General features: G+C 66.6%; 98 protein-coding genes, 1 CRISPR repeat array and 1 riboswitch (2 of these 100 only partly in view). Of the genes, 22 read left to right on the forward strand and 76 right to left on the reverse strand.

The window, feature by feature from the left end:
- From M4578_RS06730 to M4578_RS06740, 3 genes are all read right to left on the reverse strand, one after another.
- Positions 1 to 167 carry the 5' end (the start) of a GMC family oxidoreductase gene (locus M4578_RS06730; RefSeq protein ID WP_258092694.1) on the reverse strand. The gene continues 1438 nt to the left of window position 1, outside the view, so the window shows 167 of its 1605 coding nt (coding positions 1–167); it begins with the start codon at positions 165 to 167; its stop codon lies off the left edge, out of view.
- Between the two features lie 64 nt (positions 168 to 231).
- Positions 232 to 1404, reverse strand: coding sequence for a pyridoxal phosphate-dependent aminotransferase (locus M4578_RS06735; protein ID WP_258092695.1), 1173 nt, complete (start codon positions 1402 to 1404; stop codon positions 232 to 234).
- 51 nt (positions 1405 to 1455) lie between these two features.
- Positions 1456 to 2859: an MmgE/PrpD family protein gene (locus tag M4578_RS06740; RefSeq protein ID WP_258092696.1), complete on the reverse strand. Its 1404-nt coding sequence runs from the start codon at positions 2857 to 2859 to the stop codon at positions 1456 to 1458.
- Positions 2860 to 3098: 239 nt separating this feature from the next.
- On the opposite strand from M4578_RS06740, the gene M4578_RS06745 reads away from it, so the two are divergent.
- On the forward strand, positions 3099 to 4481 hold the full coding sequence (locus M4578_RS06745) for an aminotransferase-like domain-containing protein (protein ID WP_258092697.1): 1383 nt from the start codon (positions 3099 to 3101) through the stop codon (positions 4479 to 4481).
- A 33-nt stretch (positions 4482 to 4514) separates the two neighbouring features.
- Here M4578_RS06745 and M4578_RS06750 read toward each other — a convergent pair whose 3' ends face one another.
- From M4578_RS06750 to M4578_RS06780, 7 genes are all read right to left on the reverse strand, one after another.
- On the reverse strand, positions 4515 to 5282 hold the full coding sequence (locus M4578_RS06750; RefSeq protein WP_258092698.1) for an amino acid ABC transporter ATP-binding protein: 768 nt from the start codon (positions 5280 to 5282) through the stop codon (positions 4515 to 4517).
- Positions 5283 to 5310: 28 nt separating this feature from the next.
- Complete coding sequence (locus M4578_RS06755; RefSeq protein WP_258092699.1) at positions 5311 to 6240, reverse strand: AEC family transporter; 930 nt, start codon at positions 6238 to 6240, stop codon at positions 5311 to 5313.
- A 4-nt stretch (positions 6241 to 6244) separates the two neighbouring features.
- Complete coding sequence (locus M4578_RS06760) at positions 6245 to 7264, reverse strand: ketopantoate reductase family protein (protein ID WP_258092700.1); 1020 nt, start codon at positions 7262 to 7264, stop codon at positions 6245 to 6247.
- Positions 7265 to 7348: 84 nt separating this feature from the next.
- Entirely contained in the window at positions 7349 to 8551 is a 1203-nt protein-coding gene (locus M4578_RS06765) for a pyridoxal phosphate-dependent aminotransferase (RefSeq protein ID WP_258092701.1), read from the reverse strand.
- A gap of 19 nt (positions 8552 to 8570) precedes the next feature.
- Positions 8571 to 9656: an amino acid ABC transporter permease gene (locus tag M4578_RS06770; protein ID WP_258092702.1), complete on the reverse strand. Its 1086-nt coding sequence runs from the start codon at positions 9654 to 9656 to the stop codon at positions 8571 to 8573.
- Complete coding sequence (locus M4578_RS06775) at positions 9653 to 10879, reverse strand: amino acid ABC transporter permease (protein WP_258092703.1); 1227 nt, start codon at positions 10877 to 10879, stop codon at positions 9653 to 9655. The genes M4578_RS06770 and M4578_RS06775 overlap by 4 nt, the downstream gene beginning before the upstream one ends.
- A gap of 73 nt (positions 10880 to 10952) precedes the next feature.
- Positions 10953 to 11993: an amino acid ABC transporter substrate-binding protein gene (locus M4578_RS06780; protein WP_258092704.1), complete on the reverse strand. Its 1041-nt coding sequence runs from the start codon at positions 11991 to 11993 to the stop codon at positions 10953 to 10955.
- A gap of 235 nt (positions 11994 to 12228) precedes the next feature.
- On the opposite strand from M4578_RS06780, the gene M4578_RS06785 reads away from it, so the two are divergent.
- The 3 genes from M4578_RS06785 (at position 12229) to M4578_RS06795 (ending at position 14933) form a co-directional block, all read left to right on the forward strand.
- Positions 12229 to 13173, forward strand: coding sequence for a LysR family transcriptional regulator (locus M4578_RS06785; RefSeq protein WP_258092705.1), 945 nt, complete (start codon positions 12229 to 12231; stop codon positions 13171 to 13173).
- Between the two features lie 162 nt (positions 13174 to 13335).
- A complete protein-coding gene (locus M4578_RS06790) occupies positions 13336 to 13686 on the forward strand; it encodes a RidA family protein (protein ID WP_258092706.1) in 351 nt (116 codons plus the stop codon).
- A gap of 5 nt (positions 13687 to 13691) precedes the next feature.
- Positions 13692 to 14933, forward strand: a complete 1242-nt coding sequence (locus M4578_RS06795; protein ID WP_258092707.1) for an NAD(P)/FAD-dependent oxidoreductase — start codon at positions 13692 to 13694, stop codon at positions 14931 to 14933.
- Between the two features lie 15 nt (positions 14934 to 14948).
- Here M4578_RS06795 and M4578_RS06800 read toward each other — a convergent pair whose 3' ends face one another.
- From M4578_RS06800 to nrdH, 6 genes are all read right to left on the reverse strand, one after another.
- A complete protein-coding gene (locus tag M4578_RS06800; protein ID WP_258092708.1) occupies positions 14949 to 15908 on the reverse strand; it encodes a cyclodeaminase in 960 nt (319 codons plus the stop codon).
- Positions 15905 to 16861, reverse strand: coding sequence for a hydroxyectoine utilization dehydratase EutB (eutB, locus tag M4578_RS06805; RefSeq protein ID WP_258092709.1), 957 nt, complete (start codon positions 16859 to 16861; stop codon positions 15905 to 15907). Before eutB ends, M4578_RS06800 begins: the two co-directional genes overlap by 4 nt.
- 94 nt (positions 16862 to 16955) lie before the next feature.
- Positions 16956 to 17933, reverse strand: coding sequence for a class 1b ribonucleoside-diphosphate reductase subunit beta (gene nrdF, locus M4578_RS06810; protein ID WP_258092710.1), 978 nt, complete (start codon positions 17931 to 17933; stop codon positions 16956 to 16958).
- A gap of 209 nt (positions 17934 to 18142) precedes the next feature.
- Positions 18143 to 20224, reverse strand: coding sequence for a class 1b ribonucleoside-diphosphate reductase subunit alpha (gene nrdE / locus M4578_RS06815; protein ID WP_338054516.1), 2082 nt, complete (start codon positions 20222 to 20224; stop codon positions 18143 to 18145).
- 68 nt (positions 20225 to 20292) lie between these two features.
- A complete protein-coding gene (gene nrdI, locus M4578_RS06820) occupies positions 20293 to 20709 on the reverse strand; it encodes a class Ib ribonucleoside-diphosphate reductase assembly flavoprotein NrdI (protein WP_258092711.1) in 417 nt (138 codons plus the stop codon).
- Between the two features lie 5 nt (positions 20710 to 20714).
- The gene (nrdH, locus tag M4578_RS06825; protein ID WP_076703214.1) at positions 20715 to 20936 is read right to left on the reverse strand and encodes a glutaredoxin-like protein NrdH; all 222 of its coding nucleotides are present in this window, start codon (positions 20934 to 20936) and stop codon (positions 20715 to 20717) included.
- A gap of 101 nt (positions 20937 to 21037) precedes the next feature.
- A riboswitch (cobalamin riboswitch) is annotated at positions 21038 to 21226 on the reverse strand.
- A gap of 204 nt (positions 21227 to 21430) precedes the next feature.
- Here nrdH and metH point away from each other — a divergent pair.
- On the forward strand, positions 21431 to 25201 hold the full coding sequence (gene metH / locus M4578_RS06830) for a methionine synthase (protein WP_258092712.1): 3771 nt from the start codon (positions 21431 to 21433) through the stop codon (positions 25199 to 25201).
- A gap of 47 nt (positions 25202 to 25248) precedes the next feature.
- Here metH and M4578_RS06835 read toward each other — a convergent pair whose 3' ends face one another.
- The 4 genes from M4578_RS06835 to M4578_RS06850 are packed head-to-tail and all read right to left on the reverse strand — an operon-like array spanning position 25249 to position 29274.
- Entirely contained in the window at positions 25249 to 26817 is a 1569-nt protein-coding gene (locus M4578_RS06835; RefSeq protein WP_258092713.1) for an ABC transporter permease, read from the reverse strand.
- Positions 26807 to 27577 (reverse strand): ABC transporter ATP-binding protein, encoded by a 771-nt coding sequence (locus M4578_RS06840; protein ID WP_258092714.1) that lies wholly within the window; start codon positions 27575 to 27577, stop codon positions 26807 to 26809. The genes M4578_RS06835 and M4578_RS06840 overlap by 11 nt, the downstream gene beginning before the upstream one ends.
- A complete protein-coding gene (locus tag M4578_RS06845) occupies positions 27577 to 28548 on the reverse strand; it encodes an ABC transporter substrate-binding protein (RefSeq protein ID WP_258092715.1) in 972 nt (323 codons plus the stop codon). Before M4578_RS06845 ends, M4578_RS06840 begins: the two co-directional genes overlap by 1 nt.
- A 39-nt stretch (positions 28549 to 28587) precedes the next feature.
- On the reverse strand, positions 28588 to 29274 hold the full coding sequence (locus tag M4578_RS06850) for a 5-formyltetrahydrofolate cyclo-ligase (protein WP_258092716.1): 687 nt from the start codon (positions 29272 to 29274) through the stop codon (positions 28588 to 28590).
- A 126-nt stretch (positions 29275 to 29400) separates the two neighbouring features.
- Between M4578_RS06850 and M4578_RS06855 the strand changes: the two genes are divergently transcribed.
- Positions 29401 to 30249 carry a MurR/RpiR family transcriptional regulator gene (locus M4578_RS06855; RefSeq protein WP_258092717.1) on the forward strand — a complete coding sequence of 283 codons (849 nt, stop codon included), beginning with the start codon at positions 29401 to 29403 and terminating at the stop codon, positions 30247 to 30249.
- Positions 30250 to 30261: 12 nt separating this feature from the next.
- On the opposite strand, the gene M4578_RS06860 is transcribed toward M4578_RS06855, so the two are convergent.
- The 6 genes from M4578_RS06860 to M4578_RS06885 all read right to left on the reverse strand — a co-directional run bounded on the left by M4578_RS06860 (position 30262) and on the right by M4578_RS06885 (position 36612).
- Positions 30262 to 31170 (reverse strand): N-carbamoyl-D-amino-acid hydrolase, encoded by a 909-nt coding sequence (locus M4578_RS06860; RefSeq protein ID WP_258092718.1) that lies wholly within the window; start codon positions 31168 to 31170, stop codon positions 30262 to 30264.
- Positions 31167 to 32396 (reverse strand): Zn-dependent hydrolase, encoded by a 1230-nt coding sequence (locus M4578_RS06865; protein WP_258092719.1) that lies wholly within the window; start codon positions 32394 to 32396, stop codon positions 31167 to 31169. Before M4578_RS06865 ends, M4578_RS06860 begins: the two co-directional genes overlap by 4 nt.
- On the reverse strand, positions 32393 to 33634 hold the full coding sequence (locus M4578_RS06870; protein ID WP_258092720.1) for a diaminopropionate ammonia-lyase: 1242 nt from the start codon (positions 33632 to 33634) through the stop codon (positions 32393 to 32395). Before M4578_RS06870 ends, M4578_RS06865 begins: the two co-directional genes overlap by 4 nt.
- Before the next feature lie 95 nt (positions 33635 to 33729).
- Positions 33730 to 34758 (reverse strand): TRAP transporter substrate-binding protein, encoded by a 1029-nt coding sequence (locus M4578_RS06875; protein WP_258092721.1) that lies wholly within the window; start codon positions 34756 to 34758, stop codon positions 33730 to 33732.
- A gap of 32 nt (positions 34759 to 34790) precedes the next feature.
- Positions 34791 to 36074 carry a TRAP transporter large permease gene (locus tag M4578_RS06880; protein WP_258092722.1) on the reverse strand — a complete coding sequence of 428 codons (1284 nt, stop codon included), beginning with the start codon at positions 36072 to 36074 and terminating at the stop codon, positions 34791 to 34793.
- Position 36075: 1 nt separating this feature from the next.
- Positions 36076 to 36612 carry a TRAP transporter small permease gene (locus tag M4578_RS06885; RefSeq protein ID WP_258092723.1) on the reverse strand — a complete coding sequence of 179 codons (537 nt, stop codon included), beginning with the start codon at positions 36610 to 36612 and terminating at the stop codon, positions 36076 to 36078.
- Positions 36613 to 36751: 139 nt separating this feature from the next.
- On the opposite strand from M4578_RS06885, the gene M4578_RS06890 reads away from it, so the two are divergent.
- Positions 36752 to 37573 carry a MurR/RpiR family transcriptional regulator gene (locus M4578_RS06890; protein WP_258092724.1) on the forward strand — a complete coding sequence of 274 codons (822 nt, stop codon included), beginning with the start codon at positions 36752 to 36754 and terminating at the stop codon, positions 37571 to 37573.
- An 82-nt stretch (positions 37574 to 37655) separates the two neighbouring features.
- Here the strand turns inward: M4578_RS06890 and M4578_RS06895 are convergent, their stop codons facing one another.
- Positions 37656 to 39422: a PQQ-dependent methanol/ethanol family dehydrogenase gene (locus M4578_RS06895; RefSeq protein ID WP_258092725.1), complete on the reverse strand. Its 1767-nt coding sequence runs from the start codon at positions 39420 to 39422 to the stop codon at positions 37656 to 37658.
- Positions 39423 to 39543: 121 nt separating this feature from the next.
- Complete coding sequence (locus M4578_RS06900) at positions 39544 to 39951, reverse strand: c-type cytochrome (protein ID WP_258092726.1); 408 nt, start codon at positions 39949 to 39951, stop codon at positions 39544 to 39546.
- 378 nt (positions 39952 to 40329) lie between these two features.
- Here M4578_RS06900 and M4578_RS06905 point away from each other — a divergent pair, with 378 nt between their 5' ends.
- Complete coding sequence (locus M4578_RS06905; protein WP_258092727.1) at positions 40330 to 41091, forward strand: polysaccharide lyase; 762 nt, start codon at positions 40330 to 40332, stop codon at positions 41089 to 41091.
- A gap of 171 nt (positions 41092 to 41262) precedes the next feature.
- Here the strand turns inward: M4578_RS06905 and M4578_RS06910 are convergent, their stop codons facing one another.
- The 3 genes from M4578_RS06910 to M4578_RS06920 are packed head-to-tail and all read right to left on the reverse strand — an operon-like array spanning position 41263 to position 43965.
- The gene (locus M4578_RS06910; protein WP_258092728.1) at positions 41263 to 41799 is read right to left on the reverse strand and encodes an SEL1-like repeat protein; all 537 of its coding nucleotides are present in this window, start codon (positions 41797 to 41799) and stop codon (positions 41263 to 41265) included.
- Positions 41800 to 41831: 32 nt separating this feature from the next.
- Positions 41832 to 42794: a YVTN family beta-propeller repeat protein gene (locus M4578_RS06915; RefSeq protein ID WP_258092729.1), complete on the reverse strand. Its 963-nt coding sequence runs from the start codon at positions 42792 to 42794 to the stop codon at positions 41832 to 41834.
- 1 nt (position 42795) lies between these two features.
- Entirely contained in the window at positions 42796 to 43965 is a 1170-nt protein-coding gene (locus M4578_RS06920) for an ABC transporter substrate-binding protein (RefSeq protein WP_258092730.1), read from the reverse strand.
- A gap of 154 nt (positions 43966 to 44119) precedes the next feature.
- Between M4578_RS06920 and pedF the strand changes: the two genes are divergently transcribed.
- The 3 genes from pedF to M4578_RS06935 all read left to right on the forward strand — a co-directional run bounded on the left by pedF (position 44120) and on the right by M4578_RS06935 (position 46109).
- The gene (gene pedF, locus M4578_RS06925; RefSeq protein WP_258092731.1) at positions 44120 to 44803 is read left to right on the forward strand and encodes a cytochrome c-550 PedF; all 684 of its coding nucleotides are present in this window, start codon (positions 44120 to 44122) and stop codon (positions 44801 to 44803) included.
- A 1-nt stretch (position 44804) separates the two neighbouring features.
- On the forward strand, positions 44805 to 45695 hold the full coding sequence (locus M4578_RS06930; RefSeq protein WP_258092732.1) for a substrate-binding periplasmic protein: 891 nt from the start codon (positions 44805 to 44807) through the stop codon (positions 45693 to 45695).
- A gap of 72 nt (positions 45696 to 45767) precedes the next feature.
- Positions 45768 to 46109: a hypothetical protein gene (locus tag M4578_RS06935; protein WP_258092733.1), complete on the forward strand. Its 342-nt coding sequence runs from the start codon at positions 45768 to 45770 to the stop codon at positions 46107 to 46109.
- Positions 46110 to 46242: 133 nt separating this feature from the next.
- Here M4578_RS06935 and M4578_RS06940 read toward each other — a convergent pair whose 3' ends face one another.
- The 28 genes from M4578_RS06940 to M4578_RS07075 form a co-directional block, all read right to left on the reverse strand.
- A complete protein-coding gene (locus M4578_RS06940) occupies positions 46243 to 47127 on the reverse strand; it encodes an FAD:protein FMN transferase (protein WP_258092734.1) in 885 nt (294 codons plus the stop codon).
- Positions 47124 to 49214, reverse strand: coding sequence for a 4Fe-4S binding protein (locus tag M4578_RS06945; RefSeq protein WP_258092735.1), 2091 nt, complete (start codon positions 49212 to 49214; stop codon positions 47124 to 47126). The genes M4578_RS06940 and M4578_RS06945 overlap by 4 nt, the downstream gene beginning before the upstream one ends.
- 220 nt (positions 49215 to 49434) lie before the next feature.
- Complete coding sequence (gene adh / locus M4578_RS06950) at positions 49435 to 50955, reverse strand: aldehyde dehydrogenase (RefSeq protein ID WP_258092736.1); 1521 nt, start codon at positions 50953 to 50955, stop codon at positions 49435 to 49437.
- A gap of 606 nt (positions 50956 to 51561) precedes the next feature.
- Positions 51562 to 52419, reverse strand: coding sequence for a GAF domain-containing protein (locus M4578_RS06955; RefSeq protein ID WP_258092969.1), 858 nt, complete (start codon positions 52417 to 52419; stop codon positions 51562 to 51564).
- 291 nt (positions 52420 to 52710) lie between these two features.
- Positions 52711 to 53574, reverse strand: coding sequence for an aldo/keto reductase (locus tag M4578_RS06960; protein ID WP_258092737.1), 864 nt, complete (start codon positions 53572 to 53574; stop codon positions 52711 to 52713).
- 537 nt (positions 53575 to 54111) lie between these two features.
- The gene (locus M4578_RS06965; RefSeq protein ID WP_258092738.1) at positions 54112 to 54333 is read right to left on the reverse strand and encodes a tautomerase family protein; all 222 of its coding nucleotides are present in this window, start codon (positions 54331 to 54333) and stop codon (positions 54112 to 54114) included.
- A gap of 40 nt (positions 54334 to 54373) precedes the next feature.
- Entirely contained in the window at positions 54374 to 56323 is a 1950-nt protein-coding gene (locus M4578_RS06970) for an AMP-binding protein (RefSeq protein ID WP_258092739.1), read from the reverse strand.
- Positions 56320 to 56721: a rhodanese-like domain-containing protein gene (locus M4578_RS06975; RefSeq protein WP_258092740.1), complete on the reverse strand. Its 402-nt coding sequence runs from the start codon at positions 56719 to 56721 to the stop codon at positions 56320 to 56322. The genes M4578_RS06970 and M4578_RS06975 overlap by 4 nt, the downstream gene beginning before the upstream one ends.
- A gap of 36 nt (positions 56722 to 56757) precedes the next feature.
- A complete protein-coding gene (locus M4578_RS06980; RefSeq protein ID WP_258092741.1) occupies positions 56758 to 57792 on the reverse strand; it encodes an NADP-dependent oxidoreductase in 1035 nt (344 codons plus the stop codon).
- Positions 57789 to 58778: a fumarylacetoacetate hydrolase family protein gene (locus M4578_RS06985; protein ID WP_258092742.1), complete on the reverse strand. Its 990-nt coding sequence runs from the start codon at positions 58776 to 58778 to the stop codon at positions 57789 to 57791. Before M4578_RS06985 ends, M4578_RS06980 begins: the two co-directional genes overlap by 4 nt.
- 20 nt (positions 58779 to 58798) lie before the next feature.
- Positions 58799 to 59665 carry an NmrA family NAD(P)-binding protein gene (locus tag M4578_RS06990; protein ID WP_258092743.1) on the reverse strand — a complete coding sequence of 289 codons (867 nt, stop codon included), beginning with the start codon at positions 59663 to 59665 and terminating at the stop codon, positions 58799 to 58801.
- A gap of 90 nt (positions 59666 to 59755) precedes the next feature.
- Positions 59756 to 61360 (reverse strand): flavin-containing monooxygenase, encoded by a 1605-nt coding sequence (locus tag M4578_RS06995; protein ID WP_258092744.1) that lies wholly within the window; start codon positions 61358 to 61360, stop codon positions 59756 to 59758.
- Positions 61361 to 61396: 36 nt separating this feature from the next.
- The gene (locus M4578_RS07000) at positions 61397 to 62185 is read right to left on the reverse strand and encodes an N-acyl homoserine lactonase family protein (RefSeq protein WP_258092745.1); all 789 of its coding nucleotides are present in this window, start codon (positions 62183 to 62185) and stop codon (positions 61397 to 61399) included.
- A 96-nt stretch (positions 62186 to 62281) separates the two neighbouring features.
- Complete coding sequence (locus M4578_RS07005) at positions 62282 to 63433, reverse strand: acyl-CoA dehydrogenase family protein (RefSeq protein ID WP_258092746.1); 1152 nt, start codon at positions 63431 to 63433, stop codon at positions 62282 to 62284.
- Positions 63430 to 65001, reverse strand: coding sequence for a class I adenylate-forming enzyme family protein (locus tag M4578_RS07010; RefSeq protein ID WP_258092747.1), 1572 nt, complete (start codon positions 64999 to 65001; stop codon positions 63430 to 63432). The genes M4578_RS07005 and M4578_RS07010 overlap by 4 nt, the downstream gene beginning before the upstream one ends.
- Positions 64998 to 65807, reverse strand: coding sequence for a crotonase/enoyl-CoA hydratase family protein (locus M4578_RS07015; RefSeq protein WP_258092748.1), 810 nt, complete (start codon positions 65805 to 65807; stop codon positions 64998 to 65000). The genes M4578_RS07010 and M4578_RS07015 overlap by 4 nt, the downstream gene beginning before the upstream one ends.
- Positions 65804 to 66796: a 3-hydroxyacyl-CoA dehydrogenase family protein gene (locus M4578_RS07020; RefSeq protein WP_258092749.1), complete on the reverse strand. Its 993-nt coding sequence runs from the start codon at positions 66794 to 66796 to the stop codon at positions 65804 to 65806. The genes M4578_RS07015 and M4578_RS07020 overlap by 4 nt, the downstream gene beginning before the upstream one ends.
- A 356-nt stretch (positions 66797 to 67152) precedes the next feature.
- Positions 67153 to 68085, reverse strand: a complete 933-nt coding sequence (locus tag M4578_RS07025; protein WP_258092750.1) for a LysR family transcriptional regulator — start codon at positions 68083 to 68085, stop codon at positions 67153 to 67155.
- Between the two features lie 21 nt (positions 68086 to 68106).
- The gene (locus tag M4578_RS07030; RefSeq protein WP_258092751.1) at positions 68107 to 68865 is read right to left on the reverse strand and encodes an ABC transporter ATP-binding protein; all 759 of its coding nucleotides are present in this window, start codon (positions 68863 to 68865) and stop codon (positions 68107 to 68109) included.
- Positions 68862 to 70634 carry a branched-chain amino acid ABC transporter ATP-binding protein/permease gene (locus M4578_RS07035; protein WP_258092752.1) on the reverse strand — a complete coding sequence of 591 codons (1773 nt, stop codon included), beginning with the start codon at positions 70632 to 70634 and terminating at the stop codon, positions 68862 to 68864. Before M4578_RS07035 ends, M4578_RS07030 begins: the two co-directional genes overlap by 4 nt.
- Complete coding sequence (locus tag M4578_RS07040) at positions 70631 to 71674, reverse strand: branched-chain amino acid ABC transporter permease (RefSeq protein ID WP_258092753.1); 1044 nt, start codon at positions 71672 to 71674, stop codon at positions 70631 to 70633. The genes M4578_RS07035 and M4578_RS07040 overlap by 4 nt, the downstream gene beginning before the upstream one ends.
- Positions 71675 to 71752: 78 nt before the next feature.
- Positions 71753 to 72904: an ABC transporter substrate-binding protein gene (locus M4578_RS07045; RefSeq protein ID WP_258092754.1), complete on the reverse strand. Its 1152-nt coding sequence runs from the start codon at positions 72902 to 72904 to the stop codon at positions 71753 to 71755.
- A 79-nt stretch (positions 72905 to 72983) separates the two neighbouring features.
- Complete coding sequence (locus tag M4578_RS07050) at positions 72984 to 74528, reverse strand: long-chain-fatty-acid--CoA ligase (protein ID WP_258092755.1); 1545 nt, start codon at positions 74526 to 74528, stop codon at positions 72984 to 72986.
- A 10-nt stretch (positions 74529 to 74538) separates the two neighbouring features.
- Positions 74539 to 74970, reverse strand: coding sequence for a Zn-ribbon domain-containing OB-fold protein (locus M4578_RS07055; RefSeq protein ID WP_258092756.1), 432 nt, complete (start codon positions 74968 to 74970; stop codon positions 74539 to 74541).
- Between the two features lie 50 nt (positions 74971 to 75020).
- Positions 75021 to 76193 (reverse strand): thiolase C-terminal domain-containing protein, encoded by a 1173-nt coding sequence (locus M4578_RS07060; protein ID WP_258092757.1) that lies wholly within the window; start codon positions 76191 to 76193, stop codon positions 75021 to 75023.
- 27 nt (positions 76194 to 76220) lie between these two features.
- Complete coding sequence (locus M4578_RS07065; RefSeq protein ID WP_258092758.1) at positions 76221 to 76997, reverse strand: enoyl-CoA hydratase/isomerase family protein; 777 nt, start codon at positions 76995 to 76997, stop codon at positions 76221 to 76223.
- 404 nt (positions 76998 to 77401) lie between these two features.
- On the reverse strand, positions 77402 to 79237 hold the full coding sequence (locus M4578_RS07070) for a feruloyl-CoA synthase (RefSeq protein ID WP_258092759.1): 1836 nt from the start codon (positions 79235 to 79237) through the stop codon (positions 77402 to 77404).
- Positions 79238 to 79375: 138 nt separating this feature from the next.
- Positions 79376 to 80530: an acyl-CoA dehydrogenase family protein gene (locus tag M4578_RS07075; RefSeq protein WP_258092760.1), complete on the reverse strand. Its 1155-nt coding sequence runs from the start codon at positions 80528 to 80530 to the stop codon at positions 79376 to 79378.
- 656 nt (positions 80531 to 81186) lie between these two features.
- Here M4578_RS07075 and M4578_RS07080 point away from each other — a divergent pair.
- Positions 81187 to 81789 (forward strand): TetR/AcrR family transcriptional regulator, encoded by a 603-nt coding sequence (locus M4578_RS07080; RefSeq protein WP_258092761.1) that lies wholly within the window; start codon positions 81187 to 81189, stop codon positions 81787 to 81789.
- A gap of 186 nt (positions 81790 to 81975) precedes the next feature.
- Positions 81976 to 82242: a hypothetical protein gene (locus M4578_RS07085; RefSeq protein WP_258092762.1), complete on the forward strand. Its 267-nt coding sequence runs from the start codon at positions 81976 to 81978 to the stop codon at positions 82240 to 82242.
- Between the two features lie 15 nt (positions 82243 to 82257).
- Here the strand turns inward: M4578_RS07085 and M4578_RS07090 are convergent, their stop codons facing one another.
- From M4578_RS07090 to M4578_RS07130, 9 genes are all read right to left on the reverse strand, one after another.
- Positions 82258 to 82902, reverse strand: a complete 645-nt coding sequence (locus tag M4578_RS07090; protein ID WP_258092763.1) for a L,D-transpeptidase — start codon at positions 82900 to 82902, stop codon at positions 82258 to 82260.
- A gap of 224 nt (positions 82903 to 83126) precedes the next feature.
- Positions 83127 to 83393, reverse strand: coding sequence for a hypothetical protein (locus M4578_RS07095; protein WP_258092764.1), 267 nt, complete (start codon positions 83391 to 83393; stop codon positions 83127 to 83129).
- Positions 83394 to 83525: 132 nt separating this feature from the next.
- Positions 83526 to 84398: a sulfotransferase gene (locus M4578_RS07100; protein ID WP_258092765.1), complete on the reverse strand. Its 873-nt coding sequence runs from the start codon at positions 84396 to 84398 to the stop codon at positions 83526 to 83528.
- Positions 84399 to 85065: 667 nt separating this feature from the next.
- Entirely contained in the window at positions 85066 to 85446 is a 381-nt protein-coding gene (locus M4578_RS07105) for a ribbon-helix-helix domain-containing protein (RefSeq protein ID WP_258092766.1), read from the reverse strand.
- A 221-nt stretch (positions 85447 to 85667) separates the two neighbouring features.
- Positions 85668 to 86465 (reverse strand): 4'-phosphopantetheinyl transferase family protein, encoded by a 798-nt coding sequence (locus M4578_RS07110; RefSeq protein ID WP_258092767.1) that lies wholly within the window; start codon positions 86463 to 86465, stop codon positions 85668 to 85670.
- Positions 86462 to 86857: a Rid family hydrolase gene (locus M4578_RS07115; RefSeq protein WP_258092768.1), complete on the reverse strand. Its 396-nt coding sequence runs from the start codon at positions 86855 to 86857 to the stop codon at positions 86462 to 86464. Before M4578_RS07115 ends, M4578_RS07110 begins: the two co-directional genes overlap by 4 nt.
- A complete protein-coding gene (locus tag M4578_RS07120) occupies positions 86854 to 87720 on the reverse strand; it encodes an SGNH/GDSL hydrolase family protein (RefSeq protein WP_258092769.1) in 867 nt (288 codons plus the stop codon). Before M4578_RS07120 ends, M4578_RS07115 begins: the two co-directional genes overlap by 4 nt.
- A gap of 11 nt (positions 87721 to 87731) precedes the next feature.
- Positions 87732 to 91814 carry a non-ribosomal peptide synthetase gene (locus M4578_RS07125; RefSeq protein ID WP_258092770.1) on the reverse strand — a complete coding sequence of 1361 codons (4083 nt, stop codon included), beginning with the start codon at positions 91812 to 91814 and terminating at the stop codon, positions 87732 to 87734.
- Positions 91811 to 98023, reverse strand: a complete 6213-nt coding sequence (locus tag M4578_RS07130) for a type I polyketide synthase (RefSeq protein WP_258092771.1) — start codon at positions 98021 to 98023, stop codon at positions 91811 to 91813. The genes M4578_RS07125 and M4578_RS07130 overlap by 4 nt, the downstream gene beginning before the upstream one ends.
- Before the next feature lie 161 nt (positions 98024 to 98184).
- Between M4578_RS07130 and M4578_RS07135 the strand changes: the two genes are divergently transcribed.
- Positions 98185 to 99165: a dipeptidase gene (locus tag M4578_RS07135; RefSeq protein ID WP_258092772.1), complete on the forward strand. Its 981-nt coding sequence runs from the start codon at positions 98185 to 98187 to the stop codon at positions 99163 to 99165.
- 100 nt (positions 99166 to 99265) lie between these two features.
- On the opposite strand, the gene M4578_RS07140 is transcribed toward M4578_RS07135, so the two are convergent.
- From M4578_RS07140 to M4578_RS07160, 5 genes are all read right to left on the reverse strand, one after another.
- A complete protein-coding gene (locus M4578_RS07140) occupies positions 99266 to 100834 on the reverse strand; it encodes a GMC family oxidoreductase (protein ID WP_258092773.1) in 1569 nt (522 codons plus the stop codon).
- A gap of 11 nt (positions 100835 to 100845) precedes the next feature.
- The gene (locus M4578_RS07145) at positions 100846 to 101394 is read right to left on the reverse strand and encodes a Twin-arginine translocation pathway signal (RefSeq protein ID WP_258092774.1); all 549 of its coding nucleotides are present in this window, start codon (positions 101392 to 101394) and stop codon (positions 100846 to 100848) included.
- 152 nt (positions 101395 to 101546) lie between these two features.
- A complete protein-coding gene (locus M4578_RS07150) occupies positions 101547 to 101942 on the reverse strand; it encodes a c-type cytochrome (RefSeq protein WP_258092775.1) in 396 nt (131 codons plus the stop codon).
- A gap of 173 nt (positions 101943 to 102115) precedes the next feature.
- The gene (locus M4578_RS07155) at positions 102116 to 102829 is read right to left on the reverse strand and encodes a DUF1194 domain-containing protein (RefSeq protein WP_258092776.1); all 714 of its coding nucleotides are present in this window, start codon (positions 102827 to 102829) and stop codon (positions 102116 to 102118) included.
- 424 nt (positions 102830 to 103253) lie between these two features.
- Positions 103254 to 103619: a hypothetical protein gene (locus M4578_RS07160; RefSeq protein WP_258092777.1), complete on the reverse strand. Its 366-nt coding sequence runs from the start codon at positions 103617 to 103619 to the stop codon at positions 103254 to 103256.
- Here M4578_RS07160 and M4578_RS07165 point away from each other — a divergent pair.
- The gene (locus tag M4578_RS07165; protein ID WP_258092778.1) at positions 103597 to 104058 is read left to right on the forward strand and encodes a UbiX family flavin prenyltransferase; all 462 of its coding nucleotides are present in this window, start codon (positions 103597 to 103599) and stop codon (positions 104056 to 104058) included. The genes M4578_RS07160 and M4578_RS07165 overlap by 23 nt on opposite strands.
- Positions 104059 to 104064: 6 nt before the next feature.
- Here the strand turns inward: M4578_RS07165 and M4578_RS07170 are convergent, their stop codons facing one another.
- The 3 genes from M4578_RS07170 to M4578_RS07180 are packed head-to-tail and all read right to left on the reverse strand — an operon-like array spanning position 104065 to position 105330.
- Entirely contained in the window at positions 104065 to 104586 is a 522-nt protein-coding gene (locus tag M4578_RS07170; RefSeq protein WP_258092779.1) for a TIGR02444 family protein, read from the reverse strand.
- A gap of 40 nt (positions 104587 to 104626) precedes the next feature.
- Positions 104627 to 104992, reverse strand: coding sequence for an alpha-hydroxy-acid oxidizing protein (locus M4578_RS07175; protein ID WP_258092780.1), 366 nt, complete (start codon positions 104990 to 104992; stop codon positions 104627 to 104629).
- Positions 104965 to 105330 carry a hypothetical protein gene (locus M4578_RS07180; protein ID WP_258092781.1) on the reverse strand — a complete coding sequence of 122 codons (366 nt, stop codon included), beginning with the start codon at positions 105328 to 105330 and terminating at the stop codon, positions 104965 to 104967. The genes M4578_RS07175 and M4578_RS07180 overlap by 28 nt, the downstream gene beginning before the upstream one ends.
- Positions 105331 to 105888: 558 nt before the next feature.
- On the opposite strand from M4578_RS07180, the gene M4578_RS07185 reads away from it, so the two are divergent.
- The 7 genes from M4578_RS07185 to cas2 all read left to right on the forward strand — a co-directional run bounded on the left by M4578_RS07185 (position 105889) and on the right by cas2 (position 113562).
- Positions 105889 to 108147 (forward strand): CRISPR-associated endonuclease Cas3'', encoded by a 2259-nt coding sequence (locus M4578_RS07185; RefSeq protein ID WP_258092782.1) that lies wholly within the window; start codon positions 105889 to 105891, stop codon positions 108145 to 108147.
- 64 nt (positions 108148 to 108211) lie between these two features.
- The gene (gene cas5c, locus M4578_RS07190) at positions 108212 to 108880 is read left to right on the forward strand and encodes a type I-C CRISPR-associated protein Cas5c (protein WP_258092783.1); all 669 of its coding nucleotides are present in this window, start codon (positions 108212 to 108214) and stop codon (positions 108878 to 108880) included.
- Entirely contained in the window at positions 108877 to 110691 is a 1815-nt protein-coding gene (cas8c, locus tag M4578_RS07195; protein WP_258092784.1) for a type I-C CRISPR-associated protein Cas8c/Csd1, read from the forward strand. Before cas5c ends, cas8c begins: the two co-directional genes overlap by 4 nt.
- A complete protein-coding gene (gene cas7c, locus M4578_RS07200) occupies positions 110688 to 111602 on the forward strand; it encodes a type I-C CRISPR-associated protein Cas7/Csd2 (protein WP_258092785.1) in 915 nt (304 codons plus the stop codon). Before cas8c ends, cas7c begins: the two co-directional genes overlap by 4 nt.
- Positions 111592 to 112239 carry a CRISPR-associated protein Cas4 gene (gene cas4 / locus M4578_RS07205; RefSeq protein ID WP_258092786.1) on the forward strand — a complete coding sequence of 216 codons (648 nt, stop codon included), beginning with the start codon at positions 111592 to 111594 and terminating at the stop codon, positions 112237 to 112239. The genes cas7c and cas4 overlap by 11 nt, the downstream gene beginning before the upstream one ends.
- Positions 112236 to 113270 carry a type I-C CRISPR-associated endonuclease Cas1c gene (gene cas1c / locus M4578_RS07210; protein WP_258092787.1) on the forward strand — a complete coding sequence of 345 codons (1035 nt, stop codon included), beginning with the start codon at positions 112236 to 112238 and terminating at the stop codon, positions 113268 to 113270. The genes cas4 and cas1c overlap by 4 nt, the downstream gene beginning before the upstream one ends.
- 1 nt (position 113271) lies before the next feature.
- The gene (gene cas2 / locus M4578_RS07215; protein ID WP_258092788.1) at positions 113272 to 113562 is read left to right on the forward strand and encodes a CRISPR-associated endonuclease Cas2; all 291 of its coding nucleotides are present in this window, start codon (positions 113272 to 113274) and stop codon (positions 113560 to 113562) included.
- Positions 113563 to 113739: 177 nt separating this feature from the next.
- A CRISPR array of direct repeats spans positions 113740 to 115343; the repeat unit is 32 nt; unit sequence GTCGCGCCCCTCGCGGGCGCGTGGATAGAAAC; it runs 741 nt beyond the window's last position.

Genomic DNA, 115343 nt, shown 5'->3' on the forward strand with positions numbered 1-115343 from the left:
AACAGCATCCCCGCCATGATCGGCATCCGGAAGAGCAGGTTGTCGCCGCGCCCGCCCGCCTCGATCAGACAGACCTTGCGGGCCGGATCCTCGGCCAGCCGCGCGGCGGCCACGGCCCCAGCCGAGCCGCCGCCCACGACGATCACGTCATATGTGCTGTTCTGCATCGCCTACCGCTCTTTGAACCGCAAAGGGCCGCCGCGCCCGACCGGGCGCGGCGGTGGTCAGGGATCAGGCCTTGGGCGCCAGCTTGCGCGCCGCCACGACCAGACGCTGGTTCTCTTCCGGCGTCCCGATGCTGGCGCGGATGTAGCGCGGCGAGAAATCGCCCCGGATCAGCACCGCCGCGTCATGGAACACCTTGTCCGAGAACTCTTCGGCGCTCAGCCCGGTGGGCGCGATGTCGAACATCACGTAGTTGCCCTGCGGGTTCGGCGCCACCGGCAGACCCATCGCGTTCAGCTCGTCGATCAGGTACTTGCGCCCCTGCGCGACCATGGCCAGCGTCTTGGCGAGGTGCTCGGTATCCTCGATGGCGGCGATGGCGGCGGCCTGCGCGACGGCGCCGGTCGGCCATTTCGCATTGGCCAGCGCCAGGCATTCGGCCACTTCGGGCAGCGCCACCGCATAGCCCACGCGCATGTTCGCGACCCCGAACGCCTTGGAGCAGGTGCGCGAGAACATGACGTTCTTGTAGGTCTCGGGATCGCTTTTCAGCAGTTCCACGGCGGACTGGCCCGGCATGTCGGCGAATTCGATATAGGCCTCGTCCGACACGATCAGCGCCCCCACCTCGGCGGCGAGCTTCGCGGCCTCGGCAAACACCTCGATCGGGATCATGGTGCTGGTGGGGTTGTTGGGGCGGGTCAGGAAGATGATCTGCGTCGCCGGGGTGATCGCCTTTTTCAGCACCTCGATGTCGAGCAGGAAATCGTCTTCGTTGAGCGGGATCACCTTGGCGGTCCGGCCGTGGATCGTGGCGATCTCGGGATAGACCGTGAAGCCGGGATCGAGCGAGATCACCTCGCCGCCGGGCAGCGAGAAGGCATCGACGATGGCGTGCATCAGGGTCGAGCTGCCCGAGCTCACCACCACCTGATCGGCGCCCACACCCAGATAGGTGCCGATGGTCTTGCGCAGCTCTTCGGCGCTGGGGCTGGGATATTCATGCACCAGCCAGTTCATGTCGGCGATGGCCTGAAGCACCTTGGGCGACGGGCCCAGCGGGTTCTCGTTCGACGAGAGCTTCGCGACCCGGTGCGGCGGCACATTGACCATGCTCGCGGCGGTGGTGCGGGTCAGACCCGGAAGATAGGGGTCGATCTCGCGCGTGAGGCGGCGGCCGCGGCTCAGGTAATCTTCGGAGAGCGCCGGGCTGGCGGTGGTCTTGGTATCAAGCGACATTCGTTCTGCTTTCGTGGGGTTGACGGTGATTTGCGCCCGCATGCAACCGGGCTAGGTGGGGTGGGCAGCCTCTGCGGGGGCGGCCAGCAGGGCGCTGACCTCCCTCACGTCGGATGCACCGGGCAGGGCCAGGACGGCGCGGATCAGATCCTCCGCCCGCGCGCCATAGCCACATTCGGTCAGCACCGAGCGCGCCTTCGCCACGGTCTCGCGGCGCAGCAGATCCGGATCGTCGCGATAGGCCGCGGCCTCCGGATCGCCGCTCGGGCATTCGTTGCGCAGGCTGAGAACGCGGCCGTCGGCGCAGCGGATCTCAAGCTCGGTGATATAGGTTTCGGGGTAGAGGGCGGTGAATTCCGGCGCCTCGATGACCTCCACTTGCGCGGCCAGATCGAGGATCTCGGGACGCTCGATCGCCGCCTGCGTGAAATCGCCCAGCCCGATCTCGCCGGTCCGCAGCGCCACCGAGACCAGATAGGGGATGTTGAACTGCGCATCCACGGTGTTCGGCGTGCGCTTGTGATAGGTCAGCACATCGGTGCGGAACAGCCGGACCGTCACCGCCTCGGGAACCGAGCGGCCAAGCTCCGCATGCGCCTGCCGCGCGAGGTCGATGGCGCCGTGGGAGAAACGGCAGCAGGGATAGGGTTTGATCGCAGTGCCGAGCGCATGGAACCGCGAGCCCAGCCCTTCGGTCAGCAGCGCGCCGTTCACCGGCGCACCGTGCCCCAGCGCCTTGAAGACCCCGTATGCGCCCTCGAACACCGTGGCGGGGCCGGTAAAGCCCTCGCGCGCCAGCAGCGCGGCCAGCACGCCCGATTGCGCGCTGCGCCCCGGGTGCAGACGCTTGATCCAGGACCCGTCCATGCGCCATTCGATCAGCCCCGCCGCCTGCGTGCCGGCGATGCCCATGGCGCGGGCAAAGCCGGTCTCGTCGAGCCCGAGGATCACCGCCGCCGCCGCCGCGGCGCCGAACACGCCGCAGACCGCCGTGGGGTGGAACCCGTTGGCATAAAGCCGGCCCTCATAGGCCATGCCCACGCGGATCGCGACCTCGTAACCCGCGAGCACCGCGCGCAACAGATCGCGCCCCGTGGCGCCTTCGGCCTCGGCCATGGCAAAGGCCGCCGGCACCACCACCGCGCCGGGATGCATGACCGACACGCGATGGTCGTCATCCAGCTCGAGCGCATGCGCCGCCGTCCCGTTCAGAAGCGCGGCATCCGCCGCCGAGGCCGTTGCCGCGGCCCCGTAAACAACAGAGGGACCGGCCCCCGCAGACAGCGCCCGGCGGATCGCCAGGCTCGAGTCCGCCCCGGAGCCGCCCAGCGCCACGGCCAGCGTGTCCAGAACGTAGATCGTCATCGCCTCGGGCCGCGCGTCGGACAGAGACGCAAAGCCCGCTCCGGCAAAATACCCGGCCATCGCCGTCGCCAAAGGCACCGATCCAGACATGTCCCGAACATCCGTCATAATATGCGACTCTTTCGCCCATCATTGTGCTACTTACGTGACCCTATCCAGACAGAAATGTGAGATCAATATCAATATTGTCCCTATTTATTGTATGCATAATCTGTGACAAGCTGCCCTAAAGCGCCCATTCTATTGGTATTCCCGCGAAAATTGTTCTACGAGCTAAGACCACATCCGGTTGTCGCAGCCGGCTCTCCTAATTGTTTGCAAGGTAACGCATGTCAGAAGAGTGGATTCCTCAGCTTCCGGATACGGCCGAACCGATCTACCGGCGCATTGTCGCGGCGATCATGGACGACCTCGCCAGTCAGCGGCTGCAACCGGGGATGCGCCTGCCCACGCACCGCGAACTGGCCGACCGGCTCGGCGTGAATGTGGGGACCGTCACCCGGGCCTATGCGCATGCCCGCAGGCTGGGCCTTCTGACCGGGGAAATCGGGCGCGGCACCTTCATCAGCCCGAGCGCGGCGCAGAACGGCCGCGCCGAAGACGCGCCCAGCGTCATCGACCTGATGATGAACAAGCCGCTCACGCTGGAGAACGGGGCGTTCTTCCGCAAGTCGCTGACACAGATCGCCGAGACCTATTCGGTCACGCAATTCCTCGAATACCCGCCCTCGAACGGCCGCGAGCGGCACCGGCTGGCCGGCGTGAAGATGGCCCAGCTCACCGGGGTGACCGCCAAGCCCGAGCAGATCGTGCTGACCAATGGCGCGCAGCAGGCGCTGCTCGCCGCCGTGTCCGGACTGACCGAGCCCGGCGATCTGATGGCCACCGAAGCGCTGAACTATGCCGGCATCCGCAGGCTCGCGGAATTCCTGCGGCTGCGCATCGCCTCGGTCGAGATCGACGAGAACGGCATGCTGCCCGACAGTTTCGAGCGTCTCTGCAAGGCCGAGAAGATCTCGGTTCTTGTCGTCACACCCTCGATCCACAACCCGACCACGGCGACGCTCGACCTCGAACGCCGCAAGGCACTGGCGCGGATCGCCGGCATCTACGGGGTGCCCATCGTCGAGAACGACGTCTATGGCGCGCTGATCGAAAACCCCGATCCGCCGATCTTCACCATGGCGGAATCGCCCTGCTGGTATGTCTGCGGTTTCTCAAAGACCGTCTCCTCGGGCATCCGGGTCGGATTTGCCGTCTCGTCCTCGGCCGATCGCGTCGGGCGTGGCCTGTCGGCGGTCCATGCCAGCACCTGGACCGTGGCGCCGCTGATGCTCGAGCTGGCCAGCCAGTGGATCCACGACGGCACCGCCGTCCGGCTGATCGCCACCCATCGCGCCGCCACCGCCGAGCGCCAGGCCCTGGCCCGCTCGATCCTGGAGGATGTGCCCTTCCGCTCACATCCCCAAAGCTATCATCTCTGGCTGCCGCTGCCGTCGCGCTGGCGTCCGCATGAATTTGTCGATGCCTGCCTGAAAAACGGCGTCGCGGTCTCTTCGGGTGCGATCTTCCAGACCCATCCGACCTATATGCAGAACGCCGTGCGGGTGAGCCTTGGCGCCGAGCAGGACATCGAGGTGCTGCGCACCGGCCTGACCCGGCTTGCGCAGACGCTGAAATTCTCCCCGGCCCACGAATCCCTGATCATCTGACAGGCACGCGGCCCCACCCCGGGCCGCCGCCCCTCAATGCCCGAGGATCTGTTGCAGGAACGCCTGCGTCCGCGCGTGCTGCGGCGCCGAGAAGAACAGCTCCGGGGCGTTTTCCTCGACGATCCGGCCCCGATCCATAAACAGCACGCGGTTCGCGACGGCCTGGGCAAAGCCCATCTCATGCGTCACGCAAAGCATCGTCATGCCCTCTTCCGCCAGCGCGATCATCGTATCCAGCACCTCCTTGATCATCTCGGGATCGAGCGCCGAGGTCGGCTCGTCGAACAGCATGATCCGCGGGCGCATGCACAGCGACCGGGCAATCGCCACCCGCTGCTGCTGACCGCCGGAAAGCTGGCCCGGGTATTTCCCCGCCTGTTCCGGGATGCGCACCTTTTCAAGAAAATGCATCGCCATGTCGTCGGCCTCGCCGCGCGACATCCCGCGCACGAGGCGCGGCGCCAGCGTGCAGTTCTCGAGGATCGTCAGATGCGGGAACAGGTTGAAATGCTGGAACACCATCCCGACCTCCGACCGCACCTTGTCGATGTTCTTGAGGTCTTCCGACAGCTCGATCCCGTCCACCACGATGCGGCCGGACTGATGCGCCTCCAGCCGGTTGATACAGCGGATCATCGTCGATTTTCCCGAGCCCGAAGGCCCGGCGATGACGATCCGCTCGCCACGCTTCACCGTCAGGTCGATGTCGCGCAGTACGTGGTAGGTTCCGTACCACTTGTTCAGCCCCGAGAGGGTGATGACGGTTTCATCGCCGGGCGGAATGGTCTGTAGGGCGGTCATGGCGGGTCCTCACTGGGCCGGACGGGTCTCAGGTCGCGATCAGGTGCAGCCAGAGCGTGATGCTGACGACCGAAAGCAGGGTGGACAAAACGATGGTCGATGAGATCTCGGCCTCTCCCGCCTGGTATTTCTTGGCGAGGATATAGCCGTTCACCCCCGACGGCAGCGCCGCGTAAAGCACCGCGACACCGCCGACGATTCCGGGCAGCGCGAGGATCTTGACCGCGATCACCCAGACCGCCAGCGGGTGCAGCCCGAGCTTCAGCGCGCTGAACAGCATGCCGGGCGTGAGGTTCGACAGCAGCCGGAACCGCGCCAGAGACATGCCCATCGCCAGCAGCGCGCAGGTCGAGGTGGTCTTGGCGACGCTTTCGAGCAGGCTCAGCGCAAGGCCGCCCGGAGCGATGCCGATGCCGCGCAGCCCCAGCCCCAGGATCATCGCCAGGATGATCGGGTTTTTCAGCATCGCACGGCCGAGCGACATCAGCCGCGCCCCCGCCTGCCCCTGCCCGCCATCCGCCTCGACCAGCAGCGTCACCGCCGTCATCATGATCGGCAGATGCACCGCCAGCAGCAGGAACATCGGCACCTGCGCCTGATCGCCCCAGACCTGAAGGATCAGCGGCACGCCCAGCAGCACGGTGTTGGATTGCGATGCGCTGAAACCGCAGAGCACGCTGGCGCGCCACGGCAGGCCCAGCGCCCGGCGCGACACCGCAAGCCCGAGGGACCAGGCAAGCGCCACGCCGATGAAATAGGCGAGAAGATAGCTGGCCGAGATCTCGGCCAGATCGAACGGCCGCGCGAGCGTCAGCAGGATCAGCGCCGGCACGGCAACCGAAAAGACATATTCGAGCAGACCGGATTCGACCTTTTCCGAGAGATACCCGGAACGGATGGCGATCCAGCCGAGGGCGATCAGCGAGATCACCGGCAGAATGACGTTGACGATGGACATCCGGTCATTCCCCCGCGAGACGGCCGGCCGGCGCGGGGGCCGGGGTGGCCGGAAGCAGGCCCAGCGCGGTCGCGCGCGCCCGCGTCAGCGCCAGCAGCGCATCGAGGGCCGGGATCGCCATCTGCCGTGCCCGCGCCAGATCGCTGAGTGCCCCGAGCAGGGTCTCGATCTCTGGCGTGCGCCCGGCCTCGAAATCCTGAAGCATCGAGGATTTGTGCCGTCCCGCCTTCTGCGCCATCTCCGACAGCGACACCATCGCGCCGGGCTGTCCGCAGCTTTCGGCAAGCCGGCCCACCTCGGTCCAGGCGGCGCGGGTCAGCCCCTCGAGATCGGGATAGGTCAGCAGACGGCCCGTCTCCATCCCGGTGAGCGCGCCGATCGGGCCCGACACGCAGTTGAGGCTCAGCTTCTTCCAGATCTCGCGTTCGAAACGCTCGCTGCGCTCCGCCGCGCAGCTCCCCTGCCGCAGCGCCGCCACCAGCGCGTCGCAGGCATCGCGCCCGGCGGGATGCGCCTCGCCGAAGAGGTAATGACCGCTGTCCGGGTTCGAGTTCCGGATCACCCCCGGCGCGTCCACATGGTTGGCGGAAAAGGCGATCCCGCCGATGGCGCGCTCGGTGCCCACCGCCGTCTCGAGACGCTCGATCATCCGGCGGATCGCCGGCGACCAGGTTTCGATACCGCCGCCGACGCGCGACAGATACCACCAGGGCAGCCCGTTGACGCAATAGGCGATGGCGGTTCCCGGCCCCGAGAGCCCGCGCAGACCCTCGGCGATCCCGGCCAGCGCCGGGGTCTTCACCGTCGCCACGACCAGATCCTGCACCGGCAGTTCGGCCGGATCCTCGACCGCCACCGGGTGGCAGGTCACCGATCCTGCCGAAGAGACCAGCGTCAGCCCGTTTTCCCGGATCGCCGCAAGATGTGCCCCCCGGGCGACGACCGAAACGTCGCAGCCCGCCTGGGACAATTTCACGGCGAGATGGCCGCCGATGGCCCCTGCCCCGTATACGCAAACCTTCACCTTGGCCTCCTGTCGTCAGTCTCTGTCGGCCCCCTCGGGGGACCGGCTGGCGCGTCTTGTCTGTGGGTTTTCCGGATGCCGAGCTCAGCTCAGGCTGTTGCAGAAGCGGCGCAGGCGCTCGAGCGCCGCGCGCAGTTCGTCGGTGTCCATCGAGTAGGAGATGCGCAGGAAGGGCGACATCCCAAAGGCCGCGCCGGGCACGATCAGCACCCCCGCGTGGTCGATGGCGAGACGCGCGAAATCCGCGTCGCTCCCGATCGGTTCGCCCGCCTCGGTGCGCCGCCCGATGACCCCCTCGCAGCTTGCGAAGACAAAGAACGACCCCGAGGTCCGCACCGCCTTGAGCCCGGGCATCTGGTTGACCATGGCAAAGGTCATGTCGCGCCGCGCGCGATAGACCTCGCGGTTCGTCTCCTGATAGCCTTGATCGCCGTTCAGCGCCTCGATGGCCGCCGCCTGGGAGATCGAGTTCGGCGAGCCCGCGAGATGGCTCAGCATGTTCGACATCCCCCGGATCACCGGTTTCGGGCCTGCGGCAAAGCCGAGGCGCCAGCCCATCATCACATAGCCCTTGGAAAACCCGTTGATCACGACGGTCCGCGCCCGGGCCGTGTCGCTGATCGCGGCGGGCGAGACGTATTCGACACCGTCATAGACCAGATGTTCATAGATCTCGTCGGTCACCACGCTGACCTGCGGATGACGCTCGAGCACCGCATAAAGCGCCGCAAGCTGCGCGCGGTCGTAGATCGCGCCGGTGGGGTTGTTCGGGCTGTTGAGCAGCAGCACCCTGGTTCGCGGCGTGATCGCCTTTTCCAGATCCTCGGGCTGTAGCAGGAACCCGTGTTCCAGCCCGCAGGGCACCGATACCGGCTCGGCCCCGGCCAGCCGCACGATCTCGGGATAGGAGACCCAGTACGGCGCCGGAACGATGACCTCGTCGCCGGGATTGCAGAGCGTCAGGAATGCCGCGTGCAGCAGCGGTTTGGTGCCGTTGGCGACGACCACCTCGTCGGGCGTGTAATCGAGCCCATTGTCCCGCTTGAGTTTGGCGGCAATCGCCTCGCGCAGCTCGGGCGTTCCGTCGCCCGGCGAATAGCGCGTATCCCCGGCACGGATCGCGGCGATCCCGGCCTGCCGGATCGGCTCGGAGGTGTTGAAATCCGGCTCTCCGGCGATCAGCGAGGTCACCTGCCGCCCCTCCTTGCGCAGCTCTGCCGCCCGCCGGATCAGCGCGATGGTCGCCGAGGGGGGAATATTGGTCACGCGGTCCGCGAGGTCGATCATCTGAACATGTCCTTCAAGGTCAGTAATGAGAGGCTCTGCGTTCGAGCCGCGCCGCATAGGACGTGAGCACGTAGCAGAAGGAGAAGTAGAAGAGGGCGGCAAAGACATAGCCCTCGATGTTGAAGCCGGCCCAGGCCGGATCGCGGGCGGCGAGCTGGATCGCGCCCAGGAAATCCGTCATCCCGATCACGATGATCAGCGAGGTGTCCTTGAAGAAGGAGACGACGATGTTCACCAGCCCCGGGATCGAATGGCGGATGACCTGCGGCAGCGTGATCAGCCAGAGCCGGTGCCAACCGCGCAGCCCCAGCGCCGCCGCCGCCTCGCCCTGCCCAGGCGGGATGCTTTGCAGCCCGCCGCGCAGCGCCTCGGCGATATAGGCCGCCGCGACGATGGTGAAGGCGAGCAGCGCTCGGGTCAGCTTGGGCGGGTTCATGCCCTCGGGCAGCACGAAGGGCATCATGATCGAGGCGATGAACAGCGTTGCCACCAGCGGCGCGCCGCGGAACAGCTCGATCACCCCGGTGCTCACCCAGCGGAACAGCCAGAACTCCGACTGCCGGCCCAGCGCCAGCGCCAGGCCGAAGGGAAAGCCCAGCGGCAGCGCGGTAAGGCTGAGCAGCAGCGTGACCGGCAGCCCGCCCACCTGCTCCGTCCGCACCCGGTCGAGCCCGAACCCGCCCAGCATGAGCCAGAAGGCCACGCCGATGGTGCCGATCCACAGCGGCACCAGCCAGACCGACCAGACCCGCGGCACCATGCACAGCGCCATGACCGAGACCATCAGCACGATGGCCAGGACCGCCCGCCACCGGTCGTCCGCGGGCAGCATCCCGAAGACGATGAGGTTGATCTTCTCGCCGATGAAGGCCCAGCACGCGCCCGAGGCGGCGCGGCACTCCTCGACCGTGCCCGACCAGAGCGCATCGCCGATGCCCCAGTCATAAAGCGGCGGCAGGACGAGCCACAGAAGCGCTGCGGAAATCAGGGTGATCGCCGTGTTCAGCTTCGAGCCGAAGAACAGCGCGGAGGCATATCGCACAAGACCGAAGCTCGCGCGCCGAGGGCCGTCTTCGGCGGATCCGATGGGTCTGGACTGGATCATGACCGGCCTTTCTTCAGCAGACCGCGGTTGAAGCGGTTCATCAGCATTGCGGCGATCAGCGTCGGGATGAGATAGCCGAGCAGCATCAGCCCCACGCCCTCGATGCTGTGGCCCGAGATGTTGATGGTGATGGTGAGCGCCCAGAAGAAATCGGGATAGCCGATCGCGACCGCGAGGCTCGTGTTCTTGATCACGCCGATATACTGCGTGCTCACCGACGGGGTGATCGCCACCAGCGCCTGCGGGATGACGATCTTGCGCAGGATTTGCAGCTCCGAAAGGCCAAGGCTCGCGCCTGCCTCGCGCTGCCCCCGGGCGACCCCCTCGATGCCGCCGCGCACCAGTTCGGCGATGAACGCGCCGGCATAAAGCGATTGCGCGAGGGTCAGCGCGGTATATTCCGGCGTCAGCGTCATGCCGCCCTTGAAGTTGAAGGCGCCATGCTCGGGCAGCTCGACCGCCATCGGCGCCACAGCCAGCAGGACAAGGCCAAAGCCCAGCACCGCAGCGCACAGCCGCAGCATCCGCCCCGGCACGGCGCGGTTCAGCGCCCGTGCGGCACGCGGCAGTACCGCATAGACCAGCACCGCCCCGGCGCCCGCCGCCAGCAGCGCCCAGCCGCCGCCCTCAAAAAGCAGCTTGGGGATCTGCAACCCGCGCTGGCTGAGAAACACCACATCGCCCAGCGAGATCGCCTGACGCACCGGCGGAAGCTGGAGCAGGATCGTGTACCAGAAGAGGATTTGCAGCAGCAGCGGGGTGTTGCGCACCACATTCACATAGCCGCCGGTCAGAACCCGCAGCAGCGGGTTATCCGACACCCGCAGGATGCCGACCACAAGCCCCAGAAACGTCGCCAGCAGACAGCCCACAAGAGCGACCCGCAGCGAATTCGCCGCGCCGGTGACGATGAGCCAGCTCAGCCCGTCCTCGGGGCTGTAGGGCAGCACGGTTTCCGAAATGGCGATCCCGGCGGGACGGTTCAGAAAGCCGAAATCCAGTTCGAGATTCTGCCGCGCCAGATTCACCTGAAGAATATGGGTGATCTCGATCAGAAAGGCGAAGAGCAGGCAGGAGCCGACCACCTGAACGATGAACTGCCGTCCCCGCCGCGTGCGCCAGAGCGCCGCGCCCCAAAGGCTCGGCGGGCGCGGCGGCAGCCGCTGCTCGGGCTCCGCCCGCGCGGGGATGGCCCGATGATCGTTTGCAAGCGTTCTCAACATGCTCCATGCCCCTGCCGGTCATGCGGCCCCCCGCTCAGGGGGCCGCGCGTCTTTGCGCCGTTCATGCGATCGGTCACAGGAGGGGCGGCGGATAATGCAGGCCGCCGTTGAAGTAGAGATTGTTGTCGCCGCGATCGAGGCCGATGGCCGAGCCCGCGCCGAGATTGCGCTCGTAGAGCTCGCCGTAGTTGCCGATGCTCTTGACGACGTTATAAGCCCAGTCGTCCTCCAGCCCGATCCCTTCGAAGAACTCGGCCTGCTTGCCGAGGAACCGCTGGATCATCGGCGCGCCCTCCGAGAGCTTGTCATCGACATTCTCGCTGGTAATGCCGATTTCTTCGGCGATCATGGGCGCATAGACCGTCCAGCGGACGATATTGTACCACTGGTCGTCGCCCTGCCGCACCACCGGCGCCAGCGGCGATTTCGCCAGGGTCTCGTCCAGCACCACGTAATCGTCGGGATTTTCGGCCACCGAGCGGATCGAGCCCAGATAGGTGCGGTCCGAGGTGAAGACATCGCAGCGGCCCGAGAAGAAGGCGCTGCGCATCTCGTCGAAATTGTCCATGCTGATCGGTTTGAACTCCATGCCGTTGGCGCGGAAGTAATCGCCGATGGTCAGCTCGGAATTCGACCCCGGCGTCACGCAGACCGTGGCGCCGTCAAGCTCGGTCGCCTTGGTCACCCCCAGCGCCTTGGGCACCATGATGCCCTGCCCGTCGAACACGGTGACCGGCCCGGACAGGAACCCCAGCGAGGTGTCGCGGGTGAAGGTCGTCGTCACCTGCCGGAACAGGACATCGACCTCGCCCGATTGCAGCGCCGGAAAGCGCGTGGTGGTGGTGAGCGGGATGAACTCGACCTTTTCGGCATCCCCCAGCACCGCCGCCGCGAGCGCCTTGCAGTAATCGACATCCATGCCGCCGGGCACCCCGTTGGAATCGGGATAGCCGAACCCCGGCACGTCCAGCGCGGTGCCGCATTTCAGCACCCCGCGTTCCTTGACGGCATCGAGCGTCTGGTCGGCAAGCACGGGGGTCGCCAGGCAGGCGGTGACAGCGGCGGCGGTCAGCGCCCGTCCGCTGGAAGAGGTGAGAAGAAAGGAGGGTAGCATCGGATTTCCCTGTTTGATGTGCGGACAAACTGTGCAGAGACACGCGGCCCCGGAAACGCCCCAGGACGCGCAGCTCACAAGAACTTCGCAGTTTTTGCTTTTGACACAGGCGGTTAGAGAGGAGATCGGTCAGAGACGCCGCCTGATGTGACCAAGCTTAGGTCTGGTCTTTTTTCGCGGCAATCGAGCAAGCTGTCATAACAGATATGGTAGATTCATCATCGCAGCGGCACGGATGAACGAGAAACAGCTTCAGCAATTCGTCAGGATCACCGAGGCGGGCAGCATCTCGGGGGCCGCCGCCATGATCGGCATCGACCAGCCCTCGCTCAGCCGCAACCTGCGCGCGCTCGAACAGAATATCGGCGCACAGCTTTTCTACCGCAACGGCCGCGGCGTGCGGCTCACCTCCTCGGGCGAGGAGTTCCTGGGCATCGCGCGCGATTTCCTCGACGAGCTCGACCGCCTCAGGAGCCGCGTGAACGTCGCCTCCAAGGAGCTTCAGGGCACGATCTCGATCGGCGCGGTACAGTTCCTGGGCGAGAACTTCGTTCCGCAATGCCTTGCCCGGTTCAAGGAGAAGCACAAGAACGTCACGTTGCAGGTGACCGGCGGCGGCAGCGGCATCATTCAGGAGATGCTGCTGAGCGGCCGCATCGATCTCGGCCTGCTTTACGACGCCGGGCTCTCGTCCGAGCTGCTCGCCGAGGTCGTGCTGACCGACCGCGTGGTCCTGCTCGGCAATGCCGAGGCGGCGCGGGCGCATGGCATCGCCGATTGCGGCCGGATCCCGCTGTCGCGGCTGCACGGTCTGCCGCTGATCTCCGCCAGCCGCGCACATGGGCTGCGCCGCGCGCTGGATGCCGCCGCCCGGCGCCACGGCACCGCGCTGAATGTCGTCTATGAGATCGACAGCCTGGTGACGGCACGCACGCTCGCCCTCAAGGGCGAGGCCTTTGCGGTGCTGCCCTTCGGCTCGCTGACCAATTATCTGACCCTGCCCGACGCCTTCGGGGCGGCCATCGTGGAGCCCGACCTGACGGTCTCGTTCTCGCTTGTCTCGCCGCGCAACCGTCAGCTTGAAAAAGGCGCGCTCGAGCTTGCCACGATCATCCGGCGCCAGATCCAGACCTACCGCCGGGATCTCGACACGCTCATGCGCACGCATGGCATCGCCTGAGCGCCCGCAACCGGCGGTCCGCACGACCGCCGCGATTTGCCATATCTGATATGACAACGACGGCATTCCCTGAATAGCGGGCGCCGCGCAGACTGCGGCCTCAGCGCCCCCCGCCCCGGCGGGAGCGGCGCGTAGATTGCCATCTCTACGGGACCGCAAAACATGATCACCCATTTCGCCCCGTCCGGACACAAGTCGGACATGGTCGCCTATAACGGCCTGCTCTTCGTGTCGGGCATCGTGGCCTCGGACGACAGCCTGCCAGTCGAAGGGCAGACCGCCGACATTCTTGCCCGGCTCGATACCATGCTCGCCGAGGCCGGCACGTCGAAGGACCGGGTGCTCTCGGCGACGATCTGGCTGGCCGACATCGCCGACCGCACAAAGATCGCGCCGGCCTGGAACGCCTGGGTGGTGGCGGGCCACCAGCCCGCCCGCGCCTGTATCGGGGCGGCCCTCGCGGGTCCGGATCTGAAGATCGAGATCGCGCTTGTCGCGGCGCTGGACGCCTGACGCGCATGGCACGCCATTTCACCGTTCTGGGCGCCGGCACCGTGGGTGTCTGCACCGCCCTTCAGCTTCTGCGCGACGGCCATCGGGTGACCCTGATCGACCGCGCCGCCCCGGCCTCGGGCTGTTCCTACGGCAATGCCGGGATCATCCAGGTGGGCGGGCTGGTCCCGCTGGCCAATCCCGGCATTCTGCGGCAGGTTCCGAAGATGCTGCTCGACCCCGAGGGGCCGCTGCTGATCCGCTGGCAATATCTGCCGCGCCTCATGCCCTATCTGCTGCGCTTCATCGCCTCTGCCCGGCCAGAGCGCGTGGCCCACGCCGCCAACGCCCTCGGCACGATCCTGGACCGCGCGATCGAGGCGTACCGCCCGCTCATCCAGCAGGCCGGCGCATGGGATATGGTGCGCGAGACCGGCGAGCTCTATCTCTACAAGACCGATGCCGCCTATGCGGCGGCGGCTTCCGCACATGCGCTGCGCCGGGCCCATGGCGTCAAGATGGAAGAGATCCCCGTCGGCGAGCTGAGCCAGCTCGAACCCTGCCTGGCGCCGATCTATCGCCACGCCCTGCTGTTCAACGATTGTATCAGCGTTCGCGATCCGGCGGTCTTTACCCGCAGGCTGGCCGACGCCTTTCAGGCCGCCGGCGGCACCTGGATCCAGGACGAGATCACCGATCTCGACAGCAACGGCAGCGGCCAGCGGCATCTGATCGGCGCGACCGGGCGCCATGCGCTCGACGAGCTTGTGATCGCCACCGGCGCCTATTCCAAACCCTGGGCCAGAAAGCTCGGCTCCTATGTGCCGCTCGATACCGAACGCGGCTATCACCTGATGCTGGCGGATCCCGGCGTCGAGACGCAGCGGCCACTGATCTTCGGCGACCAGAAATTCGGCGCCGTCTCGATGCTGGGCGGGCTGCGGATCGCCGGAACGGCGGAACTGGCCAAGCTCGACATGGCGCCGAACTATGCCCGCGCCCACCGCCTGCTGGGCCTCGCGAAAGAGGCGCTGCCCGACCTGCGGACCGACAAGGTCACCCCCTGGATGGGGCACCGCCCCTCGACCCCCGACAGCTTGCCGGTGATCTGCCGCGCGCCCGGACGCGACAAGACCTATTTCGCCTTCGGCCACGGGCATCTCGGGCTGACCATGGGCGGTATCACCGGCCGGCTCATCGCCGATCTCGCCGCCGGGCGCACCCCGCCCATCGACATGGCGCCCTTCGACATCGCCCGGTTCTCCTGACCCGGGCCGCGCCGGTCAGGCAAAGGCCCCCAGCGCGTGGGTCGCGATGGCGGTGTCCTGAATACCGGTGCCGGTCAGGTCGGCGATGGTGATCTGTTCAGGTGCCGTGCGGCCCGGATGGCGGCCCGCGACGATCTCGCCAAGCTCGGGGAGACCGGCGGGATCGGGGGCAAGCCCCGCCGCCAGCACCGCACGCAGCTCGCCCAGATCGCGGGTCTGGCTGACCCGGTCGGCAACATAAAGATCCGCCCGCGCGAAACATTGCGGATCGAGCTCGTTCTTGCCCGACTGATCGCTGCCCATGGCGGTCACATGCTGCCCCGGACGCAGCCACTCCGCCCGCAGGATCGGCTCGGTGGCCGGCGTGGTCGTCACGACGATGTCGCCGAAAGCCGCCGCCTCGGCGGGATCGGCACAGGCCCGCACACTCATGCCCTCGCCGCTCAGCTCTTCGGCCAGCGCCCGCGCCTTGGCGGCATCGCGCGCCCAGATCACCGCCTCGGAGATCGGGCGCACCAGCGCCAGCGCCCGCAGCTGCATCCGCGCCTGAAGCCCGGCGCCGAAAATCGCCGCCCGGCGGGCATCCGCCCGCGCCAGATGCCGCGCCGCCACGCCGCCCGCGGCGGCGGTCCGCACATCGGTGAGATAGCCGTTGTCGAGCAGCACCGCCCGCACCCGGCCCGTCTCGCTCGACAGCACCACCATCAGCCCCGAGGTCGAGGGCAAGCCTTTGGCCGGGTTGTCGAAGAACCCCGGCGAGATCTTGACCGCAAAGCCCGGCAACCCGGGCACATAGGCGGTCTTGACGTCGACCTCGCCATTCACGTCCGGCATGTGCATCGACAGGATCGGCGGCATCGCCACCCCGCCCCGCGCCAGCGTGGCAAAGGCCGCCTCGACCACGTCGATGGCGGCGGCATCCAGCGAAATCCGCGCGCGCAGATCCGCCTCGTGCAGAATACGAATGTCGCTCATGCGTCCTGCTCCCTCATGATCCGGGCGTGCAGCGCCGGGTCGATGTTGCCGCCCGACAGGATCAGCACCAGCGGGCCGCGATCCGCGCGCAGCTTGCCGCCAAGGATCGCCCCCGCCCCGACGGCGGCGGCCCCCTCCACGATCTCTCCGTCCTCCCGCGCGAGATGGCGGAGGCCGGCGGCGATCTCCGCTTCGCTCAGCAGGATCACCTCGTCCACCAGGTCGCGGCACATGGCAAAGGTCAGGCGATTGTCGCGCCCCACGCCGCCGCCCAGCGAGTCGGCCAGCGTTTCCAGCTCCGCCACCTCGACCGGATGGCCCGCGGCCAGGCTCGCCGCCATGGCCGCCCCGCGCGCCATGCTGATGCCGACGATGCGAATGCCGGGACGCAGCGCCTTCGCCGCCAGCGCGACACCGGACAGAAGCCCGCCGCCGGAGAGCGGCACGGCGATGGTGGCCGCATCGGGGAGCTGCGCGAGGATCTCGAGCCCAAGCGTCCCCTGTCCCGCGATCACATCCGCATGGTCGAACGGCGGGATCAGCGCAAACCCCTCGTCGCGCTCCAGCCGCCGCGCCTCTTCGAAGGCTTCGTCCTGGCTGGCGCCGGTCACCCGCGCCTCGGCCCCGAGCCCGGCGATGGCCTCGCGCTTGTTGCCGGGCACCAGCCGCGACAGGCAGATCACCGCCGGCACCCCGCGCTGCCGCGCCGCAAAGGCCAGCGCCCGGCCATGGTTCCCGGTCGAGGCGGTGGTGACCCCGGCAACCGCGCCGAGCCGCGCCACCGCATGCGCGGCGCCGCGCAGCTTGAAGGCGCCGGTTTCCTGCCGGTGTTCGCATTTCAGCCAGACAGGCCCGCCCGCCCGTGCCGACAGTCCGGGCGAGGGTTTGACAGGCGTTTCCCGCACCCGGCCCCGGATCCGCTCCGCCGCCGCCTCGACGTCGTGCAAACTCATCCTGCGATCCATCGGTGGCCCTCCGGTTGCGTTTCCCGGAGCTTCGGCCGGGCGCCGGACAATGTCCAGAGCCGCCCCGGCCCGCCGCGAGGGGTCAGAAATCCCAGTCTTCGTCTTCCGTCGCCACCGCCTTGCCGATCACGTAAGACGACCCAGAGCCCGAGAAGAAATCGTGGTTCTCGTCGGCATTGGGACTGAGCGCCGCCATGATCGCCGGGTTCACCTTGCAAAGCTCATCCGGGAACAGGCTTTCGAAACCGAGGTTCTGAAGCGCCTTGTTGGCGTTGTAATGCAAAAAGGCCTTCACATCCTCGGTCAGCCCCAGCGGATCGTAGAGCGTTTCGGTATAGCGCGTCTCGATGTCGTAAAGATCGAAGATCAGCGCAAAGGCGAAATCCTTGATCTCCTTGCGCTCGGCCTCGGACAACCGCTCCAGCCCGCGCTGGAACTTGTAGCCGATGTAATAGCCATGCACCGCCTCGTCGCGGATGATCAGCCGGATCAGGTCGGCGGTGTTGGTCAGCCGCGCCCGGCTCGACCAGTGCATCGGCAGGTAGAAGCCCGAGTAGAACAGGAAGCTCTCGAGAAACACGCTCGCCACCTTCTTGCGCAGCGGGTTGGCGGTGGCGTCGTATTCGTCGAGGATCAGCCGCGATTTCTGCTGGAGCTGCGCATTCTCCTCCGACCAGCGGAACGCCTCGTCGACCTCCGCCGTCGAACACAGCGTCGAGAAGATCGAGGAATAGCTGCGCGCATGCACCGCCTCCATGAAGGCGATATTGGTCAGCACCGCTTCCTCATGCGGGGTGACCGCATCCGCCATCAGCGCGGGCGCGCCGACGGTGTTCTGGATCGTGTCGAGCAGCGTCAGCCCGGTGAAGACCCGGATGGTGAGCCGCTGCTCCTCCTCGGTGAGCTGCGACCAGCTCTGGATGTCGTTCGACAGCGGCACCTTTTCCGGCAGCCAGAAATTCACCGTCAGACGGTTCCAGATCTCCAGATCCTTGTCGTCCTGAAGGCGGTTCCAGTTGATGGCGCGCGGCACCGGGCGGGTTTGGGCGATGTCTTTCATGGTGTGACCCTTCGGACTACGGGGCTAAATGTGCGACAGACGGTGGGCAGATTGCCCACCCTACGGGCGGTGCGCCGCCCTGCGTCTTTCATCTTTCTCAAAATACTCCAGAACACGCTCTCCGCCCCACGCCGCCATATGTACCCGACGCTGGCAGACCGAACGCGCGCCCGGCCAAGTAGGGTGGGCAATCTGCCCACCCGCCGCGCCTAGAGCGAGCAGGACACGCAACCCTGCACTTCGGTGCCTTCCAGCGCCATCTGGCGCAGGCGGATGTAGTAGATCGTCTTGATCCCCTTCTTCCAGGCATAGATCTGCGCCCGGTTGATGTCGCGCGTCGTCGCCGTGTCCTTGAAGAACAGCGTCAGCGACAGGCCCTGATCGACGTGCTGGGTCGCCGCCGCATAGGTGTCGATGATCGCCTCGGCGCCGATCTCATAGGCGTCCTTGTAGAATTCAAGGTTGTCGTTCGACATGAAGGCGGCGGGGTAATAGACGCGGCCGATCTTGCCTTCCTTGCGGATCTCGATCTTGGCGGTGATCGGGTGGATCGACGAGGTGGCGTTGTTGATATAGCTGATCGAGCCGGTGGGCGGCACCGCCTGGAGGTTGCGGTTGTAGAGCCCGCCCTCGATCACCGCATCGCGCAGCGCGGCCCAGTCTTCGCGCCCCGGCACCTCGACGCCGAAGCGCCCGAAGAGCGCCCGCACGGTGTCGGTCTCCGGCAGCCAGTCGCGCTCGACATATTTGTCGAAGAACGAGCCGTCGGCGTATTTCGACGCCTCGAAGCCCACGAAACTGCGCCCCCGCTCCCTGGCCAGCGCGTTGGAGGCGCGCAGGCAGTGATAGAGCACGGTGGCGAAATAGATATTGGTGAAGTCGATCCCCTCGGGCGAGCCGTAATGGATCCGCTCGCGCGCAAGGAAGCCGTGCAGGTTCATCTGGCCGAGCCCGATGGCATGGCTCTCGTCATTGCCGCGCCGCACCGAGGGCACAGAGTCGATCGACGACATCTCGGACACCGCGTTCAGCGCTCGCACCGCGGTGCCGACCGTGGCGCCGAGATCGCCGCCATCCATCGCCTTGGCGATGTTGAGCGAGCCGAGGTTGCAGGAAATATCCGTGCCCAGATGCTTGTAGCCGAGATCGTCGTTGAATTCCGACGCCTCGTTGACCTGAAGGATCTCGGAACAGAGGTTCGACATGGAGATCCGCCCGGCCACCGGGTTCTCGCGGTTCACCGTATCCTCGAACATGATATAGGGATAGCCGCTCTCGAACTGGATCTCGGCGATGGTCTGGAAGAACGCCCGCGCATTGATCTTTTTCTTGCGGATCCTGGGGTTATCCACCATCTCGTGATATTTCTCGGTGACCGAGATCTCCGAGAACGCCTTGCCATAGACCCGCTCCACGTCATGCGGCGAGAACAGGTACATGTCGTCGTTCTTCTTCGCCAGCTCGAAGGTGATGTCGGGGATCACCACGCCGAGGCTCAGCGTCTTGATGCGGATCTTTTCGTCGGCATTCTCGCGCTTGGTGTCGAGGAACCGCAGGATGTCCGGGTGGTGGGCATTGAGATAGACCGCCCCCGCGCCCTGCCGCGCGCCGAGCTGGTTGGCGTAGCTGAAGGAATCCTCCAGAAGCTTCATCACCGGAATGACACCCGAGGACTGGTTCTCGATGCCTTTGATCGCCGCGCCGTGCTCGCGGATATTGGTCAGCATCAGCGCCACACCGCCGCCGCGCTTCGACAGTTGCAGCGCCGAGTTGATGCCGCGCCCGATGCTTTCCATGTTGTCTTCGAGCCGCAGCAGGAAACACGAGATCAGCTCGCCGCGCTGCGCCTTGCCGGCATTGAGGAAGGTGGGCGTCGCCGGCTGGAACCGGCCGCCGAGCATTTCCCGCATGAGCTGCATCGCCAGCGCCTCTTCGCCGCGCGCCAGCGTCAGGGCGACCATCACCACCCGGTCCTCGAACCGTTCGAGATAGCGCTTCCCGTCGCGGGTCTTCAGCGTGTAGCTGGTGTAGTATTTGAACGCGCCGAGGAAGGTCGGAAAGCGGAACTTGATCTTGTAGGCGGCGTCCCAGATCTTTGCCAGGAAGGCGTCGTCATACTGGCCCAGCACATGGGCCTCGTAATAGCCCTCATCGACCAGATAGCGCAGCTTTTCCTCAAGCGAGTGAAAGAACACGGTGTTCTGGTTCACATGCTGGAGGAAATACTGCCGCGCCGCCATGCGGTCGGCGTCGAAGCGGATCTTCCCCTCGTCGTCATAGAGGTTCAGCATCGCGTTCAGCGCGTGGTAATCCAGACCCTGCCATTCCACCGGCACCGCCTTGGCGGGGGCTGCGTCGTTCAGATCGCGGTCGAGAAGTGCGTCTTCCAAAACCTGTCCAGTCCTTCTCTGACACGGGCGATGTCGGTCTCTGTGCCGGCCAGCTCGAACCGGTAGAGAACGGGGACGCGACATTTCTGCGCCACCACATCGCCCGCCAGGGCGAACAACGCCCCGAAATTGCGGTTGCCGCCGGCGATCACGCCGCGGAGATGCTGCCTCGTGTCCGGGTCGTTGAGGAACCGGATCACCTGTTTGTGGACCGCCCCCCGGCCCTGCCCGTCGGCATAGCTGGGCGTCACCAGAACAAAGGGCGCGCGGGGGGCGGGCATGGGCTCCTCGGGCGAGATCGGGATCCGCTGCGCCGTCAGCCCGAGCCGGGAGACGAAGCGCTGCGTGTTGCCCGAACGCGAGGAGAAATAGACCAGCCCGCCCAAGACACTCAGCTCAGCGCGCTGATCTTGTCGGGGCGGAAGCCGGCCCAGTGATCGTCACCCGCCATCACCACCGGCGCCTGACGGTATCCAAGCTCGGTCACCCGGGCCATCGCGTCGGCGTCCTCGGTGAGATCGATCAGGTCGAAGGCGATGCCCTTGGCGGCCAGCGCGCGTGTGGTGGCGGTGCATTGCACGCAGGCGGGTTTGGAATACACGGTGATGCTCATGGTCCGTCCCTTGTCTCTGTCTGCCTGTTGGGCGATGGAGGGAGAGACGCGGACAGGCGCGGACACCCGCGCCGACCACAGCTCCCGGACCCACCGCCCGGTGTCGTGTCGTTGTCCTGGCAGGTCTCCTGACTTGCGGCTCGACTGCCTCGGCCCCCCTTCCCGGCTGTCCCTGCCAGTGGATCGGGGCCTTGGCTTGCCGCTTACAGTTGCGGGGGCAGTGCCGGATTCTCACCGGCTTCCCTTTTCACCCGCAACGAGTCGCGGGCACCAAGACAACGACATATTGCGCACGCGCGCCAATCGACGTCAATATCTGGATTTCTCTTTGACGGACCTGCCGGTCCGTTCCTTTGTGACAGCCGCTTGCGACCCGGCATCGTCCCCGACCCAAGATGAATCTGCCTCATGAAAAGCATGATCATTATGACCTTCGCTTGCGCAGCCATTTGCCCTAGACAGGGCCCGAACCCGAAAAAGGACAAATCGCCGCGATGGCCGCCACAGCTCTTCCCCGCTCGCCCGTCTTTGCCCGCCTGCACGACGCGGCGCGCGACCGCATTCTCATCCTCGACGGCGCCATGGGCACGCAGATCCAGAAGCTCGGGCTGGTTGAGGGCGATTTCCAGGGCTGCGGCGGTGGGGCCTGCACCTGCCACCTGCCGCATGACAGCGACAAGCCGCAGCAGGGCAACAACGACATCCTGAACCTGACCAAGCCCGAGGCCATCGAAGAGATCCACTATCTCTACGCCATGGCCGGCGCCGATATTGCCGAAACCAACACCTTTTCCTCGACCGTCATCGCGCAGGCCGATTACGGCATGGAACACGCGGTCTACGACCTGAACTATCACGGCGCCCAGATCGCCCGCCGCGCCATGGACCGCGCCGAGGCCGAGGACGGCCGTCCGCGCTTTGTCGCCGGCGCGCTCGGGCCGACGAACCGCACCGCCTCGATCAGCCCGGATGTGAACAACCCGGGCTTCCGCGCGGTGAGCTTCGATCAGCTCCGCGAAGCCTATGGCCAGCAGGTGCGCGCGCTCATCGACGGCGGCGTCGACATCCTGCTGATCGAGACGATTTTCGACACGCTGAACGCCAAAGCCGCGATCTTTGCCTGCGAAGAGGTCTTCGCCGAACGCGGCGAGCGCCTGCCGGTGATGATCTCGGGCACGATCACCGACCTGTCTGGCCGGACTCTTTCCGGCCAGACGCCCACCGCCTTCTGGCATTCGGTGCGCCACGCCCAGCCGCTGACCGTCGGTCTGAACTGCGCGCTTGGCGCCGCCGCCATGCGTCCGCATCTGGCCGAAATCGCGGGTGTCGCCGACACCATGATCTGCGCCTATCCCAACGCGGGCCTGCCCAACGAGATGGGCGAATACGACGAGACGCCCGAGCAGATGGCGGCGCAGATCGCGGGATTTGCCCGCGAGGGTCTGCTGAACATCGTCGGGGGCTGCTGCGGCTCGACCTACGACCACATCCGCGCCATCGCGCAGGCGGTCGCGGGCCACGCCCCGCGCAAGATCCCCGAGGCGCAGCCGCTGATGAAGCTTTCGGGCCTCGAACCCTTCACGCTGACCAAGGACATTCCCTTCGTGAACGTGGGCGAGCGCACCAACGTCACCGGTTCGGCACGGTTCAAGAAGCTCATCACCAACGGCGATTACGCCGCGGCGCTTGATGTGGCCCGCGATCAGGTCGAGAACGGCGCGCAGGTGATCGACATCAACATGGACGAGGGGCTCATCGACAGCAAACAGGCGATGATCGAGTTCCTGAACCTCATCGCCGCCGAGCCCGACATCGCCCGCGTGCCGATCATGATCGACAGTTCGAAATGGGAGGTGATCGAGGCCGGGTTGCAATGCGTGCAGGGCAAATGCATCGTCAACTCGATCTCGATGAAAGAGGGCGAGGAAACCTTCCTTCAGCAAGCCCGGCTCTGCCGCCGCTACGGCGCCGCCGTGGTGGTCATGGCATTCGACGAAAAGGGCCAGGCCGATACCGAGGACCGCAAGGTCGAGATCTGCGCCCGCGCCTACAAGCTCCTGACCGAAGAGGTGGGGTTCCCGCCCGAGGACATCATCTTCGATCCCAACGTCTTTGCCGTCGCCACCGGGATCGAGGAACATGACAATTACGGCGTCGATTTCATCGAGGCCGCCCGCCGCATCACCCGCGACTGCCCGCATGTGCATATCTCGGGCGGCATCTCGAACCTGTCCTTCTCGTTCCGGGGCAACGAGCCGGTGCGCGAGGCGATGCACGCGGTGTTCCTCTATCACGGCATTCAGGCCGGGATGGACATGGGCATCGTCAACGCCGGCCAGCTTGCGGTCTACGACCAGATCGACGCGGAACTGCGCGAGGCCTGCGAGGATGTGGTGCTGAACCGCAAACCCGCGAACGGCGGCAATGCCACCGAGAACCTTTTGGAGATCGCCGAGAAATTCCGCGGCCAGGGCGGCGGCAAGACCCGCGAAAAGGACATGTCGTGGCGCGAACTGCCGGTGGCAAAGCGGCTGGAACACGCGCTGGTCAACGGCATCACCGAATTCATCGACGCCGATACCGAAGAGGCCCGCCAGCAGGCCGAGCGTCCGCTGCATGTCATCGAGGGCCCGCTGATGGCGGGGATGAACGTGGTGGGTGATCTTTTCGGCGCGGGCAAGATGTTCCTGCCGCAGGTGGTGAAATCCGCCCGCGTGATGAAACAGGCCGTGGCCGTCCTGCTGCCCTATATGGAAGAGGAAAAGCGCCTCACCGGCGGCGACGGGCGCGAGGCGGCGGGCAAGGTGCTGATGGCGACGGTGAAGGGCGATGTGCATGACATCGGCAAGAACATCGTCGGCGTCGTGCTCGCCTGCAACAATTACGAGATCATCGACCTGGGCGTGATGGTGCCCGCCGAAAAGATCCTCGCCACCGCCAAAGCCGAGGGCGTGGATGTGATCGGCCTCTCGGGCCTCATCACCCCCTCGCTCGACGAGATGGTGCATGTGGCCTCCGAGATGGAGCGCGAAGGCTTAGACATCCCGCTGCTGATCGGCGGCGCCACCACATCGCGCGTGCACACGGCGGTGAAGATTCACCCGCGCTACGGCAAGGGTCAGGCGGTCTATGTGACCGATGCCAGCCGCGCGGTGGGCGTGGTCTCCTCGCTGCTGTCGCCGGTGCAGAAACCCGGCTATGTGGCCAATATCCAGACCGAATATGCCGATGTGGCCGAGAAACACGCCCGCGCGGAGCTGGCCAAGAAACGCCTGCCGCTGGAGGATGCCCGCGCCAATGCGCTGACGCTCGACTTCGGCAACCATGCGCCGGCCCCCAGCTTTCTCGGCACCCGGGTCTTCGACGGCTGGGATCTGGCGGAACTGGCCGAATATATCGACTGGACGCCCTTCTTCCGCACCTGGGAGATGAAGGGGGTCTATCCCAAGATCCTCGACGATCCCGAACAGGGCGAGGCCGCCCGCGCGCTTTTTGCCGACGCGCAGGCGATGCTGAAACAGATCATCGCCGAGAAATGGTTCCACCCGCGTGCCGTGGTGGGCTTCTGGCCGGCCAATGCGGTGGGCGACGACATCCGCCTCTTCACCGGCGAGGATCGCGCCGAGGAGCTGGCCACCTTCTTCACCCTGCGCCAGCAGACCGCCAAACGCGGCGACCGGCCCAATGTGGCGCTGTCGGATTTCGTCGCGCCCGAAGGCACGCCGGATTACGTCGGCGGGTTCGTGGTGACGGCGGGCCGCGAGGAAATCGCCATCGCCAAGGCGTTCGAGGACAAGCACGACGATTATTCCTCCATTCTCGTCAAGGCGCTGGCCGACCGCTTTGCCGAAGCCTTTGCCGAGCGCATGCACGAGAAGGTGCGCAAGGAGCTTTGGGGCTATGCGCCGGACGAGACGGCCAGCAACGCCGATCTCATCGCCGAGCACTACGCCGGCATCCGCCCGGCCCCGGGCTATCCGGCACAACCCGACCACACCGAAAAGACCACCCTGTTCGAGCTGCTGGATGCCACCGCGGCCACCGGCGTCGAGCTGACCGAAAGCTATGCCATGTGGCCCGGGTCCTCGGTCTCGGGGCTCTATATCGGCCATCCCGACAGCTACTATTTCGGCGTTGCCAAGGTGGAGCGCGACCAGGTGGTCGATTATGCCGCGCGCAAGGGCATGGCGGTGGAAGAGGTCGAGCGCTGGCTCGGCCCGATCCTCAACTACACACCGGGCGCGGCGCAGGTTGCGGCGGAATAACGCCGCACCGCGCGCCCGGCGGCGGGTTCAGCCGCCGGGCGCGCCGGTCATTCCGCCGAGGACATCCCCACGCGCCGCAGCACGCGGCGTTCGATGACCACGACAATCTGATAGAACAGCACCGACAGCGCCACCGAAACGGCGGCGACGCTCCAGATCATGCCGTAATCCAGAAAACCCCGGGACTGGTTCAGCAGATTGCCGAGCCCCTTGCCCGTCGCCAGCCACTCGGCGATCATCACCCCCAGCAGCGCCCGGGGCACCGTCAGCCGGGTCGCCGCGAAGAGATAGGGCAGCGAGGCGGGAATGGTGACCATGCGGATCTCGGTCCAGCGGCTGGCGCCATAGGCGCGCGGCAGCTCTTCGGCGCTGCGCGGCACCAGCGCCAGCCCCTGCGCCAGCGTGACGAAGGCCGGAAAGAAGGTGACCGAGATGGTGACCCACAGGGTCAGCGTCGTGCCCCGCCCGAGGATCAGCACCAGAAGCGGCGTCAGCGCCACCAGCGGCATGGTCTGGGTGATCAGCGCCACCGGCATGAAGGCGGCGATGGCGCGGGGGAAAAGCCGCGAGGAGATCGCCAGCAGGAAGGCAAAGCCGAGCCCCGCCAGCATCCCGACAAAGGTGATCGGCAGGGTTTCGGCCAGCGCCGCCAGAAGCCTTGCCTGCGCGCTCTCGGCGCTGCGCCCGAGAAAGAGGTAGTCGATCACCCCCCAGGGGGTTTTCGAGATCAGATCGGGCACGCCGGTCAGACGGATGAAACCCCACCAGAGCAGAAACGGCATCGCGATCGCCGCCAGCCCCAGCAGCAGGCGCGGCACAGGCGACAGTTTCGCCGGGGCGGCCTCGGGCACCGCGGCGTTCAGCGTCACCGCGCGGCTGGCGCCCAGCATGCGCCGCGACAGCAGGGCAAAGCCCGCATAGCTGAGCCCGGCGATCACCGTGGCCACCAGCCCGATGCCCCAGAGCCGGTCCGGCTCGCCCCGGCCGAGCGACCCCAGCAGATAGGTGCCGAGCCCCCAGCGTCCGCCGCCGCCGAACTCGGCGAGGATCGCGCCCAGCACGGCGTTGGGCGCGGCGACGCGCAGCCCGGCCAGGATCGCCGGCACCGCGCCCCGAAGCTGCACCAGCCGCAACACGTCCCAGCGCCCGCCACCATAGGCCCGGATCAGGTCCCGGGCGCGGCTGTCGGCCTGGGTGATGCCGATGACCGTGGCGGTCATGGTGACGAAATAGACCCCCATCGCCGCCAGCGTGACGCGCGGCGCCATGCCCGACAGCGTCAGCACCAGGATCGGCGCGATGGCGATGGGCGGCAGCGCGAAGACGGCGATATTCACCCCGCGAAAGACCCGCAGCGCGGCGGGGAACAGCGCAAAGATCACCCCGGCGGCGATCCCCACCAGATTGCCGATCACAAAGCCCAGCCCCGAGGCGTAAAGCGTGGCCCAGATATGCAGCGGGTAATCCGCCCGGTCGATCCAGAGCCGGTGCAGGATCTCGGTGAGACCGGGCAGCGCGCCGCCCGCCACCAGATCGAGGCGGCCGACGATCTCCCAGAGGAGCAGCAGGATCGCCGCGTTGCGCAGCCCGCTCCAGCGCGACGCCTCAGCCGCCATGCAGCACCTTTGCGATATGATCGCAGACCGCGTGGAAGGCCGGATCGGAGAACAGCTCGGGCGCGCGCGGGCGGGCGAAGGGGATGTCGATCACCTCGACGATGCGGCCCGGGTTCGCGTGCATCACCACCACCCGGTCGGCAAGGAACACCGCCTCGTCGATGCCATGGGTGACGAGAAAGGCGGTCGAGCCGGTCTCGGCCCAGATCCGCTGCAATTCGAGATTCATCTGGCGGCGCAGAATCTGGTCCAGCGCGCCAAAGGGTTCGTCCATGAACAGGACCTTGGGATGGGTGACCAGCGCCCGGGCGATGGCCACCCGCTGGCGCATCCCGCCCGACAATTCGCCGGGCAGCGCGTTTTCATAGCCCTTGAGCCCCACCAGCTCGATCATTGCCTGAACCTTGGCGGCATTGGCCCGCAGCGGCTGGCGCAGCACTTCGAGCGGCACCTCGACATTGCGCCGCACCGTGCGCCAGGGCAGAAGCGCCGCGTCCTGAAACGCCACCCCGGTGACACCGTCGCGCGCCGCGGCAAGCGGCGGCGCGCCGGCGATGCGGACCTGTCCGGCATCGGCGCTCTCGAGCCCCAGCGCGATCCGCATCACGGTGGATTTGCCGCAGCCCGAAGGGCCGATGATCGCGGTGAAAGAGCCGGACGGGCAGGACAGGGTGACATCGCGCAGCGCCTCGACCACCTTGCCGCGGCCGGCAAAGGTCTTGCCGACCCCGTCCAGCGCGATCCCGTCCGGCACCTGCATCAGAGCGCGTCCAGAAGCGACGTGTCGAACATGTCGTGGCTGCCGACAATGCCGACCTCTCCCAGCGCCGAGAGGTTCTTTTCGATGTCCTCGCCGGTCATCGCGAAGATGCCTGACGGGCTTTCGATCAGCGGCTGCTGCGCGGTGTTGAAGAACACCTCGTTGTCGATGGTCCGCCCGGTGCCCTTGAAATGGCTGTCGGCCCATTTCGGCGGCCAGGCGGCGGGGTCCTTGAAGTTCTCCTCCCAGCCCTTGCGCGACGCCCGCAGCCAGGCAATCAGCAGATCGCGTTTCTCGGCCAGCACCTCTTCGGTCACCACCACCGTGTCGTTGTAGATGGTGAACCCGAAATCGTAGAGCAGGAAAGAGGTCGCCTCGACGCCCTGCTGGCCGATCGTGTAGGGCACGTTGGTGGTGAAATCGAGGCTGGCGTCGATCTCGCCCTTGATCAGCGGGGTCGGATCGTAGGCATAGGGCACGATATTGACCTGCGACGGGTCGATGCCGTTCAGCTTCAGCATCGCGTTGACCGAGATCACATTGACCGGCGGCACCGCCAGCGTCTTGCCGATCAGATCCCTGGGCTCGGCGATCGGGTTCGAGACCAGCGACACGATGCCGATGGGGTTCTTCTGATACTGCGCCCCGATGATCTTGAAGGGCGCACCCTGCTCGGCGATGGCCTTGATCGTGGTGTCGGGCGTGGTCAGCGCCAGATCGGCGCGGCCCGCGATGATGGTGCTTTCGGGGATCACGTCGGGCCCGCCCGAGAGATAGCCCAGATCGAGCCCCTCGGCCGCGTAATAGCCTTCGTCCATGGCCAGGAAATAGCCCGCGAACTCGGCATCGTTGATCCAGGCCGCCTGCATGGTCAGCGGCGTGGCCGCCAGCGCGGAGCGCGGCAGCAGAGGGTTGGCCGCAGCGGCGGCGGCGGTGCCGAGAAAGCCCCGGCGGGTCAGTCTGAGGGTCATGGGTGTCTCCTCTGGGTTCTCATTTGACGGTGAAGAAGGTCAGGCAAGGCCCTGAATCCGCTGCAACTCCTGCAACGGCGGGGTCTCGGCGATCTGCTTGGGGTCGAGCAGCGGCCATTTCACGCCGCGCGGGCGCTTGGCGCGCCGCTCGACCACATGGGTGCGCGAGGGCGTGAAGATCTTGTCGACCAGGATGTCGGTCTCGGAGGGTTGCAGCTGATCCTCGACAAGCTGCACGTCATGCACCACCGCATGCACCGGCGTCGTCTCGCCGACGAGGCCGAGATCGGTGAACATGCCCCATTCGAGATCGAAGAACCCGTGCCCCTTGCCGAAGCGCACACCGTTCACCGACACCGCCGAGGCGCCGGTCACCAGGTAATCGAACCGGCCCCGGCGGGCGATTTCCTCCAGCGTAATCGGGCGGCCGAAATGCTCCATCCCGTCGAGCCAGGAGGCATAGAGCGCCGCGCCCTCGGGCACGCGCTCGGGCTCCATCAGCAGGAAGCCCCGGTAGATGCCATAGGTGGACATCACAAAGGGCTTGCCCGCCTCGATCATCCGCCGCCGCAGATCGGCGAGGCAATTGTCGGGGGTGATGAAGGCAAAGCCGCTGGCCTGATAGGCCGGATCGGCGACCAGCGCGTCGGTGGCCGTCTCCGAGCCTTCGAAATCGGGGATCACCTCGGCGAAATTGAGATGAAAGCGGGTATCGGGCCTCGCCACGTCATGCAGCCTGGTCCATATTTTTTCGCGGATAACCTTGGAGGTCGACATCTTGATCATTTCATGTGTTTCACTGTTTCATGAACATGAAACACCAGTTTCTTTCGTCAAGAAGAATTCCGTCCCATGGCCTCAAGACTGATCCTCAGAATTCAGGAGCGGCAGGCGCGCCTGACCTCGAGCGAAAAGAAGATTGCGCAAGTTCTGCTGCAAAATCAGAACCTTGTAGAGACACATACTGCGACCGAGCTGGCCTCGATCGCCGGTGTCTCGAAAGCGACGACTGCCCGTTTTTTCCGCAATCTCGGCTATGCGGACTTTGAAGAAGTCCGCCTACAGGCCCGGGAAGAGCGCAACCGGCGCGAACCCTACGCCCAGCTCGAATCGACGCCCGAGCCCATCGGCCTGGGGCGGACGATCTCGGATCACCTCGAGCTGGAGCTGCGCAACATCACCCGCACCTTCGAGGAAATGCGCGCCGATCTGATGCCCGAGCTGGCATCGCTTCTGGCCAATGCGCCGCGGGTCTGGTTCCTGGGGTTCGGCGACGAACACGGCATGGCGGCGATGGGCGCCTCGATGTTCTCGCGGCTGCGCCACGGGGTATCGCAATTGCAGGGCACCGGGCTGAGCTGGGCCAACGAGCTGTCGACGGCGGGCCCGCGCGACGTGCTGGTGCTGCTGACTTTCGAGCCGCGCCCCAAGCTGCTGCGCAGCCTTCTGGCCCATGCCCGCACCACGCGGATGCGGATCGTGACGGTCACCGATCACGGCTTCCAGCCGCAGGCCGAGCGGTTCTCGGACATCGTCCTGCCCTGCCATGCGGCCAGCTATGGCGTGCTGGCGACCCATGCCACCATGCTCTCGGTGCTGCGGCTGATGGCGGTGGCCTATATGGGGCAGAACCCCGAAAGCGTCAGCCAGCGCATCGCCACGCTCGCCGCCATCGACGAAGAGCTGGACCTTTTCGACTGAGCCGGGAGCGGATCATTTCGGCGCGGTGATCAGCGCATAATCCTCGGGCTCGCGATGCAGCGCGAAGTTGAACACATTGGCGCGGATCTCGGTGCAGCGGTCGAGGTCGATCTCCGCCGTGATCACCTCGTCCCCCGCGGTCGCGGCACGGGCGAGGATTTCGCCGGTGGGTGCCACGATCACGCTGCCGCCGATCAGTTCCGAGCCTTCCTCCATCCCGGCCTTGGCGACGGCGACCGCCCAGAGACCGTTCTGATAACACCCGGCCTGCACCGACAGTTCGTTGTGGAAATATTGCAGGTGATCGTGCTCGGGCGCGGGCGGGTAATGCAGCGGCGTGTTATAGCCCAGCACCACAAGCTCGGCCCCGCCCAGCCCCAGCATGCGCCAGGTTTCGGGCCAGCGCCGGTCGTTGCAGATGCACATGCCCAGCTTTCCGCCCAGCGTGTCATAGACCGGAAAGCCCAGATCGCCCTTTTCGAAATAGCGCTTCTCGAGATGCTGGAACGGGCGCCAGGGCTCGTTCCCGCGATGTCCCGGCAGATGGATCTTGCGATATTTGCCGACGATCTCGCCCGCCTCGGACACCAGAATGGCGGTGTTGAAATGCCGCCCCTCCGGCGTGCGCTCGGCATAGCCGAGGTGAAAGCCGATCCCCAGCTCCCGCGCCAGATCGAATAGCGGCTGCACCGTCTCGTTGGGCATCGCGGTCTCGAACCAGCGGTCGATCTCGGCGGGTTCCTCGATGAACCAGCGCGGAAAGAAGGTGGTCAGCGCCAGTTCGGGAAAGACCACCAGCGCCGCCCCCCGGGCATGCGCCTGCCGCATCATGGCGCAGAGCCGCGCGACGGCGGACGCCCGCGGCTCGTCCTTTGCAATCGGCCCCATCTGGGCGCCCGCGACGACGAATTTCCGGCTCATATCCGTGCTCCTGCCAGATCGCAGACGAGGTCGAGCAGCATCTGCGCGCCCGCAGCGCAATCCGCCTCGTCGCTATGTTCCTTCACATTGTGGCTGAGCCCCTTCTCCGAAGGGACAAAGATCATCGCCGTGGGGCAGAGCGGTGCGAACATCTGCGCGTCATGGCCCGCCCCCGAGGGCATCCTGCGCACGCTCATCTGGCGCGCGCGCGCCGCCGCCTCGACCTTGCCCACAAGCGCCGCATCGAACCCCACCGGCGCGAACCGGGCCAGCGGCCGGGTGCTCAGCGTGCAGCCCGCCTGCGCCGCCGCCGTCTCGGCAAACCCGGTCAGGCGCCTTGTCGCCTCGTTCAGCCGGTTGCCATCGGTGTTGCGCAGATCGACCGTCAGCCGCGCCGTCTCGGGCACCACGTTGACCAGACCCGGCGACAGTTCGAACACCCCCACGGTCGCCACCTGCGGCGGGCCGAACGCGGCGGCGATGGCATCCGCCTCGCGCGCGATGCGCATGGCCACCTGCCCCGCATCCCTGCGCAGCGCCATGGGGGTGGTGCCGGCGTGATTGGTCTGACCGTGCACGGTGAATTCGGTCCAGTGAATGCCCTGCACCCCGGTCACCGCGCCGATCCGCAGACCCTCGCGTTCCAGCACCGGGCCCTGTTCGATATGCAGCTCCAGATAGGCGGCAGGGACAACCGGCGCGGCGCTGCCGCGATAGCCGATGCGATCAAGCTCGGCGCCCACCACACCCGCGCCGTCGGTCGCGGTGACGGCCAGCATCTCGTCGCGCCCCAGCGCCCCGCAATAGACGCCCGACCCCATCATGTCGGGGGCAAAGCGCGCGCCCTCCTCATTGGTGAAGGCGGCGACGGCCACCGGCGCCTCGGTGTCGATGCCGTTCTCGTTCAGCGTCTCGATCAGCTCCAGCCCGGCCAGCACACCCAGCGCGCCGTCATAGAGCCCGCCGGTCGCCACCGTGTCGATATGCGAGCCGACCATGACCGGGGCGCCCTGCCCCCGGCCCGCGCGCAGCCCCCAGATATTCCCGATGGCATCGACAAAGACCGCCAGCCCCAGCCGCTCCATCTCGGCCACCAGCCAGTCGCGCCCGGCCTTGTCGGCGTCGCCGAGCGCCAGACGGCAGACCCCGCCGCCCTCCAGCGCGCCGATCTCGCCAAGCGCCGTGAGACGGCGCATCAACCGCGCCGGGGAAATGGCGGGGGTCATGCCGCGCCGCCGCGCACGGCCTCTGCCGAACGCCCGACCAGCTCTTCGTAAAGCGCCGGATCGGTGTCGCCCTCGGTGCCGAACACCAGCACCCGCGAGTCCGCACCGAGCGACAGAAGCCGCCGCGCCTCGGGGTCGCCCATCGCCGCGACCAGCCCCGCAAGCCCCGCGACGGCGGATTCCCCCGCGACAATCGCCGGATCGCCGCCCCCGGGCCGCGCCAGCCGGCGCATCGCCGCGATGGCCGAGGCGTCGGTCAGCGCCATCACCGCATCGCCATGATCGCGCAGAATCTCCCAGGCCAGCGCCGAGACCTCGCCGCAGGCCAGCCCCGCCATCAGCGTGTCGAGATCGCCCTCGACCGGGGTCGGACTGCCCGCCCGCATCGTTTCCAGCCAGCAGGCGGACAGATCCGGGTCGCAAAGCACCACCAGCGGCCGCGCGGCGCCCCAGCGCCGCACCGCCTGCGCGGTGACGGCGGCGGCCATCCCCCCCACGCCGGTCTGAAGGAAGATATGGGTCGGCGGCACGGCCATCGCGTCGAAGGCCTCTGCCGCCATCACCTCATAGCCCTGCATCACATCCTTGGGGATCTCCATATAGCCTTCGTAAGAGGTATCGGAGACCACGAACCAGCCCTCGCGCGTCGCCGTCTGCTGGGCCTCGCGCACGCTGTCGTCATAATTGCCGGCGCAGCGGCGCACCTCGGCGCCATAGGCTTCGATGGCGGTCTTGCGCCCCTCCGACACCGTGGCGTGGATGAAGATCACGCAGCCGCAGCCGAAATTCCGCGCGCCCCAGGCAACCGAGCGCCCGTGATTGCCATCGGTGGCGCAGCACACGGTGATCTTCGCGGCCTCTTCGGGAAAGGCAACCTGCGTCACCTCCGCCATCGTGACCGCCCGCCCCACCGCCTTCGACAGCTCCTTGGCCAGAAGCCGGGTCACCGCATAGGCCCCGCCTAGCGCCTTGAAGCTGCCGAGCCCGAACCGCGCGCCCTCGTCCTTGTAGGACAGCGCCGCGATGCCCAGCTCGGCGGCCAGCGCGGGCAAGGCGTGAAGCGGCGTCTCGGCATAGCCGGGCCAGCCGGACACGGTTGCGCGCGCCAGCGCCAGACCGGCATCGGACAGGATCGCATCCTGTTCGGCCGTCCAGGGTTTGTCTTTCCCTGCCAGCGGGTTGAGGCAAAGAGTGAAGGCGGCGTCGGTGCCCGCGCCGCGCGTGAATTCGGTGGTCATGCGCTGTCCTTGGGGTCTTTCCTGTCGCCCGTGTCTTGCACGGGTTTGCCGGGGCGCGAAAGGGACGGAACGCGCCCCGGCAATGGCTGCGCCGATCAGAAGTCGGTTTTCTCTTCCTCGATCGACGCCATCATGGCATCGAGCATCGCCGTGCCCTCGGCGCCATATTTCTCCGCGATCAGCGTGCGGACCGCCGGCTGCGCGGCCTCGGCGAACTTGGCCTGCTCCTCGGGGGTGACCACATTCACCTCCATCTTCGCCGCCAGCGCCGGCAGCCCCTTGTCCGAGGCTTCGATGACGCGGCTCATGGCGCGGCCGGCATCGGTGGCGACATCGGCGGCCCATTTCACCAGATACTGGTCCTCTTCGGACAGCGAGGCCAGGAAATCGGCGTTCATCGTCCAGATATAGGGCGTGATCAGGTGGTTGGTGATCGAGAGATATTTCTGCACCTCGTCGAACTTGGCGAAGGCGATGATCGGCACCGGGTTCATCTGGCCATCGGCCACGCCGGTCTGCAACGCGGTATAGACCTCGGCCCAGGGCAACGGCGTCGGCTGGCCGCCCAGCGACGAGATCATCGCCTCATGAGTCGGCAGGGTCATGGTGCGGATCTTGAGCCCGTCCATATCCTCGACGCTGGCGATGGGGCGCACGCTGTCGGTGAAGGCGAAGAAGCCGCCGGAATCCAGCAGACCCAGCACCTCAAGGCCGGTCTTCGCCTCGAGATCGGCGACGAATGTCTGGCCGAAGGCGCTGTCGGTGTCGATCACCTTGGAGGCCACGCCGATATTCGGGAAGGCGAAGGGAATGTCGAACACCCCCACCAGCGGATAATGCTGCGCCATCCCGCCCGAGGAGGAGATCGTCGTTTCCACGAGGCCCGAACGCACCTGCTCGATCACCTCGTTATCCTTGCCAAGCTGGCCGTTGGGGAAGAGCTGCACCTCGATCCGGCCGTTGGAATTGGATTCGACCAGCGATTTGAACACCGCCGACATGGCGCCGGAATGCGAGCCGAAGGGATCTTCGGGGTTCAGATGCGCCAGACGGATGGTGATGTCCTGGGCAAAGGCGCCGGTGGCCATGACGGCTGCGAGGGCGGTGGTTGCGAGGAATTTCATACGGTTTGCTCCCTTGGTTGGTTGCCCGGATCTCAGAGCCCGAGCAGTCTTGGAATGAAGAGGGTCAGGTCGGACCAGTAGGCGACGACGATCAGGATCGCGACTTCGGCCAGGATGAAGGGCCAGAGCTCCTTGGTGATCGCCTCGACCTTTTCGCCGGTGACCGAGGCCAGCACGAAAAGACAGGCGCCGACCGGTGGCGTCATCAGCGAGATATTGAGCGCGAGAATGATCATGATGCCGGCATGCACCGGCTCCATGCCGATCTGCACCGTCAGCGGCGCCAGCACCGGGGCGAGGATGATCAGCGTGGCGTTGATGTCCATCACCAGCCCGATCAGCAGCAACAGCAGCAGGATCAGCGCGATGATGACCATCGGGTTGTCCGAGACCGACAGCATCCCGCTCGCGATGGCCTGCGGGATGCGGTTGAAGGTCATCCACCAGCCGAGGATCGAGGCCGAGGCGATGATCAGGAAGATCACGCCGGTGATGCGCGTGGTGCGCACGCCGATCTCGTAAAGATCGCGCCAGCTCAGCGCGCGGTAGACCAGACCGCCCACCACCAGCGCATAGGCGACGGCGATGGCGGCGGCCTCGGTCGGCGTCGCAAAGCCGCCGAGGATCGAGCCGAGGATGAAGACCGGCAGCAGCGCGGCAAGGAAGCCTTCTTTCAGCGCCGCGCCCACGGCGCGGAACGACGGGCGCCCCTCGCCCTTGGGCAGCCTCTTGCGCTTTGCGGTGAGCGCGATGACGCCCATGCAGATGGCGCAGATCAGCAGCCCCGGCAGGATTCCGGCGGCGAAAAGCCCGGCGATCGACACGCCCATGATCGAGCCGTAGATGATGGCCAGGGTCGAGGGCGGAATGGTCGGCCCGATGATCGACCCGGCAGCGGTGACGGCGCAGGCATAGGGGCGCGAATATCCCGCCTTCTGCATCGCCGGCACCAGCGTGTTGCCGAAGGCGGCGCTGTCGGCGGTGGCGCTGCCGGTCAGCCCGGCGAACATCACCGACGCCACCATATTGGAATGCGCCATCCCGCCGCGCATCCAGCCCACCAGCGCATCGGCCAGCCGGACCAGCCCCTGCGTGATGCCCGAGCGGTTCATGATCTCGCCCGCGAGGATGAAAAAGGGCATGGCGAGGAAGGGAAACAGATCGAGCCCGGCGAACATCCGGTCCGGCACCATCTGCATGAAACGCGGCCCCATATCGAGAATGCCCACCACCCCGGCCACGCCGATGGCGAACCCCACAGGCATTCCGAAGGCGAGCAGCCCGAAAAAGGCGATGGCAACGATCAGCGCACCCATGTCAGAAATCCTCGTCCATCGGGGGAAGCGCCGCGCCGGTGCTGTCCGGCGCGCGCTCGGCAAAGACATCGTGGATGCCGGTGAGCAGGAGCTGCACGCAGGCCATGAACGCCGCCAGCGGCACGCCCATGAAGGGCCAGCCCTTGGGGATCGAATAGATCATCGTCAGCCGCGAGAACCCCTTCACGGCAAAGCCGATGCCGTAAAAGAACAGCGCCGCGAAGAAGGCGAAGGCGATCACGTCGAAGGCGATGGCCAGCCAGCGCCGCACCCCCGCGGGCAGGCGCGAGAACACGAACTCCACCCCGATATGTTCGCGATGCGCGATGCCCGAAGAGACCGCCAGAAGCGCCATCCAGATCATCAGGTAGCGCGCCAGCTCTTCGGTGAAGGTCAGCGGCAGCGGGATCGCGTAGCGCACCAGAACCCCCAGCCAGACATCCAGCACCAGCAGCACGAGCAGCGCCACGCAGACCCGCTCGACAAGCCAGTTCACGCGCAGGCTCCAGACTCTGGCTGTGACGGAGAGTTGGGACACGGTTCGATTCGCCTCGTCGGGATCACTTGACGCCCCGATTGAAATCCACTTTTCTTACATCGATCAATAATGAAATCAATTTTTCACACAAGCGAGACGAGAGATGCCCGGCAAAGCAGCAGCCGCGACGGAGAAGACGATGTCCCAGCGGCTTCACGAGGCCTATGGCGCCCTGCCCGACGGCGAGCGCCGCATCGCCGACTCCCTTTTGGGCAATCCCGCCGAGCTGGCGGTGCTGACCGCGACGGAGCTGGCCGCGCAGGCGGGCACCTCGAACGCGACGGTCAGCCGGTTCTTCCGGCGGCTCGGCTATGACAGTTTCGAACAGGCCCGGCAGCAGGCGCGCCGGATGCGCGCGACCGGATCGCCGCTTTACACCGGCAACAGCGCGCCGGCGAGCAAGCGGATCTCGGACATCCTGAAAAGCGAGATCGACGTGCTCGAAGGCACGCTCACGCGGCTCAACCCGGTGACCCTGCGCGAGATCGTGCAGGCCATGGCCACCGCGCCGCGTATCCGGACACTGGGCTACCGCAACAGCCATTTTCTGGCGCAATACGTCACCGCCCAACTCGGGCAGATCCGGCGCGCGGTGTCGCCGCTGCTGCTGCCCGGCCAGACCCAGGCCGAGGGCATCGCGCTGCTGACCGAGGGCGATCTGGCGGTGGTGATCGGGCTGCGCCGGCGTCCGGCCGGGTTCAACCAGGTGGTGGAGGAAATCGCCGCGCGCGGGGCCCGCATCCTGCTGATGGCCGATCAGACGATCCGCGAGGCCCCGGCCCATGCCACCTGGACCATCGACTGTCAGGTCGACACGACGCAATTCGCCGATGCCTATTCCGGTGCCATGGCGGTGCTGCGGCTGCTGGCGATCGAGACGCGCCGCGCGCTGGGAAGCGCCGGACAAAGCTATCTCGAAGAGGTGGAGGCGCTGCGCAACCGGCTTCAGGAGCTGGAGTAGCCCGCACCGTCAGACCGGCCCGCGCCACAAAAAAACGATACGCCGCATCCGCGGCGTATCGCTGCACCGTCTGTCCGTCAGATCAGTTGGCGGAGGCAAGCTGCTTGGGCAGCTTGAACGTCCAGACCATGCCGCCCTGATTAAGATAGTTCACCTTCTTGGCGACCTCGCCGCCCCAGAGCGGAACCGCGCCGCCCCAGCCGGACACGATGGAGACATATTGCTCGCCATCCATCTCCCAGGTGATCGGCTGGCCGACGATGCCCGAGCCGGTCTGGAACGACCACAGCTCTTCGCCGGTCTCGTCATCCAGCGCGATGAACTTGCCCTCGGGCGTGCCGAAGAACACCAGCCCGCCGGCGGTTGTCATCGCCCCGCCCCAGAGCGGCGCCTCGTTCTCGTATTCCCATTTCCATTCGCCGGTGGCCGGGTCGATGGCCTTGAGCGACCCGATATGGTCCTCGTACATCGGCTTGATGGTGAAGCCCGAGCCGAGATAGGCGGCGCCCTTCTTGTAGGTCACCGGCTCGTTCCAGATGTCCATGCCCCATTCGTTCGAGGGCACGTAGAACAGCCCGGTCTTCTGGCTGTAGGCCATGGGCATCCAGTTCTTGCCGCCCAGGAAGCCCGGCGCCGAGAACACCACCTCGCCCTTGCCGCCATCCGCCGCCGCGGTGGGATCGCCGGGACGGTTGTCTTCGTTGTAGATCGGGCGCCCGGTCTCGTCGATGCCGCTCGCCCAGGTGATGTCCTTGACGAAGGGATGGGCGCTCACGAACGAGCCGTCCTCGCGGTTCAGCACGTAGAAGAAGCCGTTGCGGTCGGCGGTGGCAAAGCGCTTGTTGCCGTCGGCGTCGGTATAGGCCACGACCTCGTTCACGCCGTCATAGTCCCAGCCCTCGCGCGGGGTGGTTTGGAAGTGCCACTTGATCTCGCCGGTGGCCGGGTCGATGCCCAGACGCGAGGCGGCATAGAGGTTGTCGCCGGTGTTGCCTTCGGTGGGCGTACCCGCGTTGCGCAGGTGGCTGTTCCAGGGCGCCGGGTTGCCGGTGCCGAAGACCAGCGTGTCGGTCTCGGCATCGTAGGAACCGCCAAGCCAGGTGGCGCCGCCGCCGGTCTTCCACATGTCGCCCGGCCAGGTGGCGTTGAGCGTGCCGGTCATGGTGCTTTCTTCGCCGTTCAACGTGCCCATGTGGCCCTCGATGACGGGACGGGTCCAGACCATGTCCCCGGTCTCGACATCGCGCGCCTGCACCTCGCCGACGATGCCGAATTCGCCGCCCGAGTTGCCGGTGATCACCAGCCCGTTCACGATCAGCGGCGCGGCGGTGTAGGAATAGCCCGCCTTGTAATCGGCGATCTTGTCGCGCCAGACCACATCGCCGGTCTTGCGGTCGAGCGCCACAAGCCGGGCGTCGAGCGTGCCGAAGATGATCTTGTCGCCATAGATCGCGGCGCCGCGGTTGATCACGTCGCAGCAGGGCAGGATGCCTTCGGGCAGACGCGCATCGTATTGCCAGATTTCCTCGCCCGTCTTCACGTCGATGGCGTACATCCGCGAATAGGAGCCGGTAACATACATCACCCCGTCATAGACGATCGGCTGGGTTTCCTGGCCGCGCTGCTTTTCGCCGCCCATGGAAAAGGCCCAGGCGGGCATCAGGTTCTTGACGTTGTCCTTGTTCAGCGTCTCCAGCGGGCTGTAGCGCTGCAGATGGCGCCCCATGCCGTTGGTGACGACCTGGTTGGTCATGGTCTGGTCGTTGGCCAGATCCTCTTCGGTGACCTGCGCCTGTGCCATGCCGGCGGCAAGCAGACCGGCGGTCACGGCCAAGATGAAGCGGTTCATTGTGTCCTCCCTTCGAGACGGTTCGGAATCCGCGGCACGCTTGGCCGCCCTCCGGTTCAGAGCATCTCCGGCAGAGCGCCGAAGATGAATTGCACCATGGTCGTAAGACCTTTCGGCAGGGTCAGTCCTGACCCTCGATGGCGCGGTTGTCCTGCGTGGTGATCGCGGCGAGATAGGACAGGATAAAGTCCTGAACGGTGCGGTCCTCGATGCCCACATGGCGCATCTTGGTGCCGGGCATGAAACCGTCATTGTCCTCCATCCAGGCCCGCAGCGCCGCCGGGGTCCAGACGATTCCCGAGGCGGAAAGCGCGGTGGAATAGTCGTAATCGGGGTAGGTTCCGGCGCCGCGATACAGCACGTTTTCCAGTGGCGGACCATAGGAAGGATCTTTGGAATCAACGGCATGGCAGCGGCGGCATTCGGAATCGAAAAACTGCTTTCCAGCCGAGACCTTGACCTCGTCGAAAGTGTTGGCAAGCGCCGGCGTGGCAAGGCAGAGCGCGGCAAGGGCGATGTAACGGTGCATGGGGATCTCCCGGGGTTTTGCAATCGTTTCGGACACGCGCAACGCACCGTTCGCGCAAGGGGCCCGCGTGACCGCCCCGAGTATCCCGCCGGCGCGGGGAGAGGGGTATTGCACCATGGTCTAAAGGCAGGGACGCTCCGGAAGGCCGGGCAGCCCCTCTGGCGAGAGGGTTTATGGCGGCTTGCGGGCCTGCGCGCCCCTCAACAACGCCGCCAAGTGGGGTGGATCCGTGGCCATGGAAGCCGGGCCTGCACAAAACGCGGATCTGAAGCCGCTTCGTTCACGGTTTTGCGGCGCGCGGGCGTCATCCACCCCGCCGGGACGGGCGTTGACGGGTACAGGCGCGCAATGCATGCTCAGGAGGTACATTCACGCCCATTGATCCAGGTATTTCTTATGCGTCATCTATTTCTTGCGTGTCTTTTTTTGATATTCGCGGTGTCGGCGTCCATCGCCTCCGCACAATCGGGTTTCGGGAAATTTGATCGAGACGCCGCGCGCGGCTCGACCATGGGAATTACGCGAAACATTGCGCATCCCTCTGGGACTGCCGTGAGGGCATTTTCTCTGCCGGGTGGGGCTTGCAGGGGAGATGATTGTCGAAACGACCGCGAGCGCGCCGAGCTCATCGAAAGCCGCACGGCAAATCTGGAAGGGCACAGCTATCGCTACACGTTTTCGGTTTTCTTTCCCGCCGATACGCCGGACGTGGGCCCGACGAATTTGATATTCTGGCAGGTCAAGCCCCACGGGACCGGAAAGCCCTCGATCACGATGGAGCTCGTTGGCAACGATATCAACTTCGTGCTGCACGATCCGTCTCGTTTGCAGGGCGACCGGATGAATCCGCTGCGGCCCGTTGTCATACGCCGCGTCGCGCGCGGTGTCCGTGGGCGGTGGCAAGATTTCGTGCTCGACGTTCACTGGTCCAAGCGCAATGACGGCCGCATTGTCCTGAAGCGCGAAGGACGAGAAGTCCTGTCCCATAACGGGCCCAATATCGACTCGAAAAGCAGTCGCCAGCGCGTCCGTTACGGCCTGTATCGGAGCTTTCTCAGCCGTTATCTTCAGCGCAACGGCGGCTCGAAATTGCCAACGCAAACCGCCTATTTCGCAAACATTACGCGAGCGCCCCTATAGGCAGGCGCCTGTATTCACCAAACGGGCGGTCGCCGCTTCCGGGGCCGCAGTTGATCTGCCTGGATGGAGCCGTACCGACGCGTCGGCGCCAGCATGCAGCCTTGGGAACCACTGCCTTTAACGGCCGGATCGGGCCGTTCACTGAATTCTGTTTTGCCGGCCAACCGCCCCTCAGAACACCGGCGCATAGCGCCAGTTATCGGCGTCCGGCGTGATCTCGTCGAGGTCGTAGCCCGCGCCCTGTAACCGCTTCGCCACCGGCAGCCCCGCGCCCGCCGCCTCGTCGATCAGCTTCCGCCCGGCAGCCTCGTCCCGAGCGATGCCGAAGCCGCGCATCAGGTTCACACCGTGGTTGAACTTGCCCACCGGGTCGCCCGCCTCGGCGGCCTGCCGGTCCCATTCCGCCGCCGCATCGGGGTCGAACTCGCCGCCAAAACCGTTCTGCTCCATATAGGACATCCAGGTCATCGCAGCCGTGTAGCCCGCCGCCGCACAGGCCTCGAAGATCGTGCGGGCGGTGGCGTGATCGCCGGATTTCGTCATCAGATAGCCCGAGGCGCAGACCATCATGTCGGTGTCGCCCTCCGCCGCGCGGTCGCGCAGCGATTGCCAGGTCAGCTCTTCGGGGTTGGTGGTGCCGTATTCGTCCCCCGCCGCCCAGGCTGGCGCCGTCGCCAGCAGGCACAGGGCCGTCAGAATGTTCCGCATCCTCGTCTCCTCTCCCAGATCGCAGCCGAAGCTCAGCCCCCGGTCGGACGATAGGCCGCCCCCCAGGGGAAGCGCCCCACCTTGATCGTCTTCACCGGCTTGCGCTTTGCCACGTCGATCACCGTAACATCGCCGGAGATCCCGTTTGTGGTAAAAAGCGTGCTGTGATCGCCGTCAAAGGCCATGTGCCAGACACGGCGGCCCACCAGCAGATACTCCTCGACCTCATAGGTCTCGGCATTGACCACCGCGACGTGGTTTGCCGGACCAAGCGCGATAAAGGCAGTCTTGCCGTCCGGTGTCAGCTCGAACCCCACCGGCTGGATGCGATCCTCATGCACGCCCTTGATGGCGAAATGGAGTTTCGCCTTCTCGGCCTGCGTCGCGGTGTCGAAGACCGTGACCGTGCCGCCGATCTCGGCGGAGACCCACAGCTCGGCGCCGTCCTTGACGAATTCCGCATGGCGCGGACGCGAGTCGACCAGCGTATTGGCAAAGATCGCCTCGCTTTCCGTGTCGATCCAATGCGCCATATTGGTGGTTTCCGAGGTGGTGACCACGATCTTTCCGTCCGGGCTCACCGCCATGCCCTCTGGCTCGATTCCCACGTCGATCTGTTCGATCACCCGGCGGGTCTCGGTATCGACCACGGTGGTGATCGCGTCATCCTCATTGGCGATATAGAGCCGCCGGTTGTCCGGATGCAGCACGAATTGCTCGGGGTCCTCTCCCGAAGGCAGATCGTGCAGGATCTCGCCCGAGACCGGGTCCATCACCTGCACCGCGTCGCTGTCGGAGGCACAGATATAGACCCGCGAATAATCGTGGGAAAAGGTGATGCCGCGCGGGCGTTCGCCGGTGGGAATCGTGCGGGTGACCTCCAGCGTTGCGGTGTCGATCACGCTGATCGTGTCGTCCTTTTCATTGGTCACCCAGATTTCGCCGGCGGCGGCGGGCGCGCCCAGCAGGGCCAGCGCAAAAGTCAGTCTCAGCATGTCAGTGCTCCTCGAATGCGCGGCAGGCGCTTTCCGGGGCGTCGCGCCCGAGCGTGTCGAGCTCGTTGCCCTGGTGAAAGAACCCCTCGAGCGGCGCGGTTGCCACCACCGCCCGGTCGGTGACGATGGGAATGGGCTGGCGAAGCTGCCCGTTCCAGGGGCGAAAGCTCAGCGGGCGGCCCTTGAAACCCGCCAGCTCGAAATCCCCGGACAGCATATAGGCGCGCAGCACCGCCACATCGTCCGATCCGGTGCGGGTCACCGCCTCGCCCAGCGCCCGCAGGGCGGCCCAGGCGGCGTAATCCTCAGGCGCCATCTCGCGCCCGGCCTGATCCTCGAAGCGCGACTGAAGCTGCGCCGCCCCCCATTGCTCGACCACCGGCGCCCAGGCCTGCGGCACCAGCTCTTCCGAGCCCGCGACCGGGCGCGGCAGCCAGGTGTTATAGACCACATAGCGGCCGAAATCGCCGATCTCGTCGGCGATGAGCAGCACGTCGTGATCGCGGAAATCCTGCGTGAAAAGAGGCACCTCGGCGCTGGCGTTGCGGCGCATGTCGGCGTCGAAGACCCAGGTTTTCTCGCCCACAAGCTTCAGGCGGAATTTCCCGGCGGAGGCCCGCAGCGCGGCGGCGAAGGCCAGATCGCGGGGGTGACCGCCCTTGATCAGCGCCACATCGGTCCAGCGCCGCTGCACCAGAAACTGCGCCAGCGCGTCGGCGCGCATGGCGTCCGACGAGATCGTGTGCAGCAGATTGGCGCGGCAGTCCGTGTCGCGCAGCACGGCATCGGGCGCCGTGGCATTGAAGAGCAGCGCGCCCTGCGCCTCGGGCAGATCGGCGATGGCGGTCAGTACCTCGGCGGACGCGTCCAGCACGATCGCCCGCGAGGAGGCGAGCAGCGCGCGCGCCGCGGCGATTGCGTCGCCGCCTTCGGGCACCAGAACTTCGGACATGGTGTAGGTCTGGCCGAGAAACCTGCCGGTCGTCGCGTTGTCGCTCAGCCCCAGCCGCGCGCCCGCGAGGCCAAGATCCTCGGGCACCGCGTCGAGATTCGACAAGACCGGCGGCGCGGGCCGCTCGACCTCCAAATAGCCGATGCGCAGCTTGGTCTCGGAGGCCGCAGCGGCCCCCAGCACCAGCGAAAACACGGCAGCCAGCCCGATGACACGCATGAGTAGTCCTCCCTGACGGCAGACTACGCCGCCGCGCGCCGCGCCGCCGTAAGACCATGGTCGGAGACGGGCGGGTTTCGCGACCAAGGTCCAATATGGCCCGCAGGGGACCCTTGCTAACCAAAATGAAACCAGTGGAAACGGAGGAGGTCCCATGTCCGCCAGAAGAGTTTCGCGCCCTGTCCTGATGGGTGCCGCCGTGTTCGTCGCCGCCGCCAACCTTGCCTTCGCCCATGGCGATGTCGCCCCGCAGCCCGTCAATACCGACATGCTGCCAGAGGTCGGCGAGGAGTGGCTAAGCGAGAACCCCTATCGCGACGCCGGAGAGGATGTCTGGCTGAAGGCGGTGGAGATCGGCTCCTCGGGCTACAACCAGAACTGCGCCCGCTGCCACGGGCTCGAGGTGATCTCGGGCGGTCTGGCCCCGGATCTGCGCTTTCTGGAGGCCGAGGAATACGGCGACGAATGGTTCATCGAGCGCTTCCGCCACGGCTATACCCAGAACGGCATCACCAAGATGCCCGCCTTCGGCGAGCTTCTGGGCCAGAAAGCCGCCTGGGCGATCCGCACCTATATCGAGGCACGCCCGGACGATTCCGCCATCGAGGACCAATCGGACGAGCTGAAAGCCATCCGCGACCAGCTCGCCGCCGGCGAGGGCGATGTCTCTGCCCTCCAGGCGCGTCTGACCGAGATCGCGGGCGAGATCGAGACGCTGTCGGGCGCGCCCGTCGCCGACAGCATCGCCTTCCGCGCCGCCAACCAGCTTGCAGCCGATCCCACGGCGACGGCGCATGCCGCCGAGACGCTGACGATCGGGCTGTCTGCGGCGCACTGAAATGTTGCGGCGTCATGTGATCGCCGCGCTGGCCGGGCTTGCATTTGCAGGCCCGGCTTTCGCGCGTTGCGAGGACTGGACCCCCCAGCCGAAACCGCAGAACGCCAGCCGCGACATCGTCGGGCAGGATCTCGATACGATTCTCGAGCGCGGCTATATCGACTTCGCGGCCTATGAGGAGTTCCCGCCCTGGTCCTATGAGGAAAAGGGCAAGCCCGCCGGTGTGGACATCGAGATCGGCCGGCTGATCGCCGCCGATCTCGGGGTGGAGCCGCGCTTTCATCTGGTGCCGGCGGGCGAGAACCTCGACGCGGATCTGCGCAACAACGTCTGGAAAGGGCCGGTGATCGGCGGACGCGTCTCGAACGTCATGCTGCATGTGCCCTATGACAGCGCCTATGCCTGCCGCGTGGAGCAGGTCGTGTTCACCGGCCAATACGCCGCCGAGCAGATCGCCATCGCCTATCGCGAAGAGGCCTATCCCGAGGACAAGCCTGTGCCCGCCTATTTCCGCTTCGACACGGTGGCGGTGGAGAACGACTCGATCTCGGATTTCTACCTCACCTCCTTTGCCGGCGGGCAGCTTGCGCAGGGGGTGCGGCGCTATCCAAGCTACGCCGCCGCGATGGGCGCGCTGGCGGAGGGCGAGACCATGGCGGCCATGGGGCCTCTGGCGCAGCTCGAAGCGGGTGTTGCGCCGGGCATCGGCATCCACCAGCCGCCGCTGGCGGGCTTTGCCGTCAGCCGCTGGACCGTGGGGGTGGCGGTGCATATGCGCTACCGCGCGCTCGGCTATGCGGTGGACGATGCCATTCGCGCGGGGCTCGAGGACGGGCGGATCGCGGCGATCTTTGCGGATCACGGGCTGACGCATCTCGCACCGGAAAGATGACTCTTTCCGTTGAGTTTCGTCTTTCTCTATGGCAGCTTTTGGCCGATTGCATTCCAGTAAAAGGTCAGAGGCATGAAATTTCTGATATTGATCGCCGCGCTCGCCGTCGCCCCCGTTGCCGCACTTGCCGAACAATTCAACGGCCAGAAGGCATTCGAAGTTCTGACGGCGCAGAAACGTGTCTATTCGGGCGGCTCTGTCAGCGTTTTCAACAAGGACGGCACGTTCTGGACAACCCACAAGAACGGGTCGCGGGAAGAGGGCACCTATAAGATCACCAGCTCCGGGACGGTCAAGGTCCACGACCAGGCGAATAACAGGAAATACAATTTCGTCATCGGCGAAAAGAAGGGCACCTTCTATTTCACCTACCGGAGCGGGCCAGGACGCGGAAAAACCTACACCTTCTACTAAGCTCTGACAGGCGTATTTGCGGGTCGCGCAGGGCACCGCAATGCCTCCACGCGGCCCCGGAGCACGTCTTGGGCGGTGGCGTCGCCTTCGTAGGGTGGGCAATTTGCCCACCGCCCCCACCGCCCGACACCTCCTAAATCGCAACTGTCCGCAAATCCCCGTCCCGATTCACCAGCGTCACGCGGCGGATGCCCGGCAGCGCCTTTGCAGCTTGCCTGATCTCCTCCGCCGCCATCAGGCAGCAGGCGGTGGAGAACGCATCCGCCAGAGCGGCCCGCTCCGCCTCGACGCTCACCGTCGACCAGCGCGCCCCGCCCTGCCCGCGCGGATCGAGGATATGGCCGGTATCGCCCAGCATCAGCGCCCCGGGGCTGGAGGTGGCCACCGCCGCACCGGTCAGCGTGCGGGTGCCCAGATAGCCCTGCGCGGGATCGGCCAGCCCCAGCCGCCACGGCCCGCCCAGCACGCGGAACTCGCCCGCATCGACCAGCGCATGATCAAAGCCCCGCGCCGCCAGCAGCTCCGCCACCGCATCCGTGGCAAACCCCTGCGCGATGCCATTGAAGGTCAGCGCCTGTCCCGGCCCCAGCACGATCTCCCGGCCCTGCGCCACCCGGTCCCAGCCGACCACAGCACGTGCGGCATCCACGTCACCGCCCAGCGCCAGCGCCTGCCAGAGCGGCTGGACGCTGGGATCGAAGGCACCGTCCGTGGCGCGATGCACGGTCTCCGCCATGGAAACCAGCGCGCGAAACTCCTCCGACGGCCTCAACCGCCCGACGCGGTTCAGCCGCGACAGCTCCGAGCCAGGATCGTAGAGGCTGAAGCAGCGTTCGACCGCGCGCAGCCGCACCACAGCCGCCGCCAGCGCGTCCCCGGCCCCCGGCCCGTGCAGGGTGATCTCCGCCTCCGCCCCCAGCGCGACGCCGCGCCAGCGGGCGGGCGACATGGCCAGCGCCGGACCCGCGCAGAGCGCCGCCGCCGAGATGCTCAGAAATCTGCGCCGGGTCAGGGTCATTCGGCGGGCACTCTCTCAGCGGATGGAAGCGGGCGCTTGCGGGCTTTCGCCGCCAGCACCAGCGGCACGCATTGTTTCGGATCGTCATGGATCTTCACGCAGTCAAGGCACTGGAAACACTCGGAATAAGAGATCTTACCGGATTTCTCGATAGCGCCGTAGCGGCAGCGCACGCGGCAGAGCTGGCAGGGCGATCCGCACTCCTTGCGCCGCGCGATCCAGTCGCGCCCGCGCAGCAGCCCGCCAATGGCCATCACCGCTCCCAGCGGGCAGAGATAGCGGCAGAACCCCTTGAACAGCACCGCGCTCAGCAAAAGCAGCCCCACCGCCCAGGCGACATAGGGCCAGGCGCGCAGGAAATGCGTGGTGATGGCGGTCTTGAAGGGCTCGATCTCGGCCACCGTATCGACCTCGCCCGGCGCGACAAAGACCACCGCGATCATGCCCGCCAGCACGACATATTTCAGCCCCTTCAGCCGCCGGTCCCAGCGCGGCGCGGGCTCGATCTGCGGCAGGCGCAGCAGGCGCCCCAGATGCGCGGCGAATTCCTGCAACGCGCCGAAGGGGCAGAGCCAGCCGCAGAAGAACCCCCGCCCCCAGAGTACGAATCCCGCGATGGCCGCGCCCCAGACCAGCAGCGAGAACGGATCGTAGAGCAGGAAGGCGAAGCTGCCGCCCTCGAACGCCGTGCGGATCACCCCCAGCACCGTGACGATGGACAGTTGCCCCTGCCCCCAGAAGCCCACGACTCCGGTCATCGCCGCCAACATGCCCAGCCGCACTGGGGTGAAATACCGCAACCCCGCCAGCCGGTTTTGCGCCGGTCCCACCGCCAGCAACAGGACAATGAGAAAGCCGCAGAGCAGCGCCAGATCCGTCTGCCGGTTCAGGATCGCCTCGCGCCAGGGCGGCAGCGTCTCGACCGCACCGGGGCGGAGGAAGAACCGCTCGGGCGTGCTGTGGCCGACGATCAGTTCCTGCCGTCCGATCTGCGGCTGGAACATGCCATGCGCGCGCACCGCCTCGACCCTGAGCGTCCAGTCCCGCGACGGATCGAAGCCCAGCCGCCGGTCGGTGCGCAGGATCATCGCCGTGCCCTCGGGCACGCCCTCGGCCAGCTCTACCAGCAGATCGGCGTCGCGCAGCGCCACCGGCAGCCCGTCCTGCCCGGCCGAGAGCCAGTCGGGCGCGGTGTTGCGCACGAAATCGGGCGAGACCAGCCCGTGCCGTCCCGCCTCGATCAACAGGATCGGCTCTTCGTCGGGCGAGATCGCCAGAAAGCGCTGCAACTCGCCCAGCGTATCGGCGCTCAGCGCGGCGCGGGCGATGCTCGGCGGGCCGAGATCGACGATCCAGAGGTCGAGATAGGCGCCCTCCGGGTCCGCCGCCGCCTCGGGGTCGTCATCCGCCCAGACCGTCCCGGCAAACAGCGCCTCAACCTGGGCATTCGTGACGATCTTATGCGTGGCGATCCCCTCGGCGACCAGATCCTCCCAGCTGAGCGGCTCGTCGTGATCGGGGTCGGGATAGGCGGGCGGCCCGGCAGAGATGCCCTGCATCTTCTCGCGGGCCACCTCGCGAGCGGCGGCCATGATGCTTTCATGGGCAATCCGCACGCTGGCGGTCGCCTTGGTCACCCCGTCGAGATAGACCAGCGCCGAGCCGCTGTCGCCCGCGCCATAGGCGTTGCCCACCACCATGGTCTCGGACATCGAATGGCCCGCATATTGTTCGAGAAACCGCCGCAGCGGCGCCTCGCCCAGCCCCGAGACGAAGATCGGCTCGTTGTGCGAGATCAGCCGCACGTCGAGGAACTGGCCGTCGAGATCGAGCATCACGAAGACATTGATGGGCGCGCCGGAAAACCCCGGCAGCGGCGCTATAAGTTCGGTCTCGAACGCATAGCCCGCAAGACCGCCGCCGCTGTTCAGAAGCTCCCACAGGCCCTTGTCGCCCAGCTCCTCGCCCAGAACATAGGGCGCGTAGACGAATTCCGACATCGCCGCGCGGTCCAGCGGCTCGGCCCGGACAAAGCCGGGCCAGAGAGCGCAAAGACCAAGGAGCAGAGTGAAGACCAGAGACCGCATAGGCCGCACCCTAGCAAGGCGCTGCCCCCCTGCCGATGCGACCTAGGTCTGAGACCGGGACGCCACAGGGCGGTTCTGTTTGGACGGGGGAAAATGCGGTGCCTTTGCGGAGAGGAGAAGAAAGGCACCGCAGATGTGCCGGTGCGGCCATGGGAGGGACACACGGGCACAGGGGTCGTCCGGGGCAGGATGCAAGGGGTGCCCCGGACGGGAGGAGCTTTTAGAAGAAGCCCAGCTTGTTGGGGTTGTAGCTCATCAGGATGTTCTTGGTCTGCTGGTAGTGGTCCAGCATCATCTTGTGAGTCTCGCGCCCGATGCCCGACTGCTTGTAGCCGCCGAAGGCCGCATGCGCCGGATAGGCGTGGTAGTTGTTCACCCAGACACGGCCCGCCTCGATCTTGCGGCCGAAGCGGTAGCAGCGGTTCGCGTCGCGGGTCCAGACACCGGCGCCGAGGCCGTACATCGTGTCGTTCGCGATGGCGAGCGCCTCTTCCTCGTCCTTGAAGGTGGTCACCGAGACGACCGGGCCGAAGATCTCTTCCTGGAAGACGCGCATCTTGTTGTGGCCCTTCAGGATCGTCGGCTGGATGTAGAAGCCATTCGACAGATCGCCGTTGAAGCGCGCGGCATCGCCGCCCACCAGCACCTCGGCGCCCTCTTCGCGGCCGATGGTGAAGTAGGACATGATCTTCGACTGCTGCTCGGCACTGGCCTGGGCACCCACCATGGTCGCCATGTCGCGCGGGTCGCCCTGCTTGATGGCTTTCACACGCTCGATGCAGCGGGCGATGAACTCCTCATAGATGTCTTCCTGGACAAGCGCGCGGCTCGGGCAGGTGCAGACCTCGCCCTGGTTGAAGGCGAAAAGCACGAAGCCTTCGACCGCCTTGTCGAGAAAGGCGTCGTCCTCGGCCATCACGTCGGAGAAGAAGATGTTCGGCGATTTGCCGCCCAGCTCCAGCGTCACCGGAATGAGGTTCTTGGTGGCGGCCTTCATGATGATGCGGCCGGTCTCGGTCGAGCCGGTGAAGGCGATCTTGGCAATGCGGTTGCTCTCGGCGAGCGGGCCGCCCACCTCGGCGCCGAAGCCGTTGACGATGTTCAGCACACCGGCGGGCAGCAGGTCGGCGATGAGCTCGGCCAGCACCATGATCGCGGCAGGGGTCTGCTCGGCAGGCTTCAGCACGATGCAGTTGCCTGCGGCCAGCGCGGGTGCCAGTTTCCAGGCCGCCATCAGGATCGAGAAGTTCCACGGGATGATCTGGCCGACGACGCCCAGCGGCTCGTGGAAGTGATAGGCGACGGTGTCGGCGTCGATCTCCGACATGGTGCCTTCCTGGCTGCGCAGGACACCGGCGAAATAGCGGAAATGGTCGATCGACAGCGGGATGTCGGCGGCGGTGGTCTCACGGATCGGCTTGCCGTTGTCCCAGGTCTCGGCCTGGGCGAGAATGTCGAGGTTTTCCTCCAGACGGTCGGCGATCTTCAGCAGCGTGTTGGCGCGCTCGGCGGGCGAGGTTGCGCCCCAGGCATCCTTGGCGGCATGGGCGGCGTCCAGTGCCATCTCGACATCGGCGGCGTCGGAACGGGCGACTTCGCAGACCTTGCCGCCGGTGATCGGCGTGATGTTGTCGAAGTAGCGGCCGCTCACCGGCGCGACGAATTTGCCGCCGATGAAGTTGTCGTAGCGGGCCTTGAAGGGCGAGGCATATTTGCCTTCGGTTTCGGTCATGACGTTCATGCTGTGCAGTCCTCCTTGCATCCCGGATCCTCCACCCGGGTCTGAGGCGAAGGTGGCCATACGGGGGCGCGCTGTCATCCCGACCAAGGTCGGGTGTCTCGGACATGTGTCTCAGCAGTGAGACAGTTGCGCGGGACGATTGCGCCGGACCAGGAGGATCCGGGGCGGGAGTTCGGGGGTTCGCCGGGTGTTTGAGCAGGGCTCATGGAGCGTTTTTCGGCTTCGCGGATGAGATCAATTGGCAGGTCAGCGGACATGCCTCCTCAATCCCCGCGCCCTTGGCCCGGACTCAAGCCGAAGGCGCCGGGCCCAGTGGCGGCCCGTGACGCGCCGCACCATGTGTGGAAGACCTTCCTTTATCCCCGCCACATTCGAAGGACCTGGAAGCCAGGCACGGGCGTCAACAAATCGGGAGCCCGCCCGAACGGGGCATGCCGGAGGCATGACGCTGTACCCGGCTTGTCTTGTGCATGCGGCAAGGTCTTTTCCGGGTCTGACGGGCGGTCACCATTCCGTGCTCGCTCGAGAAACGACAGCTTTGGCTGCCGCCCCGATCTGCGTATTTGGAAAGAGAAGAAACCAGGAGCGCGGAAATAGGTCCGCCGCCTACTCCCCCAGCCCCAGCCGCTTCATCCGGCGGTAGAGCGTGGCGCGGCCGATGCCCAGCGCCCGCGCGGCCTGGCTGACATTGCCGTCGGCGCGGGTCAGGGCGCGCACCACGGCCGCGCGCTCGGCCTTTTCGAACCCGCTCGGCCCCTCGTCGCGGCCGAAGAGATCCGAGGCCGGGCGCGGCTTCAGCGCGCCTTTCGCCTCCAGATGGAACGCCCGGCGCGCCCCGCGGGTGGCGCCGATCACCAGATCGTCGCGATCCACCGCCACCAGCACCGATGCATCGGCCTCGTCGCCATCGCCCACCACGATCCGCGCCTCGGGGAAGGAGGCACGGAAGAAATCCGCCTCGATCGCGCGGGCGGTCTGCGCCACCGTCGCCGCGATCAGCCGGTTGAACCCCTCGGTCTGGTCGGCACGGGCCGAAGAGACGTCGAGCGCGCCCACGATGGCGCCGTCGGGTCCGAAGATCGGCGCGTCCATGCAGCTCATCCCGATATTGCGGGCAAAGAAATGATCGTCGCGGTGGATCGTCACCCGGCGCTGTTCCGCCAGACAGGTGCCGATCCCGTTGGTGCCCTCGCGCGCCTCGCTCCAGTCGGCGCCGGGCCAGAGCCCCCAGTCGCGGAACACCGCCGCATCCGCATCGCCGCAGCGCTGATCGAGCACCAGCCCGTCGCTGTCCGTCAGCAGCACCCCGCAGCCCGAGCTGCCCACCAGCCCGAAAAGCTGATCGAGCTTCGGTCCCGCGACCAGCATGAAGCGCTCGTGAACACCCCGGGCCTCGTCCAGCGCCTTGCGGTCCAGCCGCTCGCTGGCCCGGCGCTCGGCCGGATCGAGCCCGTGATGCTGCATCGAGCGGCGCCAGGAGGCCGCAAGCGACGATTTCGCCGCCGCCTTGTCCGAGACGACGGCCTTCACGATCCTGTCGATATGTTCCGAAGCTGGCGTGATGGTTCCTCTCCTCCCGCATCCAGCGCCCCACCGAAGGCCGGAGCGCCTTCGGCGATCCTATGTCCGGTCCGGAGCAAAGGCTATACGACCAAGGGACAAGGCGCCAGTCACGGAAAGGTCAGCGCCCCCGCAGAGGGCTGCGGGGGCGCTTCGAATACCGGCAAGAGGCCCCGGCTTTGGAGCCTGCCGCGCTTACATCTTGCCGCCGTAGACGGGGAAGACGCTTGCGTCGCCGTAATCCTTGATCTGCTCGATGGTCTTCAGCGCTTCCATATCCGCGTCGGAGATCTCGAAATCGAGCGCGGCGTTGTCGCGCATGTGATCCGGGTTCGCGGTCTTCGGCAGCGGCAGCAGGCCGAGCTGGAGCACGTAGCGGATGCAGAGCTGCGGAATGCTGACGCCGTATTTCGCCGCCATGGCGCCGATCTCGGCATTGTCGAGGATCTTGCCATGGGCGACCGGCGAATAGGCTTCGACCAGCAGACCCTTGCTTTTGCAATAGTCGATCAGCTCGAAGGGCGTGTTGCTGACATGCGCGAGGATCTGGTTGATCATCGGCTTGACCGAGGCATTGTCGAGCAGGTTGTCGAGGTCTTCCTTCTGGAAGTTCGACACGCCGATGGCGCGGATCTTGCCCGCCTCATAAGCCTCTTCCAGCGCCTTCCAGGCCGCGAGGTTGCCCTCGAAGAAACGGTCCTCGCCGCTGAAATCCTGCCACGGCTGCGGGCTGTGGATGATCATCAGGTCGATGTAATCCAGCCCCAGCGCTTCGAGCGAACCGTCGATGGCGGCGACCGCGGCGTCATGGGTCTTGATGCCCGCATCGAGCTTGGTGGTCACGAACATCTCTTCGCGCGGGATGCCGCTGGCGCGCACGCCTTCGCCGACGCCGCGCTCGTTCATATAGGCCTGGGCGGTGTCGATGTGACGGTATCCCAGCTTCGTCGCCGCGATGACGGCCTCGGCGACCTTGTCATCGTCGATCATCCAGGTGCCGAGACCGAGTTTCGGGATCTTCACGCCATTGGGCAGGGTATAGGTTTCTTGCAGGATCATCTTTTCTTCCTTTCGTCTGGGGCTCATCCGAGCCGCTGTCGTACCGGACCGGGCACGGCCTGCCGCCAGCCTGCGCACCGGCCCATGCGGCCGGGGAGAGGCTGGCGCATGGCGCCGACACATCGGGAACGCCCAGCAGGCCCCCGCTCCGTCTGCCCACAATCTAGGCCATGGGGGCCGCCGCGATAATCGACGCAAACCAACACTTACTCATGAGCTGAGCGCATCAATCGGCCAAGAAATCGCCCGAAGCGACATCAGCCGCGTGGCACGGGGAGCGGCCGGAACCGGCCAAGACGCCACGGCGGGGACAACATGCCCGGGGACGAGCCGCATGCGCCGATGCGTGACGCGGCCCAGACACCGGATCATGGCGACGCCCCCCGGGGAGAGGCCACCGGGAGTGTGCAGGGGGCGGCAGTTCCCGCCCTCCAAAGAGACAACGACGCGGCGGGCGATGTGCAACCGGCGCGACAACCGGGCTCAGCGGACGTGGAAACCGCCACAAGCCCGCTTCCGGCCGTCCCCGGGCGCGGCCTAATAGGACGGCTTTTTCAGCAGCTCCGGGAGCTTCGGGGCAATATGTTCGGGATAGAACCGGGTTTGCCAGTCCTCCCGGGCCAGCTCGGTCAGTTCGATGGAGACGTATTTCTCATCCACCCCCAGCGTCCGGCAGGTTTCCCGCGCGATGGCCTGCGCCAGCGCGCGTTTCTGATCGTCGCTCTTGCCCTCGATCAGCGTCACGGAAATATGCGGCATCTGTCCTCTCCCTTGTCCCTGTCCTCCGGCGGGCCCCGTCTCATGCGGAGCCCGCGCGCATCTGCGCAACCGCCTCGGCAATGGCGTCGAGCCGCTCCGGATCCTCGATCGTGGCCGGGTAGCTCCAGCGCTCGCCGTCGAGGATCTTGCGGATCACTCCGCGCAGGATCTTGCCCGAGCGGGTCTTGGGAAGCCCCGCGACCACCAGCACCCCGCGCAGCGAGGCGATGGCGCCGACCGTCTCGCGGACCCGCTGCGACACTTCGCGCGCGATCTCGGCCTCGCCGCGCGCCGTTCCCGCCTTCATCACGACGATGCCGAAGGGCACCTGCCCCTTGAGCGCATCGCCAATGCCCACCACCGCGCATTCCGCCAGATCCGGATGGCCCAGCACCGCATCCTCGAGCGCGCCGGTCGACAGGCGGTGGCCCGCGACCTGAATCACATCGTCGGTGCGCGACATCACGAAGACATAGCCGTCCTCGTCCATATAGCCGGCATCGGCGGTGTCGTAATAGCCCGGAAACCGGCTGAGATAGGTGTCGCGAAACCGCTGATCGGCGGTCCAGAGCGTGGCAAAGCAGCTTGGCGGCAGCGGCAGGCGAATGGCGATATTGCCCAGCGCGCCCGGCGGCAGCGGCGCGCCCTCGTCGTCGAGCACGCGGATGTCGTAACCCGGCATCGCGACGCCGGGCGAGCCGTATTTCACCGGCAAGAGACCCAGACCGGCCGGGTTCGCCGCAATCGCCCAGCCGGTTTCCGTCTGCCACCAATGGTCGATGACGGGCACGTTCAGACCGGTCTCGGCCCAGATGATCGTTTCGGGATCGGCGCGTTCGCCGGCCACGAACATCTGCCGCAGACAAGAGAGATCCCAGCGCCCGATGAAGGCGCCGCCGGGATCTTCGCGCCGGATCGCCCGGATCGCGGTGGGCGCGGCGAACAGCGCCGAGACCCCGTGCTCGGAAATCACCCGCCAGAAGGTGCCGGCATCCGGCGTGCCCACGGGCTTGCCCTCGAAGAGAACGGTGGCGCAGCCCTGCAACAGCGGCCCGTAGACGATGTAGGAATGGCCCACCACCCAGCCGACATCGGAGGCCGCCCAGAAGACCTCGCCCGGGGCCATGCCGTAGACGTTCTGCATCGACCATTTCAGCGCGACCATATGACCGCCGTTTTCACGTACCACCCCCTTGGGCTGACCGGTGGTGCCCGAGGTGTAGAGGATATAGAGCGGATCGGTCGCCGCGACCGTGCGGCAGCCGGCAAGCCTGTCCGCCGCCATCGCCGCATCGACGGCCTGCCGGTAATCGACATCCAGCCCCTCGGTCATCGCGCAGGGCTGTTCCGGCCGCTGCAACACGATCCGCGCCGCGGGTTTGTGCGCGGACAGCTCCGTCGCACGGTCGAGCAGCGGCTTGTAGGCGATGACGCGGCCCGGCTCGATGCCGCAGGAGGCGGAGACGATCAGGCGGGGCTCCGCATGGTCGATCCGGCTGGCCAGCTCGGCCGCCGCGAACCCGCCGAAGACCACCGCGTGAACGGCGCCGATCCGGGCACAGGCGAGCATGGCAAACACCGCCTCGGGCACCATCGGCATGTAGATCAGCACGCGGTCGCCCGGCGCCACGCCGCGATCCAGCATCACCTGGGCCAGTGCCGCCACCTCGCGCTGCAACTCGGCAAAGCTGTAGCGGCGCGCCCGACCGGTGATCGGGCTGTCGTAGATCAGCGCAATCCGCGCACCCTGCCCCGCCGCCACATGCCGGTCGATGCAATTGTAGCAGGTGTTGCAGGTGGCATCGGGAAACCATCGCCCATAGGCGCCGCTGTCGGGATCAAAGATCCTCGCCGGCGGCGAAACCCAGGAAATCTCCTGCGCGGCGGCGCGCCAGAAGCCTTCGGGGTCCTCCTGCCACGCCGCGTAGCCGCGGCGATAGGCGCTGCCCGCCGCCGGGCCGCTTGCGGGATGTCCGGCGGCACCGCTCACGACGCCTTCCCGCCCTTCTCGCGGGCGCTTACCGGCAGGCCGGCCTTTTTCCAGGTCGAGAACCCCCCGCGCATGCTGATCACGTTGAGCCCCATCTCCTGCGCCGTCCGCGCGGCCAGCAGCGACCGCCAGCCCGAGGCGCAGTAGAACACAAACGCCTTGTCCTCGGCGAAGAAGGGCTTGTGATAGGGGCTTTCCGGGTCGATCCAGAATTCCAGCATGCCGCGAGGCGCCAGGATCGCGCCGGGCAGCATGCCGTCGCGCTCGACCTCGCGCACATCGCGGATGTCGATGAGCCGATAGCCGTCATCGCCGGAAATCTCCGCCACCTCGCCGACCTCGAGCGATGTCACGAGGGCGTCCGCCTCCGCCAGAAGCGCCTTGTAGCCTTTTGCCATGGTCCTCTCCTCCGTCCCTGTCGCCACCGGCGCGCCTCAGCGCAGCCGGATCAGGCGTTTGCCCATGTTCTCGCCGCGATAGAGCCCGGCAATCGCATCCGGACAGGACTCGATCCCCTCCAGCACGTCCTCGCGCCAGGCAAGACGGCCCTCGCGGATCCACCCCGCCAGCGTGGCAAAGGCCTCGGCGGATTTGTCGGCGTGATCGAAGGCCAGAAAGCCCTGCATCCGCGCCCGCTTGGTCAGCAGATCGCGCTCGACCCGGGGCCCCTGCGGCACCGGATCCCAGCTCGAGATCGAGGCGGTGCCGCAGACCACGATGCGCGCGCCGACCGCGATCTGCTGGCGCACCGCATCGCTGATCGGCCCGGCGGTGTTGTCGAAATAGACGTTGATCCCGTCGGGACAGGCGGCGGCGAGCCCGGCCTCTAGATCCTCGGCGGCATAGTCCAGCACCGCGTCATAGCCGAAGGTCTCGCGGCAGAGCGCCATCTTGGCCCCGCCCCGGGTGATCCCGACCGTGCGGCACCCGAGGATCTTCGCGATCTGCCCCACCGCCGAACCGACCGATCCGGCAGCGGTGGAGACAACGACCGTATCGCCCGGCTTCGGCTCTCCGGCGATGGTAAGCCCGAGATAGGCGGCCAGACCGTTCAGCCCGAGCAGCCCCAGCGACAGCGAGACCGGCAGGTCGGTCTCGGTCACCTTGCGGATCACCTTGTCCACGCCGACCGTCGCCGCCTCCTGCCAGCCGAACCAGCCGGTCACGATGTCGCCCTCGGCATAGGCCGGATCGCCCGAGGCCAGCACCTTGCCGACGGCGATGGCGCGCATCACCTCGCCGATCCCGATCGGCGCGGAATAGTTGCTCTTGTCGGCAAGCCAGCCGCGCATCGCGGGCTCGACCGACAGGTAATGGTTCTCGACCAGGATCTCGCCCGCCGCGGGCGCCGCGACCGTCGCGGTATCCAGCGCGAAATGCTCGGCCTGGGCGATGCCCTCGACGGGCTTGGCCAGCACGGTGCGGCGGTTCGGGCCGCCGATCTCGGCGGGGGCGGACAATCGGGTCATTGGCTTTCCTCCTTGGCAGGCAGGACATGGTTGCGCAGCACGCCCAATCCCTCAACCTCCAGCTCGATGACATCGCCGTCCTGAAGATAGCGGCCCAGCTCCATGCCGGTCCCCAGACCGACGGTGCCCGAGCCAAAGAACTCGCCCGGATGCAGCCTCTCGTCCTGCGAGGCATAGGCGATCATGTCCTCGAAACTGTAAATCATCCCGTCGGTGGCGCCGTCGCACCACAGCTCGCCGTTCACCCGCGACAGCATCCGCAGCGCATAGGCGTCGGGCACCTCGTCGGCGGTGACGATCCACGGCCCGATGGCATAGCCGCCCGAGAAATCCTTGGATTTGGCCGGGCCGGTGATGTTGCCGACCTCCGACATCTGGAAATCGCGTGCCGAGAAATCGTTGAAGACGGTGTAGCCGAAGATGTGATCGCGGGCCCGGGCCTTGGAAATGTCCTCGCCGCCCTTGCCGATATAGATGCCGAACTCCAGCTCGTAATCGAGATGCGTGCAGCCGCGCGGGCGCCGGAAACCGGTGTCGGTGCCGATCACCGAATAGCGGTTGCCCTTGTAGAAGTTCGGATGGTGCAGAAAGAACGGCGCGATCTGCGGATTGGCCGGCGGCTCGGGCACAGGTTCTCCGGCCAGCTCGGCCTTGAGCGCCATGAGCGCCGCCGGCGCGCCCAGCATATGGCCCTCGAAGGCGACGAAATCGCGGATGCTGCCGGGCACCGGCACCGGCGACAGCAGCCGCACCTCCGACAGTGCCGCGCTCAGCGACGTGTCACCGCCCCGGGTGTCGAAGAGGCCGCGCGCAGCGTCGAGCCCCCGGTCGCCGGCCTCCATGAGCGCCAGCATGCTCCGGAAGGCGGCCCCCTCGGTGCCCGCCCGCTCTGCCGCCGCCGCGAGATCGAAGACCCGTGTCTCCGCCGCGTGAACGATACCGATGCGGATCTGGCCGCCGCTGCTTTGATAGGTCGCGAGTTTCATGATGTTCCCATTGCCAAAAGTCAGGTGAAATCTTCGAAGAGACGGCGGAGGACCGTATCGAGCGTGGTCGGCCCCTTGACCGTCTTGTCGGGAGGCGACTCGAAGTCGATCCAGCCCTCGTTGATGCCGTCGAGCATGCGCATGCGCGGCAGCGGATTGACCATGCCCGAGGCGCGGAAGATGTCCTCCCAGCGGTCGCGGGGCACTTCGCGCACCGCGACCGGCCGGCCGAGATGCGCGGACATGATCCGCGCCACATCGACCGGGGCGAGCCGGATCTCGTGCTCTAGCTCCACGATCCGCGTGCCGCTCCAGGTCTCGCGGATCATCTCTGCCGCCAACTCTCCCACATCCGCCGTCGCAGCCATCGGGATCGCCCGGTCGGCGGGTTGCAGGAAGCTGTCGATGACCCCCCTGTCGCGCGCCGAAACGATGTCGCCGCGGAAGTTCTCCATGAACCAGCCGGGCCGCAGGAAGGCCACCGGCAGATCCAGCCGGCCTAGTGCCTCCTCCATCAGCGTGCGCTGCGACAGATTGTTGGTCTGGACCGCCTGCGCCCCAACCGAGGACAGGCACACCACCCGCTTCGGCCGCGCCCGGTCCAGCGCCGCAGACACGGCGGCGACCACTTCGGCGGCCTCCTGAAACCCCGGCGCGGGATCGAAATTCGACGGCGGCAGGATGAAGACGCCCTGCGCGCCGGAAAACGCCTCCGCCAGCGCGTCGGCATCCTGCATGCGCGCAATCGCCAGCTCGGCGCCGCGCGCGGCCCAGGGCTGGAGTTTCTGCGCGTTCCGTGCCACCGCGCGCACCCGTTCGCCCCCGTCGAGCAAGGCGCGCGCCATGGCGCCGCCGACCTTGCCGGTTATTCCCGTAATCGCATACATTGCCTTATTCCCGATAATCCCGCGGAGCCGGTCCAGGCGGCCCGGCACCGGGGGGCGGTCAGGCCGCCCCCCGCACGTCCCGAAGGGCCCCTAGTTCACGACGAAGCCGGAATAGCCCTCGTCCACACAGGCGTTGATGCGTTGCAGGAAATCCGGGATCCCGCGCGCATAGACCATCATCTCGCGCCGCTTCCCCGGAATATTGGCGCCGATGTACCAGGAGTTCGCCTTGTAGAACATGTCCGAGGTCTGCACCGTGTCGCTGCGCCAGGTCTCGTCCGCCTCGGGCGTCGCCTCGATCCGGGTCTTGCCCTTGACGATCAGGTCGTCCACCACGCGGGCGACCCAGTCGCCCTGGAACTCGGCGCAGGACGGGCCGTTGCAGAAGGCCGAGGGGCTCTGCGGGCCGTAAACCATGAACATGTTCGGGAATTCCGAGGTGGCCATGCCCAGATGCGCGGCCAGCCCCTCGCTCCAGCGCTCCTGGATCGTGCGGCCGTTGCTGCCCACGATGTCGATGCTGAGCATGCCGCCCGAGATCGCGTCGAAACCGGTCGCCAGAACAATTATGTCGAAGGGATACTCGGCCTCCGTCGTCTTGATCCCGGTCTCGGTGATCCGCTCGATCGGCGTCTCGCGCAGATTGACGAGAGAGACATTGTCGAGATTGAAACACTCGAAATAGGTCTGCTCGAGCGAAGGGCGCTTGACGCCGATGGGATGCGGCGGATCGGTGGGGGCGAGGATCTCGGCCAGCCTGGGGTCGTTGATGCGCTCGCGCGTGCGGTCGCGCCAGTAGTCATAGACGAGACGGTTCGCCTTCTCGTCCATCAGCGTGTCGTAGTAATTCGCCAGCCACGGGTAGAACCCGCCCTTCTCCCAAAGCGCGTCAAAGGTCTTGCGGCGCTCTTCGTCGCTGACCTCGAACACGCTCTTGGGGATGAAGTCGAAATCGAAGCCGCCAAAGGTCTTTTCCCGCAGCGCATAGGCCGCCGCATAGTCCTTCTTGAGCTGGGCGCTTTCCTCTTTCGAGATCTTGCGCTGGCGCATCGGCAGGGCCAGCATCGCGGTGCGCTGGAAGACCGTGACCTGTTCGGCGACCTTGCTGGCCTCCTGCACCACCTGCAAGCCGCTGGCGCCGGTGCCGATCACCGCGATCCGCTTGCCCGTCATGTCGAGCCCGCCCTGCGGCCAGAGCGCGGTGTGCTGCACCACCCCGTTGAAATCCGACATGCCGGGGATGTCCGGCGTGAAGGGTTTCGCCGCGAAGCCCAGGCAGGGCAGCAGGAACCGCGCCCGGACCGCATAGCCATCCTCGGCCGAGATCGTCCAGACCCTGTCCTCCTCGTCGAACCGGGCCGAGGTGACCTTGGTGCCGAAGCGGATGTCCTTGCTGAGATCCAGCTTCTTGTCGACATAGTCGAAATAGGCCGCGACCTCTTCGCGCCCGGGATAGAGCTCGGTGAAATCCCAGTCCTGCCAGAGCTCCGGGTCCGAGAACTGATACATGTGCCCCATGGAATCCACCCGGGCGCCCGGGTAGCAGTTCCAGTACCAGACACCGCCGACATTCTGCCCCGCTTCCAGAAGCAGAACCTTGTGGCCCTTGTCGCGCAGCCGGCGCAGCAGATGCAGCCCGCCGAACCCCGCGCCGATGATCACCGCATCGTATGTTTCCACCGCAGTATTGGACATTTTCTTGTACTCTTTTTCCCTGTTGTCGTGCTGGGCTCAGTCCCAATAGGTGCCGCCGGTCGGCAGCCGCTCGAGGTCGAGCCCCTCGTGGCAGAAGAAGGCCGGGATGCCGCCGCTTTCGAGCAGCATCAGGCGCTGCCGCGAGGCCGTCATCGCGCCGGCGCTCCAGTCCCAGGGCATCGGGATGAACGCCTCGAACTGGTCGCGCTGATGCGACACGTCCGCCGCCAGGACGATGCGTCCGCGGTTCGGCAGATCGACGATCAGGCTTTGATGGCCGGGCGCGTGGCCGGGCGTTCGGATGAGCTTGAGGCTGCCGTCCCCGAACAGGTCGCAATCGCCGTCGATGAGCTTCCAGTTTAGCTGGTGGACGGATTTGAAATCGTTCTGGCAGTAGACCGGGCTGGTCCAGGGATCGGGGAACAGCGCGTAGCGCAGCTCGTCCCGCTGGGCGACATGGATCGCGTCGGGGAAATGGGCCATGCCCCCCGCATGATCGAGATGCAGGTGGGAATAGACCACATAGCGCACATCCGAGGTCTTGATGCCCAGCTTGTCCAATTGCCGGTCGATGACATGATCGCGGGTGAAGGCATGCGCGCCGAAGGCGTCGAAGATGCCCGGCCCCCAATAGCTGTCGCGCCGCTCGGGATCGGCCACCGCCTCGTTGATCCCGGTATCCCACAGGATCACCCCGTGATCGGGATGCTCCAGCACCGCCGCCGTGGTCGGAATCGTGACCTCGCCGGGGGCGAAGGTCACAAGTTTCGCTTTCTCAAGCGTCATCGGCCCCACATTCATGGCCGTCATTCTCAGCGCTGACATCTTCTCCTCCTCAGCATGATCCGCCGCCCCCTCAGTGGCTCTCCTCGCGGCGGATATTGGGGTTTTGCATGCGTTTCCCGGCGCGCCCGCCCGGCGCTAGAGACCGAGCTGGCCGGCAATGACCTTTCTCATGATGTCGTTCGTGCCCCCGCCGATCATCGGGAAATAGGAATCCCGCAGATGCACCTGGGCGGGGTATTCCCGCATGAGCCCGTAGCCGCCGAAGACCGACATCGCCTCGTGGCAGGCGCGGTGGCATTCCTCGCCGGCGACCAGCTTGGCCGCCGCCGCCTCGATGGTGATCTCCTGGCCTTTGTCGGCCATCTGCGCGGCGTGATAGGTGTGCAGCGCGGCGGTGGTGATGCGGGCGTGAATATCGACCAGCCGGAACTGGATGGCCTGGAAATTTCCCACCGGGCGCCCGAACTGGCTGCGCTCGCGGGAATGGCGCAGCGCGGCGTCATAGGCGCTGCGCGCATTGCCAACGGCCAGCGCGGCGGTAAAGATCCGGTCCACCGTCAGCGACCGGTAGGCGTTCAGAAAGCCGCTGCCGGTCTCGCTCGACAGGGCATGATCGTCGGGCACGAAAACATCGTCGAAGACCAGCTCGGCAGTGTCCGAACTGCGCACCGAGAACTTGTCGAGCTTCTGGCCGACGCGGAACCCCTCGGACTTGGTATCGACCACGAACATCTCGAGCGCCCGCGCGCCCTTGTCCGGATCGACGCTGGCCACGACGGTGATGAAATCGGCGACGGTCCCGTTCGTGGTGAACATCTTGGAGCCTCTGAGCACCCAGCCGCCATCGACCCGCGTCGCCCGCGTCCGCAGCGACCCCGCATCGGAGCCGGCATTGGGCTCGGTGATGGCGAAGGCGCCGATTTTCTCTCCCCGCAGCGCCGGCAGCAGATAGGTCTCGCGCAGATGCGCGTTGCCCCATTCCTGGATCGTGTAGGTGGCGGTGGAGCCCTGCATGCAGATGCCCGCCGCAAAGCCCATCGAACCGCGCGCCAGCTCTTCGCAAAGGATCGCGAAACACAGGTTGGGGTTTTCCAGCCCCGCCCCGCCCGTCTCGGCGGGATACAGCGTGCCGATATAGCCGAGCCCGGCCAGTTCGCGTGTCAGCGCGTGCTGGAAATCGCCCTCCTCGTCGATGTCCTGCGCCACCGGCACAAGCCGCTCGTCCACCCATCTGGCGACGTGATCGCGGAACTCCTCCGCCTCTTCGCAGGCCGATCTGACCATCATCCGGACACCTCCGAGAATTGCTCCCGAAGCGCCCGGCGCAACACCTTGCCGACCCCGCTCTTGGGCAGGCTGTCGACGATGAAGACCTGCTTCGGACATTTGTAGGATGCGAGCCGCGCGCGCAGTTCGGCGATGACGCGGTCGGCCGAGACCTCGCAGTCCGGCCGTGGCACGATGGCCGCGACGACCCGCTCGACCCATTTCGGATCGGGCAGCCCGAACACCGCCGCTTCGGCGATCCCCGAGACGCCCATGAGCTGGTCCTCGACCTCGGTGGGATAGACGTTCTCGCCACCGGTGATGATCATGTCGTTCTTGCGATCGACGAGGAAATGTACCCCCTCCGCATCCGCAAAGCCGACATCCCCGGTCCGCAGCCAGCCGTCCCGAAGCTCGGGACTGGCGGTGACGCCCTCCGACCAGAGCCCCGAGAGGCAGCCGGCGCCCGAGACCACAAGCTCGCCGATCTCACCCGGTCCGGCCATGGCACCCCCGGCGCCACGGATCTGCACCTGGCAACCCGCCACCGGCAGACCGCAGGAGCGCAGCAGCCTTGCATCGCCGGACAGCACCGCGCGGCGGTGATGCTGCGGGTCCAGCATCGACACGATGCCCGCCTCGGTCGAGCCATAGCCCTGCACGAAGGCGCAGAGCGGCAGCGCCTCCATCGCCTCCAGCAGCAGCGCCGAGGGCATCGGCGCCGCGGCGTAGAAGATCAGCCGCAACAGCGACAGGTCGTGATCGGCGCGCTGCGGCGCCCGCACGAGCGCGGCGACCATGGTGGGCACCAGATGCACGACGGTGATCCGGTCGCGCTCGAGGGTCTCGATCACCCGCGCCGGATCGAACTCCGGCAGGACCGTCACAGTGCAGCCGCTCATCAGCGCGGGATAGAAATGAAACCACAGCCCGCCGACGTGAAAGAACGGCATCACCGCAAGCACCCGGTCGTCGGCACCGAGCCCCAGCACCTCCGAGGCGGCGCAGCGCATGTTCGCCAGCACCGCGCGATGCGACAGAACGATGCCTTTCGGCTGCCCGGTGGTGCCGCTGGTGTAGATGATGCAGAGCGGATCTTCGGGAGCGACCGCCACCGAAGGCGCCGGCGCGTGCGGGCCGCTGCGGAAACGCACATAGCCCTCCGCAGCGCCGGCCGGACCGTCGAAACAGATCACCCCGCGCAGGTCCGGCAGATCGCCCTGCGCGGCCTCGATGACCGGCAGGTGGTCGCGGTCGGCAAAGATCAGCGCCGGGTCCGCATGCCGCAAAAGCCGCCGCAGTTCCTCGGCCGTCAGCCGCCAGTTCAGCGGCACGATCACCAGGCCCGACTGGGCGAGCCCGAAGATCTCGGCGAATTCCAGGCGGTTGCGCGACAGCACCGCCACCCGGTCGCCCTTGCGCAGCCCGCGTGCGGCCACCGCCGCGTTCAGCTCCGCGATATGGTGCCCGAAGGCCCGGAACCCGGTCTCTCGCCCGGCCCCGTCGCGCAGCGCGACGCGGCCGGCATGGCGGCGGCAGACCTCGGCGATCAGCGGTCCCAGCGTCGAGAACCCGTCGGGGATCGTCATGACCGCTGAACCTTGTTCTTCTTCTCGACGAGGAATTCGCGCAGGCGGCGCTTTGCCTCTTCGTCGTTCTGCGCGATGCTGACCATCAGCATCTCGGTGAACAGCCCCTCCTGCGGCGCCTGTTCGACGATGCGCGGCAGCGCCTGGGTGATCGCGAAATTGGCCAGCGGCGCGTTCCGGGTGATACGTTCGGCCAGGTCCATCGCTTTCGCGAGCCCCTCGCCCGGACCGACGAGATATTGCGTCAGCCGCAGGTCGCGATGCGCTTCCTCGGCGCCGTAGGTCCGCCCGGTCAGCATCATGTCCATGACCGTTGCCGCCCCGATCAGCCGGGGCAGCCGCACCGAGCCGCCCGAACCCACGAAGATCCCGCGCATGCCTTCGGGCAAGCCGTAGAACGCCGAGGGCTCGGCCACCCGCAGATGCGACGCCGCCGCCAGTTCCAGCCCGCCGCCGATCACCGCGCCATGCAGCACGCTGACCACCGGCACGCGGCAGAACTGAAGCGTGTTGTTCAGACGCTGGCCGATGCCCGAGGTATGGAAACTCTCGATCATGCTGGCCTCGCGCAGCTCGTTCAGGTCGAGCCCGGCGCAGAAATGGTCGCCCTCGCCGCGCAGCACGATGGCGCGCACCTCCTCCGGGACGTTGCCAAAGGCCGTCTCGAGCCCGAGAACGAGAGCGTCGTTCAGCGCGTTGCGCTTGGCGGGCCGGTTCAGGGTCAGGATGCCGATGCCCCCGCGCGTTTCGGCGCTCAGGCACTCCGGCAGGCCCGCCTGCCAGAGATCGTGACGCACAGCGCTCATAGGCTGGCCTTTCCGTTGAGACCGGGCTGAGACAGATCCGCCTGCGACTGGATGTTCAGAAGCGGGACAAGCTGGTCGTCGCGCCACGCGCCCCAGGCGTCATTCGCCGCGCCGCTGGACAGCTCGGCCCCCGCCGCGATCAGCGCCGCCCGCACGTCTTCGGTCAGGCAGAGCGGATCGCCGGTGCGCCACCATTGTTCGATGGCGCCGCCGGCATGGTCGAGAATGCCCCGCATCCCGCCCGCCCCACCGGCCATGTGCAGGGTCATCAGCCCCCCGGTCAGGATCCAGCGCGGCGCCAACCCGTAGCGGACCGCCGCGTCGATGTCGGACGGGGTGGCAAGCCCTTCGAGAAGACAGCGCACCGCTTCGCGCACCAGCGCGAATTGAAGCCGGTTCGCCATATGGCCCACGGATTCCCGGTTGAGCTGCACCGGGTGCTTGCCCAGGAACCGTGCGAACCCCATGGCCCAGGCGGTGGTCTCCGCCGAGGTCTCGAGCCCCGGCACGATCTCGACCAGAGGCATGAGATGCGCCGGAACGAAAGGATGGAACACGACGACACGCTCGGGATGGGCGCAATCCGCCTGAAGCTCGGTCGGCGGCACGCCGCCGGTGCTGGAAAGGATGATCTTGCCCACCGGCGCCACCGCGTCGGCCTCGGCGATCAGCCGGCGCTTCATCGCGGGATCTTCGGGCGCGTTTTCCTGGATCACGTCCGAAGCCTCGACCATATCGGTCAGCGAGGGATAGAAGACCAACCGGTCCAGCGGCGCCTCGGCGGCAGAAGCAACCCCCAGCTTGCGCAGCGACGGCCAGGCCCGGGCGATAAAGGCCCGTGCCCGCGCCTCGGCCCCCTCGCCGGTGTCATAGGCATTCACCCGAAGCCCCTTGGCCAGCATCAGCGAGGCCCAGCCCGCCCCGACCGATCCGGCGCCGAGCATGCCGACCGAAGTGACCTTGTCAGGCTCCACCGCAGGCAGTCCCATTCCGATTTCCCTTTCCGCAATCCGGCGCAGGAATTTCGGATCCCGCACCGCCTCGAAAGCAATTCCGCATTCGACTCTACTGATTCATTTTTTATTGAAATCCACCCTGAAAGGATATGATCCATCCCCTATGACCGTTATTCACATTCGGCATAACTTTCAGGACAACCACCTGGATATAAACACACTTGCAAAATACAGCACCCGCCCACAGCACGCCCCATCGAAACCAGAGAACAACGTTGAATCTGAAATCTTCAGAAACAAAATAGACACCCCCCTCAAAAAAAGAGAGGGTCATTTTATTCCATAAAGATCCCCGCCATTAATAGGGATCGCAATTCAAGGAATGCGCCTCAGACGCAATCCTTCTCCCGCGGCGCAACCGCCCCGGACCAGCCCGATCCGCCGGCGGTCTCGCGCAGGATCTGGAGGATCTCCTTCCGGCATTCCCGCACCGCGCGGCTATGGTTCCGCATCGGGTTGGAATAGAGCGCCCAGCCCAGGGTCAGCCCCTCGACCGGCGCCCAGAGCACCCGGCCGCTGGCGACAGGGTTGGTCATCGCGCTGGCCGGAACGACGGTGTAGCCGAGCCCGGTCGCCGAAAGCTCCAGGCAGAGCGCCAGCGTGTCCGTCTCCATCGCGACGTCGAGCGTGGCGCCCTTGCGGGCCATCTCGTGCTCGAATTTCGCGCGCAGCAGGTTCGGTCTGGCCGGGATGATCATCTTGCGGCCCGCCAGATCCCGAATACGGACGGGCCGGTCGGGCGACAACCCGGACCGCGGCCCGCCGGCAAGCACCAGCGGCTCGCGCACCAGCAACCGTTGGCGGTGCTCCTGATTGAGCGAGGTGTCTTCCGGCGCGATGCACATATCCAACAGCCCGGCGTCCATCTGCTCGCGCAGCATATGGCTGACGGTCTCGCTGACCCGCACCTTGATCCCCAGGTTCCGGGTAAGGATCCGCTCGGCGAATTTCCGGGTCAGCACGCTGCGCAATGCGGTGGGAAACCCGATGGTTACATTGCCCTGCGCTTTCTGGCCGATCTGTTCGCGCAGCAGATCGAACTGCCGCAGCAGCGGCCGGCTCTGGTCGCGCAGGATCTTCCCCGCCTCCGTCGTCCGGACCCCGCCACGGCTGCGCACCAGAAGATCGGTGCCAACCTCATGTTCGAGCAGCGCCAGATTGCGCGACAGGGTCGGCTGGGACATCCCCAGGTCGATGGCGGCCTTGTTGATGCTGCCCAGCTCGACGATGCGGAGAAAATACCCCAAGAGCTTGATGTCCATATCCCCCTCCGGCGCCCGGGCTCAGCCCGCGTCCCGCGTCCGCTTGCCCAGATAGGCGTCATAGATCCGGTGATCCTCCAAAAGCGCCTCGCTGCGGCCCTCCATCGTCACCAGACCGTTCTCCAGCACATAGGCCCGCGTGCTGACCTGAAGCGCCGCGCGGGCGTTCTGCTCGACCAGCACGATGGCGGTGCCGGCATCCGTCAGGTCGGAGATGATGCTGAAGATCTCCCGCGTGATGATCGGTGACAGGCCGAGGCTGGGCTCGTCCAGCATCAGAAGCTGCGGCTTCGACATCAGCGCCCGGCCCAGCACAAGCTGCGCGCGTTCGCCGCCCGACAGCGTGCCCGCCTGCTGGCGCAGCCGCTCCTTCAGCTTGGGAAACCGGTGAAACACCTCGTCCATGGTCTGCCGGTAGTCCCGGTCGCCATTGGTGAAGGGGCGGAAGGCGCCGAGGATCAGGTTGTCTTCCACGCTCATCGTCATGAACAGCTCGCGTGTCTCGGGCACCAGGCTGACATGTTCCGCGACCCGCTGCTCGACCGTCAGCGACGCGATGTCCCGCCCGCGCAGCCGGATCTCGCCACGCGACCGGAGCAGCCCCATGATCGCCGAGAGCATGGTGGTCTTGCCGGCGCCGTTCGCGCCGATCACCGAGACGATCTCGCCCGGATCCACCCGGAGGCTCACCCCGAACAGCGCCTCGACATTGCCATAGGCGACATGCAGGTCGTTGACGGCCAGAACCGCCTCGGTCTCGTTGGAGTGTTCGGAGCTCATGCTTCCTCTCCCAGATAGGCCCTGATGACCTCGCGGTCGCTCTGGACATCCGCGGGCGTGCCTTCGGCGATCTGGCGGCCGAAGTTCATCACGACCACCCGGTCGGCCAGCCCCATCACGAACTCCATGTCATGCTCCACCAGCACGATGCCCAGCCCCTCGGCGCGCAGCGACCGCAGCAGATCCGCCAGGGCGCGCTTTTCGGTCAGCCGCAGCCCCGCCGCCGGTTCGTCCAGCAGCAGAAGATAGGGATCGGAGGCAAGCGCCCGCGCGATCTCGACGATGCGCTGGTCGCCGAGCGGCAGGTCGGTGGGCGACAGCGCCTCCTTGCCCTGCAATCCGACCCGCGCGATCTGCGCCGCCGCCTCGCCAAGCATGCCCGCATTCTCGGCGCGTTCGGCGCGCAGCGATGCGGCAACGAACCCCGCGCGGCCACGCAGATGCGTGCCCAGCGCGACATTCTCCAGCGTCGTCATGGTGGGGACGAGCTTCACATGCTGAAAGGTCCGGCTGATCCCAAGCTCGGTGATCCGGTTCGGCAGCCGTCCGCTCACCTGGTCGCCGCAGAAGGACACCGTGCCGGAACTGGGTTTAAGAACGCCGGTGATGATATTGAAAAGTGTGGTTTTTCCGGCGCCGTTCGGCCCGATGAGCGCAACAATCTCGCCGGCCCGCACGGACATGGTGACATCGTCGATGGCCACCAGCCCGGCAAAGCGCTTGCCGACATTGGTGATGCTGAGCAGCTCTGCACCGGGGTCCTTGCGGAGCTTGCGCGGCAGCGTCCGGCCGCCGCTCGGGCTGCGGTCGGGCGTGCGCAGCGCGGGCAGCACGCCGCCGACCCGCCGCGCCAGGGACCAGAGCCCGCCGGGGCTCCATTGCAGGATCGCCACCACCGCGACGCCAAAGACCAGCGCCTCGATATTGACGTTGCTGCCGAGCAGCTTGGGCAGCGTATTGGTCAGCACGTCCTTGAGCGCGACGACGATCCCCGCCCCCAGCAGCGCCGCGACCACCGAGCCGGTGCCGCCGATCACCGCCATGAAGAGATATTCCATGCTGGCGATCAGGTTGAATGGCGCCGGGCTGACAAAGCGCTGCATATAGGCAAAGAGCCAGCCGGCGATGGCGGCAAGCATCGCCGCCGCGACAAAGATCGCGATGCGGGTGCGGAAGATGTCGATGCCCATCGCCGAGACCATGACACCGCCGCTTTTCAGCGCCCGCACCGCGCGGCCCTCGCGCGAGTGCAGCAGGTTGTGCACGGCGATCATCATCGCGATGACGATGCTCCATTCGAGATAGAAAAAGGCCCGCGCCTGGGTCAGCGACACGCCCAGAACCGTGATCCCGGGAATATTGCCGATCCCCGTATGACCGCCCAGCATGTCCAGCGTACCGAAGAGGTAATAGGCCCCAAGCCCCCAGGCGATGGTCGCGATGGAAAGGTAATAGCCCGAGAGCCGCAGCGTGATCGCGCCGACCAGCAGCGCCAGGGCGAAATTCACCGCAAGCATGATGACCAGCGTCAGCCCCGCCGGCATCGCATGGGCGGTGGCGAGATAGGCGGTCGTATAGGCGCCGACGCCGACAAAGGCCGCCTGTCCGAACGAGATCAGCCCGCCGATGCTGGTGAGCAGGTAGAGCCCGGTCGCCACCAGCGTGGCGATCCCGACATAATTCATCAACACGATACGGTGTTCGGAAAAGACCAGCGGCGCCGCGAAAAGCGCGAAGATCGCGGCGGCGGCGAAAACGAGACGGCTCATGCCTCTTCCTCCAGGTCTTGGTGGCCGGCAAGCACGAAGCGCCACATGAGCAGCGGGATCAGCAGGCTGAACAGGATGATCTCCTTGTAGGCACTGGCGAAAAACGCCGAGTAGGATTCGATAAGCCCGAGGATGACGGCGCCCGCGGCGGCGGCCGGAAAGCTCGCAAGCCCGCCGAAGACCGCCGCGATCAGCCCTTTCAGCGTCAGCACGAGCCCGGTGTCGTAATAGATCGTGGTGATGGAACCGATCAGGATGCCCGAGACACAGCCGATCGCCGAGGCCATCGCAAAGGACAACATGCCGCTTTGGGCGGTGCTGATGCCCATCAGCCGCGCGCCCACCCGGTTGGAGGCGGTGGCGATCAGCGACTTTCCATAGACCGAATTGCTGAAGAACAGGAACAGCACCACAATCAGCAGGAGGCTTGTCACGATGATCGCGATCACCTGCCCCGAGATCAGCACCGGACCAAGCGCGAACTGGGCATCGGTCAGCGCCGGGGTGCGCCAGCCCTCGGCCCCGAAAAAGATCAGCGACAGGCTGATGATGACGAAATGCACCGCCGTGGCAACGACCATCAGCACCAGAATGCTCTTGTCCGCCAGCGGCTGGAAGGCGATCCGGTAAAGCAGCGGGCCGATGGGCCCAACCAGCGCGATCGTGGCGAGGATGTCGATGGCCAGCCCCAGTTCCTTGCCCGAGAACCAGGCGACGCCGCCGCCGACCAGCGCCGGCACCAGCAGGCAGAACAGCACCGCCCGCAGCGCCCGCCGGCGGCTGCGTTCCCGCAGCGCCTGCGCGCCTTCCATCGCGAAGGCCAGCAGCGCAAGCCCGGCAAGGATCCAGACGGTGCCCGGCACCCGGCCCAGCTGCAACTGCGACAGGGTCAGCGCACCGAGGACGAGAAAGTCGCCCTGCGCGACGAAAAGCACGCGCGTCGTCGTGAACACGAGGATGATCGCGATCGCCATCAGGCAGTAGATCGCCGCACTGTTGAGCCCGTCCTGCAAGAGGAAGGTGAAGATGCCGAAATCCATCCGGAGCACCCTTTCGGTAAGATCTGTCTGGCGGGCGGACCGCCGCCGTGACGGGGCGGCCCGGCCGGTCTCAGCGCGTCACGGCTTCAGCTTGAACGCGCCGTCGGTGACCTGGACGAGCACGACGCTGCGCTCATCGACCCCGGTGTGGTCCTCGGGGGTCATCGCATAGATCGCCGTGGCCCCGATCACCTCGTCGCCGCTGTTCTCGATCGCCGCGCGCACCGCCGCGCGATAGGCCCCGGTTCCGGGCTCGGCGGTTTCGGCGGCCTTGACCGCCGCGGTGGCGGCAAGCACGAAGGCGTCATAGGAATAGCCCGCGAAGGCGTTCTTGCTGCCGGCGCCGAACGCGGCCTCGTAAAGCGCCGCCGCCGCGGCTGCGGTCGCCTTCAGCGGATGGTCTTCGGGCAGTTGCTCGCCGACGACGAAGGGACCCGAGGGCGCAATCGCGCCTTCGACCTTGGCCCCGCCGACCCGCAGGAACTCGGGGATGATCGTGGCGTGGGTGTGGAAGATCGGGCCCTTGAAACCGCGCTCGACTAGCGTCACGTTCGGCAGCGCGGCGGCAACGCCCGAGGCCCCCACCAGCACCGCGTCGGGACGGGCAGCGACCAGCTTCAGGACCTGGCCGGCAACGCTGGTGTCGGCGCGGGCGAACCGCTCTTCGGCGACCACGGAAATGCCGGTGCCTTCGGTGATGGCCTGAAACGCGCCAAGCACGATGTCGCCCCAGGCATCGCTGTAGCCGATATAGCCGACGCGCGTCACACCCTCCGCTTTCATGTCGTTCACAACCGGCGTCAGCATCGTGTCCACCGCATGTGGCACGACAAAGACCCAGTCCATGCCCTTGACCTGCTGGTTGACCGCCGAGAGGGCCAGAAAAGGCGTCTGGGTCTCTTCCGCCACTTCCGCGATAGCCAGCGCCGCCGGAGAGCTCGACCCGCCGATGATGATATCGACCTTATCCTCGTTGATCACCTTGCGCGCATTGCGCACCGAGGTCGAGGGATCCGACGCATCGTTGAGATGGATGAGGCGGAAGCTCTCGCCGCCGAAAGTGTCCGGCACGACCGTGAGCATATTGTTATAGGGGATCCCGATCGAGGCGTTCGGGCCGGTGGTGCTCAGCAACACGCCGATGCGGATTTCCGCGGCGGCGGCCGTCGCCATGACGGATACGGACAATGCCGCAGCCAGGACATGGCCCATCTTCTTTCGAAATTCCATTTCTTCCTCCCTTTGATTTATTGTGTTTTTCGTCCCGAAGCCTCGGCGGCGTCCTCCACTCCGCCGCCGGGGCCCGTCTTTACTCGGCGGCGCGCAGCGCGCGCTTGAGTATTTTTCCGGTCGAGGTCATCGGCAATTCGGGACGGAATTCCACGATGCGCGGGTATTTGTAATTCGCCATTTGCGCCTTGCCCCAGGCGATCAGCGCATCGGCGGTCAGCGCCGCGCCCTTGCGGGGCACGACCACCGCCTTGATCTCCTGGCCAAGCCGGGGGTCCGGCACCCCCACCACCGCGACGAGAACGACATCCGGATGGGTGGACAGCACCTCCTCGATCTCGCGCGGATAGACGTTGTAGCCACCGCGAATGACCAGATCCTTGGCCCGGTCCACGATGTAATAGAACCCCTCGGCATCCCGCCGCGCCAGATCGCCGGTGCGGAACCAGCCGCCCTCGAGACTGGCGGCGTTTTCCTCGGGGCGGTTGTAATAGCCCTTCATGACATTGGGCCCGCGAATGACGATCTCGCCCACTTGCTCCGGCCCGTGCCCCTCGACCGGCGCGCCCTCGTCATCGACCAGACGCACCCCGATCCCCCAGCCGGGAACCCCGATGGAACCCGGCCTGTAATCCTGCTCGGGATCGAGGAACATCGTCAGCGAACATTCCGAAAGCCCGTAGACATCGAGAACCCGGACCCCCAGCCGGTTATGGATCCGCTGGATGACATCCACCGGCGTCGGTGCCCCGCCGCAAAGGGCCACGCGCAGGGTGGCCGCGATCTCGTCGGTGGCGGCGCTCTCCTCCAGCACCTCGAGCAGACCGATATACATCGTCGGCACACCGGCGAAGAAGGTGATCTTCTCCTGCCGCATCAGCGCCACCGCCTGCGCGGGATCGAAGCGCGGCATCAGGACCAGCGTCGCCCCCGCGCCGAACCCGCCGTTCATGTGCATCGTCGCGCCGAAGGAATGAAACGGCGGCACCACGACGAGGTGCCGTTCGTGCCGGGACAGCAGGGAACCGATGACCCGCGTGCAGGTCAGCGCGCTGACAAGCAGGTTGCTGTGGCTCAGCTCCGCGCCCTTGGGTTGCCCGGTCGTTCCCGAGGTGTAAAGGATCACCGCCGTGTCCGAGGCGGCCCGCGACACATAATCGAACCGGTCCGGCTGCCCCGCCGTGAGCGCCGCCAGCGATCCCGCGCCCGCCGGCGGCGCGCCGATGGCGATGAAATCGGTGCAGCCCGGGGCCGCCTCGAAGCCTTTGCGCCCGTTCTCGCCGATGGGCAGCTCGGGGCTGCCCTCGGCGCAAAGATAGGCCCGCGCCCCGGAATCCGTCAGTTGAAACGCGATCTCGCGCCCCTTGAGCATGACGTTCAGCGGCACCACCACGCCACCCGCCTTCAGGATGCCGTAGTAGCAGATGTAGAATTCGGGCTGGTTGGCGCAGCTCAGCGCAACCCGGTCGCCCGGGCAGAGGCCCCTCTGCACCAGCAGATTGGCAACCCTGTTCGCGGCGGCATCGACCTCGCGATATATCAGCCGCCGGTCGCCCGCGACAAGCGCCTCGCGCTCCGGGAAGCGCCGGGCGCTGTCTTCCAGCAGGATCGAAAGGTTGAGCATCGCGGCACACTCACCCCCCCGACTTGCGGAATTTCGCGAGCGTGACCTCGGGCGTGACGTCGTCGAAGATCACCTCGACGGGCATGTCGAAATCCAGCTCCTCCACCCCGGTCCCGACGATATGCGACAGGACGCGCGGCCCCTCCTCCATCTCGATCACCACCTGGGCGAAGGGCACCTCGGTAAAGGACGGGTGCATCGGGCGATAGGTCGTCGTCCAGGTGTAGAGCTTGCCCTTGCCCGACGAACGCGCCCATTCCCAGCCGTCGCTGCCGCATTCCGGGCAAAGCTCGCGCGGGACGTGCCGCCAGTGCCCGCAGCCGGTGCATTTCTGAAAGCGCAGCTCGTGCTTCTTGAGCCAGCCGAACCATTCGCCGGTCATGCCCTTCAGCCGGGGCAGCGGTTTTGTGTAATTCCCCTCGGTCGTCGTCTCTGATGCCATGTCGTTTCCTCCCCGTAACCGATTGTCTGAAGCCTTGCGTCGCCGACCGGTCACTTCCGGGTCAGGACCGCGAGGCTGCCGTCGCCGAAATCGCCCCAGCCGGTCACCAGACCGGCCCTTGCGCCCTCGACCTGCCGGTCCCCGGCCTCGTGGCGCAACTGGCGCACCGCTTCGGTGATATGGGTCATGCCCAGGATATGCGCCTCGGACAGAAGCCCGCCGTGGGTGTTGATGGGCAGCTTGCCGCCCAGCTCGATCGCGCCGTCGCGGACAAAGCCCGCGCCCTCGCCCCGGGCGCAGAACCCGGCCTCTTCGATCTGTTGCAGCACCTCGAAAGTGAAGCAGTCGTAGATCTGGGCGAAATCCATGTCCTCTGGGCCGATCCCCGCCATCTCATAGGCTTTCGGCGCGGCATGGGTCAGCCCGATGGTGAACATGTCGGGCCGGTTGATGATGTCGTCCGCCGGATAGGGATGCCCCTCGGCGACGCCGGAGATATAGATCGGCGCATGCCCCGTCAGCGCCTTCGCACGCTCGGGCGTGGTGACGATCACCGCCGCCGCGCCATCGGTTTCAAGCGAGCAGTCGAACAGGCGATAGGGTTCCGAGATCCAGCCCGAGGCAAGATAATCCTCCATCGTCAGAGGCTTGCCCCGCATGATCGCCTTTTCGCTGAACTGAGCGTGCTTGCGGCAAGCCACCGCGATGGCGCCCAGCGCCTCGGGCGGTGTTTGGTAATCGTGCATGTGTCGGCGGGCCATCACCGAATACCATTGCGGCGGCGCGTTGAACCCGAAAGGCAGATAGTAGTCGCGGGCGGTGTGGCCGAGCTGGAACTCGATATCCGCCTCGGTGATCTCGCGCGCGCGCACCCCCGAATAGCCATTCCAGCCCGCCGGAACGAGCACGTAATCGGCGATGCCGTTCGCCACCACCATCGCCGCCGTCTGAAGCGATGCGACGGGCGCCGCCCCGCCCATATTGACCTGCGCCGCGTAGCGCAGGTTCTCGATCCCGAGATTGGCCGCGAAATCCTCGGCGGTGCCGCCCAGGATCGGCACCATCAGCCCGTCGATATCCGAGACCTTGAGCCCCGCATCCGCGATGGCGCGCTGCGATGCCTGAAGCATCAGCTTCAGCTCGCTCATGCCCGAGCCGGGCTTGCGGTAATACTCGGTCTCGCCGATGCCGACGATACAGGCCTGATCTTTCAGCGTAGTCATGGATTGTCCTCCTCCCTCGACGCGCGCTCAGTTGCCGGAATAGACCGGCTTGCGCTTTTCCATGAAGGCGCGCGGGCCTTCCTTGGCGTCGTTCGAGGCAAAGACCTTCTTGGTCAGATGCGACTCGAAGGCAAAGGGCGCCTCGAGCGCAAAGGACCGCACGACGATCTCCTTGGCCGTCTGCACCGCCATCGGGCCGTTCTGGCAGATGACATCGGCCAGCTTGCGCGCCTCCGTCATCAGATCCTCCTGCGGCACGATCTTGTTGATCATGCCGATCTGATAGGCCCGTTCGGCCGAGATCGGGTGCCCCGTAAGGATCATCTCCATCGCCACGGCCCAGGGGATCTGACGCGGCAGGCGCACGTGCGAGCCGCCGCCCGGCACCAGCCCCCAGCGCACTTCGCCCAGCCCGAACACCGCGTTCTCGGAAGCGATGCGCAGGTCGGTGCCCTGAAGGATCTCCATCCCGCCGGCCACGCAGAAGCCGTTCACCGCGCCGATGATCGGCTTGAAGACATCCGAGAAGAACCGCTTGCTCGGATCGCCCATGAGCTGGTCGAAATTGCCCGAGGCCATGATCGGAATGGTCTGCTCGAGATCCGCCCCGGCGCAAAACGCCTTGTCCCCCGCGCCCGTCAGGATGGCGACGCGCAGGCTGTCATCCCGGTTGAAATCGTCGAACGCCGCGTTGAGCCCGGCCATCATGTCCGGCGTCAGCGAGTTGTTCACCTTGGGACGGTCGAAGGTGACGATCGCGACAGGCCCGTCCTTCTCGTACTTGATTTCCTCGGGGAGCTTCATCTGCGTCCTTCCTTTTCTTGAAACACACGGGGTCCAGCCATATGGGGCCGGCTTGTTGCGTCATGATTGGACAATAACACAATTATTGTCAACTAGTATATTTCATGACCAAACAGCATCTTGATAAACTTAAAGAAAACAACGTAAGAATATAAAAACTAATACTTTATTTAGATTTCCACACAGCCCCTCAGATGCCTCCCGACGGCAAAACCGGAGGCAGATCGGCCCGAAACACAGGCTGTTCCCTACCGGCGCCAGAGGCGCCGGTAGGGGATCCCGGCACAGCACAAAGGGAGCACAAACCGGCCCGGCAGAGGGCCGAACGCATGTGCCGCGCCGGGAAGGCCGCGGTCCGCATGCGCGCGGACCGCGGGGCCGGTCACGTCAGCGACGGGTGCCGGTCACAGGTGGCCATAGAAATATTCCGGGCCCTCTTCACCGTCATGAAGCGCCCTGATCTTGTCGCAGCGCCGCTTCAGCACCGCCGCGAAACTCAGGGTCTTCTTGTCCGTCAGCTCCATGCCCGAGGGATCTTCGTCGATGACCACCGCCCGGGTGAGGCGCGTGGACGACCCGCTCCCCTCGGCGATGAGCGCGTCCAGCCTGTCCTGAAGGAATTTCCGGAACGGCGGCAGCCTCAGAAGATCCGCGATGCCTGCGGCACCCTCGCAGCCCGGCAGCTTGCGGCACTGCTCGAGGATCGGGAACAGCACGAGGCCCAGCTCGTCCCGCCCCTCGCCGGTGACGACGACATCGTTGACGACGGGCGCCAGCATCTCTGTCGCGTGGGCGCGCAGCGGCGCCACGGCGACCCAGGTGCCGCTGACGAGCTTGAAATTCTCCGACAGGCGCCCCTCGAAGACGAGCCCCTCCATCGGGTCGTCCTTGTTCGCGAACTGCACCGAGTCGCCCATGCAGTACCAGCCATCCGCGTCGAAGGCGTTTTTCGTCGCCTCCGGGTTGCGCCAGTATCCGGGCGTGACGTTCGGACCCTTCACGCGCAGCTCGTAGCGCCCTTCGTTCGGCACCAGCTTGACCTGCGTTCCCGGCATCGGCAGCCCCAGGATGCCCGATTTTCCCGGATCCCAGGTGCAGGTGATCGTGGTGGGCGCCGTCTCGGTCGCGCCGAACCCCGAGGTGGTAAAGATTGCCCGGCCCATTTCCCGATGCACCAGATCGCGCAGATCGGCATAGACCTTTTCCGGCAGGCTGGCCCCCGCGTAGAAGAACACCTGCATCCGCCCGAAAAACGCCGCGCGCAAGGCGGCATCCTCTCTCAGATGCGGCAGCAAAAGCTGATAGATCCCCGGCACCGCGAGGAAGAAGTTCGGCTCGACCGAAATCAGGTTCTCGACGGTGCGCTTGATCCCCTCGGGCGTCGGGCTGCCATCGTCGATATAGATCGCGCCGCCATGGAACATCGCGATCCCCATGACCATGTTGGACCCCAGCGTGTGGCTCCACGGCGCCCAGTCGAGCGTCACCGGCGGGCGGTCCTGAAGAAAGCGCCAGACCTGGCCGTGCATGCGCGCGTTGGAACACAGCATCCGATGCGTGTTGATCACCCCCTTGGGATTGGCGCTCGACCCCGAGGAAAACAGGATCTTGCCCACCGTGTCCCCTGTGACGCTTGCCTTGGCCCGGGTCACGGCATCGCCGGGCTCGTCCGCGAGCAGCGCCGCATAGGGCGTGACATCGCGGTCCGGCAGCGCCCCCGCGCCCGCCACGATCTCGACCCGCTCCGGCACCACGGCCATGAGCGCTTCGGAAAAGCGACTGGCGTCAGAGACATAGACCATGCCGGGATTGAGGATGTCGAAAGCGTGCTGAAGCCGCGCGTAATCGCTCGACAGGGTGACATAGCCCAGCGACACCGGCGAATAGGGCAGCCCGACATGCAGCGCCGCCAGCCCCAGAAGCGCGTTGTCGATGGTGCTGGGCGACAGGATCATGATCGGCCGGTCCGGCCCGAGATCGGGCCGCTGCAACAGCGCCTGGCCGATCCGCTCGATCCGCGCCAGCGCCTCGCTGTAAGAGACCGTCCGCCACCCCTCGCCGTCGCGCTCTGCCAGAAAGACGCGGTCTGGCCCAAGCCAGGCCCAGCGTTCGAGCGCCTCGGTGAATCTGTCCGGATAGGGCCGGAGCGGCTCGTCCTTGCCGAGAAGGATTTCGCCATTCTCCCCGTACTCGATCGAGTATTTCCGTTCGCCCAGCCTGGCGCGTTGCCTCGCCTTCATTCGCAGGTCCTCCCATTTCTCCCAAACCGTCGCACGCGGCGGTTCCGCCGACCCGTTCACGCCGAAGCGCCTCCTCTGAACAGGGTCCGGCCGAACCGCCGCTGACCGCGCGGCCCCGCCGGAACGGGGCCGCGCGGATTAGAAGCCAAGCTGTTTCGCGGCAAGCTCCTTCATGATTTCCTCGGTTCCCCCGCCGATCGCCATGACCTTGACCTCGCGATAGATCCTCTCGACCTTGGAGCCGTTCATGAACCCCGCGCCGCCAAAGATCTGCACCGCCTCGTTGGCGCAGAATGCCAGCGTCTGCGTCGCCTGGTTCTTCAGCAGCGACAGCTCTCCCACCGGCGCCCGGCCCGCATCGACCCGCAGCGTGACCGACAGCAGCATGGCGCGGGTCGCCGCCAGCTTCTGCGCCATATCCACCAGCTTGTGGCGGATCACCTGATGTTCGAGGATCGGCTTGCCAAAGGTCTTGCGGATGCGCGCATAGTCCAGCGCCTCCTCAAAGGCCGCGCGGGCGGTGCCATAGGCAGAGGCGGCGATATAGAGCCGCTCGTCGTTGAAATTGTTCATCAGGATCGCGAAACCCCGGTTTTCCTCGCCGACCAGATTGGCGGCGGGCACGCGGCAATCCTGGAAATGCAGCGTCGCGGTGTCCGAGCAGTGCCAGCCCATCTTGCGCAGCCGCATGCGCGTCAGCCCGGGCGTGTCTCCCTCGACCACCAGAACCGAGATCCCGCCGCGCCCGCGGTCGCCGGTGCGCACCGCCACCGTCAGAACATCGGCCCGCATCCCCCCGGTGATAAAAGTCTTTTCGCCGTTGACGATATAGTGGTCGCCATCCCGGCGCGCGGTTGTGGCGATGCTGGCGACATCCGAGCCGCCCCCCGGCTCGGTGATCGCCAGAGCCGCCAGCCAGTCGCCGGACAGGACCGGCGGGACGATCCGCGCGCGCAGCTCTTCGCTTCCGTGGCTCAGGATCGGCGGCAGCGCCAATGTATGGGTTGTCAGATTGGCCCCGACCGCCGGTGCGGCAAAGGCGATTTCCTCGTGATGGATCATCGTGAAGAAGCGGTCGATCTCGATGCCGCCATATGTCTCGGGAAACCGCGCCGGCAGGATCCCGACCTCCGACGCCTTGCGATAAAGCTCTCTCGGAAACGTCCCCGCATCGTCCCATGCCTGGATGTTGGGGCTGATCTCGGTGGCGACAAAGCGCCGGATCTGATCCCGATAGGCGATATGCTCTTCCGAAAAGAACAGATCGTCGCCGAAGTTTGGTGCCGTCGTCACTATGCGCTCCCTCCTCCGCATCGGCCAGACGCCAGACAGCCGGCCCGTCGCACGAGACGGCGCCCGACATCCCGATCCGCCCGCAGCCGGTGTCCGGGCGGGCAGTGCCGGCACTCCGGCACGTCGCTGATGCAGTCCTCCTCCCAGCAAAAGCAGCCCGCCGCCGAGGCCCGAGCCCTTTTACAGATGGGAACCTCTCACTCCCATGTCATCCAGATATACAAATGGACGATTTCTGTCAATTCATTTACTTTACCCCTCTCCCGCGATAGGCTCGCGACAGCTTACCCTTGTCGGCGCATGATACAGCGCCCGTCCGACCGATGCTTTCGAAAGGCGCGCCCTTGGCCCTCTTCCAGATCGGCACAAAGACCGCCCGGCCCGTTCCGCCCCGGCAAGGCACGGGCCAAAGGTTTTGCCGGCATTTCCGGGACATACCGGGACAGAAAACGAACAGCGCTTGGGCGGATTGCGCGGCAAACCCCCATCCCGGGGCCTCTGCCGGGCCGGAATGCCCCCTGTGGCTGCGGCACCCTTTCAATGCCGCAGCCACGGGTGTAGGGAAGTTTGCGCTCGGCCCGAACGAGCCGCGATGGCCCCGCCGAGGGATGACAACGTCCGGCGCGAGTCACTGAACCACGGACAGGGAGCAGATCATGAACAAGAGGATCACGCCGAAAGGTCAGTCAGACCACCGGGAAATCAACGACCGGATCCTCGACGCCACTGCCGAATGTCTCAGTAAGTTCGGAAACCGCCGTACCTCGGTGAACGACATTGCCGCCAATAGCGGGCTGTCCCGCGCCACGATCTACAACCATTTCAAGAATCGCAGCGCGATCACCACCGCGCTGATGCGCCGCGAACTGTCCCGGATGCAAAGCTCCATCCTGTCCGGGCTGAACGGCTCGACCTCCTCCGAGGACATCATCGTCGAATGCGTCACGCTGTTCGTGCTGAGCATTCGCTCTCACCCGCTGTTCCAGCGCATGATAGAGCTCGAGCCGGGGCTGGTTCTGCCGTGGTTCACCACCCGATCCGGCTTTCTCGCCCGGTCGGGCACGCAGCTCTTTGTCCCCTATCTGGACGCCGCCATGGATCGCGGCGACTTCACCTGCCACGACAAGACCGAAACCGCCGAATGGCTGACCATGGTCGCGCTGAGCCTTGTCTTCGCGCTGGACACCTTCCCGCATCTGCGCGACAGCGATCTGCGCGATCTGGTCCGCACCCATGCGGTCCGGGGCCTGGTGTCGTAAAATCGCCCCGCAAAGCCTCTGCCTCCCCGCCTCGTCTGCGGCCTGAGTGGCGTTCCACGACATGAGTGATGTAGAGAGTCCCCGCCCGGCCTCTCGGCCGCTCGGGCGGGCTTGCGGCTCTGGCGGTAGAATGCCACCGTGCGTCCACGACGGATCAAGCGGAGTGCGATTACAATGACCAGACCCATGGCTTTTCTGGCAGGTTCCCTGACCCTTCTGGGCCTTGCCGCCTGCGAGCCGGTGCCCACCAGCGACGTGACGGGCACGCGGGGTCTTGTCACCGTGCCCGAGTCGGTCTCGTCCATCGCGGCGCCCTATCAGGATCTGTCCACGGCGCGGATCCGCACCGAAGACGGCTGCTACTGGTACAGCCACAGCGGCCCGGTCGAGACCACGCTGCTGCCGCTGCGCACGACAAACGGCAACCCGATCTGCACCCGGCCGCAAAGCTGAGCCGGGGCGCGGGCGTTACAGCGCGCTGCCGTCGGTCGGGTAGAGATAGGCGGTAACGCCGGTCTCCACCTCATCGTAGAGCGTGTTGATATGCGCCATGACCATGCGCACACAGCCCGAACTGGCCCGCGTCCCGATGGAGCGCGGCGCCGGCGTGCCATGGATGCGCAGATAGGTGTCGCGATTGCCCACATAGAGATAAAGCGCCCGCGACCCCAGCGCATTTTCCGGGCCCGGAGGCATGCCGCCCGCCCAATGGGCGTAATGCTCGGGCTCGCGCTTGACCATTGCGGCGGTGGGCGTCCAGGTCGGCCATTTCGCCTTGCGCTTGATCGTGTAGACGCCGGGCTCGTAAAGCCCGTCACGCCCGATCGCCACGCCATAGCGCATCGCGCTGCCGTCGGCCTGGATGTGATAGAGATAGCGCGCCACCGCATCGACATGGATATCGCCCGGCTTGAGCCCCGGATTGGCGGTCACGCGCCGGGGCAGCAGCCGCGGATGCAGGCCCCAGGGATTGCTTGTCCCGAGATCGAACTCGGCGGGCGTCACCTGCGCATCCCAAGCGTCCCAGTCGCCGGTGGCGGCGAATGCCGGACGGGCGATTGCCGGCGTGGCCAGCGCTGCGAGAGAGGCGATCATGTCGCGTCGCGTTACCATAATGAGACCTTTCGAGACTGCGGACCAAGGCGCGGGCGCCCCCGAGGGCGCACCCGACATCGCCTGCATGAAAGGCGCAAGCGCGCGCCGAGTTCAAACGCATTCTGCCCGCGAGATGTCATTTTTCGGCGCGATGTGGTCTCGGGGCTGCGGCGGCGGGCGCTTGACGGGCACTGCACCCCACGAGGCGCAGTGCCACGCGGCCCCGCTGCCGGAACACACCGCTACAGCAGGAAATCGAACCCATCGGTCAGATCGGGCGGCACGTTGTCCTCCCAGACCGGCTCGGCATCGCGGGGGGTGTCGATGTTGCGTGCGATCACCTCTTGCGCCTTGCCGAAATTCTCGAAGGCCCGGTAATGGTCGCCGGCGGGAAAGCTGCCGTTCGGCCAGCTCAGCGCGTTACTGGCGTTGCGGACCGCATGGTCGTCGGCGATGGTCTTGCCATCGGCGGTTTCCCAGAACAGAAATCCAAGTCCATCTTCAGCCATGATCAACTCCTTTTTCAAATGCGCTCCGAAAAGCGCCGCTGTCCAGGAAATGCTCTGAACGGGGATCAAGATAGCTGAAAGGGAGCGCGCCCATCAGTCAGGAATACCCGACGCCCCGATCCGGTCGGGCGCTCAGGCTGCCCAGCCCTCCGGCACGGCATCCCCGAAGCGCGCCCGGCAAAAGCTGTACTGATCCGCCAGCCGGGTGCGGAACGCCTCGCGCGCGGCATCGGGCAGCGGCGTCCGGACCTCGGTCTCGTTCTGCGGCGCGCGGGTTTGCGGAGGGCGAAAGGCCAGGCCGGCAAAGGCGCAGAGCCGGCGCAGGCTGTGATCGGCCAGAAGATCCTCGTAGAAGAGGAACAGCAGATCGTCCGACGGAAAGACCGCCTCGAGCGCCTCGATGGTGGCGCGGTAATCGGCGCGCGCCAGCAGCGCCTCCGAGCGCAACGCCTCGGGCCACTTGCACAGCGCGTCGTTCTCCGGGTTGAGCTGTTCGAGCTGACGCAGTTGCGACCAGAAGCGCGTGACCGGATCGCGCAGGATGAACAGCAGCTTCGGCGCGACTTTCTGAGAGGCCGCAAACGCCCGAAGATAAGCGAACCCCTCGGCGCCGATGGCGGCATAGGCGGGGGTTATGTCGCAAAAGGCCCGGGTCTCGGGGCCGCAGAGCCGCGCGAAATGCGCAAAATAGGCATTGTCGTCATAGACCATCTGGGCGCGGTCGACGCTGGCGCGGAAATTCGGCCTGTCGCGCAGGTTCTGCACCGGATCGCCGGGCTGACCGAGGTGAAAGCGCAGCCGGGCCACGGCAAGCCCCTCCATGTCGCCCAGCGCGTTCTGTGGAAACCTGACGTTGAAGAAATGCACTTCCTTGAGGGGCGAGACGGTGGCGTCGGGCAGGCTGTGCAGATAGCCATGCAGCCAGCTTGTCGCACATTTCGCGGCGCCGACGCAGACCAGGAAGGTCTTGCCGTCAAGCGCCGGGTATCGCAGCAGCGATGGCATGGCATGTGTCAGACCCGGCCCTCCCGTTCTCCGGCGGCGATACCGTCGCAGGGTGCCACAGCCGGCGTTTCCGCTCAACGCGGGATGCGGGTGCGGTGCCGGCGAGTTCTCTAAAATGCGCTCTTTTCGGGAAAGCGGGCACCCTCGCCGGATTCCGCCGGCATCTTTTCCGGGCGGGCTCAGGCGCCCCCTTGTGCCGCTATACTGGCAATGCCAGCGGCACAGGGTTTTCGCGCCAGACCAGCGCGTATTTTCCCGAGATAATTTCCTGTGAAGGCGACATATGAGACGGAAAGGAAACCTCCATCTTCGATCCTTTCGGCAAGAATTGGCCGAAACCTATCAAAAAGACGTTACGCTCCCACGGCGCCGAACCGGAGACTTAGACCGGCATTCATTTATTCATGCTATCAGCGCGTCTATTTCCAAAATCCGAATATATCATCGAAATATACCCGTCGCGCATCGGAAAACGCCAGATTTCCATCTCCCGCCCGCCGTTTTCGATTGGACCATGGCACCGAGCACCACGCGAGAGCGCACCGCCCCGGCGCCCGGAAGCGCGGGTCGTCCGCACCGCCGCCGCGTTTTCCGAACGCTTTTTCGCAAGCCCCGGCGCCGGTCCATCCGAGCGGCTTCCGGCACCGCTCGCGACGCGCAGAACCCGTCACGCCCGTTGGCGCATCGCCCAGTTTGCCGGTTCAAGCGTCTTGCACCGTTCGCTGCCGATCCGTTTCGGCGGCTTGCTGGAAAGCCCCGTCCCCAGAAGGCCTTCGAGGTCGTCGATCTCGTTCTGGGTGATGAATGCCAGACAGGCGCAACGCAGCAGAGAGGTGAAATTCGTGGCCTCGCCGTGGAAATACAGAACCTCGTCATGCAGGGTGGAGAGGAACTTTCCGAGGCTCTTGTTCTCTTCGCTGGAGATATGCTCGAGAACCTTCCAGAACAGAGCCTCCAGACGGATCGACGTCGAATGGCCATTCAGCCGCACCGATCTGACCTGCGATACATAAAGTTGCGGGTCCAGATCGGTAAAAATCCTACACATTGACTTCCTCCCATTCCGCCCTCGCCACCCCGAAGACGTTCAACCATTCCATTCTGCCCGCAGGCGTCGGCAGGGATCAAGACCGAACCCTCTTTGCGGCGGATTTTATCGCCCCGGAAAATCGCAATTCCCGAAACGCCCCGCAAAAATTGCGCATCCCCGGAAAACCGGATTGCACAAGTCCTTTTATTGCGCGCCGATGTCCCGAATTCCGCATCGCCTCAGGCCCCGCATGCGGCGACGGCGGCGCGCGCGCCCTGCCGCAAGCCTGCCGCGCCGGTTTCCGGCCCCCGGAGAACCGCCATGGAAAGCGCGTGATCCGCTCCCGCCGGACAGTGCCGCAACTCCCAGCCCGGGCCGCCCCGCGCCAGCGCCGGTTCGGCCTCGGGCAGCCCGTGACCGAGATCGGGGATGATCCCTCGCGGATCCTGCGACAGACCGGCGCCCGTCGCTTTCAGGATCGCCTCCTTGAGCGTCCAGAGCCGGACAAAATGGCGGGGGACCGCCTGACCGATCAGCCGGGAGCCGGCGCGCAGCTCGGCCGGGGCACAGAACAGAGCCGCGCCGCGGACGATGTCCTCCCTCAGACACGGCTCGACATCCACGCCGATCCGGCCCTGCCAGCAGAGCGCGACAGCCACCGCGCCGCGGCAGTGGCTCAGGCTGGCATCGGGCGCAGGCGCGGTGGAACGAAGGTGCAGGCGCGGCTTCGCGCCGGGCGCGGGCTGCCTCAGGCGCGCCTCGCCCAGACCCGCGCGCCGCGCCGTCAGCGCCATCAGCCCGTGGGCGGCCACGTAATCCCGCCGGTCGGCCGGGCGCTGAAACTGCGCGGCACGGGCGCGCTGCTCGTCATGGAGCGCCGCCAGCAGTGCGCGCATCTGGCCGGGGCCGATGCGCCCGGTCGCCATGAAGAGCACCACAAAGGCGCCGTCGCGGCAAAACGGGCTGTAGACGGGCAGTCCGTGCCCCGCGCGCAGCCGGGCCGCAATGCGGCCCAGCCCGCGCCCGGCGCCGCTCATCCCGCCGTCACCGCGGCCACCGCCGAAATCTCGACCAGCGCGTCGGGATGGGCAAAGCGCGCGATTTCCAGCAGCGTCGTCGCCGGCATCGCCCGGCGGAATGCCGCGCCATGCGCCTCGCCGACACCCTCCCACCGGGAAATATCGGCGACATAGACCTTGGTTTCGACGACATCGTCGAGCCCCGCGCCAAACGTCGCCAGCGCCGCGGCGATACGGTCGAGGATCACCTCGGCCTGCGCCTTGGCATCGCCCGGATGCGAGATCTCACCGGTGTCCAGCCGGGCCAGCGCCCCCGAGACGAAAATCAGGTCACCCACCCGAACCGCCCGCGAATAGCTGGCCAGCGCGGCGGTCGCGCTTCCGGCATCGAGCCGCTCGACCCGGCTCATTCCCGCGCCTCCCGGCTCGAAATCGCCTCCCGGATGGAATCTGCCATGAGCTGATGCACCTTGGTGGTCGGAAAGACCTCGGTCAGAAACACATGGCTGCCCTCGTCGCGGCCGCCCGCCTCCAGCAACGGCGCCAGCGGCTCGGTCGTATTGGCAAAGCCGAATTGCGCCCCGTCGCTCAGCAGACGCCGGAAGAAGGCGTCGAAGCTCCAGCGCAGGAAACGGATCTGGAGCTTTTGCTCCAGCGCCAGCAGCATTCGGCGGAAACAGCGGTTGTAGATTTCCGACAGCAATTGCGCCCGCGCCGGATCGCCCTGCATGCGGATCAGCGGCAGCACCGAGACGTCGATGAAATCGGGCGCCATGACGTGTTTTGCCCCGGCCTCGACCAGCCGCCGCAGCGCCCGTTCGAGCCCGTCGATCGCATCCATCAGCAATTGCACGCTTTCGGCATTGTCCTGGGTCATCACCGCCTGGATGACATCGTTGCCGCCATTGAAGACGAAATAGAGCGCATTCGGGTCGGCCGCGCCGTCCACACTGTCGAGATAGGCAGAGACCTGTCCGGCAAGGTCGCCGGGCCGGTCGCCGGCGGCCATGGCATCGCGCACGGCGAAATTGCTGCCCTTGACCGGCCCCACCAGATGCATCGAGGGCTGCACGCTCAGCCCCAGGCTCCGCGCCAGCAGCTCCCCGGCAACGGGGCCGTTGGTGGTGCGCCCCTCGAAAAAGGGTTTCGGCGACGCGCCGTGGAGGGAATCGTAATTTCCGTTGTCCGACAGCGCACCGCTGAATTCCACCATGGCGCTGAAGCGCCGGTTTCTGCGGTCGTCCAGGGATTCGACGGATCTGACCTCGTTCATGACTGTAACCTCTACTGCGTCAGCTTGCGGGAAAGAGCATGGGCCAGCTCGGCGACATGGGGTTCGGCGAGCATGGTGATGTGATGGCCGGGCGTGTCGGTCACCGCGACCGGGCCGGTGGCGAAGCGGTCCCAGCCGAAGGCGCGGGCGGCGTCGTCCACGGCGGAATAATCGTAGTCGCGATGGGCCTGCGCCGCGCGGAACAGCGCGATGGGCAGGGTCGGGCGCTGCTCGGGCCGGTAGATTGCGGTGCTGTTCGACAGGAAGACGCGGAACAGCGCGCGGACCTGTGCCTCGCCGGCGCCGCAGGGCACGATGCCGGCGGCTTCGAACCCGCCCGCGATCCGCCGCAGCAGCGTGTCCTGCGTCTCGCCCGACAGATCGTCGGGCAGATCGAGCGCGGCATCGCTGTCCTCGGAAAAGGCCTTGGCGAATTTCGCCACCCAGACCGGATCGTCGGAGGCCGGCCGGCCGGCACCGCAGGAGGCCGCAAGCCCCGGCCCCGGCGCATCGAGCACGGCGAGCAGTTCGACCTCCTCGCCCATCTCCACAAGCTGGCGGCCGATCTCGTAGGCCACCCAGCCTCCGAAACAATGTCCCGCCAGCAGATAGGGCCCCGAAGGTTGCAGCGCGCGGATATGGGCTAGATACCCGCGCGCCGCCTCTTCGACACTGGCCTTGGGAGGAGCTCCATCCAGGCCGAAGGACTGTATGCCGTAGAACCCGATCTCTTCGGGAAGATGCGCGGCGAGATGGTAGAAATAGACGACATTTCCGCCGCCCCCCGCGACGCAGAAAAGCCGCCGCTCCCCCTGCCCCTCGCGGATCGGCACAATGGGCGACCAGGCCCCGCCGGCACCCGCGCGCAGCGTCTCGGCCAGCCGCGCCACGGTCTGCCGGCTCATCAGCGCCGAGACCGGCAGCCGGACGCCGAATTCGCGCTCGATCTCGGCCATCATGGCGACCGCCAGAAAGGAATGCCCGCCGAGCGCGAAGAAATTGTCGTCGATGCCCAGCGTGTCGCGGCGCAGCAGGTTTTGCCAGATCCGCAAGAGCCGCTGTTCGGTCCAGTCGCGCGGCGGCGCCATCGCGGCGACGCTGTCCTGCCCCCGGTCGGGCCGTGGCAGGGCCGCGTCGTCGATCTTGCCATTCGCATTGAGCGGGAAGGCGTCGAGAAACACGACATCGGCGGGCACCATGTAATCGGGCAACCGCCCGGCGACATGCTGGCGCAGCGCCTGAACCGAGCTCTGCGCCCCGTCCCGGACAACCGCATAACCGATCAGCCGGGTCTCCTCGCCCTGCCCCACCGGGCGCACGATGGCCGAGCGCAACGCGGGGTGGCTGGCCAGCGCATGTTCGACCTCTCCCAGCTCAATGCGGAAGCCGCGCAGCTTGACCTGCCGGTCGGCGCGGCCGCCGTATTCGACATCGCCGTTGCGCCGCCGCACCGCCAGATCGCCCGAGCGGTAGAGCCGCCCGCCCGGTTCCCGCCCGAACGGATCGGCGACAAAGCGCTGCGCCGTCAGCTCGGGCCGGTTGTGATAGCCCACGCCGACCCCGTCGCCGCCGACATAGATCTCGCCACGCACGCCAAAGGGCACCGGCTCCATCCGGTCGTCCAGCAGGTAGATCCGCAGATCCGGGAAGGGCTCGCCGATCATGCTCGACGGCCGGTCGATGTCCTCGGCCCGGATGCGGCGGTACATGGCATGCACCGTGGTTTCGGTGATCCCGTACATATTGACGATCTGCGGCTGCGCATCGCCCGCCAGCGCCACCCAGGGCCGCAGGATCTGCGGCTCGAGCGCCTCGCCGGCAAAGCTGATGAGCCGCAGCCGCCCCTCTTTCGCCAGATCCGGCAGGGTCGCGGCCTTGGTCAACAGCCGGAAGGCCGAAGGCGTCTGGTTCAGCACCGTCGCCCCCTCGGCCACCAGCAGCGTGACCAGATCGTCCGGCGCGCGCACGGTCTCGTGCGGCACCATCAGCAGCCGCCCGCCATAAAGGAACGCGCCCCAGATCTCCCAGACCGACACGTCGAAGGCGAAGGAATGCAGCAGCGGCCAGACATCCTCTGTAACAAACCCGTAATAACCGTCGGTGGTGAGGAACAGCCGCAGCACGTTGCGATGGGTGATGACCACGCCCTTCGGCCGCCCGGTGGTGCCCGAGGTGTAGATCACATAGGCGGCGCGGTCGGGATCGCCCGGTGGCACCGGCACGGCGCCACCGCCCTGCGCGATGGCTGGCCAGTCGCTGTCGAGGCACAGCACGTCGACGCCCTCGCCCGCACGGTCGACCAGATGCGCCTGGGTGAGCAGCATCTCGACCCCGCTGTCGGCGAGGATGAAGCGCTGGCGCTCGGCGGGGCTCTGCGGGTCGATGGGCACATAGGCGCCGCCCGCCTTGAGAATGCCCAGCATCCCCACCAGCATCTCGACCGAGCGCTCGACACAAAGGCCGATGCGCTGGCCAGCCAGCCCACGGCGCTGCAACTCGGCCGCCAGCAGGTCCGAGCGCGCATCGAGGTCGCGATAGCTGAGCGCAAAACCCACGCCATTCAGCGCGATCCGGTCGGGGTGGCGGGCGGCGGTGGACCGGAACGCGGACCCAAGATCGGTCTCGACGGGAAACCGCGTGGCGATGTCGCCCGCCGCGTCCAGACACAGCGCCCGCGCCGCCTGGGGCTGAAGACGCAGCGCGCCCAGCGGGCGGTCCATGGCCTCGAGCGCATCCGCCAGCAAGGTGACGAAGCTCTCGGCGATCTGCGCCACCTCCGCCTGCCCGAAGAGCGCGGCATCGGCCTTGAGCCGTCCGAAGATCTCGGCCTCGCCGTCGATCAGCTCCAGCGTCAGGTCAAGCTGGCCTTCCTGCTGGCGGATGTCGAAGGCCGAGGCCCCGAGCCCGCCCCAGTTGCCGGGCCGGCTTTCGCCCTCCGGCGCCAGAAGATCGAACACCGATCCGGGCTGCGGCGCGCGCTGCAGCACAATCGAGGACTGGAAGACCGGCGAACAGCCCGGGTGGCGCGGCGGCGCCAGCCGCTTGACCAGCATCCCGAAGGGCAGCCCGCCATGTTCCCGCGCGTCGAGCAGATGTTCGAGCGTCTCGGCCACCAGCGCATCGAAGGGCCGGTCGCCGTCGAGCCCGGAGCGGATCGGGAGCTGGTTGACGAAATGGCCCGCGACGCGGGCAAAGGCGCCCTCGCGCATCCCCGCCACCGGCACGCCGATCACGATGTCGGACTCGCCGGAATAGCGGTGCAGCAGCGCCTGGAAGGCCGCCAGCAGAAGGGCATAGGGGGTGGCGCCGGCCTCGCGGGCACGGCTCCGCAGCCGCGCGGTCAGCCCCGCGCCCAGGCGCAGCGGGCAGGACAGGCCGCTCAGCGAGGGCTCGGACGGGCGCGGCCCGGCGATCGGCAGGGTCAGCGCCGGGGGCACCCCCTCCAGCCGCTGCTCCCAGTAGCGCCAGCTCGCTGCGGCGCCCGGCGCGGTCAGCGCCGCGCGCTCGCGCAGCACATAGTCGCGATAGCTGGGCCCCGGGCCGGTCTCCGTGCTGTCGCCGGCATAACGCGCGCCCAGCTCGTCCATCAGCATCCACAGCGTCCAGCCGTCGCAGACGATGTGATGCGCCGTCACCAGCAGCACATGCGACCGCGCGCTTTGCCGGAACAGCTCGAAGCGGTAAAGCGGCCCGGTCTCCAGATCGAAGGGCGCGTCGTGATGCGCCTGCACCGTCTCGCGCAGCGCCTCGGGCGTCGCACCATCGAGCGCGGTTTGGCGCAGCGGCACCTCCCTGTCGGCGAGGATCCTCTGCCACAGCACGCCGTCGCGGTCCTCGAACCGGGCGCGCAGCGCGTCGTGGCGGTCGACCATCGCCTGACAGGCCCGTTGCAGCGCCGCGATGTCGGGCGGATCGGCCAGCGCCAGGGCAAAGCCCACGTTATAGGCCGGGCTGCGCGGCGCCGACTGGTGCAGATACCACAGCGCGGTCTGGCCTTCCGAACAGGGCCAGACGCGGGTGCCGTCCTGTGTCTGGCGCAGCAGGATCTCACGCGCCTTGGCGCGCAGCATGGCGGTGGCGTCGGCGCCGCTCATACCCGTTCTTCCTCGGCCTGAGCCGGCGTGCCCACCAGCGCCGCAAGCTCGGCATCGCTCAGCCCGCTCAGATAGGCGTCGATGTCGGCATTCTCGTCAGGCTCCGGCTCGGGCACGGCCCCCGGCACCGCCCGGGGCGGCGCCTCTGCGGCGCGCAGCGTCTCTTCGAGCCGCTTGCAGAGATCCGCGATGGACACGCCGCGCAGCAGATCCAGCACCGAGAGCTTGACCCCGATCCCGGTCTCGATCCGCGACTGGATCTCGATGGCCAGGATCGAATCCAGCCCCAGCGCCACCAGCGAGCTTTGCCGGTCGATGCGGTCCTCGGGGATGCCCAGCACGCCGCCGACGATCCCGGTCAGCCGGTCGGGCAGCTCTGCCAGCTCTTCCTCGCTCATGCGCCCGCCGCCGCCGGCCGCCTGCGCCTCGTCCACCGCCGCGACGATCTCTGCGTTGCGCTGCGACGCGCGCCAGCCGGGATAGAACGAGGCCAGCGTCGGCCAGTCCATCTTGGCGATGGCCACCAGCGCCGTGCCCTGGGCCAGCACCGGCGCGAGACCGGCCAGCGCCTCCTGCGGTTTCATCAGGCCAAAGCCGACCCCGGTGAGATAATCCGAGATCTCCTTGCGGCGCGCCGCCATGCCGACCTCGCTGATCGCGCCCCAGCAGATCGCCGAGCCCGCCAGCCCGCGCGCGGCCCGGTGCGCCGCCAGCGCGTCGAGCACGCCGTTGGCCGCCACATAGCTGCCCTGCCCCGGGCTGCCGACCAGCGAGGAAATCGACGAGAACATCACGAAATGATCGAGCGGCAGATCCCTTGTGGCGAGATGCAGGTTCCAGGCGCCAAGTGCCTTGGGCAGCATCGCAGTACGGAGCTGGGACCGGCGCAGCGTGTCCATCGGCCCGTCATCCAGCACCGCTGCCGCGTGGAAGACCCCGCCCAGCGGCGCCGGGCCGGCCTCGATCCCGGCCACCAGCTCGGCAACCGCCGCCGCATCGGTGACATCGACCGAGGCGATCTCGACGCTGCCGGCCTGCGTCCGCAGCAGCGCGATCTCTTCGAGCACCTCGTCGGAATGGGTTTTCGACCGTCCCGCCAGCACCAGATGGCGGGCGCCGAGGCTGACCAGCCATTTCGCGGTTTCCAGACCGAAGCCGCCCAGCCCGCCCGAGACGAGATAGGATTTCGCCGGATCGAAACGCAGCGTCCGCGTTGCGACCGGTGCCGGTTCGGCCACCTCGAGCGCCCGCGCCTCCATTGGAATGTGCAGATCCGGGTGGTGTTCCACAAAACTCCGCAGCGCCGGCCCCGCCGAGGCGATCCGCTCCGGCGCCGCCTTGCGCAGCCGGGTCATGTTGACCGGCAGAAGGCTCTGGTTCGGCCCCAGCCCCACCGGCGGGCGCGCCGCCGTGTCGCCGTCCTGCCAGATCACCATACGGCCCTGCGGCGCCAGCAGCCGCTGAAACAGCGCCAGCGCGCTGCCCTGCCCGAGCCCGATCAGCACATCCGCCTCCGTGCCGCCCAGCCGCGCCCGCCCGCTGTCGAGCGCCTCCGCCGTTTCGCAGGCGAAAGCGTCGATTCCGAGACCGGAGAAGATCGCGACCGACCCCGCGTCGGGCGTTGCGACGACCAGCCGGGCGCAGTGCGCGCGGGCCATCTGCGCCACCGCGCAGCCCCGGGCATCGGCCGTCGCCAGCAGCAGAACGCGGTCCTCCGGCTCCAGCCGCGCCACCGCGCGCACCACATGCCAGGCATCGGCCAGCAGCGGTGTCACCTGCGCCAGCGGCCCGGGCACGACAGCCCGATCCGCGCCCAGAGCCTCGGCGGGCACCCGCTGGCGCTCCCGCGCCGAGGGCAGCCGCAGCGCGAGCCTGTCGCCCACCGCCAACCCCGCGCAGCCCGCGCCCAGGGCGCGGATCTCGGCCAGCGCATGGACCGGATCCTCGCCCGCCGGCTGCACCGCCTCGATCAGCGCGATCTCGGCCTCTCCGGCGGGCAAGGCCGCCTCGGTGTCCTCGGAAAGCGCGCGGCGCGGCAGCTCGGCCAGCGTGTCGTAAGACAGGGTGGTCAACCGGCGCGCAAAGCGCCGCGTGCCGCGCAATGCGACATCGTCGTCATGGACTAAGCTCTGCACCTCTCGGGCCAGCGCGACAAGCGTCTCCTCCGCCGTGTCGATGTCCAGCACGCGCAGCCGCAGCGCCGGGTTCTCGGCGATGGCGACCCGGGCCAGCCCGGTCACCGCCGCCTGGCGCAGCGCCGCATCCGCCGGCAGATCCTCTCCGGGCGCCTGCGCCGACACCGTCACCAGATCGAGACCGAAGCTGTGGCGCGCCTGCAACCGGGCCGCATGCTGCACCAGATCGAGGAAATCCGACGCCAGCTCGAGCCCCACCGGATCGTCGGCCTCCTTCGTCTCCCAGAGCAGAACCACCGAGCCATAGCGGGAGGGCGCGGCCTCGGGCCCGAAAGCATCGTCGAGCATCGCGATGGCGCCGGTGACATCATGCGCCGCAACCAGATCGGCAGTGTCGATCTGGGCGGCCAGGGCCTCGGCCCGGGCCAGCACCGCATCGGTCTGCCGGCACAGCACCAGTTGCCGCCCGACGATACGCGCGGCCTCGGGCGGGCGCTCGACCCATTTCAGCCCGAACAGCCGGTCGTCTGCACGCTCGCGGTCCTGCGCGCGGCGGTCGGTCAGCGCCTGCGCGACGATGCCCTCGAAGCGGGCGCAAAGCGCGCCGGTCTCGTCGATGATCCGCAGATCGCCGCACAGCGCGCGATCCGCCGAGGGGCGCCGCTCGGCCTGAACAAAGAGCTTGCGACCGGGCGGGCGGTAGAATTGCAGCGACTCGATGCGCACCGGCACATAGACATCGCGGTCGGCCGGGTCGGCGATGGTTTCAAGCAGGGTCTGGAAACAGGCATCCAGGATCGCCGGATGCAGCGCATAGTCGCAAAGGCCCCCGGCAATGCCCTCCGGCGCCTCGATCTCGGCCAGCACGTTGGCCGCCCCGGCATCGAGCCACAGCCGCCGCACCCCCTGAAAGGCCGGGCCGTAGTCGAGCCCACGGTCGGACATCCGGCGATAATGCCGCTCACCGGACATCGCGCAGTCCAGAGACGCCCGCAGCGCGCCGAGATCGCAGCGCGGCGGCTCGGCCAGCGGCAGGCTGTCCAGCGTCATCCGCGCGTGGCGCATCCAGTCGGCGCCCGCATCGGCGCGGCTGTGGATGGCGGCCCTGCGGGTCTCGGGGTCCCAGCTTGCCTGCAACACCGGCCAGGCCGCCTGATCCAGCACCAGCGCCTGTCCGAAGTCGAGATCGGTCAGCCGCCCTGCCTTGCGCCCGCTCAGCCGGGCGAGCAGCGCCAGACCGACCTCGACATAGGCGGCGCCGGGCAGCAGCGCGAGCCCGTCGACCACATGGTCCTGGAGACAGGCCATCCGGGCACCGCCGATCTCGCGCTCCCAAACCGGGGCCGCCGAGGGCAGCGGATCGCCCAGCAAGGGGTGGCCTTCGCCGCCCAGCCGGTCCTGCCGGGCCGCCGCGCTTTCCTCCCAGTGCAGCTCGCGCTGCCAGGGGTAATGCGGCAGCGCGCAGAATGTCCCCCGCCAAAGCGCGGCCTCGCCCCAGCGGATCCGCCCGCCGCCGGTGTAGAGCGCGGCCAGCGCGCCCCGCGCGGTCTCCAGCTCGGGCCGCTTGCGGTGCAGCGAAGGGACCAGCGCCACCTCGGCACCGGCCTCGGCAGCGCATTCGCGGATTGCCCCCGACAGCACCGGATGCGGGCCGACTTCGAGGAAGCTCCGGTGACCCGCCGCGATCAGATCGGCAATCGCCGCGGCAAAGCGCACCGGCTCGCGGATGTTGCGGAAGAAATAGGGTCCGTCGAAGGCGCCCTCGTCGGCGCGTTTGCCGGTCACCGTAGACCAGACGGGAATCGAGAGCGCGCGCGGGTCGTGATGCGCCAGCGCCGCCAGTAGATCCGTTTCCAGCGGGTCCATCGCCGGGCTGTGATACGGCACCTCGACCTTGAGGAACCGGTTGAACAGATCCTGCCCGTTGGCCTCTGCGGCGATCTTTTCCAGCGCCGCCATGTCGCCGGCGAGAACCGCCGCATTGGGGCTGTTGCTCGCGGCCAGCGAGACCAGCCCGGCATAGGGCGCGGCCAGCGCCTGCGCCTGCGCCTCGGTGGCGCCCAGGGCCAGCATCCCGCCCGCACCGGCGGCACGTTTTTGCAACTGGCTGCGGTGGAACGAGACCTCGGCCGCTTCTTCGAGCGTCAGCGCGCCGGAAACATAGGCCGAGGTCACCTCGCCCACGCTGTGCCCGACCACCGCCGAGGGCACCACGCCCCAGGAGCGCCAGAGCTCGGTCAGGGCGACCTGGAGGAGAAAATTCGCCGGTTGCGCGATCTCGGTGCGCTCCATGCGCGAGTCTGCTTCGTCGCGCCGCATTTCCCCGAGGATCGACCAGCCGGAACAGCGCTGGAAGGCCAGGTCACACCGGTCGGCGGCGGCGCGGAACACCGGCTCGCTGTCATAAAGCGCGCGCCCCATGCCCCACCATTGCGGCCCCATGCCGGTGAAGACAAAGACCGGATCCTCGGCCTGCGGGCGCCCGCGCCCGACGCTCACCCCCTCGGCCTCGCCGGTCTCGGCCCAGGCCGTGAGCCGGCTGGCGATCTCCGCCGCGCTGGCGCCGGTGACCGCAAGCCGGTGGTCGAGATGCGGGCGGCGGCAGGCGGCCGAGTGGCAGATGTCGTCCAGATCCGCAGCCCCCGCGCCCAGCAGATCGCCATGGCGCAGCGCCGTCTGGCGCAGCGCCTCGTCGGAGCGCGCAGACAGCGGCAGCAGGCGGAAAGACGGCTCGTCCGGCACCGCCTCGGGCGCGGCCTCGGCACCGGCCCAGTCCTGTAGCAGCGCATGCGCGTTCGAGCCGCCGTAGCCGAAGGAATTGACCGCATAGAACCGCTCGCCCTTGGGCTCGGTCATCGCGATGTTCTCGAGCGGCAGGCGCAGCCCCAGCGCATCGAAGGGGATGGTGGGGTTGGGCGTCTGCAAATTCGCCAGCACCGGCACCACGCCTTCGCGCAGCGCCAGCGCCGCCTTGATGATCCCGGCGATGCCCGCCGCCGCTTCGAGATGGCCGATGTTGGATTTCAGCGATCCGACAATCGCCGGAGCGCCCGCCGCGCGATGGGCGCCGATGGCCTGCCCCAGCGCCCGCGCCTCGATCGGGTCGCCGACGGCGGTTCCGGTGCCATGCGCCTCGATATAGCCGATCTGGGCGGGCGCCACCTCGGCACCGGCATAGACGCGGCGCACCAGCGCCTCCTGCGCGTCGGCATTGGGCACGGTGATCCCGTCGGTGCGCCCGTCCTGGTTCGCCCCGGTGCCGCGCACCAGCGCGATGATCGGATCGCCGCTGGCGACGGCATCCGCGACCCGCCGCAGCACCACGACCCCGGCACCCTCGCCCCGGCCATAGCCGTCGCCGCGCGCATCAAAGCTCTTGGACCGGCCATCCCTGGCCAGAAAGCCGCCCTTGCACATGGCAATCGGGGTTTCGGGGCGGGTCATGACGCTGACGCCGCCGACCAGCGCCAGATCGCACTCGCCCGCCTGAAGCGCCCGGCAGGCCAGATGGAACGCGGTCAGCGACGAGGAACAGGCGGTGTCCACCGTCAGGCTCGGCCCCTGCAGATCGAAGAAATGCGACAGCCGGTTGGACAGGATGCCCAGCGTCGCGCCGACCTCGCTATGCGGCCCGATCAGGTCGCGGTTCAGCGGGTTGAGCTGGGTCAGAAGGTTGTCGGACATGAAGCCGCCGACAAACACCCCCGTCGAGGAGCCGGCCAGACTGTCATGCGGAATCCCCGCGTCCTCGAGCGCCTCCCACGCCACCTCGAGCAGCAGCCGCTGCTGCGGGTCGAGCCGCGAGGCCTCGCGCGGGGAAATGCCGAAGAACCCCGCGTCGAACATGTCGAGCCGCTGCTGCAGGAAGCCGCCCGCGTTGACATACATCTTGCCCGGCGCCTTGCCCTCGGGATCGTGAAACCGCGCCGCGTTCCATCGGTCCGCAGGCACCGGGGTGACCCCGTCGCGGCCCTCGGTCAGAAGCTGCCAGAAGCTCTTGGAATCGGTGACGCCACCGGGAAACCTGCACCCGATTCCACAAATCGCCGTTGCCTGATGGGGATAGTCGGCCATTACACGCTCCATGTTTGCAGGACGGGATCCGTCGTCACTCTCGTAGCTGAGAGTAACGGGGGTCGTTCGCGCCTAGGTAGCATGCCTGTACCGCATGGTTTTTCTCGTCACGATTTCGAATTGCGCCTATAGTCGGGAATGAAAGACCGGGAGTTTTGAAAATGACACACCCAATGCTTATAGATATTCACTGCCATTCCAGGCGCATCCTTTATCCGAATACCGCGCCCGAGGATTTTGCGGGCGCCCTGCGGCGGAATCGCGTTTCAGTCGCCGTTCTGAACGTGGTGCCCGACGGGCCGCTTCTGGCCTTCACGCCGGGCGGTATCTCGGTTTCGGCGCCCACGGACGACCGGCAGATCGGGCGCTATGTGGCCAAGGTGTTCGAGATCATCGAATCGATGGTCGCCGCAGGCGAGGTGCAGCGCATCACCAGCAGCGCCGAGCTGGCGGCGCTGAGCGAAACCGGCACTCCGGGCATCGTCGTCGGCATCGAAGGGGCCGACCATCTGGGTGGCGATCTGTCGCGCATCGACCGTGATTACGACCGCCACAAGCTGCGCCAGATGGGGCTGGTCCACTATCTGAAAAGCGCCCTTGCCGACAATCAGACGGAAGAGGAAAGTCACAACGGTATCAGCGCTTTCGGGAAGAAAGTTGTCCAGCGCTGCAACGCCTTGGGCATCATCGTCGATCTCGCCCATCTGTCGGAGCGGGCGATGCGCGCGGTGATCGCTTGCAGCGCGGCGCCGGTGATCTGTTCGCACAGCTCGATCCGCGACCCGGGCGATGACAATGTCAGGCTGATGCCCGCCGAGATTGCGCGCGAGATTGCCGCCACCGGCGGGCTGATCGGTGTCTGGCCGAACGCGACGATCTTTCCGACACCCGAGTGCTATGCCGCCGGGCTCTACCGTCTGGCGCAGGACATCGGTGTCGATCATGTCGCCATCGGCACGGACCGGGCGGGGCTGCAAACAAGCCTGTTTCCGGATTATACCGGCGCCGAAAATCTGCCGGAGCATCTGCAACGAAGCGGCTTTTCCGACCCCGATACGCGAAAAATTTTGGGCGAAAATTATATTCGTGTCTTCGCTGAAATCGAAAAAATCGCCGCGCAGAAAGAATATAAATCGGCCTGATTTTTACTCCCATCCCTCAATAAAATATCGAGGACCCCGGACAACCGGGATCCTCGAATGATCTGTCAGACAGGCTCTCTGAATCCGCCCTAAGGTTGTGTCAAAGGTCCTTCCTCGACATGGCGTCGGCGATATGATCCGCCTGCCGGATCGCCAGAGCGACGATGGTCAGGGTCGGGTTGCAGGAGGCACCGGTGGTGAACTGGCTGCCATCCGAGATGAACAGGTTCGACACGTCATGCGTCTGCCCCCATTTGTTGCAGACCCCATCCCGCGCCTTTTCGCTCATCCGGTTGGTGCCCAGGTTGTGGGTGCTCGGATAGGGCGGCGTCGGATAGGTCGCGACCGCGCCGACCGACTTGTAAAGCGCCGAGCCCTGCTCATAGGCATGGTTGCGCATCATCACGTCGTTGGGGTGATCGTCGTAATGCACATCCGCGACCGGCATCTCGTTCTGATCGACGATGGTCGAGTGCAGGGTGATGCGGTTGGTCTGCTGCGGCATGTCCTCGCCGACGATCCACATCCCGGCCAGGTTCTCGTACTGGTCGAGTGCAGAGGTGAAGGTCCGGCCCCAGCCGCCCGGCTTCATGAAAGCGGCCATCAGGGGCACGCCCAGCGACAGCGTCTCCAGCTCGTAGCCGCCGACGAAGCCACGTCCGGGGTTGTTTTCCGACTCGTCCCGGATGATCCCCGCCATGACCGTGCCGCGATAGAAATGCACCGGCTTTTCGAAGGCGGCGTAGACGCTGCCGGTCACGTGACGCATGTAGTTGCGCCCGACCTCTCCCGAGCTGTTGGCCAGCCCGTCGGGGAACATGTTCGAGGCGCTGTTCAGCAGCAGGCGCGGGCTCTCGATCGAGTTTCCGGCCAGGCAGACCACGCGCGCCTTCTGACGCTGGGTATTGCCGTCGCCATCGACATAGACCACGCCGGTCGCCTTGCCGGCGTCGTCATGCTCGATGCGGATGGCCATGCTGTTCGGCCGCACCTCGAGATTGCCGGTGTCCTCGCCCTTGGGGATCTCGGTGTAGAGGGTCGACCATTTCGCGCCGCTCTTGCAGCCCTGGAAACAGAACCCGAGTTGCAGGCAGGACCCGCGGCCATCGCGCGGCTCGCTGTTGATCGCCATGCGCCCGGTATGGACCTCTTTGTAGCCCATGCGCTTGGCGCCGGCGGCCATCACCTTGAAGTTGTTGTTGGGCGGCAGGCCGGGGATGTTGTTGGTGCGCGTCACGCCCATCTTGTCCTCGGCCTTTTCGTAATAGGGCTCGAGATCCGCCAGGGTGATCGGCCAGTCCAGCAGGTTGGCGCCGGTGATGTTGCCATAGGTCTCCTGGGTCCGGAATTCGTGCTCCTTGAAGCGCAGCGAGGCGCCGGCCCAGTGGGTGGTGGAGCCGCCGACCGCCTTCACGATCCAGGCGGGGAGGTTCGGGAAATCCGTCGCCACCTGCCACGAGCCGGAGCCGGTGCGCATGTCGCGCCAGCCGAGCTGGGCAAAGCTCTCCCATTCGTCGTTGATGAAATCCTCTTTTTCGTACCGGCCACCGGCCTCGAGGATCACGACCTTGATCCCCTTCTGCGCCAGTTCGTTGCCCAAGGTGCCGCCGCCGGCCCCCGAACCGATGATCACGACAAGGCTGTCGTCGTTCAGGTCAAAATTTGCCATTTCGTGTATCCTCAGTCTTCCGGCAGCCAGTCGATGTCGTCGAAGCCACGGTGCAGATAGCCGCCATGCTCAAAGGACGATCCTTCGTAGCCGAATTTCGGCCATGCCTCTTTCTGGTTGTAGAGCGACACCACAAGGTCGCCGCGGATCCTCTGGAAGAACTCCGAGTCCTCGATCTCTTCGAGAAGTTCGACCCGGTCCTCTTCCCAGCCGACCCCCGCATAGGGTGCCTTGAAGCGGGTGGTGGCGAGGCTGTCGAGCTGGGCCACGCCGGCTTCGATCACCCCCTTGAGCGCATCGTCCTGCGCGGCCTTCTCGTCCCAGGGCATGACGGCCACGATGTAGAAATGATCCGACAGGAAGTCGTGCGGATAGATGTCGCGGGCCATCTTGGCCAGCGTCTTCATGGTCGCCGGCGACAGCGCCTTGCCGCTGTCGGCCCAGGCGTCCTCGATGCTCAGCCCCATGCTGCCGGCGAATGCCGCCGCCGGAGCGCCCGTCGCCATCCCTTTCAGGACCGTCCGCCGGTTGTATTTTGATCTTTTGTCGACCAGTCGCATTTTGGCTCTCCTTCTTACCTACTTGCGGTGGTTTCACACACTCGGATTGAAAATTTCTCGAATATTTTCTTTATGTTAGGCCGCAAAAGCCACCCGCCCTGAATCGGGCGTCACGGCATGCGGCGCTCAGCCCTCCGAAACCGGATGGCGCGTCACTCGATGTGTTTCAGAAACGCGATCACCTTCTCGCGCACCTCGGGCTTGGCCTGGCGGTAGGACATGAAGGTGCCCTTGATCATCTTCTGCGGATTGGTCAGCCAGGCATCGAGGCTCTCCTCGTCCCAGACCACCTCCGCCCCGGCCAGACCCGAAGAGTATTTGAACCCTTCGATCGTGCCCGCCTTGCGCCCGAAAATATCGTGCAGCGGCGGCCCTTGCCGCGGCGGTGCTTCGGGGTCGAGCGTGTGGCAGGCGGCGCATTGGCGCTTGAACAGCTCCTGCCCCTCGCTCTCCCCTCCCGCACCGTCGGCAAAAGCCGCACCGGCCGCGCAAAAGGCGGCAGGGAAAACCAACAAAATGAGACTGTTCGCGGCATTCCGCTGTGTCATTTACCCACTCCTCCGACAGGTGGAAAAGGGGTAATACACTTCGCTTTTCCGGTGGTGGTACGTGACTAGCACATCTGCCTTTCCGCCGATTTTCGGCGCCTTTGCCCGGCCCCGAAAAGACAAAGGGCGGCCCGATCCGGACCGCCGTCTTTCGCAACGCCGATGCTCTGCGATCAAAGCGGGTCGCGGCTGCGCTGCAACTCCTCGCCGATGGTACAGGACACCCTCGGCCCGGCGATCCGGATCGGCTCGGCCCGGGCAGAGGGCATCGCCCGCGCCACTTCGAGCATCAGCTTGGTACGGATCGAGCTCCGGAACTGATCCTTGGAGGTGATCGGGATCACAAAGCCACGGTCTCCGCCGACCACGCAATATTGGAAATACAGGTCGAGATCCTCGATATCGACCGGCGAGGCGGCAGGATCGCGCAGCATGATCGGCAGGCCGTTGATGGTGATGCCCCGCGCGACGGCCAGATCGCGCGCCGCGGTCACCGGGATGCCCTCGTTATTCGGCCCGTCCGCCGAAAGATCCAGCACCGGCTCGCCCCGATAAGGGCTGCGTTCGAACAGATCCACCGCATGCAGGATGGCAGCGGAGATCGAGGTGCGGGCCGCGCGCGAGATCGGCGCGCTTTGCAGACGCGCCGCGAAATCGGCGGCGGCCTCGGCGCTGTCCAGAAGATGCCAGTCGGCCACCAGCCTCTGCTCGCCGGGGCCCGCCCATTCGAAATAGGCGATGGCGATGGCGCCGTGCCGGCCCCCGGTGATCAGCCGGACGAACTCCGGAGAGCGGATCGTATCGGCATAGCCGTTGCGTTGCAGGATCTGCTCGCCCGGATCCATCGAGCGCGAGACATCGACGGCCAGAACAAGGGCGACATCCACCTCGACCGGCCCGTCCCCGTCCTGAACCCGGACGGGAGAAAGAGGGCCGGACGCCGCAACGCTCGCGGCCATCGCAAAAGTTGTGGCCGCCGCGAGGCGCTGCAACATGGGACGTGCCAGCGCCGATCGCTGTCGTGCAAAATGTCTAAGGCGTTTCATGCGCCGGGTTGTAGGCCCGATCCGGCCGGCACGGGCAGTAGCCCTGTACCACAGTCCCGGTCCCGGCCCCGAGACAGGGCGCCGGAGGCGTTCGGACCCGGTCGCGCCCGGTGGCTCTCACGCCGCCGATACCCGTCCCTGACATGCGCGCATCCGCCTCCGGCAATGGCTGTCGCCAAAGCTGGAAACGGGTGCAAGACTTCGGCAGAGGGGACGGAACCACCCACCCGTGCAAGGCTGGCGGCCCTTCCGCGCCAAGACGCGCTCAGCTCTCCTGAAATTTCGGCGCGCGCTTCTCGTGGAAGGCCAGCACGCTCTGCGGCGCGGGCTTGGTGATCGTGGTACAGCCCACCGCCAGCGAGCGGATCAGCAGCACGGCGGCGGCAAAGGCGGCGAGCCGTTCGAGCCCCCGGCAGTGGCGCAGATGCATGCCCACCACCGAGCCCGCCAGCGCATAGACGCCCAGCATCGAGGTGGTCGCGACCAGCGCGATCTCGTACCACGCGCCGTTCATCACCAGCGCCGGGTTGTAGACGAAGGCGAAGGGCACGATGAAACCGGGCAGCGTGAGCTTGAACGCGGTCAGGCCGGTCTTGGTACTGTCGGTCTTGGCCAGGGCCGCCGAAATCACCGTCGCGCATGAGACCAGCTGGAAGATCGCCGACATCCGCGCGCTGGCCGACCGCTGGTACAAGCCGGAGGATATCGGCGCCTCGATCTCCAGCGGCTCATTTCACACGCTGGGCATGGTGATGGCGCCCTGCTCGCTGCGCTCCGCCTCCGAGATTGCCAATGGCGTGACCTCGACCCTACCCACACGCGCCGCCGATGTGGTGCTGAAGGAACGCCGCCGTCTGGTGCGGATGCTGCGCGAGACGCCGCTGCATCTGGGTCATCTGCGCACCCTGACCACGCTGGCCGAGATCGGCGCCATCCTCGCGCCGCCGGTGCCCGCCTTCTACGCCAGGCCCGAGACGCTGGACGACATGATCGGCCATATGCTGGGCCGGGTGGTGGATATGTTCGACATCGAGACCGGCACCGTCAAGCGCTGGAAAGACGACGCCTGAGCGGCGTTACAGGCAGAGCGCCACCAGCTTGGCGCGCGGCTCCGCTGCGCCTTTGCCCTTGGGCGCCAGGGCCGCGAAGGTGTCGAGATTTCCCGTCATCGTCGCGGCGCGGTCAGTGCCGGCCTCAACGAGCGCGGGCTCTGCCACCATCAGCCCTTCATAAAGCGCAAAGAGCATGCCCTGCTCCAGCCGCTCGGCCTCGATCTCCCATTTCTGGATGCCCGCGCGCAGGGTTTCGCGCGGCGCCTCGGGGCAGACCTGCCAGCCCTTGAGCCGCCGCCGCACCGCACGCAGCGGGCGCACGATCTCGGCATGCCAGGCAGAGACCTCCCCGGCGCAGCGCGCGGCCCCCGCCCCTGTGATGCCCCAGCCCTCGGACCCCAGCCAGAGCCCGAAGAGCAGCAGGTTCACATCGGCGCCGGTCTCTTCCTGGATCTCCAGACAGAGCGGCGGCACCCCCGACCGCCCATAGCGGTCGAGGGAAAAGCGCCAGAACGGATGCGCGTCGGGGTCAGGCTGGATAAGCATCGCGGTGCCGGATCGTCACATTGGGCAGATCGGAGACGCTCTATGCCCCCGACTGCGCCATGGTGACGGCGAATTCCTCGGGGATCAACCCGGCGAAATGGCTGCCTCCACCGTCCCCCACCGCCGCCAGCGTATAGAGGGAGGCCCGCCCGCAGCACGCAGCCTCCGCCCCCAGCGCCAGGTCGAGCCCCGAGCGCACGCCGCTGTCGAAGAGCCGCGTCGCCTTGCCATCCACCTTGTCGCGGATGATCGGCAGCACCTCGGCGGGGCTGGGCGCCGCGTCGGACTGGCGCCCGCCACGGTTCGAGACCAGAATGCCGTCGCCCCCGGCCTCCACCGCCGCGACAGCATCGTCGGGATGCAGCACGCCCTTGACGATCAGCGCCCGGTCCCAGACCCGGCGCATGCGGGCAACAGGCCGAAATAGCTGCCGGGCTCGGTGCGCGGGCAATGCTCGACCCGCAGCGGGTATTCGTTGACGATGGCCGCCTCTGGCGCGGCGATCTCGCCGATCACCCGGCTGATATATTCCGGCGTCAGCGCCTCTTTCGGCTCCCCCTTGGCGCGGGAGGCCGCGCGGTCCGCGGCGATCTTGGCCGTAAGCGCCTCGCCTTTCGGCCACAACGGGCCGAGGAGGTCCAGCAGCCCCTCCAGCACATCCGCCGGGCGCCCGGCGAGCGACATGTCGGAACGGAAGCTGCGCATCGGGTGGCGGGCAAAGACCGGGTCTTCGCCGGCATGCACGATCCCGGCCTCGGCACGGCCCCTCCACAGGGCGCCATCCCCGCATCGCCTGTGGCCCCCGCACCGCCCCTTGTCGCTTCAACATGCAAGGTGATGCGCAAAGCCCTCCCGGCTCCGAAACCGAGGGGCGCCAAATAGACAGAAGGGCAAGAGGCGTCGCCCCCAAAGCGCCGGCAGATCTTGGGGCGTCGCTCTGAGGAACGGCTTGCCGGATATCATCACCGACCGCCCCGCACCGCCCATCGCAGAGAACCGTCTGCCGAGCGGTGTTTCACCGACCAGCAAACGGAGAGCCCAATTTTAATCACTCCGGAAACTGTCCAATCCATTGGAAGCGACGCAGTCGCCGGGATCAGCCTCGGTGAACGTCAATGCCCGCCTGCAATTCCACACCGGTCACAGCCCGGGAAAGTCGGCGGGCAGTTCCGAGTTAAAAAACGGTGTAGTTCTCCAGAAACGATGCATACGCTAGAATAGCGGCCTGACCCTGTTCCTATCAGCGACCGCACTCACCGCAACCGTCCTCTTCTGGCTATGAAAATCAAAAATCCGGAGCCAATGATTTACGCGCATTCCCTAAAGGACCGTGGCCCTGCCGACTGGGAGACGCTCCTCGACCATTCTTTCGCCGTTGCGCGGAGTACGCGCCGGAATGCCTCCGCATTCGCCCCGGAGCTCGGAGAAATCATCGGTTGGGCGCACGACCTGGGAAAGACGAAGCCGCGTTTCCAGGAGCGGTTGCACAACTCCGATATCCACGAACCCCACGCAGCGGCCGGCGCGCGCTATCTGTTCTTTCGTCAGCCCCATGCACTCTCCGCCATCATGGCACAGATCGTCCTGGGCCATCACGCGGGGTTGAGCGATGGCGGTGGGCCCGAGCGTTTACTGCGCGCACGTCTAGAGGAGGAGCAGGTTCTTTTGCCGCCAGAGGATTGGCCCGTCCCCAGGCTGACCAAACGCCCAACAGCGCTCGCGGAGCTCGACGGGAAGGACCTCGGCAACGCCAATTATCACTTCGCCTTCCTCGGGCGGATGCTGTTTTCCGCCCTTGTCGATGCCGACCGGAGCGAGACCCGCGCTTTCTACGACCGCGCCGAGGGCCGCGCGGCCCCCGAGCCCGAACCCGTCGCGCTGGACGAACTGCGCCGCCGCCTCGACACGCATATGGCGGAGCTGAGCGGCGAGGGTCCGGTCAACGCCCTGCGCCACGGGGTCCACACCCATGTGCGGGCGCAGGCCGCGCGCGATCCGGGGCTTTTCAGCCTCACCGTGCCGACCGGCGGCGGCAAGACGCTGGCGGCGCTCGGCTTTGCGCTCGACCATGCAATAGCCCATGGGCAGGACAGGGTGATCTTTGTCATCCCCTACACCTCCATCGTCGAGCAGACGGCGGCGGTGTTCCGCAAGGTTCTGGACGATCCGCAAGGCAGGACCGTGCTCGAACACCATTCCGCCTTCGACTGGCAGGAGCACGAAGACGACGAGGCGCGCGATCTCAAAACCGCCGCCGAGCGCTGGGACCGGCCCGTCATCGTCACCACCGCCGTGCAGTTCTTCGAAAGCCTGCACGCGGCGCGCACCTCGCCCTGCCGCAAGCTGCACCGCATCGCCAATGCGGTGGTGATCCTCGACGAGGCGCAGACCCTGCCGCGCCCGCTTCTGCGGCCAAGCCTGGCCGCCATCCGCGAACTGGCGCGGGGCTATCGCAGCAGCCTCGTGCTCTGCACCGCGACCCAGCCTGCGCTGCTTAAGGAGGACGGGTTTCCCCATCCCGAAGCGCTGTCGCGCGATGGCCCCCTGCCCCTGCGCGAACTCGCGCCCGATCCGAAGGGCCTGTACCAAAAGCTGAAGCGCGTGCGCGTGGAGCAGGCCGGCCCGCTCTCCAACGCGGCGCTGGCGGACCGGCTGGCCGCGCCCGAGGGCGGGCTCGCCATCCTCAACAACCGGCGGCAGGCGCGCGCGGTCTTCGAGCTGATCCGCGATGTGCCGAACGCCTGCCATCTCTCGACCAATATGACCGCGCGGCACCGCCGGGTGGTATTGGAAAAGGTGCGGGGGCAACTCGCCAGCGGCGCCCCCGTCCGGCTTGTCAGCACCAGCCTGATCGAAGCGGGCGTCGATGTAAGTTTCCCCGTGGTCTACCGCGCGCTTGCCGGGCTCGACAGCATCGTGCAAGCCGCCGGGCGCTGCAACCGCAACGCCGAGGGCGCCGAGCCGGGCCGGGTGGTGGTCTTTGAACCGGCCGCAGAGGAGGCAGGCCAATACAAGCCCCCCGAGGAGCTGCACCAACTGGCCGAGACCGCACGAAGCGTGCTGACCCGCTTTTCCGAAGACCCGCTCTCGCTGGAGGCGATCAACGCCTATTTCAAGGATGTCTTCTGGCAGAAGAAACAGAAGATGGATGCGGGCAAGGTGGACGGCCAGGACTACCCGATCCTGCAAGCCATCGCCAATGCCGGGGGCGGGGCCGAGTTGAACCTCCCCTATGCCTCTGTCGCGAAAGCCTTTCGCATGATCCCCGAAGGCGCGATGCCGGTGGTGATCCGCGGCGGCGACTGGGGCCTTCCCGACCGCGACTGGGAGAAGGTGCAGTATCTGACAAGCGCGGGCGCCGTGGCGCGCCTCCTGCAAAGCTATCAGGTGCAGATCCCCGAGAAGGCGCGGCAAAAGATGCTTGGCGCCGGTCTGCTGGTGCCGCTTCGGGAAACGGAGTTCGGGCTGCAATTCCTGCTCCTCGACCGTCCGGAGCTTTATGACGGGGAGACCGGGCTCAAATGGGACGATTGGGAGGATCTGGGGTTTCTGAGCTATTGAGAGCGGTTCTTGTTGACAGAGAACCGTTCGAGGCTTCAGATCAGAATAAGTCCGGAATGTTTGAATGTCCTACGGTATAAAGTTGCTGATCAAAGGCGATTACGCCTGTTTCACCCGGCCTGAAATGAAGGTCGAGCGTGTTTCCTACGATGTCATGACACCCTCTGCCGCGCGGGGAATCATCGAGGCAATCCACTGGAAACCCGCCATTCTCTGGGTGATCGACCGCATTCACGTCTTGGCGCCGGTCCGGTTCGAAAACATCCGCCGCAATGAAATTGCCTCCAAGATCCCGGCCAGCAATGTGAAGACAGCGATGAAGGCGGGATCCGTGGCCGGGCTGCACCTGAATGTCGACGAAGACCGCCAGCAGCGCGCCATGATGGCGCTGCGCAATGTGGTCTATGGCGTCGAGGCGCATCTCGAGATGACGCCGAAAGCGGGCCCCGAGGACAACCCCGCGAAACATATCGAGATGGCGCGCCGCCGGGCGGAAAAGGGGCAGCATTTCCACCAGCCCTGCCTTGGCGTTCGGGAGTTTCCCGCCGATGTGACGCTGGTCGAAGGCTTTCCGGAAACCGCCCTGCCCGCAGCGGATCGGAACCGCGATCTGGGCTGGATGCTCTATGACATCGCCTATGACCGCGGGCGCGACGCGCTGTTCTTTCACGCGCGCATGGAGGACGGCGTGATCGACGTGGAGAAAGCCCGGCAGGCGGGGCTGGCGCGATGACGATCCTGTCGTCTCTGGCCGCGCTTTACGAGCGGATGGCCGAGGCGGGCGAGGCTCCGGCGCCGGGCTATTCCGACGAAAAGATCGGCGCCGAGCTGGTGCTGAGCGCAGATGGAAAGCTGATCGCCTGCCACTCCCTGCTGACGCCCGAGGGCAAGCGGATGGTGCCGGAAACCTTGTCCGTGCCGGCGGCGATCAAGCGCTCCTCGGGCATCGCGCCGAATTTCCTCTGGGACAAGACCGCCTATGTGCTGGGCGTCACGGCGCTCAAGGACGCGCGCAAGAAACCTCTCCCCGACGACGCGGGCCAGTTGCAACCCTGTCAGGAACACCGCACGGCGGACGAGCATGCCGCTTTTGTCGCGCGCCATCATGAACGGCTCGATGGCACGGACGATCCCGGCCTGCGCGCCTTTCTGGCCTTTCTCGACGCCTGGTCCTGGGAGGATTTCGCCGCAAAGGCCCTGCCTCCCGAGATCCTGGATCAGAACGTGGTCTTCAGCTTCGAAGAGCGCGGGCGCTACCTGCACCGGCGCCCCGCCGCACGGTCGCTCATCGTGCCCACAGCCGACGCCGAGGGGCCACTCTGCCTGGTCACCGGCGAACAGGCCCCGCCCGCACGGCTGCACCCAAGCATAAAGGGCGTGATGGGCGCGCAAAGCTCGGGCGCCTCGCTGGTGTCGTTCAACGCCTCGGCCTTTGAATCCTTCGGTCACAAGCAGGGCGACAACGCCCCTGTCTCGGAACATGCCGCCTTTGCCTATGGCACCGCGCTCAACGCGCTTCTGGCCCGTTCGGGCAAGGGTCCGGGGCGGCGCGCGCTGCGCATCGGCGACACCACCACGGTGTTCTGGGCCGAAACCGCCACGCGCGAGGCCGACGAAGCCGCCGAAATGGTCTTTGGCGATCTCTTCGACGCCCCCAATCCCGATGAGATGGGCGAGGACGAAAAAACCGCGCATCTGAAGCTGCAATTCGCGATGGAGGCGCTGGCCAAGGGGCGCGTGCCCGACGATCCGCGCTTTGCCCCCTCGACGCGGGTCTATGTGCTGGGGCTCGCGCCCAACGCCGCGCGACTTTCGGTGCGGTTCTGGCTGCCCGGCACGCTGGGAGATTTCGCCCGCCATGTGCAGCGCTTCCGTGACGATCTGGCGATCGAGCCCGCGCCGTGGAAGCGCCCGCCCGCCGTCTGGGCGCTGCTCTACGAAACCGCGCTCCAGCACAAGGCCGAGAACATCCCGCCGCTGCTGGGCGGCGATCTGATGCGCGCCGTGCTGCTGGGCACGCCCTATCCGCGCCTGCTGCTCGCTGCCGTGATCGGCCGCATCCGCGCGGACGGGGTGATCAACGGCGCCCGCGCCGCGATCTGCAAGGCGGTCATCGCCCGCAATCTCAAGGAGGAATTTCCCGTGAGCCTCGATCCCGAAAACCCGAGTGCCCCCTACCGGCTCGGACGCCTCTTCGCGGTGCTCGAAAGCATTCAGCAGGCGGCGCTGCCGGGACTGAACGCGACGATCCGCGACCGCTATTTCGCCGCCGCCTCGGCCACGCCCGCGCGGGTCTTTCCGCTGCTGACCAAGACCGCGACGCATCACCTGTCGAACCTGCGCAAATCCGACAAGGGCGGGCTTGCGCATTGGTTCGACGAGGAGATGGGGCAGATCTGGTCCGGGCTCGACCCGAACCTGCCCGGCAGCCTGACGCTGGAGGATCAGGGGCGCTTCGTCGCCGGCTACTACCACCAGAAATACCACAAGAAACCGAAGGATGCCGGGGCCGAACACCCGGTCGCCGAGGGGGAGACCACATGACCGCTCTGACCAACCGCTACGATTTCGCGCTGTTCTTCACCGTCAAGGACGGCAACCCCAACGGCGACCCGGACGCGGGCAACCTGCCCCGCATGGACCCCGAGACCAACAACGGCCTCGTCACCGACGTGGCGCTGAAACGCAAGGTGCGGAACTACATCGCCATGGCCAAGGGCGACGAGCCGGGCTTCGGCATCTATTTCACCGAACGCGCGGTGCTGAACACGCTGCACAAAAAGGCCTATGACGCGCTGGAGCTCAAACCCGAATCCAAGAAGCTGCCGAAAAAGGCCGAGGAGGCGGCGCAGATCACCGGCTGGATGTGCCGGAACTTTTTCGACATCCGCACCTTCGGCGCGGTGATGACCACCGAGGTCAACGCAGGCCAGGTGCGCGGCCCCGTCCAGCTCTCCTTTGCCCGGTCGGTCGAGCCGGTCATGCCTCTGGAAGTGTCGATCACCCGCTCCTCGGTGACCAATGAAAAGGATGTGGACAAGGAACGCACCATGGGCCGCAAGCACATCGTGCCCTTCGGCCTTTACGTGGTGCATGGATTCATCAACGCCAAGCTGGCGGAAAAGACCGGCTTCTCCGAAGAGGATCTGGCGCTGTTCTGGACCGCGCTGCGCGACATGTTCGACTTCGACCGTTCGGCGGCGCGCGGCGAGATGGCGGCGCAGGAGCTGGTGATGTTCAAACACGACAGCGCGCTCGGCAACGCCCAGGCGCACCGCCTGTTCGAGCGCATCGCAGTGCTGCGCAAACGTGGAGACGAGGTGCTGCCCGCGGGCGACGAACGCACCCACAACTGGCCCCCGGCCCGCGCCTATTCCGATTACGACATCCGGGTGGACGACAGCGCCCTGCCCTCCGGCGTCACCCTGCTGCGCCCCTGGTCCGGTGCCGCCTGAGGCCAAGGACATCAGCCTGCCGATCTCGGCGCTTCAGCACTGGCTCTACTGCCCGCGCCAATGCGCCCTGATCCATGTCGAACGGCTCTGGGCGGAGAACCAGCTCACCGCCGAGGGCCGGGTGCTGCATGCCCGCGCCGACGGCGGCACCAGCGACAAACACAAGGGCATCCGCAGCCTGCGCGCGGTCGCACTGGGCTCGGAGCGGCTGGGGCTGCACGGGGTGGCCGATGTGGTCGAGCTGCACAAGGGCAGAGTCTACCCGGTCGAGTACAAGCGCGGCCGCCCCAAAGCGCACCGCGCCGACGAGGTCCAGCTTTGCGCCCAGGCGCTGTGCCTCGAAGACATGACGGGCCAGACCATCCCCGAGGGCGCGCTGTTTTACGGCGAGACACGCCGGCGCGTCGTGATAAGCTTCGACCAAGACCTGCGCTCTTTGACATCGTCCATCGCCAATGAGGCCCGCAGCGCGCTCGCCGCCGGGAGGCTTCCGCCTGCGCATTACGCGGCCGGACGCTGCAAGGCCTGCTCGCTCCTCTCGCTCTGCCGCCCGCAGGTGCTGGAATCTCCGCCCTCGGTGCGCGGCTGGATGGCCCGTGCCCTGGCCAGCGACGCGATCCCGGACGGCCCCGAATGAAGAAGCTCCTCAACACGCTTTACGTGACCTCCGAGGGTGCAGCGCTGCGCAAGGACGGGCAGAACGTGGTGGTCGCCATAGACGGCCACGACCGCGGCCGCGCGCCCGCCCATCTGCTCGGCCAGATCGTCTGTTTCGCCCAGGCCACAATCAGCCCGCCGCTCATGGCCTTCTGCGCCGAAAGCGGCATCTCCATCGCCTATCTCTCCACCACCGGACGGTTCCTCGCCCGCGTCGAGGGGCCGCAATCGGGCAATGTGCTGCTGCGCCGGGCCCAGCACAAGGCGAGCGACTCGCCGGCTCTGGCGCTGCCCGTCGCGCAATCCGTGGTCGCCGCCAAGGCGGCGAACCAGCGCGGCCTCTTGCGCCGCGTGCTGCGCGATTACGGCAAGACCATGGATCCCGCGCCCTTTGCCCTGCTCGACACCTGCGAACGCCGCCTGTCGGACGCCGCCCGCCTGGCGCTCGACGCCCCCGATCTCGAGACCCTGCGCGGCCAGGAGGGCGAGGCCGCCAATGCCTATTTCACCGCCTTCCCGCAGTTCATCCGCAACCCCGGTTTCAGCTTTGCAAACCGCAGCCGCCGCCCGCCGCTGGACCCGGTCAACGCGGTTCTGTCGCTGCTCTACGCGCTGCTGGCGCAGGACTGCCGCGCGGCCTGCGAGACCCATGGGCTCGATCCGCAAATGGGCTTTCTGCACCGCGACCGTCCCGGCCGCATGAGCCTTGCGCTCGATCTCATGGAGGAATTCCGCGCCCCGCTCGCCGACCGCACCTGCCTGACGCTCCTGAACCGCCGGCAGTTGTCGGCAGGCGATTTCCGCTTTGAGGAAACCGGCGCGGTGCTGCTCTCCGACGACGGGCGCGAAACCGTGCTCAAGGCCTGGCAGGAGCGCAAGCGCGAGACCGTCCGGCATCCGTTTTTCGAGGAAACCGCGCCGCTCGGCCTGTTCCCGCAGATGCAGGCGCAGCTCCTCGCCCGCCATCTGCGCGGCGAGCTGGACGGCTACCCCGCCTGGATCTGGAGGTGACATGCTGGTGCTGATCACCTACGACGTCCGCACCGACAGCCCGGCCGGGCGCCGGCGGTTGCGCGGCGTCGCGAAGGCCTGCGAAGATTACGGCCAGCGCGTGCAGTATTCGGTCTTCGAATGCGACCTGTCCCCGGCGCTCTGGACGGCGTTGCGCGCCCGTCTCGTGGCGCTGATCGATCCCGAGCAGGACAGCCTGCGCTTCTACATGCTCGGGGCGAACTGGCGGTCGAAGGTCGAGCATGTCGGCGCCAAGCCCGCCACGGATTTCGACGGGCCGCTGATCTTCTGATGCGAACCCCAAGCGCCCCGGCTGGAGCTCATGGGGTCGCGAACCGGATTGCGCGTGCCGGGGCAACGATTTAGCCAAGGATGTTGCGACCACGGACCGCCAAGACGAATGCGGCGATGGGAGGTTCGCGAAAATGCGGCGACTTCCCTTTTTCTTTCAACCGAGTAACAAGAGACCGTCGCGCCCCTCGCGGGCGCGTGGATAGAAACATCAACAATATCAATCTGATCACGAATTGGGATGTCGCGCCCCTCGCGGGCGCGTGGATAGAAACAGAACATCAGTAATAGTCTGTATGTAACTCTCTAGTCGCGCCCCTCGCGGGCGCGTGGATAGAAACAACTAGTTTATAGTAGTAATAGGAAATAAGAACATGTCGCGCCCCTCGCGGGCGCGTGGATAGAAACTGGTGGGGGCCTAACATACCTAAAGATGCCAGCAGGTCGCGCCCCTCGCGGGCGCGTGGATAGAAACAGCTATATCTTGACGCTCAGTCCGCCCTCCGGTTGTCGCGCCCCTCGCGGGCGCGTGGATAGAAACCCTCCCCTCTACGAAGACGTTTGGTCATTACAATGTCGCGCCCCTCGCGGGCGCGTGGATAGAAACTCGTCAATAGTACGCATAAGGGTGGGGATGAGGGTCGCGCCCCTCGCGGGCGCGTGGATAGAAACTTACACGAGGTCAGAGATGTAAGTACCGAGCGAAGTCGCGCCCCTCGCGGGCGCGTGGATAGAAACAGCAGCATATAGTACGGCACCTACTGTAGAATCGGTCGCGCCCCTCGCGGGCGCGTGGATAGAAACTGCCTCCGTCTGGGTAAACACCCAAGGGTATGCGTCGCGCCCCTCGCGGGCGCGTGGATAGAAACAGCTATATCTTGACGCTCAGTCCGCACTCCGGTTGTCGCGCCCCTCGCGGGCGCGTGGATAGAAACTGGTCTTTATTAGGTCCAGCTACACCAGACTTATGTCGCGCCCCTCGCGGGCGCGTGGATAGAAACTGCTAGATAATCGGCAGGCATACGGCCTACAGGGTCGCGCCCCTCGCGGGCGCGTGGATAGAAACTGGTAGGTAGAGCGGTCGCAGTCCTGCACCCAGGTCGCGCCCCTCGCGGGCGCGTGGATAGAAACTCAATAAAATCAGTATCTTGATATATATCTACGTCGCGCCCCTCGCGGGCGCGTGGATAGAAACACCCAGACCGAACTGGACACCATCAACGAGGCCCTGGAGTCGCGCCCCTCGCGGGCGCGTGGATAGAAACGCGCCGAATGCGCCGAGGCGCACATGGCCTGCAAGTCGCGCCCCTCGCGGGCGCGTGGATAGAAACGCCCTCTTGGACGGCGCACCATGGTGGTCATTTGGTCGCGCCCCTCGCGGGCGCGTGGATAGAAACATGGCTGGACGCCGGGACATCATGGGATGGCCTAGTCGCGCCCCTCGCGGGCGCGTGGATAGAAACCGGCTCGATCCTATTTCTGGCGCGGCTGGGATGGTCGTCGCGCCCCTCGCGGGCGCGTGGATAGAAACAATGATGGCGTGAATATTCGGCCAGATGGCCTTGTCGCGCCCCTCGCGGGCGCGTGGATAGAAACGCATCTCCATTCCGAGATGGCGGCGCGCTGCGGTCGTCGCGCCCCTCGCGGGCGCGTGGATAGAAACGTAGATTTCGAGGATGCCAGGCTCGCCCTTCACGTCGCGCCCCTCGCGGGCGCGTGGATAGAAACCCGTTGCGATAGGCCCCCACCTTACCTGTCGGGTGTCGCGCCCCTCGCGGGCGC

It is taken from the genome of Salipiger pentaromativorans, assembly GCF_024721115.1.
Taxonomy (GTDB): domain Bacteria; phylum Pseudomonadota; class Alphaproteobacteria; order Rhodobacterales; family Rhodobacteraceae; genus Salipiger; species Salipiger pentaromativorans.

Bases quoted from the DNA above. Each gene is read 5' to 3' on its own strand.
- eutB (WP_258092709.1), bottom strand. From the start codon at position 16,861: ATGAGTTTGCACGACGTCGAGGCGGCGGCGGAGCGGATCCGGGGCCGG.
- M4578_RS06785 (WP_258092705.1), top strand. From the start codon at position 12,229: ATGAACGAGAAACAGCTTCAGCAATTCGTCAGGATCACCGAGGCGGGC.
- M4578_RS06795 (WP_258092707.1), top strand. From the start codon at position 13,692: ATGGCACGCCATTTCACCGTTCTGGGCGCCGGCACCGTGGGTGTCTGC.
- M4578_RS07145 (WP_258092774.1), bottom strand. From the start codon at position 101,394: ATGCGACTGGTCGACAAAAGATCAAAATACAACCGGCGGACGGTCCTG.
- M4578_RS06775 (WP_258092703.1), bottom strand. From the start codon at position 10,879: ATGTTGAGAACGCTTGCAAACGATCATCGGGCCATCCCCGCGCGGGCG.
- M4578_RS06945 (WP_258092735.1), bottom strand. From the start codon at position 49,214: ATGCGGTCTCTGGTCTTCACTCTGCTCCTTGGTCTTTGCGCTCTCTGG.
- M4578_RS07175 (WP_258092780.1), bottom strand. From the start codon at position 104,992: ATGCGCCGGGTCTGGGACCGGGCGCTGATCGTCAAGGGCGTGCTGCAT.
- M4578_RS07010 (WP_258092747.1), bottom strand. From the start codon at position 65,001: ATGACGATCCCCGACGGGTTCTCGACGCTGGGACCGCTGATCGCCGAG.
- M4578_RS07130 (WP_258092771.1), bottom strand. From the start codon at position 98,023: ATGGCCGACTATCCCCATCAGGCAACGGCGATTTGTGGAATCGGGTGC.
- M4578_RS06740 (WP_258092696.1), bottom strand. From the start codon at position 2,859: ATGTCTGGATCGGTGCCTTTGGCGACGGCGATGGCCGGGTATTTTGCC.
- M4578_RS06750 (WP_258092698.1), bottom strand. From the start codon at position 5,282: ATGACCGCCCTACAGACCATTCCGCCCGGCGATGAAACCGTCATCACC.
- M4578_RS07015 (WP_258092748.1), bottom strand. From the start codon at position 65,807: ATGAGCGCTGTGCGTCACGATCTCTGGCAGGCGGGCCTGCCGGAGTGC.
- M4578_RS06745 (WP_258092697.1), top strand. From the start codon at position 3,099: ATGTCAGAAGAGTGGATTCCTCAGCTTCCGGATACGGCCGAACCGATC.
- M4578_RS06980 (WP_258092741.1), bottom strand. From the start codon at position 57,792: ATGACCCGATTGTCCGCCCCCGCCGAGATCGGCGGCCCGAACCGCCGC.
- M4578_RS06780 (WP_258092704.1), bottom strand. From the start codon at position 11,993: ATGCTACCCTCCTTTCTTCTCACCTCTTCCAGCGGACGGGCGCTGACC.
- M4578_RS07045 (WP_258092754.1), bottom strand. From the start codon at position 72,904: ATGGAATTTCGAAAGAAGATGGGCCATGTCCTGGCTGCGGCATTGTCC.
- M4578_RS06900 (WP_258092726.1), bottom strand. From the start codon at position 39,951: ATGCACCGTTACATCGCCCTTGCCGCGCTCTGCCTTGCCACGCCGGCG.
- M4578_RS06910 (WP_258092728.1), bottom strand. From the start codon at position 41,799: ATGCGGAACATTCTGACGGCCCTGTGCCTGCTGGCGACGGCGCCAGCC.
- M4578_RS07055 (WP_258092756.1), bottom strand. From the start codon at position 74,970: ATGGCATCAGAGACGACGACCGAGGGGAATTACACAAAACCGCTGCCC.
- M4578_RS06855 (WP_258092717.1), top strand. From the start codon at position 29,401: ATGGCCTCAAGACTGATCCTCAGAATTCAGGAGCGGCAGGCGCGCCTG.
- M4578_RS06955 (WP_258092969.1), bottom strand. From the start codon at position 52,419: ATGCAGCATCACGGGCTCGATCCGGCCGAGCGCCGGGCCAGCGAGCGG.
- pedF (WP_258092731.1), top strand. From the start codon at position 44,120: ATGTCCGCCAGAAGAGTTTCGCGCCCTGTCCTGATGGGTGCCGCCGTG.
- M4578_RS06985 (WP_258092742.1), bottom strand. From the start codon at position 58,778: ATGAAACTCGCGACCTATCAAAGCAGCGGCGGCCAGATCCGCATCGGT.
- M4578_RS06975 (WP_258092740.1), bottom strand. From the start codon at position 56,721: ATGGCAAAAGGCTACAAGGCGCTTCTGGCGGAGGCGGACGCCCTCGTG.
- M4578_RS07080 (WP_258092761.1), top strand. From the start codon at position 81,187: ATGAACAAGAGGATCACGCCGAAAGGTCAGTCAGACCACCGGGAAATC.
- M4578_RS07185 (WP_258092782.1), top strand. From the start codon at position 105,889: ATGATTTACGCGCATTCCCTAAAGGACCGTGGCCCTGCCGACTGGGAG.
- M4578_RS06960 (WP_258092737.1), bottom strand. From the start codon at position 53,574: ATGATCCTGCAAGAAACCTATACCCTGCCCAATGGCGTGAAGATCCCG.
- M4578_RS07120 (WP_258092769.1), bottom strand. From the start codon at position 87,720: ATGAACGAGGTCAGATCCGTCGAATCCCTGGACGACCGCAGAAACCGG.
- M4578_RS07070 (WP_258092759.1), bottom strand. From the start codon at position 79,237: ATGAAGGCGAGGCAACGCGCCAGGCTGGGCGAACGGAAATACTCGATC.
- M4578_RS06800 (WP_258092708.1), bottom strand. From the start codon at position 15,908: ATGAGCGACATTCGTATTCTGCACGAGGCGGATCTGCGCGCGCGGATT.
- cas8c (WP_258092784.1), top strand. From the start codon at position 108,877: ATGACGATCCTGTCGTCTCTGGCCGCGCTTTACGAGCGGATGGCCGAG.
- M4578_RS06990 (WP_258092743.1), bottom strand. From the start codon at position 59,665: ATGTATGCGATTACGGGAATAACCGGCAAGGTCGGCGGCGCCATGGCG.
- M4578_RS06875 (WP_258092721.1), bottom strand. From the start codon at position 34,758: ATGAAATTCCTCGCAACCACCGCCCTCGCAGCCGTCATGGCCACCGGC.
- M4578_RS06895 (WP_258092725.1), bottom strand. From the start codon at position 39,422: ATGAACCGCTTCATCTTGGCCGTGACCGCCGGTCTGCTTGCCGCCGGC.
- M4578_RS07065 (WP_258092758.1), bottom strand. From the start codon at position 76,997: ATGAAGCTCCCCGAGGAAATCAAGTACGAGAAGGACGGGCCTGTCGCG.
- M4578_RS07140 (WP_258092773.1), bottom strand. From the start codon at position 100,834: ATGGCAAATTTTGACCTGAACGACGACAGCCTTGTCGTGATCATCGGT.
- M4578_RS06935 (WP_258092733.1), top strand. From the start codon at position 45,768: ATGAAATTTCTGATATTGATCGCCGCGCTCGCCGTCGCCCCCGTTGCC.
- cas2 (WP_258092788.1), top strand. From the start codon at position 113,272: ATGCTGGTGCTGATCACCTACGACGTCCGCACCGACAGCCCGGCCGGG.
- M4578_RS07135 (WP_258092772.1), top strand. From the start codon at position 98,185: ATGACACACCCAATGCTTATAGATATTCACTGCCATTCCAGGCGCATC.
- M4578_RS06930 (WP_258092732.1), top strand. From the start codon at position 44,805: ATGTTGCGGCGTCATGTGATCGCCGCGCTGGCCGGGCTTGCATTTGCA.
- M4578_RS06735 (WP_258092695.1), bottom strand. From the start codon at position 1,404: ATGTCGCTTGATACCAAGACCACCGCCAGCCCGGCGCTCTCCGAAGAT.
- M4578_RS07060 (WP_258092757.1), bottom strand. From the start codon at position 76,193: ATGACTACGCTGAAAGATCAGGCCTGTATCGTCGGCATCGGCGAGACC.
- M4578_RS07040 (WP_258092753.1), bottom strand. From the start codon at position 71,674: ATGGATTTCGGCATCTTCACCTTCCTCTTGCAGGACGGGCTCAACAGT.
- M4578_RS07125 (WP_258092770.1), bottom strand. From the start codon at position 91,814: ATGAGCGGCGCCGACGCCACCGCCATGCTGCGCGCCAAGGCGCGTGAG.
- cas7c (WP_258092785.1), top strand. From the start codon at position 110,688: ATGACCGCTCTGACCAACCGCTACGATTTCGCGCTGTTCTTCACCGTC.
- nrdH (WP_076703214.1), bottom strand. From the start codon at position 20,936: ATGAGCATCACCGTGTATTCCAAACCCGCCTGCGTGCAATGCACCGCC.
- M4578_RS07025 (WP_258092750.1), bottom strand. From the start codon at position 68,085: ATGGACATCAAGCTCTTGGGGTATTTTCTCCGCATCGTCGAGCTGGGC.
- M4578_RS06765 (WP_258092701.1), bottom strand. From the start codon at position 8,551: ATGATCGACCTCGCGGACCGCGTGACCAATATTCCCCCCTCGGCGACC.
- nrdE (WP_338054516.1), bottom strand. From the start codon at position 20,224: ATGCTGAACCTCTATGACGACGAGGGGAAGATCCGCTTCGACGCCGAC.
- M4578_RS06845 (WP_258092715.1), bottom strand. From the start codon at position 28,548: ATGACCCTCAGACTGACCCGCCGGGGCTTTCTCGGCACCGCCGCCGCC.
- M4578_RS07005 (WP_258092746.1), bottom strand. From the start codon at position 63,433: ATGATGGTCAGATCGGCCTGCGAAGAGGCGGAGGAGTTCCGCGATCAC.
- M4578_RS06890 (WP_258092724.1), top strand. From the start codon at position 36,752: ATGTCCCAGCGGCTTCACGAGGCCTATGGCGCCCTGCCCGACGGCGAG.
- M4578_RS06755 (WP_258092699.1), bottom strand. From the start codon at position 6,240: ATGTCCATCGTCAACGTCATTCTGCCGGTGATCTCGCTGATCGCCCTC.
- M4578_RS06880 (WP_258092722.1), bottom strand. From the start codon at position 36,074: ATGGGTGCGCTGATCGTTGCCATCGCCTTTTTCGGGCTGCTCGCCTTC.
- M4578_RS07115 (WP_258092768.1), bottom strand. From the start codon at position 86,857: ATGAGCCGGGTCGAGCGGCTCGATGCCGGAAGCGCGACCGCCGCGCTG.
- M4578_RS07095 (WP_258092764.1), bottom strand. From the start codon at position 83,393: ATGGCTGAAGATGGACTTGGATTTCTGTTCTGGGAAACCGCCGATGGC.
- M4578_RS06770 (WP_258092702.1), bottom strand. From the start codon at position 9,656: ATGATCCAGTCCAGACCCATCGGATCCGCCGAAGACGGCCCTCGGCGC.
- M4578_RS07020 (WP_258092749.1), bottom strand. From the start codon at position 66,796: ATGGGACTGCCTGCGGTGGAGCCTGACAAGGTCACTTCGGTCGGCATG.
- adh (WP_258092736.1), bottom strand. From the start codon at position 50,955: ATGAACGTCATGACCGAAACCGAAGGCAAATATGCCTCGCCCTTCAAG.
- nrdF (WP_258092710.1), bottom strand. From the start codon at position 17,933: ATGAAAGACATCGCCCAAACCCGCCCGGTGCCGCGCGCCATCAACTGG.
- M4578_RS07000 (WP_258092745.1), bottom strand. From the start codon at position 62,185: ATGTCAGCGCTGAGAATGACGGCCATGAATGTGGGGCCGATGACGCTT.
- M4578_RS07100 (WP_258092765.1), bottom strand. From the start codon at position 84,398: ATGCCATCGCTGCTGCGATACCCGGCGCTTGACGGCAAGACCTTCCTG.
- M4578_RS06790 (WP_258092706.1), top strand. From the start codon at position 13,336: ATGATCACCCATTTCGCCCCGTCCGGACACAAGTCGGACATGGTCGCC.
- M4578_RS07050 (WP_258092755.1), bottom strand. From the start codon at position 74,528: ATGCTCAACCTTTCGATCCTGCTGGAAGACAGCGCCCGGCGCTTCCCG.
- M4578_RS06915 (WP_258092729.1), bottom strand. From the start codon at position 42,794: ATGCTGAGACTGACTTTTGCGCTGGCCCTGCTGGGCGCGCCCGCCGCC.
- M4578_RS06870 (WP_258092720.1), bottom strand. From the start codon at position 33,634: ATGACCACCGAATTCACGCGCGGCGCGGGCACCGACGCCGCCTTCACT.
- M4578_RS06840 (WP_258092714.1), bottom strand. From the start codon at position 27,577: ATGCAGGTGCCGGACGGGATCGCGCTGGACGGGGTCGGCAAGACCTTT.
- M4578_RS06940 (WP_258092734.1), bottom strand. From the start codon at position 47,127: ATGACCCTGACCCGGCGCAGATTTCTGAGCATCTCGGCGGCGGCGCTC.
- M4578_RS06865 (WP_258092719.1), bottom strand. From the start codon at position 32,396: ATGACCCCCGCCATTTCCCCGGCGCGGTTGATGCGCCGTCTCACGGCG.
- M4578_RS07035 (WP_258092752.1), bottom strand. From the start codon at position 70,634: ATGAGCCGTCTCGTTTTCGCCGCCGCCGCGATCTTCGCGCTTTTCGCG.
- metH (WP_258092712.1), top strand. From the start codon at position 21,431: ATGGCCGCCACAGCTCTTCCCCGCTCGCCCGTCTTTGCCCGCCTGCAC.
- M4578_RS06965 (WP_258092738.1), bottom strand. From the start codon at position 54,333: ATGCCGCATATTTCCGTGACGCTGATCGAGGGCAAGAGCGACGATCAG.
- cas5c (WP_258092783.1), top strand. From the start codon at position 108,212: ATGTCCTACGGTATAAAGTTGCTGATCAAAGGCGATTACGCCTGTTTC.
- M4578_RS07170 (WP_258092779.1), bottom strand. From the start codon at position 104,586: ATGCTTATCCAGCCTGACCCCGACGCGCATCCGTTCTGGCGCTTTTCC.
- M4578_RS07105 (WP_258092766.1), bottom strand. From the start codon at position 85,446: ATGTGTAGGATTTTTACCGATCTGGACCCGCAACTTTATGTATCGCAG.
- cas1c (WP_258092787.1), top strand. From the start codon at position 112,236: ATGAAGAAGCTCCTCAACACGCTTTACGTGACCTCCGAGGGTGCAGCG.
- M4578_RS07110 (WP_258092767.1), bottom strand. From the start codon at position 86,465: ATGAGCGGCGCCGGGCGCGGGCTGGGCCGCATTGCGGCCCGGCTGCGC.
- M4578_RS06995 (WP_258092744.1), bottom strand. From the start codon at position 61,360: ATGTCCAATACTGCGGTGGAAACATACGATGCGGTGATCATCGGCGCG.
- M4578_RS06860 (WP_258092718.1), bottom strand. From the start codon at position 31,170: ATGAGCCGGAAATTCGTCGTCGCGGGCGCCCAGATGGGGCCGATTGCA.
- M4578_RS07030 (WP_258092751.1), bottom strand. From the start codon at position 68,865: ATGAGCTCCGAACACTCCAACGAGACCGAGGCGGTTCTGGCCGTCAAC.
- M4578_RS06920 (WP_258092730.1), bottom strand. From the start codon at position 43,965: ATGCGTGTCATCGGGCTGGCTGCCGTGTTTTCGCTGGTGCTGGGGGCC.
- M4578_RS07085 (WP_258092762.1), top strand. From the start codon at position 81,976: ATGGCTTTTCTGGCAGGTTCCCTGACCCTTCTGGGCCTTGCCGCCTGC.
- M4578_RS07090 (WP_258092763.1), bottom strand. From the start codon at position 82,902: ATGGTAACGCGACGCGACATGATCGCCTCTCTCGCAGCGCTGGCCACG.
- M4578_RS06835 (WP_258092713.1), bottom strand. From the start codon at position 26,817: ATGGCGGCTGAGGCGTCGCGCTGGAGCGGGCTGCGCAACGCGGCGATC.
- M4578_RS07150 (WP_258092775.1), bottom strand. From the start codon at position 101,942: ATGACACAGCGGAATGCCGCGAACAGTCTCATTTTGTTGGTTTTCCCT.